The organism is Mycolicibacterium helvum, assembly GCF_010731895.1.
In the GTDB taxonomy this organism is placed as follows: domain Bacteria; phylum Actinomycetota; class Actinomycetes; order Mycobacteriales; family Mycobacteriaceae; genus Mycobacterium; species Mycobacterium helvum.
On sequence record NZ_AP022596.1, the window covers coordinates 2,816,326 to 2,928,310 of the forward strand.

Annotated in this window: 118 protein-coding genes, 2 tRNA genes and 1 pseudogene (2 of these 121 running past the window's edge); 77 read left to right on the forward strand and 44 right to left on the reverse strand. The window is 66.8% G+C overall.

Annotated elements, in window-relative coordinates; translation table 11 throughout:
• Together G6N38_RS13075 and G6N38_RS13080 are read right to left on the reverse strand one after the other, a co-directional pair.
• Positions 1–683, reverse strand: the 5' portion of a protein-coding gene (locus tag G6N38_RS13075; RefSeq protein WP_163747956.1) for a PadR family transcriptional regulator. The gene continues 91 nt to the left of window position 1, outside the view; 683 of the gene's 774 nt are visible here — the first part of the coding sequence; it begins with the start codon at positions 681–683; its stop codon lies off the left edge, out of view.
• A gap of 83 nt (positions 684–766) precedes the next feature.
• A complete protein-coding gene (locus G6N38_RS13080; protein WP_163747957.1) occupies positions 767–1,291 on the reverse strand; it encodes a PadR family transcriptional regulator in 525 nt (174 codons plus the stop codon).
• A gap of 89 nt (positions 1,292–1,380) precedes the next feature.
• Between G6N38_RS13080 and G6N38_RS13085 the strand changes: the two genes are divergently transcribed.
• The 8 genes from G6N38_RS13085 to G6N38_RS13120 all read left to right on the forward strand — a co-directional run bounded on the left by G6N38_RS13085 (position 1,381) and on the right by G6N38_RS13120 (position 7,500).
• A complete protein-coding gene (locus G6N38_RS13085; protein ID WP_163747959.1) occupies positions 1,381–2,727 on the forward strand; it encodes a carotenoid oxygenase family protein in 1,347 nt (448 codons plus the stop codon).
• A 444-nt stretch (positions 2,728–3,171) separates the two neighbouring features.
• Positions 3,172–3,423, forward strand: a complete 252-nt coding sequence (locus G6N38_RS13090) for a hypothetical protein (protein ID WP_163747961.1) — start codon at positions 3,172–3,174, stop codon at positions 3,421–3,423.
• A 455-nt stretch (positions 3,424–3,878) separates the two neighbouring features.
• Positions 3,879–4,061: a YegP family protein gene (locus G6N38_RS13095; protein ID WP_163747963.1), complete on the forward strand. Its 183-nt coding sequence runs from the start codon at positions 3,879–3,881 to the stop codon at positions 4,059–4,061.
• Positions 4,062–4,293: 232 nt separating this feature from the next.
• Positions 4,294–5,046, forward strand: coding sequence for an SDR family NAD(P)-dependent oxidoreductase (locus G6N38_RS13100; RefSeq protein ID WP_163747964.1), 753 nt, complete (start codon positions 4,294–4,296; stop codon positions 5,044–5,046).
• A complete protein-coding gene (locus G6N38_RS13105; protein WP_163747966.1) occupies positions 5,039–5,539 on the forward strand; it encodes a nuclear transport factor 2 family protein in 501 nt (166 codons plus the stop codon). Before G6N38_RS13100 ends, G6N38_RS13105 begins: the two co-directional genes overlap by 8 nt.
• 25 nt (positions 5,540–5,564) lie before the next feature.
• A complete protein-coding gene (locus G6N38_RS13110) occupies positions 5,565–5,942 on the forward strand; it encodes a hypothetical protein (RefSeq protein ID WP_163747967.1) in 378 nt (125 codons plus the stop codon).
• A 41-nt stretch (positions 5,943–5,983) separates the two neighbouring features.
• Positions 5,984–7,114 carry a cation:proton antiporter gene (locus tag G6N38_RS13115; RefSeq protein ID WP_246228010.1) on the forward strand — a complete coding sequence of 377 codons (1,131 nt, stop codon included), beginning with the start codon at positions 5,984–5,986 and terminating at the stop codon, positions 7,112–7,114.
• A gap of 44 nt (positions 7,115–7,158) precedes the next feature.
• A complete protein-coding gene (locus tag G6N38_RS13120) occupies positions 7,159–7,500 on the forward strand; it encodes a hypothetical protein (RefSeq protein WP_163747969.1) in 342 nt (113 codons plus the stop codon).
• Here the strand turns inward: G6N38_RS13120 and G6N38_RS13125 are convergent.
• The gene (locus tag G6N38_RS13125) at positions 7,497–8,381 is read right to left on the reverse strand and encodes an RDD family protein (RefSeq protein WP_163747971.1); all 885 of its coding nucleotides are present in this window, start codon (positions 8,379–8,381) and stop codon (positions 7,497–7,499) included. The genes G6N38_RS13120 and G6N38_RS13125 overlap by 4 nt on opposite strands.
• 28 nt (positions 8,382–8,409) lie before the next feature.
• On the opposite strand from G6N38_RS13125, the gene G6N38_RS13130 reads away from it, so the two are divergent.
• Positions 8,410–9,402: a stage II sporulation protein M gene (locus G6N38_RS13130; RefSeq protein ID WP_163747973.1), complete on the forward strand. Its 993-nt coding sequence runs from the start codon at positions 8,410–8,412 to the stop codon at positions 9,400–9,402.
• A 3-nt stretch (positions 9,403–9,405) separates the two neighbouring features.
• Here the strand turns inward: G6N38_RS13130 and G6N38_RS13135 are convergent, their stop codons facing one another.
• From G6N38_RS13135 to G6N38_RS13155, 5 genes are read right to left on the reverse strand one after another with little or no spacing between them, the layout of a single operon-like run.
• Positions 9,406–10,728 (reverse strand): DUF58 domain-containing protein, encoded by a 1,323-nt coding sequence (locus G6N38_RS13135; RefSeq protein ID WP_163747975.1) that lies wholly within the window; start codon positions 10,726–10,728, stop codon positions 9,406–9,408.
• On the reverse strand, positions 10,728–11,711 hold the full coding sequence (locus G6N38_RS13140; RefSeq protein ID WP_179968518.1) for an AAA family ATPase: 984 nt from the start codon (positions 11,709–11,711) through the stop codon (positions 10,728–10,730). Before G6N38_RS13140 ends, G6N38_RS13135 begins: the two co-directional genes overlap by 1 nt.
• Positions 11,708–12,832: a DUF4350 domain-containing protein gene (locus tag G6N38_RS13145; RefSeq protein ID WP_163747977.1), complete on the reverse strand. Its 1,125-nt coding sequence runs from the start codon at positions 12,830–12,832 to the stop codon at positions 11,708–11,710. Before G6N38_RS13145 ends, G6N38_RS13140 begins: the two co-directional genes overlap by 4 nt.
• Positions 12,829–13,482: a DUF4129 domain-containing protein gene (locus G6N38_RS13150; RefSeq protein WP_163747979.1), complete on the reverse strand. Its 654-nt coding sequence runs from the start codon at positions 13,480–13,482 to the stop codon at positions 12,829–12,831. Before G6N38_RS13150 ends, G6N38_RS13145 begins: the two co-directional genes overlap by 4 nt.
• Before the next feature lie 12 nt (positions 13,483–13,494).
• Positions 13,495–14,742 (reverse strand): DUF7847 domain-containing protein, encoded by a 1,248-nt coding sequence (locus G6N38_RS13155; RefSeq protein WP_163747982.1) that lies wholly within the window; start codon positions 14,740–14,742, stop codon positions 13,495–13,497.
• Between the two features lie 99 nt (positions 14,743–14,841).
• Between G6N38_RS13155 and G6N38_RS13160 the strand changes: the two genes are divergently transcribed.
• The 5 genes from G6N38_RS13160 to G6N38_RS13180 all read left to right on the forward strand — a co-directional run bounded on the left by G6N38_RS13160 (position 14,842) and on the right by G6N38_RS13180 (position 17,585).
• Complete coding sequence (locus G6N38_RS13160) at positions 14,842–15,306, forward strand: GatB/YqeY domain-containing protein (protein WP_163747983.1); 465 nt, start codon at positions 14,842–14,844, stop codon at positions 15,304–15,306.
• Positions 15,307–15,349: 43 nt separating this feature from the next.
• Entirely contained in the window at positions 15,350–16,336 is a 987-nt protein-coding gene (locus tag G6N38_RS13165; RefSeq protein WP_163747985.1) for an LLM class F420-dependent oxidoreductase, read from the forward strand.
• A gap of 59 nt (positions 16,337–16,395) precedes the next feature.
• Positions 16,396–16,560, forward strand: coding sequence for a hypothetical protein (locus G6N38_RS13170; protein WP_163747987.1), 165 nt, complete (start codon positions 16,396–16,398; stop codon positions 16,558–16,560).
• Between the two features lie 108 nt (positions 16,561–16,668).
• The gene (locus G6N38_RS13175) at positions 16,669–17,364 is read left to right on the forward strand and encodes a HemK2/MTQ2 family protein methyltransferase (RefSeq protein WP_345229305.1); all 696 of its coding nucleotides are present in this window, start codon (positions 16,669–16,671) and stop codon (positions 17,362–17,364) included.
• Positions 17,361–17,585 carry a CDGSH iron-sulfur domain-containing protein gene (locus tag G6N38_RS13180; RefSeq protein ID WP_163747991.1) on the forward strand — a complete coding sequence of 75 codons (225 nt, stop codon included), beginning with the start codon at positions 17,361–17,363 and terminating at the stop codon, positions 17,583–17,585. The genes G6N38_RS13175 and G6N38_RS13180 overlap by 4 nt, the downstream gene beginning before the upstream one ends.
• On the opposite strand, the gene G6N38_RS13185 is transcribed toward G6N38_RS13180, so the two are convergent.
• Positions 17,565–18,584 carry an iron-containing redox enzyme family protein gene (locus G6N38_RS13185; protein ID WP_163747993.1) on the reverse strand — a complete coding sequence of 340 codons (1,020 nt, stop codon included), beginning with the start codon at positions 18,582–18,584 and terminating at the stop codon, positions 17,565–17,567. The two genes, G6N38_RS13180 and G6N38_RS13185, sit on opposite strands and share 21 nt — an antisense overlap.
• Positions 18,585–18,633: 49 nt before the next feature.
• Positions 18,634–18,999: a hypothetical protein gene (locus G6N38_RS13190; RefSeq protein ID WP_163747995.1), complete on the reverse strand. Its 366-nt coding sequence runs from the start codon at positions 18,997–18,999 to the stop codon at positions 18,634–18,636.
• Positions 19,000–19,091: 92 nt separating this feature from the next.
• Between G6N38_RS13190 and G6N38_RS13195 the strand changes: the two genes are divergently transcribed.
• The 4 genes from G6N38_RS13195 (at position 19,092) to G6N38_RS13210 (ending at position 23,390) form a co-directional block, all read left to right on the forward strand.
• Positions 19,092–20,762: an FAD-binding dehydrogenase gene (locus G6N38_RS13195; protein ID WP_163747997.1), complete on the forward strand. Its 1,671-nt coding sequence runs from the start codon at positions 19,092–19,094 to the stop codon at positions 20,760–20,762.
• Between the two features lie 189 nt (positions 20,763–20,951).
• A complete protein-coding gene (locus G6N38_RS30370; RefSeq protein WP_179968519.1) occupies positions 20,952–21,575 on the forward strand; it encodes a hypothetical protein in 624 nt (207 codons plus the stop codon).
• 105 nt (positions 21,576–21,680) lie between these two features.
• Positions 21,681–21,893, forward strand: a complete 213-nt coding sequence (locus G6N38_RS13205) for a three-helix bundle dimerization domain-containing protein (protein WP_163747999.1) — start codon at positions 21,681–21,683, stop codon at positions 21,891–21,893.
• A gap of 354 nt (positions 21,894–22,247) precedes the next feature.
• The gene (locus tag G6N38_RS13210; RefSeq protein ID WP_246228012.1) at positions 22,248–23,390 is read left to right on the forward strand and encodes an alpha/beta hydrolase; all 1,143 of its coding nucleotides are present in this window, start codon (positions 22,248–22,250) and stop codon (positions 23,388–23,390) included.
• Positions 23,391–23,456: 66 nt separating this feature from the next.
• Here G6N38_RS13210 and G6N38_RS13215 read toward each other — a convergent pair.
• The 4 genes from G6N38_RS13215 to ponA2 form a co-directional block, all read right to left on the reverse strand.
• A tRNA-Pro gene (locus G6N38_RS13215) sits at positions 23,457–23,530 on the reverse strand.
• Positions 23,531–23,772: 242 nt separating this feature from the next.
• Complete coding sequence (gene cds1, locus G6N38_RS13220) at positions 23,773–24,894, reverse strand: L-cysteine desulfhydrase Cds1 (RefSeq protein WP_407662972.1); 1,122 nt, start codon at positions 24,892–24,894, stop codon at positions 23,773–23,775.
• A gap of 25 nt (positions 24,895–24,919) precedes the next feature.
• The gene (locus G6N38_RS13225; protein ID WP_163748003.1) at positions 24,920–25,876 is read right to left on the reverse strand and encodes a metallophosphoesterase; all 957 of its coding nucleotides are present in this window, start codon (positions 25,874–25,876) and stop codon (positions 24,920–24,922) included.
• Between the two features lie 55 nt (positions 25,877–25,931).
• Positions 25,932–28,364, reverse strand: a complete 2,433-nt coding sequence (gene ponA2 / locus G6N38_RS13230; protein WP_163748005.1) for a transglycosylase/D,D-transpeptidase PonA2 — start codon at positions 28,362–28,364, stop codon at positions 25,932–25,934.
• A gap of 291 nt (positions 28,365–28,655) precedes the next feature.
• On the opposite strand from ponA2, the gene G6N38_RS13235 reads away from it, so the two are divergent.
• Positions 28,656–29,009, forward strand: coding sequence for a WhiB family transcriptional regulator (locus tag G6N38_RS13235; protein ID WP_163748006.1), 354 nt, complete (start codon positions 28,656–28,658; stop codon positions 29,007–29,009).
• Between the two features lie 60 nt (positions 29,010–29,069).
• On the opposite strand, the gene G6N38_RS13240 is transcribed toward G6N38_RS13235, so the two are convergent.
• Both G6N38_RS13240 and G6N38_RS13245 read right to left on the reverse strand, forming a co-directional pair.
• Positions 29,070–30,206 (reverse strand): ATPase BagB, encoded by a 1,137-nt coding sequence (locus G6N38_RS13240; RefSeq protein WP_163748008.1) that lies wholly within the window; start codon positions 30,204–30,206, stop codon positions 29,070–29,072.
• A gap of 71 nt (positions 30,207–30,277) precedes the next feature.
• Entirely contained in the window at positions 30,278–31,300 is a 1,023-nt protein-coding gene (locus G6N38_RS13245; RefSeq protein ID WP_179968560.1) for an ATPase BagA, read from the reverse strand.
• 62 nt (positions 31,301–31,362) lie between these two features.
• Here G6N38_RS13245 and G6N38_RS13250 point away from each other — a divergent pair, with 62 nt between their 5' ends.
• The 3 genes from G6N38_RS13250 (at position 31,363) to G6N38_RS13260 (ending at position 32,860) form a co-directional block, all read left to right on the forward strand.
• Entirely contained in the window at positions 31,363–31,524 is a 162-nt protein-coding gene (locus tag G6N38_RS13250; protein WP_005138621.1) for a Sp36 family protein, read from the forward strand.
• Positions 31,525–31,625: 101 nt separating this feature from the next.
• Positions 31,626–32,048, forward strand: a complete 423-nt coding sequence (locus G6N38_RS13255) for a RidA family protein (protein WP_246228014.1) — start codon at positions 31,626–31,628, stop codon at positions 32,046–32,048.
• A 23-nt stretch (positions 32,049–32,071) separates the two neighbouring features.
• Positions 32,072–32,860, forward strand: a complete 789-nt coding sequence (locus G6N38_RS13260) for an MBL fold metallo-hydrolase (protein WP_163748014.1) — start codon at positions 32,072–32,074, stop codon at positions 32,858–32,860.
• On the opposite strand, the gene crp is transcribed toward G6N38_RS13260, so the two are convergent.
• Together crp and G6N38_RS13270 are read right to left on the reverse strand one after the other, a co-directional pair.
• Positions 32,857–33,531, reverse strand: a complete 675-nt coding sequence (gene crp, locus G6N38_RS13265; protein WP_005138643.1) for a cAMP-activated global transcriptional regulator CRP — start codon at positions 33,529–33,531, stop codon at positions 32,857–32,859. The two genes, G6N38_RS13260 and crp, sit on opposite strands and share 4 nt — an antisense overlap.
• Before the next feature lie 100 nt (positions 33,532–33,631).
• A complete protein-coding gene (locus G6N38_RS13270) occupies positions 33,632–33,931 on the reverse strand; it encodes a hypothetical protein (RefSeq protein ID WP_163748016.1) in 300 nt (99 codons plus the stop codon).
• A gap of 196 nt (positions 33,932–34,127) precedes the next feature.
• On the opposite strand from G6N38_RS13270, the gene nth reads away from it, so the two are divergent.
• From nth to marP, 4 genes are read left to right on the forward strand one after another with little or no spacing between them, the layout of a single operon-like run.
• Positions 34,128–34,835 (forward strand): endonuclease III, encoded by a 708-nt coding sequence (gene nth / locus G6N38_RS13275; RefSeq protein ID WP_246228016.1) that lies wholly within the window; start codon positions 34,128–34,130, stop codon positions 34,833–34,835.
• A 19-nt stretch (positions 34,836–34,854) separates the two neighbouring features.
• Positions 34,855–35,496 carry a TlpA family protein disulfide reductase gene (locus G6N38_RS13280; RefSeq protein ID WP_163748020.1) on the forward strand — a complete coding sequence of 214 codons (642 nt, stop codon included), beginning with the start codon at positions 34,855–34,857 and terminating at the stop codon, positions 35,494–35,496.
• A gap of 23 nt (positions 35,497–35,519) precedes the next feature.
• Positions 35,520–36,299 (forward strand): NUDIX hydrolase, encoded by a 780-nt coding sequence (locus G6N38_RS13285; RefSeq protein ID WP_163751988.1) that lies wholly within the window; start codon positions 35,520–35,522, stop codon positions 36,297–36,299.
• On the forward strand, positions 36,296–37,483 hold the full coding sequence (marP, locus tag G6N38_RS13290) for an acid resistance serine protease MarP (RefSeq protein WP_163748022.1): 1,188 nt from the start codon (positions 36,296–36,298) through the stop codon (positions 37,481–37,483). The genes G6N38_RS13285 and marP overlap by 4 nt, the downstream gene beginning before the upstream one ends.
• Here the strand turns inward: marP and G6N38_RS13295 are convergent.
• Together G6N38_RS13295 and G6N38_RS13300 are read right to left on the reverse strand one after the other, a co-directional pair.
• On the reverse strand, positions 37,476–38,450 hold the full coding sequence (locus G6N38_RS13295; protein ID WP_163748024.1) for an alpha/beta fold hydrolase: 975 nt from the start codon (positions 38,448–38,450) through the stop codon (positions 37,476–37,478). The two genes, marP and G6N38_RS13295, sit on opposite strands and share 8 nt — an antisense overlap.
• The gene (locus G6N38_RS13300; protein WP_163748026.1) at positions 38,450–38,962 is read right to left on the reverse strand and encodes a phage holin family protein; all 513 of its coding nucleotides are present in this window, start codon (positions 38,960–38,962) and stop codon (positions 38,450–38,452) included. The genes G6N38_RS13295 and G6N38_RS13300 overlap by 1 nt, the downstream gene beginning before the upstream one ends.
• Positions 38,963–39,131: 169 nt before the next feature.
• Between G6N38_RS13300 and G6N38_RS13305 the strand changes: the two genes are divergently transcribed.
• Positions 39,132–39,830 (forward strand): S1 family peptidase, encoded by a 699-nt coding sequence (locus G6N38_RS13305; RefSeq protein ID WP_163751989.1) that lies wholly within the window; start codon positions 39,132–39,134, stop codon positions 39,828–39,830.
• 28 nt (positions 39,831–39,858) lie between these two features.
• Here G6N38_RS13305 and acs read toward each other — a convergent pair whose 3' ends face one another.
• Complete coding sequence (acs, locus tag G6N38_RS13310) at positions 39,859–41,817, reverse strand: acetate--CoA ligase (protein WP_163748027.1); 1,959 nt, start codon at positions 41,815–41,817, stop codon at positions 39,859–39,861.
• Positions 41,818–41,955: 138 nt separating this feature from the next.
• Here acs and G6N38_RS13315 point away from each other — a divergent pair, with 138 nt between their 5' ends.
• Positions 41,956–42,702 (forward strand): Fic family protein, encoded by a 747-nt coding sequence (locus G6N38_RS13315; RefSeq protein ID WP_163748029.1) that lies wholly within the window; start codon positions 41,956–41,958, stop codon positions 42,700–42,702.
• Between the two features lie 371 nt (positions 42,703–43,073).
• Here the strand turns inward: G6N38_RS13315 and G6N38_RS13320 are convergent, their stop codons facing one another.
• Positions 43,074–43,898 carry an HAD-IB family hydrolase gene (locus G6N38_RS13320; protein WP_163751990.1) on the reverse strand — a complete coding sequence of 275 codons (825 nt, stop codon included), beginning with the start codon at positions 43,896–43,898 and terminating at the stop codon, positions 43,074–43,076.
• Between the two features lie 467 nt (positions 43,899–44,365).
• On the opposite strand from G6N38_RS13320, the gene ssd reads away from it, so the two are divergent.
• The 7 genes from ssd to G6N38_RS30480 are packed head-to-tail and all read left to right on the forward strand — an operon-like array spanning position 44,366 to position 48,814.
• Complete coding sequence (ssd, locus tag G6N38_RS13325; RefSeq protein ID WP_163748031.1) at positions 44,366–45,433, forward strand: septum site-determining protein Ssd; 1,068 nt, start codon at positions 44,366–44,368, stop codon at positions 45,431–45,433.
• Complete coding sequence (locus G6N38_RS13330; protein WP_163748033.1) at positions 45,430–46,593, forward strand: TadA family conjugal transfer-associated ATPase; 1,164 nt, start codon at positions 45,430–45,432, stop codon at positions 46,591–46,593. The genes ssd and G6N38_RS13330 overlap by 4 nt, the downstream gene beginning before the upstream one ends.
• Entirely contained in the window at positions 46,590–47,369 is a 780-nt protein-coding gene (locus tag G6N38_RS13335) for a type II secretion system F family protein (protein ID WP_246227895.1), read from the forward strand. The genes G6N38_RS13330 and G6N38_RS13335 overlap by 4 nt, the downstream gene beginning before the upstream one ends.
• The gene (locus tag G6N38_RS13340; RefSeq protein ID WP_179968521.1) at positions 47,366–47,938 is read left to right on the forward strand and encodes a type II secretion system F family protein; all 573 of its coding nucleotides are present in this window, start codon (positions 47,366–47,368) and stop codon (positions 47,936–47,938) included. Before G6N38_RS13335 ends, G6N38_RS13340 begins: the two co-directional genes overlap by 4 nt.
• 12 nt (positions 47,939–47,950) lie before the next feature.
• The gene (locus tag G6N38_RS13345) at positions 47,951–48,157 is read left to right on the forward strand and encodes a DUF4244 domain-containing protein (RefSeq protein ID WP_163748035.1); all 207 of its coding nucleotides are present in this window, start codon (positions 47,951–47,953) and stop codon (positions 48,155–48,157) included.
• Positions 48,158–48,198: 41 nt separating this feature from the next.
• Entirely contained in the window at positions 48,199–48,483 is a 285-nt protein-coding gene (locus tag G6N38_RS30475) for a TadE family type IV pilus minor pilin (RefSeq protein ID WP_170314217.1), read from the forward strand.
• A 22-nt stretch (positions 48,484–48,505) separates the two neighbouring features.
• Positions 48,506–48,814, forward strand: a complete 309-nt coding sequence (locus G6N38_RS30480) for an Rv3654c family TadE-like protein (RefSeq protein ID WP_246227897.1) — start codon at positions 48,506–48,508, stop codon at positions 48,812–48,814.
• Here the strand turns inward: G6N38_RS30480 and G6N38_RS13360 are convergent.
• A complete protein-coding gene (locus G6N38_RS13360; RefSeq protein WP_163748037.1) occupies positions 48,811–49,818 on the reverse strand; it encodes a PAS domain-containing protein in 1,008 nt (335 codons plus the stop codon). The two genes, G6N38_RS30480 and G6N38_RS13360, sit on opposite strands and share 4 nt — an antisense overlap.
• Before the next feature lie 230 nt (positions 49,819–50,048).
• Positions 50,049–52,376 (reverse strand): DNA 3'-5' helicase SftH, encoded by a 2,328-nt coding sequence (locus tag G6N38_RS13365; protein ID WP_163748039.1) that lies wholly within the window; start codon positions 52,374–52,376, stop codon positions 50,049–50,051.
• Positions 52,377–52,666: 290 nt separating this feature from the next.
• On the opposite strand from G6N38_RS13365, the gene G6N38_RS13370 reads away from it, so the two are divergent.
• The 3 genes from G6N38_RS13370 to topA all read left to right on the forward strand — a co-directional run bounded on the left by G6N38_RS13370 (position 52,667) and on the right by topA (position 56,606).
• Positions 52,667–52,870 carry a cold-shock protein gene (locus G6N38_RS13370; protein WP_005138711.1) on the forward strand — a complete coding sequence of 68 codons (204 nt, stop codon included), beginning with the start codon at positions 52,667–52,669 and terminating at the stop codon, positions 52,868–52,870.
• A gap of 159 nt (positions 52,871–53,029) precedes the next feature.
• Complete coding sequence (locus tag G6N38_RS13375; protein ID WP_163748040.1) at positions 53,030–53,608, forward strand: hypothetical protein; 579 nt, start codon at positions 53,030–53,032, stop codon at positions 53,606–53,608.
• A gap of 112 nt (positions 53,609–53,720) precedes the next feature.
• A complete protein-coding gene (topA, locus tag G6N38_RS13380) occupies positions 53,721–56,606 on the forward strand; it encodes a type I DNA topoisomerase (protein ID WP_163748042.1) in 2,886 nt (961 codons plus the stop codon).
• Between the two features lie 78 nt (positions 56,607–56,684).
• Here the strand turns inward: topA and G6N38_RS13385 are convergent, their stop codons facing one another.
• Entirely contained in the window at positions 56,685–58,283 is a 1,599-nt protein-coding gene (locus G6N38_RS13385; protein WP_163748044.1) for an adenylate/guanylate cyclase domain-containing protein, read from the reverse strand.
• A 94-nt stretch (positions 58,284–58,377) separates the two neighbouring features.
• Here G6N38_RS13385 and G6N38_RS13390 point away from each other — a divergent pair, with 94 nt between their 5' ends.
• Positions 58,378–59,592: a DNA polymerase III subunit delta' gene (locus tag G6N38_RS13390; protein ID WP_163748045.1), complete on the forward strand. Its 1,215-nt coding sequence runs from the start codon at positions 58,378–58,380 to the stop codon at positions 59,590–59,592.
• 22 nt (positions 59,593–59,614) lie between these two features.
• Positions 59,615–59,687: transfer RNA gene (locus tag G6N38_RS13395), tRNA-Thr, on the forward strand.
• Positions 59,688–59,691: 4 nt separating this feature from the next.
• On the opposite strand, the gene G6N38_RS13400 is transcribed toward G6N38_RS13395, so the two are convergent.
• Positions 59,692–60,057, reverse strand: coding sequence for a carboxymuconolactone decarboxylase family protein (locus tag G6N38_RS13400; RefSeq protein WP_163748047.1), 366 nt, complete (start codon positions 60,055–60,057; stop codon positions 59,692–59,694).
• Positions 60,058–60,134: 77 nt separating this feature from the next.
• The gene (locus tag G6N38_RS13405; RefSeq protein ID WP_163751995.1) at positions 60,135–61,919 is read right to left on the reverse strand and encodes a hypothetical protein; all 1,785 of its coding nucleotides are present in this window, start codon (positions 61,917–61,919) and stop codon (positions 60,135–60,137) included.
• A gap of 49 nt (positions 61,920–61,968) precedes the next feature.
• Between G6N38_RS13405 and G6N38_RS13410 the strand changes: the two genes are divergently transcribed.
• Complete coding sequence (locus tag G6N38_RS13410; protein ID WP_163748048.1) at positions 61,969–62,901, forward strand: NAD-dependent epimerase/dehydratase family protein; 933 nt, start codon at positions 61,969–61,971, stop codon at positions 62,899–62,901.
• Here the strand turns inward: G6N38_RS13410 and G6N38_RS13415 are convergent.
• Genes G6N38_RS13415 through G6N38_RS13435 form a run of 5 tightly spaced genes read right to left on the reverse strand, consistent with a single transcriptional unit; the run spans position 62,898 to position 70,482 of the window.
• Positions 62,898–63,236: a DUF2304 domain-containing protein gene (locus tag G6N38_RS13415; RefSeq protein ID WP_163748050.1), complete on the reverse strand. Its 339-nt coding sequence runs from the start codon at positions 63,234–63,236 to the stop codon at positions 62,898–62,900. The genes G6N38_RS13410 and G6N38_RS13415 overlap by 4 nt on opposite strands.
• A complete protein-coding gene (locus G6N38_RS13420) occupies positions 63,233–63,934 on the reverse strand; it encodes a polyprenyl-phospho-N-acetylgalactosaminyl synthase PpgS (RefSeq protein WP_163751996.1) in 702 nt (233 codons plus the stop codon). The genes G6N38_RS13415 and G6N38_RS13420 overlap by 4 nt, the downstream gene beginning before the upstream one ends.
• A gap of 25 nt (positions 63,935–63,959) precedes the next feature.
• Entirely contained in the window at positions 63,960–65,216 is a 1,257-nt protein-coding gene (locus G6N38_RS13425; RefSeq protein WP_407662987.1) for a polysaccharide biosynthesis protein, read from the reverse strand.
• Positions 65,217–65,242: 26 nt separating this feature from the next.
• Positions 65,243–66,580 (reverse strand): M1 family metallopeptidase, encoded by a 1,338-nt coding sequence (locus G6N38_RS13430; RefSeq protein WP_163748054.1) that lies wholly within the window; start codon positions 66,578–66,580, stop codon positions 65,243–65,245.
• Complete coding sequence (locus G6N38_RS13435) at positions 66,577–70,482, reverse strand: Pls/PosA family non-ribosomal peptide synthetase (RefSeq protein ID WP_163748056.1); 3,906 nt, start codon at positions 70,480–70,482, stop codon at positions 66,577–66,579. The genes G6N38_RS13430 and G6N38_RS13435 overlap by 4 nt, the downstream gene beginning before the upstream one ends.
• Before the next feature lie 229 nt (positions 70,483–70,711).
• Here G6N38_RS13435 and G6N38_RS13440 point away from each other — a divergent pair, with 229 nt between their 5' ends.
• From G6N38_RS13440 to G6N38_RS13465, 6 genes are all read left to right on the forward strand, one after another.
• On the forward strand, positions 70,712–71,680 hold the full coding sequence (locus G6N38_RS13440) for a TerC family protein (RefSeq protein WP_163748058.1): 969 nt from the start codon (positions 70,712–70,714) through the stop codon (positions 71,678–71,680).
• A gap of 81 nt (positions 71,681–71,761) precedes the next feature.
• Positions 71,762–72,169, forward strand: coding sequence for a hypothetical protein (locus G6N38_RS13445; protein ID WP_163748059.1), 408 nt, complete (start codon positions 71,762–71,764; stop codon positions 72,167–72,169).
• A gap of 51 nt (positions 72,170–72,220) precedes the next feature.
• Positions 72,221–72,592, forward strand: coding sequence for a SpoIIAA family protein (locus G6N38_RS13450; protein ID WP_163748061.1), 372 nt, complete (start codon positions 72,221–72,223; stop codon positions 72,590–72,592).
• 45 nt (positions 72,593–72,637) lie between these two features.
• Positions 72,638–73,357 (forward strand): GntR family transcriptional regulator, encoded by a 720-nt coding sequence (locus G6N38_RS13455; RefSeq protein ID WP_163748064.1) that lies wholly within the window; start codon positions 72,638–72,640, stop codon positions 73,355–73,357.
• Positions 73,358–73,410: 53 nt separating this feature from the next.
• Positions 73,411–74,961 (forward strand): NCS1 family nucleobase:cation symporter-1, encoded by a 1,551-nt coding sequence (locus tag G6N38_RS13460; protein WP_163748066.1) that lies wholly within the window; start codon positions 73,411–73,413, stop codon positions 74,959–74,961.
• A complete protein-coding gene (locus G6N38_RS13465; protein WP_163748068.1) occupies positions 74,958–75,686 on the forward strand; it encodes an aspartate/glutamate racemase family protein in 729 nt (242 codons plus the stop codon). Before G6N38_RS13460 ends, G6N38_RS13465 begins: the two co-directional genes overlap by 4 nt.
• Here the strand turns inward: G6N38_RS13465 and puuE are convergent.
• From puuE to G6N38_RS13480, 3 genes are read right to left on the reverse strand one after another with little or no spacing between them, the layout of a single operon-like run.
• Entirely contained in the window at positions 75,656–76,573 is a 918-nt protein-coding gene (gene puuE / locus G6N38_RS13470; RefSeq protein WP_163748070.1) for an allantoinase PuuE, read from the reverse strand. The genes G6N38_RS13465 and puuE overlap by 31 nt on opposite strands.
• Before the next feature lie 6 nt (positions 76,574–76,579).
• The gene (alc, locus tag G6N38_RS13475; RefSeq protein WP_163748072.1) at positions 76,580–77,617 is read right to left on the reverse strand and encodes an allantoicase; all 1,038 of its coding nucleotides are present in this window, start codon (positions 77,615–77,617) and stop codon (positions 76,580–76,582) included.
• 43 nt (positions 77,618–77,660) lie between these two features.
• On the reverse strand, positions 77,661–78,269 hold the full coding sequence (locus G6N38_RS13480) for a TetR/AcrR family transcriptional regulator (protein WP_163748074.1): 609 nt from the start codon (positions 78,267–78,269) through the stop codon (positions 77,661–77,663).
• 78 nt (positions 78,270–78,347) lie between these two features.
• Between G6N38_RS13480 and G6N38_RS13485 the strand changes: the two genes are divergently transcribed.
• Positions 78,348–79,208 carry an alpha/beta fold hydrolase gene (locus G6N38_RS13485; protein ID WP_163748076.1) on the forward strand — a complete coding sequence of 287 codons (861 nt, stop codon included), beginning with the start codon at positions 78,348–78,350 and terminating at the stop codon, positions 79,206–79,208.
• Positions 79,209–79,436: 228 nt separating this feature from the next.
• Here G6N38_RS13485 and G6N38_RS13490 read toward each other — a convergent pair whose 3' ends face one another.
• Together G6N38_RS13490 and G6N38_RS13495 are read right to left on the reverse strand one after the other, a co-directional pair.
• Complete coding sequence (locus G6N38_RS13490; protein ID WP_163748078.1) at positions 79,437–79,973, reverse strand: 2-oxo-4-hydroxy-4-carboxy-5-ureidoimidazoline decarboxylase; 537 nt, start codon at positions 79,971–79,973, stop codon at positions 79,437–79,439.
• Between the two features lie 82 nt (positions 79,974–80,055).
• Positions 80,056–80,544 (reverse strand): inorganic diphosphatase, encoded by a 489-nt coding sequence (locus G6N38_RS13495; RefSeq protein ID WP_163748080.1) that lies wholly within the window; start codon positions 80,542–80,544, stop codon positions 80,056–80,058.
• Between the two features lie 162 nt (positions 80,545–80,706).
• Here G6N38_RS13495 and dacB point away from each other — a divergent pair, with 162 nt between their 5' ends.
• The 6 genes and pseudogenes from dacB (at position 80,707) to G6N38_RS31195 (ending at position 85,304) form a co-directional block, all read left to right on the forward strand.
• Positions 80,707–82,089 carry a D-alanyl-D-alanine carboxypeptidase/D-alanyl-D-alanine endopeptidase gene (dacB, locus tag G6N38_RS13500; protein ID WP_163748082.1) on the forward strand — a complete coding sequence of 461 codons (1,383 nt, stop codon included), beginning with the start codon at positions 80,707–80,709 and terminating at the stop codon, positions 82,087–82,089.
• On the forward strand, positions 82,089–83,216 hold the full coding sequence (locus G6N38_RS13505; RefSeq protein ID WP_163748084.1) for an Rv3626c family coenzyme F420 biosynthesis-associated protein: 1,128 nt from the start codon (positions 82,089–82,091) through the stop codon (positions 83,214–83,216). The genes dacB and G6N38_RS13505 overlap by 1 nt, the downstream gene beginning before the upstream one ends.
• The gene (gene tilS / locus G6N38_RS13510; RefSeq protein ID WP_163748086.1) at positions 83,195–84,169 is read left to right on the forward strand and encodes a tRNA lysidine(34) synthetase TilS; all 975 of its coding nucleotides are present in this window, start codon (positions 83,195–83,197) and stop codon (positions 84,167–84,169) included. Before G6N38_RS13505 ends, tilS begins: the two co-directional genes overlap by 22 nt.
• 32 nt (positions 84,170–84,201) lie before the next feature.
• Entirely contained in the window at positions 84,202–84,777 is a 576-nt protein-coding gene (gene hpt, locus G6N38_RS13515; protein WP_179968562.1) for a hypoxanthine phosphoribosyltransferase, read from the forward strand.
• A gap of 16 nt (positions 84,778–84,793) precedes the next feature.
• A pseudogene (locus G6N38_RS13520) lies at positions 84,794–85,020 on the forward strand (helix-turn-helix domain-containing protein); the annotation flags it as partial.
• Between the two features lie 167 nt (positions 85,021–85,187).
• Positions 85,188–85,304, forward strand: coding sequence for a VOC family protein (locus G6N38_RS31195; RefSeq protein WP_407662988.1), 117 nt, complete (start codon positions 85,188–85,190; stop codon positions 85,302–85,304).
• Positions 85,305–85,383: 79 nt separating this feature from the next.
• Here the strand turns inward: G6N38_RS31195 and G6N38_RS13525 are convergent, their stop codons facing one another.
• Complete coding sequence (locus G6N38_RS13525; protein WP_163748090.1) at positions 85,384–86,106, reverse strand: SIMPL domain-containing protein; 723 nt, start codon at positions 86,104–86,106, stop codon at positions 85,384–85,386.
• Between the two features lie 36 nt (positions 86,107–86,142).
• On the opposite strand from G6N38_RS13525, the gene G6N38_RS13530 reads away from it, so the two are divergent.
• The 3 genes from G6N38_RS13530 (at position 86,143) to G6N38_RS13540 (ending at position 88,256) form a co-directional block, all read left to right on the forward strand.
• Positions 86,143–86,925 (forward strand): MBL fold metallo-hydrolase, encoded by a 783-nt coding sequence (locus G6N38_RS13530; RefSeq protein WP_163748092.1) that lies wholly within the window; start codon positions 86,143–86,145, stop codon positions 86,923–86,925.
• Positions 86,926–87,127: 202 nt separating this feature from the next.
• The gene (locus G6N38_RS13535) at positions 87,128–87,673 is read left to right on the forward strand and encodes a TetR/AcrR family transcriptional regulator (protein ID WP_246227899.1); all 546 of its coding nucleotides are present in this window, start codon (positions 87,128–87,130) and stop codon (positions 87,671–87,673) included.
• Between the two features lie 169 nt (positions 87,674–87,842).
• Positions 87,843–88,256 (forward strand): Clp protease N-terminal domain-containing protein, encoded by a 414-nt coding sequence (locus G6N38_RS13540; RefSeq protein ID WP_163748094.1) that lies wholly within the window; start codon positions 87,843–87,845, stop codon positions 88,254–88,256.
• On the opposite strand, the gene G6N38_RS13545 is transcribed toward G6N38_RS13540, so the two are convergent.
• Complete coding sequence (locus tag G6N38_RS13545; RefSeq protein WP_163748096.1) at positions 88,249–89,436, reverse strand: LLM class flavin-dependent oxidoreductase; 1,188 nt, start codon at positions 89,434–89,436, stop codon at positions 88,249–88,251. The genes G6N38_RS13540 and G6N38_RS13545 overlap by 8 nt on opposite strands.
• A complete protein-coding gene (locus tag G6N38_RS13550; RefSeq protein WP_163748097.1) occupies positions 89,433–90,335 on the reverse strand; it encodes an alpha/beta fold hydrolase in 903 nt (300 codons plus the stop codon). The genes G6N38_RS13545 and G6N38_RS13550 overlap by 4 nt, the downstream gene beginning before the upstream one ends.
• Positions 90,336–90,509: 174 nt before the next feature.
• On the opposite strand from G6N38_RS13550, the gene ftsH reads away from it, so the two are divergent.
• The 11 genes from ftsH (at position 90,510) to G6N38_RS13605 (ending at position 100,270) form a co-directional block, all read left to right on the forward strand.
• Positions 90,510–92,822 (forward strand): ATP-dependent zinc metalloprotease FtsH, encoded by a 2,313-nt coding sequence (ftsH, locus tag G6N38_RS13555; protein ID WP_163748098.1) that lies wholly within the window; start codon positions 90,510–90,512, stop codon positions 92,820–92,822.
• Positions 92,823–92,840: 18 nt separating this feature from the next.
• Positions 92,841–93,443, forward strand: coding sequence for a GTP cyclohydrolase I FolE (gene folE, locus G6N38_RS13560; protein ID WP_163748100.1), 603 nt, complete (start codon positions 92,841–92,843; stop codon positions 93,441–93,443).
• On the forward strand, positions 93,440–94,276 hold the full coding sequence (gene folP, locus G6N38_RS13565; RefSeq protein WP_179968522.1) for a dihydropteroate synthase: 837 nt from the start codon (positions 93,440–93,442) through the stop codon (positions 94,274–94,276). The genes folE and folP overlap by 4 nt, the downstream gene beginning before the upstream one ends.
• Entirely contained in the window at positions 94,269–94,670 is a 402-nt protein-coding gene (gene folB, locus G6N38_RS13570) for a dihydroneopterin aldolase (RefSeq protein ID WP_163748102.1), read from the forward strand. Before folP ends, folB begins: the two co-directional genes overlap by 8 nt.
• Positions 94,667–95,230 carry a 2-amino-4-hydroxy-6-hydroxymethyldihydropteridine diphosphokinase gene (gene folK / locus G6N38_RS13575; RefSeq protein ID WP_163748122.1) on the forward strand — a complete coding sequence of 188 codons (564 nt, stop codon included), beginning with the start codon at positions 94,667–94,669 and terminating at the stop codon, positions 95,228–95,230. The genes folB and folK overlap by 4 nt, the downstream gene beginning before the upstream one ends.
• Positions 95,230–95,703 (forward strand): DUF3180 domain-containing protein, encoded by a 474-nt coding sequence (locus G6N38_RS13580; protein WP_163748125.1) that lies wholly within the window; start codon positions 95,230–95,232, stop codon positions 95,701–95,703. Before folK ends, G6N38_RS13580 begins: the two co-directional genes overlap by 1 nt.
• An 87-nt stretch (positions 95,704–95,790) precedes the next feature.
• Entirely contained in the window at positions 95,791–97,068 is a 1,278-nt protein-coding gene (locus G6N38_RS13585; RefSeq protein ID WP_163748127.1) for a DUF6779 domain-containing protein, read from the forward strand.
• A 118-nt stretch (positions 97,069–97,186) separates the two neighbouring features.
• On the forward strand, positions 97,187–98,122 hold the full coding sequence (locus tag G6N38_RS13590) for a Rossmann-like and DUF2520 domain-containing protein (protein ID WP_163748129.1): 936 nt from the start codon (positions 97,187–97,189) through the stop codon (positions 98,120–98,122).
• Complete coding sequence (panC, locus tag G6N38_RS13595) at positions 98,095–99,048, forward strand: pantoate--beta-alanine ligase (protein ID WP_163748132.1); 954 nt, start codon at positions 98,095–98,097, stop codon at positions 99,046–99,048. The genes G6N38_RS13590 and panC overlap by 28 nt, the downstream gene beginning before the upstream one ends.
• Positions 99,048–99,464 (forward strand): aspartate 1-decarboxylase, encoded by a 417-nt coding sequence (gene panD, locus G6N38_RS13600; protein ID WP_163751999.1) that lies wholly within the window; start codon positions 99,048–99,050, stop codon positions 99,462–99,464. Before panC ends, panD begins: the two co-directional genes overlap by 1 nt.
• Before the next feature lie 2 nt (positions 99,465–99,466).
• On the forward strand, positions 99,467–100,270 hold the full coding sequence (locus tag G6N38_RS13605; RefSeq protein WP_163748136.1) for a type III pantothenate kinase: 804 nt from the start codon (positions 99,467–99,469) through the stop codon (positions 100,268–100,270).
• Between the two features lie 58 nt (positions 100,271–100,328).
• Here the strand turns inward: G6N38_RS13605 and G6N38_RS13610 are convergent, their stop codons facing one another.
• A complete protein-coding gene (locus G6N38_RS13610) occupies positions 100,329–101,609 on the reverse strand; it encodes an alanine racemase (RefSeq protein WP_163748140.1) in 1,281 nt (426 codons plus the stop codon).
• Between the two features lie 23 nt (positions 101,610–101,632).
• On the opposite strand from G6N38_RS13610, the gene lysS reads away from it, so the two are divergent.
• The 7 genes from lysS (at position 101,633) to G6N38_RS13645 (ending at position 108,698) form a co-directional block, all read left to right on the forward strand.
• Entirely contained in the window at positions 101,633–103,153 is a 1,521-nt protein-coding gene (lysS, locus tag G6N38_RS13615; RefSeq protein ID WP_163748143.1) for a lysine--tRNA ligase, read from the forward strand.
• A gap of 116 nt (positions 103,154–103,269) precedes the next feature.
• Positions 103,270–103,611, forward strand: a complete 342-nt coding sequence (lsr2, locus tag G6N38_RS13620) for a histone-like nucleoid-structuring protein Lsr2 (RefSeq protein ID WP_108052435.1) — start codon at positions 103,270–103,272, stop codon at positions 103,609–103,611.
• A 267-nt stretch (positions 103,612–103,878) separates the two neighbouring features.
• Positions 103,879–106,407 carry an ATP-dependent protease ATP-binding subunit ClpC gene (gene clpC1 / locus G6N38_RS13625; RefSeq protein WP_163748158.1) on the forward strand — a complete coding sequence of 843 codons (2,529 nt, stop codon included), beginning with the start codon at positions 103,879–103,881 and terminating at the stop codon, positions 106,405–106,407.
• A 120-nt stretch (positions 106,408–106,527) separates the two neighbouring features.
• On the forward strand, positions 106,528–106,896 hold the full coding sequence (locus G6N38_RS13630; RefSeq protein WP_163748161.1) for a YbjQ family protein: 369 nt from the start codon (positions 106,528–106,530) through the stop codon (positions 106,894–106,896).
• A gap of 143 nt (positions 106,897–107,039) precedes the next feature.
• Positions 107,040–107,255 carry a CbtB domain-containing protein gene (locus G6N38_RS13635; protein WP_133691537.1) on the forward strand — a complete coding sequence of 72 codons (216 nt, stop codon included), beginning with the start codon at positions 107,040–107,042 and terminating at the stop codon, positions 107,253–107,255.
• A gap of 23 nt (positions 107,256–107,278) precedes the next feature.
• On the forward strand, positions 107,279–108,079 hold the full coding sequence (locus G6N38_RS13640) for a CbtA family protein (protein WP_163748163.1): 801 nt from the start codon (positions 107,279–107,281) through the stop codon (positions 108,077–108,079).
• A 61-nt stretch (positions 108,080–108,140) separates the two neighbouring features.
• The gene (locus G6N38_RS13645) at positions 108,141–108,698 is read left to right on the forward strand and encodes a histidine phosphatase family protein (RefSeq protein ID WP_163748166.1); all 558 of its coding nucleotides are present in this window, start codon (positions 108,141–108,143) and stop codon (positions 108,696–108,698) included.
• Here the strand turns inward: G6N38_RS13645 and G6N38_RS13650 are convergent.
• Together G6N38_RS13650 and mhuD are read right to left on the reverse strand one after the other, a co-directional pair.
• Entirely contained in the window at positions 108,678–110,048 is a 1,371-nt protein-coding gene (locus tag G6N38_RS13650) for a serine hydrolase (RefSeq protein ID WP_170314164.1), read from the reverse strand. The two genes, G6N38_RS13645 and G6N38_RS13650, sit on opposite strands and share 21 nt — an antisense overlap.
• Positions 110,023–110,340: a mycobilin-forming heme oxygenase MhuD gene (mhuD, locus tag G6N38_RS13655; protein ID WP_108052429.1), complete on the reverse strand. Its 318-nt coding sequence runs from the start codon at positions 110,338–110,340 to the stop codon at positions 110,023–110,025. The genes G6N38_RS13650 and mhuD overlap by 26 nt, the downstream gene beginning before the upstream one ends.
• A gap of 121 nt (positions 110,341–110,461) precedes the next feature.
• On the opposite strand from mhuD, the gene G6N38_RS13660 reads away from it, so the two are divergent.
• Positions 110,462–111,169 carry an alpha/beta fold hydrolase gene (locus tag G6N38_RS13660; RefSeq protein ID WP_246228019.1) on the forward strand — a complete coding sequence of 236 codons (708 nt, stop codon included), beginning with the start codon at positions 110,462–110,464 and terminating at the stop codon, positions 111,167–111,169.
• Here the strand turns inward: G6N38_RS13660 and G6N38_RS13665 are convergent.
• Positions 111,143–111,337 carry a hypothetical protein gene (locus tag G6N38_RS13665; RefSeq protein ID WP_246227901.1) on the reverse strand — a complete coding sequence of 65 codons (195 nt, stop codon included), beginning with the start codon at positions 111,335–111,337 and terminating at the stop codon, positions 111,143–111,145. The genes G6N38_RS13660 and G6N38_RS13665 overlap by 27 nt on opposite strands.
• 71 nt (positions 111,338–111,408) lie before the next feature.
• On the opposite strand from G6N38_RS13665, the gene G6N38_RS13670 reads away from it, so the two are divergent.
• A protein-coding gene (locus G6N38_RS13670; RefSeq protein WP_163748176.1) for a GlxA family transcriptional regulator crosses the window boundary here: on the forward strand, positions 111,409–111,985 show its 5' portion. The gene runs 383 nt beyond the window's last position; 577 of the gene's 960 nt are visible here — the first part of the coding sequence; the start codon lies at positions 111,409–111,411; its stop codon lies off the right edge, out of view.

Here is a 111,985-nt window from a genome sequence, read left to right on the forward strand (position 1 = left end):
AAAGCGGCTTGCCGTACGGCGCCGAACAACTGGCCCACAGCGGCACGGATGTTGATCTGGCCGGGGTCGGCGCCTTCAGTGATCTCGTCCCACGGTGCGGTCTCGATCTTCTCGACGGCGGCATGTCCTTCGTCGGTCAGCTCGAAAAGTTTCTTGCTGCCTTCGGATTCGGTTGCCACCAGCAGACCTTCGTCGACCAGCAGCTGCAGGGTGGGGTACACCGAGCCGGGGCTCGGCTTCCACAGGTCCTGGCTCCGTTCGGCGATCTCCTGGATCATCTCGTAGCCGTGCATCGGCCGTTCGGCCAGCAACTTGAGGATTGCGGCCCGCACGTCGCCGCGCTTACCGCGTCCACGGCTATGTCCGCGGCGACCGCCGCGTCCACCGCCGGGGCCGAAGCCGGGGCCGAAACCCGGGCCGAAGCCGGGGCCGAAACTTGGGCCAAAGCCCGGACCGAACCCGCCGCGCGGGCCGAAGGGGGGACCGTCGTGGTGGTCGCCGTGCTCGTGGAACTGCTCGCGCAGTTCCTCACGCAACTGGTCGCGGTGCTCGCGACGGCCGCGGCGGTGTCCGCGACCCGCGGGGGCAAAGCCGAAGCCGGGACCGAAGCCGGGGCCGAAACCCGGGCCGAAGCCGGGGCGGCCCATGTCAGGGCCACCGAACTGGGGAAATGGGGTGTTCATAGAGGTTCTCGTTTCTGGTCAGGGAACGCCGAATGCGCTTCCGATACGTTGACGATATATCGGAAACTATCGCGATGCAACGGTCAGTTTGACTTTTTGTCGATTTCCTTGACCAACCAGCGCGCCCAGTCGGCCTCCATCGCTTCGGCGCGCAGCCCGAACTCCAGGGCTGCGCGCCCGTAGAAGCCGGCGGGGTTGGCGTCCCAGTCGAGGGTGTCGCGCAGCTGCTCGTAGCGGGCGTGTTCGCTTTCGGCGCGCTCGGCCACTGACACCACGTAGGCCCTGGCCTGCTCCGTTGTCATCTCGCCAAGGAGGAACACCCGGAGCAGCTCGGCGCTGCGGTAGGGCGGGTCGTCCTGTGGATTGGTCATCCAGCGCAGCAGGTCCGCACGGCCGGCGTCGGTGACCCGGTACTCCTTTCGGCCGCGCGGGCCGATGTCGCTGACCTCGATCAGCCCGCCGTCGGCCAGCTTGTTGAGCTCGCCGTAGAGCTGGCTCTGGGTCGCGGGCCAGACGTTGGCCATCGAGATTTCGAACCGTTTGAGCAGGTCGTACCCGCTGCCGGGCCGCTGGGCCAGTAGGCCGAGTGCCGCGTACCGAAGACTCACCGACCCATCGTAGAGCTCGACATGTCAGTTGTGGAGTATCTGATAGTTCATCATTGACATGTCAGCAATGGACTGTCAAAGTTGTCGGCATGACGGACATCACCACCGGTTCAGCCAACTTGCCTACCGAGGGCCAGTTCTTTGAGCGTGGCAACTACGCGCCGGTGCCGGACGAACTCACCGAATACGACCTGCCCGTCGACGGAGCGATTCCACCCGAGCTCGACGGTTGGTATCTGCGCAACGGGCCGAACCCGCGTGAGGCAACCGGCCACTGGTTCACCGGCGACGGGATGATCCACGGTGTTCGCATCGAGGGCGGCGCGGCCAAGTGGTACCGCAACCGCTGGGTGCGCACCGACAGCTTCATCGATCCGTTTCCCCTCTACCGCGAGGACGGGACCCGCGACTTGCGGGCCGCGGTCGCAAACACCCACGTCGTCAACCACGCCGGCAAGACACTGGCGCTGGTCGAATCGTCACTGCCGTACGAGGTCACCAACGACCTGGAGACGGTCGGCTGCTACGACTTCGGCGGCAAGCTGGTCGACTCGATGACCGCCCATCCCAAGATCTGTCCGACCACCGGCGAGCTCCATTTCTTCGGCTACGGCAGCATCTTCGCCCCGCACGTCACCTATCACCGTGCCGACGCCAGCGGCGAGCTGACGATCAACCGTCCGGTCGACGTCAAGGCGCTGACGATGATGCACGACTTCGCCCTGACCGCGAAGCACGTCATCTTCATGGACCTGCCGATCGTGTTCAACCTCGACATCGCCCTGGCGGGCGAGGGTGATATGCCCTACCGATGGGACGACAACTACGGCGCCCGGCTGGGGGTGCTGCGCCGCGACGATCCGTTCGGCGAGATCCGCTGGTTCGAGATCGATCCGTGCTATGTCTTCCACGTCGCCAATGCCCACGAGGGTGCCGACGGTAAATCGATTGTCCTGCAAGCAGTTCGGTACGCTGAGCTGTGGCGTGACAACGGCGGCTTCGACGCGAACGCGGTGCTGTGGAGCTGGACCATCGATCTGCAGAACGGCACCGTCAGCGAGCGCCAGCTCGACGACCGGGCGGTGGAGTTCCCGCGGATCGACGACCGGCTGGCGGGTCTGCCGGCCCGCTACTCGGTTTCGGTCGGCGACGCCAGCCTGGTGCGCCACGACCTGACCACCGGTAGTGCCGTCGAACATCGCTTCGCCACCGGGTTGGTGCCGGGTGGTCCGGGGGAGGCAGTCTTCGTTCCGTCGGCGTCGGGACCTGCCGATGAGAGCAACGGCTGGTATCTCGGCTACGTGTACGACGCCGTGCGCGACGGCAGTGATCTGGTGATCCTGGACGCCTCCGATTTCGCCGGTAAGCCGATCGCCCGGATCCAGCTGCCGCGCCGCGTTCCCTACGGCTTCCACGGCAACTGGATTCCTGCTTAGCGGAGATGGTTTCGGGCCTTCCGGCCGCAGTGCGTCCGCAGTGGAAGAACGGTCGGGCGCGCCCTTACCGATGACGCGGGCCGGGAGGTCGCCGTAGCGACGCCGCGGACGGAATCCTCACAGACCCGCTAATAGTCAGCGACCTCTTTCCCGGTTGCCCAGCGCGCCGAGTTGTCAGCAAGCGAAGGTACTGTCCAGATCCTTCACGGCACTTGACTGTCGGCACCGACCGTCACCTGTGTGCTGACGGCAGCGCAAAGGGATCCAATGTTGTTGAGCGGGCGATGTGGCCGCGGGCGTGCGCGGGGAATTCGCTAGTTAAATTGAATCCCCAGTATCTGGAAGATGATAACGACGCCAATGATGTACACGTCTATAACGGCTCCGGTCACGACTGCACTGATGTGCACGACGGCCGAATGAATGGCATCGGACAATGCAGTGATGGCCGCGGTGAGTGGGTTCAAGGCAGTCGCGGTTGCGGTGGATGCCGCCTGTTCGTGGGCCGATGGCTGGTTCGCCGGGTGGGGCGGGCCGGCTGACAATTCATGGACGGTGCGGGGCGCTGGAACGGAGCTGACTTCACGGGCGGGGGTAGCCACCCCGATAAGCGTGCTCGCCGTGATCAGAGCCGTTGACGCGTTGTGCCGTGGGCGGGCAGCCGCGATCGGTTTGGATGCGCTGCCAGGGGAGTGAGCCAACGAGACTGTGTGATGGGAGTTGTTGTTTCCTGCGCCAGCGGTGTCGGCGTTCGCCACCCCCGCCCCAAAACTCAGTGCCGCAGTACCCAAGCCGATAGTCAGCGCACCGGTGGCCAACCAATGCTTGGTCTTGCTCCGCGAAATCGACTGAACGCCAGCAACCACAGCGACCCCCCGGCGCCGATCCTCAATGTTGTCGCCGTCAAAGCTACGCCTGGTCCACTCGACTCAAAGTACCTCTAGTGGAAACGTGCAGGATCTTCACAGGCTGGAGAACTTGGCAATCCCGTCCGCGGACCACGGCCCACCTTGGGGGCGGCGTCTTTTCGCGCTGCATTGCGCTGCCATCGTCTGCCGCGCCCCACCGTGGAAACTGTCCCTCTGGTGGCCGCAAGCCTCGGTCGCTACGTTGATCGCCCTTGGTATCAATGAAGATCGATGGAGGCGAGCATGGCCGGGAAGTTTGAGATCACGAAGGACAAGGCGGGCAAGTTCCGGTTCCGGCTAAAGGCCGGCAACGGTGAGATCATCGCGGTATCAGAGGCTTACGAGACGAAGGCCAGCGCGAACAACGGCATCGAGTCGGTCAAGAAGAACGCGCCCGACGCTGCTGTCGTTGACTTGAGCGAGTGATTCGGTAGGGGTTAAGTCAGGGCGACCTAACCTCGCTGGCGCGACGCCCGCACCAACGATCAGGCCGACCGCCTTGGACCGCGGCATTCGTCTCGGCGTGGATGTCGCGTGCGTGGCTGGCCCGGCGGGATAAATGTGGGTGGGGTGCGATTGCATTCGCAGCAGAGTCTGATTCCTGCCTAGCGGTACCGCGTCGCGCACGCCGAGCCCCATGTTGGAACGATGTGACCCCATGGGTGACTTCAGTGCGCTGCCCGGCACCGCGATCGTCGTCGGCGGCAGCGGCGGGATCGGGACGGCGATCGTCGCGATGCTGGCCGCGCGGGGGTCGCGGGTGGCCTTCACCTACTACGGCAATGAAAGCAAGGCAGCCGAAATCGCTACCGGTGACGTCAGCGCGCAGCGGCTGGACATCACCGACGCCGCGGCGGTTCGGCGGGTGATCGATTCGTTCGCGGAGCAGGCCGGCGGGGTGCACACCGTGGTCCACGCTGCCGGATCCCACGTGCCCATGCGTCACCTCAGCACCGTCGAGCCGGATCGCTTCGATCAGCAGCTCGGCACCGATGCCGGCGGCTTCTTCAACGTCGTCGCGGCATCTCTCCCGCACCTGCGGAGCTCAAAGGGCAATCTGGTGGCGGTGACAACCGCGGCGACGCGGCGCTTCGCCGTGCGGGACGGACTATCGGTCGCCCCCAAAGCCGCGATCGAGGCTCTGATCCGCGGTATCGCCGCCGAGGAGGGCAGATTCGGGGTGCGCGCCAACTGTGTCGGCCCCGGCATGCTCGTCGAGGGTAACGCGCAGCGGCTGATCGCCGACGGCGACCTCGACCAGAAGGCGCTCGATGCCGCGCGCCGTAACACCCCCTTGGGCCGCTTCGGCTCTGCCACCGACGTCGCCGAAGCGGTGTGCTTTCTCGCCTCGCCGCGGGCGGGGTTCGTGACCGGCCAAAAGCTCGATGTAGACGGAGGTTACGGTGTCTGATCGGCGGGCCGATATCCATGCGATTCGCGATGTGGTCGCACTGTATTGCCGTGGCGTCGACCGCCTCGACCTCGACCTGGTGCGACAGGCCTACCACCCTGACGGGATCGACCACCACACCGGTTTCGACGGGACGGTTGAGGAGTTCGTGCCGTGGCTCCGTAAGAATCTTGAGTTCATCGCGGGGACAATGCATTTCATCGGAAACCATCATGTCGACTTCGCCGGCGATGATGTCGCCGTCAGCGAGACATACTTGATGGCAACGCATTGGGGCCGCCCCGACCAGGATCAGCGAGCCAACTTCACCACCGGTGCACGCTACGTCGACCTGATGGAACGCCGAGGCGGCCGATGGGCGATCGCCGAACGCTGGGCCGTGCGCGAATGGACCCGTCCTGATGTGTTCGTCCCAGCCGAACGTCCCGGCCCCCGCGGCCGGCGCGGCGCTGACGATCCGCTGTCCGTCCTCCTGAAACGCTTTGACCTGTAGGTTGTGCGAGTACCCTCACCACACCATGGCGGTGAAATGGTTCGATGAGCCTGAAGGACACGACTATGACGCTGCGGCGAACTACCTGAGCATGCTCGCCGAAGACGCCACCGTGGCAGCGACAATCACGGCGCTGAAATCGGCGAAGCCGGTGTACCGCGAGGCGAAAGACATCCTGCGCGCGGCCCGTCTGACGCTGTTGCCCCCCGACAACCCACACGTCCGCTCGGACCTGGACAAGATCAACCACGGTAAGAAGCTGTCGCCGATTCTGCTGGTGCGCGGCACGCCGGCCGATGCCCTGCAAATCGCCGACGGATATCACCGCGTGTGCGCGAGTTACCTCACCGACGAGAACACCCCGATACCGTGCCGGCTCGCGTCGTGGGTGTCCAAGACGTGAGTTTCGGCTTCTCCACGCTGGCACTCGTGGCGGTCGTCGGCATGGCCGGGCCGTTGCTCGCGTCGGTGCCGCGGCTGCGCATCCCGGTAGTCATCGGTGAGCTCGCGGTGGGATTGCTCATCGGCAGAACCGGATTCGGCCTCGTCGACCCCGCTGATCCGACCTTCAGTCTGCTGGCCGACATCGGGTTCGCGTTGGTGATGTTCGTAGTGGGTACCCACGTCCCCATCCGGGACGTCACCCTTCGGTCCTCGATTCCGGGGGCGGTACTGCGGGCCGTCCTCGTCGGTGCGGTGGCAACGGTGATCGCAGTCGGACTGGCAGGAGCGTTCCACACCGGGCATGCCGCGGTGTACGCGGTACTGATGGCATCGTCGTCGGCGGCACTGGCGTTGCCGGTCATCCAGGCGCTCGGCATCGATGGTCCTTCAGTGCAGGGCGTCACCGCGCAGATAGCGATCGCTGATGCGACGTCGATCGTGTTGCTGCCCTTGGTTATCGACCCGGATCGTGCCCTGACCGCTGCCACCGGGGCGGTTGTGATCGCGTTGTGCGCTGCGGTTCTGTTCGCCGCGTTGTGGTGGTCTGATCGGCGTGGGCTACGCAAGCGAATGCACCGCTATTCCCAGCGGCACGGCTTCGCACTGGAGCTACGGACCAGTCTTATCTCACTGTTCACGCTCGCCACGCTCGCGGTCGCTACGCACGTGTCGATCATGCTGGCCGGTTTCGCGCTCGGTCTTGCGGTCAGGGCGGCGGGGGAGCCGCGCCGATTAGCGCGCCAGCTGTTCGGCATCACCGAAGGGCTGTTCGCTCCGCTGTTCTTTGTCTGGCTCGGGGCCTCCCTACAAGTGCGCGAGCTCGGCGACCGTCCCGCCTACATCTTGCTGGGCGTCTGCCTTGGGGTCGGGGCGGTGCTGGCGCACTCCGTGGGCCGGCTGACCGGCCAACCCCTGGCGCTGGCCGCGCTGGCAGCGGCCCAACTCGGGGTTCCGGTGGCTGCGGCCACTCTGGGCACCCAGAACCACCTGCTCTCGCCGGGCGAACCATCGGCGCTGATGCTCGGTGCGCTGCTGACGATCGGGGTCACTTCGGTGGCCAGCGTGATTGCGGCGCGCCGCCAGCCGGTGCCACCGGTTCAGCCGACACCGCCGGCTCCGCCGCCGGCGTAACTCCAACACGTGTGCCGGGTGCCCGCTGCGGGTAGCCGACGTCTATGACCGCATCGAACACCGCCGAGACTCACCCCGACGAGGCACCCCGGGCGCGGCTGTGGGTCAACTGGCTGCTGGCGTTGTCCACGATCCTGGGCGCGGTGGCTGTGCAGCTGTTCGCCATGGGCGCGGTGATGAGTACTTCGGCGTGCAGCGCCCCCAACTGCCCGAAGCCAAGCGGATTCATCTACGGCCTGCTCACCTACGGCGCGCCGGTGGTGGCAGTGGCCGCCATCGTGGTGACGTTCTTCACCGCGGGGCGCCGACGCGGGTTTCTGGTGCCGCTGGTGGCGTGGCTGCTGCTGATCCTGGACGTCGCGATCCTGACGGCAACGTTCTCCTAGCTCGGTGGCACGAACCCGTCCGTAGGCGGCGTGGGCGCAGGCGCGACGGGCGGCGGGACCGCCGGGTAGGACGACGGCGAGACCGCCGGATACGACGGCGGGGGCACCGAAAAGTTCGGCGGCGCGGCCGGCCCGGACGGGCGCAGCCGGGCCAGTTCGCGGCGGTGCCGCTCGGCGAGTACGGCCGCGAGTACGTACTGCGGTGGGACGCCTGGCGGCGGTGGTGGTGAAATCCGGCTGGCGATATCGCCAGCGATCCGGTACGCCATCTCGTTACGCACATCGGGCGCCAATTGCGGTGCTCGAGCGAGGAATTGGCGTGCCAGCTCAGCCTGTTCCGGCGTCAGCGCGGACAACTCCAGCGACGACGCCCACCAGGTAAGTGCGGGCGGCATCACCGGCGGAGGCGGCAACTTCGGGCCTCGCTCGCTGATCACCACGGTGCCGGCGAACACATCGCCGATGCGCTTGCCGCGCGGCGAGATAAGGCTGCAGATCACGGCGGGGCCGCCCGTCAGCATCCAGATCTCCACGAACCCGGCAAGGGCGCGAAACAGGGCCTGCCGGAACCGTTCCGGGCCGCCGTCGTCGGACACCACGCGAAGGCCCATGGCCATTTTGCCGAGCGTTCTTCCGCGGGTGGCGGTTTCGAACGCTACGGGGTAGCCGACGATCACCAGCACAGTGAAGATGATCAGGACCGCGGCGGACAGCGCCTCGTCGAACTGGGTGATCGTGGTTGCCCACAGAATCACGCCGATGATGTAGCCGATGATCATGACGGCGATATCGATCAGCGCACTCACGGCCCGCACCGGCAGCTGCGCGATCTGTACATCGAGGACGACCGCGTCCCCCGTCACCACGGTCTCGGACACCATGCCGACCAACGCTACTAGCATCGGCCGGATGGACGTCGACGCTTTCGTGCTGGCTCACCAGGACACCTGGAAGCGGCTCGAGGAGCTGGTGAAGCGGCGCCGCCGGCTGTCCGGTGCCGAGGTGGACGAACTCGTCGAGCTCTACCAGCGGGTCTCCACCCATCTGTCGATGGTCCGCTCGGCCTCGTCGGACTCCGTTCTGGTCGGGCGGCTGTCCAGCCTGGTGGCCCGCGCTCGGGCCGCTGTGACCGGCGCGCACGCCCCGATGTGGCATGAGTTCGCCCGATTCTGGACGGTCTCGTTCCCGGTGGTGGCCTACCGGGCGTGGCGGTGGTGGTTGGCCACGGCTGTCCTCTTCTTCGCGGTGGTGGTGATCATCGGCATCTGGGTCGGCGGCAGCCACGAGGTGCAGTCGGCGCTGAGCACGCCCGAGGAAATCGAGCATCTGGTCAATCACGACTTCGCCTCGTACTACAGCGAGAACCCGGCCGGCTCGTTCGCGTTGCGGGTATGGGTGAACAACTCGTGGGTGGCCGCCCAGTGCATCGCGTATGCGATTCTCCTGGGCATCCCGATCCCGTGGGTGCTGTTTCAGAACGCCGCCAACCTCGGCGTCATCGGCGGGCTGATGGTCGACGCAGGCAAGGGCGACGTGCTGTTCGGGCTGCTGATTCCGCACGGGTTGCTGGAGCTGACGGCGGTGTTCCTGGCCGGGGCGGTCGGCATGCGGCTGGGCTGGACAGTGATCTCACCAGGTGATCGGCCTCGCGGCCAGGTGCTTGCCGAGCAGGGCCGGGCAGTGGTGGCAGCCGCGGTGGGGCTGGCCGGCGTGTTGCTCGTGTCGGGGTTGCTTGAAGCGTTGGTGACGCCGTCGCCGCTGCCGACCCTCGTTCGGATCGGTATCGGGGTGGCCGCCGAGGTCGCGTTCCTCTCCTATGTCGTCTATTTCGGCCGTAAAGCCATCCGCGCGGGGGAGACCGGAGACGTCGAGGATGCCCCCGACGTCGTGCCCACCGGATAGGCCCTAGAGGCGGCCGGTGGCCTTCATCGCCAGGTAGCGGTCGGCCAGGGCCGGCGCCAGCTCTTCCGGCGGAGCGTCGACGACCTCGACACCCTTGTGCCGTAGCCGGCTGGCGATGGTCCGGCGATCATTGCGTGCGCGCTCGGCTGCCGCCGCGTCGTAGACCTGGGCGGCGTCCGCGCGGCCGACCGCGAGTTCGTCGACGCGCGGATCGGATACTGCCGCCACGATCACCTTGTGTTTAGCCGACAGTTGCGGCAACACCGGCAGTAGGCCCTCGTCGAGAGCCGAAGAGTTGAGGTCGGTCAGCAGCACCACCAGTGCGGTGCGGCGCACCCGTCGCTGTACGGCGGCCACCATCGCGGTCGCATCCGATTCGATCAGCGCCGGCTCCAACGGCGCCATCGCCTCGACCAACTGGGCCAGCAGCTCGGTGCGGGAGGCGCCGAACACCGCTGCGCGGGTGAGCCGGTCGTGCGCGAGGAAGTCGACGTGGTCGCCGGCGCGCGCGGCCAGTGCGGCCAGCAGCAGTGCGGCGTCCATCGACCAGTCCAGCCGCGGCCAGCCACCCGGGTCGCGGGCGGTGGGATCCACGCCCACCCGGCCCGCCGAGGTGCGGCCGGTGTCGAGCACGATCACCACCCGCCGGTCGCGTTCGGGTCGCCAGGTACGGACCACCACATCGGCGCGACGCGCAGTGGCCCGCCAGTCGATCGAGCGGACGTCATCGCCCACGACGTATTCACGCAGCGAATCGAATTCGGTGCCCTGGCCTCGGATCAGTACGGGCAGCAGCCCGTCGATCTCACGCAACCGGGCTAGCCGGGACGGCAGATGTTTACGCGACAAGAACGGCGGCAGGATGCGTACCTGTCCGGCGACGGGGTGCGACCCCTGCCGGCCCGCCAGGCCGAGTGGCCCGATCGAGCGGACGGTCACGCCCTCAGAACGCAGGTCGCCACGGCGAACCGGCCGCAGCAGCGTTGTGACGGTGACGGTTTCATCGGCGCGAACACCGAGGGTATGTGCGCGGGGTTCGGCACAGGCGCTTGGTGGCCAGGCATCGCGAAGGGCGCCGCGGAACCGGCGGGCGCCGGCATTGTGGACACGCAGGACGGCGTCCACGGGTTGACCCAGACGTGCCGACGTGTCACCGGCCCGAGTCAAACCCAGCGCACGTGGGCTGCCCGCCAATGCCACGTCGATGACCACCACCAGCAGCAACACCAGCAGCAGAACAACGAAAGTCGTTGCAGGCCAGGGTGACAGCGCAATCGGAAGCACGCCCAACAGGGCGATGAGGCCGGTGCGTCCGGTGAGGACCACTAGCGTGGCACCGGCACCGTGGCCAGGATGCCGTCGAGCACGCCGTCGGGTGTCGCTCCTTCGAGTTCGGCTTCCGGGCGTAACCCGATCCGGTGGCGCAGCGTCGGCCGGGCCATGGCCTTGACGTCGTCCGGGGTGACGTAGCCGCGGCCCGACAGCCACGCCCACGACCGTGCCGTCCCCAGCAGTGCCGTGGCACCGCGTGGCGACACCCCGAGCTGCAGGGACGGCGAATTCCTTGTCGCGCCGACGATATCGACGATGTAGCCAAGCACCTCCGCGGCGACCAGTACCTGCTTCACCGCCGCACGGCCCGCGGCCAGTTCGGTCGGGCCGGCCACTGGGCGGATCGCACTCAGGTCGCGCGGATCAAACCCGCCGGCATGCCGGGACAGGATCGCGATCTCCTGATCACGCGGCGGCAGAGGTACGTTCAGCTTCAGCAGGAAACGGTCCAGCTGCGCCTCGGGCAGTTGATAGGTGCCCTCGTACTCGATCGGGTTCTGGGTGGCGGCCACGATGAACGGATCCGGGAGCAGCCTAGGCTCGCCGTCGACACTGACCTGGCGTTCCTCCATCGCTTCGAGCAGGGCCGCTTGGGTTTTCGGTGGAGTTCGGTTGATCTCGTCGGCCAGCATGAGGTTGGTGAACACCGGTCCCTCACGAAAGACGAACGCAGCGGTCTTGGCGTCATACACCAGCGACCCGGTGACATCACCGGGCATCAGGTCGGGCGTGAACTGCACGCGCTTGAATTCCAGCTGCAGAGCGGCGGACATCGCTCGCACCAGCAGCGTCTTAGCCACGCCCGGAACGCCTTCCAGCAGAACGTGACCCCTGCACAAGAGGGCGATCACCAGCCCGCTTACCACGGCGTCCTGACCCACGACGGCTTTACCGATTTCGCTGCGCAGGGCCAGCAGCGCCGCACGGGCCGCATCGCTCTCGGCGGTGGAGGGGGGAGATGGGGCAATGTGCGTCACGACTTCGTGACCTGCCTTTCGATGTCGTCGAGTGCGTGGGCGAGGTGGAGCAGGTCGGAATCGGTGGGTGGTGGCGGGCCGAATAATAGGTGGTGCACGGTGTTGGCATCTGCGCCGTAGTGGGCAGCGACCGCGTCCAACACTGCGGTGGGAGAAGCGTTGGGGCCCAGCCCCAGTCGTGGCATGAGCCGCTGCAATGTTGCGGTGCGCAGCGCTTCGGCCGCTTGGCCGCGCGCCCGGCGGGACCGGTAGAGACGGGCGCGTCCCTCGACGGTCTCCGAGGCGCGCACCACCACGGGCAGCTTCTCGGCGACCAGCGGACCCAACCGGCGGCCCCGCCATACGGCCAGTAGCAGCACGACCAGGCACAGCTGCCAGACGATCCAGGTCACCGTGTCGGGCATCAGGTCGGTGAGCGTCGTGCCCCCCGCGACGCTGTCGCCTTCGGCCTGCTGCGGCGCGTACCAGATCAGTCGCGGCCGGTTGCCGGCGAGGTTCATCGCCAGCGCGGCATTGCCCTCTTGGAGTAACCCGCCGTTGGTCATGAAGTCCGCGCTGCCGACGACGGTGACCGTGCGGCCGTCGGCGTGGTAGCGCACCAGCGCCCCGCCGTAACACCGGGTCAGGTCGGCGTCACCGGCCTTCTCGTAAGTGTCGGTGGATCCCAGTTCCACCGTCCCGGCCCGATTGGCCTCCGGCAGATCGCAATCGGGCTCCATGGTCAGCATGCTGGCGCCGCCGAGCCGGACGTCGGGGGCCAACGCCTGCCGGGCGCGCGACGTCGGTTCGAGCAACAGCCGGTCGCCGGGAACGTCGGCCAGTCGGCCCAGCAGATCCGTACCCCGCGTGTAGTAGGTTTCGGCCGCCAGAAGCAGCGTGTCCGGTCGGGCCGCACGCTCGACGTCGGCCACATTGGTCGCGACGATGACGTCGACGCCCCGGTCCCGAAGCAGAGTCACCAGTGCGTGCGCGCCGTCGGAACTGGTGGACTCCGGATCCATCCGCCCACCCGGGCGTGCGGTGGTGAAGTAGGCCCCGATGGCGGCGACGGCCGTTATCACGATCAGCGCCAGGGCAATCCAGCGTCCGGTCTGCCAACGCTGGCCGATGGTGGTGCTCACCGCAGCGGAGCCCAGGTGTCGGTGATAGCGGTTGCGGTCACGTCGGCCCCGCTCGGGGCGGCGTGCCGGCGCAGTGCCTCGTCGAGGTCGGCGACCATGCGATAGTTGGGTTCGGTGCCGGGGCGCTCGCCATAGGTGACGTCGTTGAACACCGTTGCCGCGCGCCGCAGCTCGCCGGAGAATGCCGGCAGCAGCTCACCGGCGTCGCGGGCTAGCTCGTTGGCGGTGCGGCCCGGCACCGGGTTGAGCATCCCGGTTTCCTCAAGCTGGCGGCCCACCGCTCTAAGCCGGTGCCGGATGGCGGCAGCCCAGTCGCCCTGGGCCACACATGCTTGCGCTGTCGCGCGATGCTCGGCCGCACTGAGTTCACTCACGCCGAACAGACCGGCGTCGCCTCCCCGGTTGGTCCGCATCGTGCTTCTGGCGATCCGCACCGCCACGATGAAGGCCACCAGCACCACAATGGCCAGCACCGTGATGGTCAGCCAGCCACCGGGGATGGACGACCCTTTGAGGATCAGCCGGTAGATGAGCTCCTCGATCCAATCGCCGAGCCGGTCCATCAACGACGACTTGGGGTAGATCGGCTTGGCCAGTTCACGTTGGGCCGCCTCGTGGGCAGTTTCGCGGTCAATATCGATGGTGGGCATGGTGTTCCGGCGTCACCGAGACGGGGTGAGCCACAGGTTGTCGGCGGTTACGGTATCTGCGGGCCCGGCGTTGGCCCCGGTCTGCAGCACCAGATCGAACGCCTCGGCGCGGATGCGGGTATCGGTGTAGAGCAACACCACCACACCGGCGGTGAACGGCGCGGTGACGATTTGGCCAATGGCGCCGCCGATGGCGATCAGTGTGGTCGCCAGGACGATGGGTCCCGCGGTCGTCTCCCCGAGTAGCAGCACCTGCCCGGCGATGCTGAACGGCACCGAGACCGCTCCGGCGATCACCGCGGCGACCAACGCGGCGAGCAGCCGGATGCCGATAACTCGCCAGAAGTGGTTGCGCACCAAGCCGAACGACCGTCGGATTGACGCCATGATGGGCTTTCGCTCCAGCACGACTGCGACCGGCGCAAACGACAGGACGGTGTACAGGTAGGTCAGCGCGGCGATCAGCCCGAGCACCAGCGGAATGCCGACGATCGCCGCGGCGGTGCCGCTGGCGGCCACCCCGACTCCGATGATCACACCCACGACCACCCCGGCCAACAACAGCGCGGCCAGGATCTCCAGCGCGCTGAAACCGAGTAGCGCAAGCAACCGGCCACGCACCCGCTGCCATGCTTCGCCGACGGTGATCTTGGAGCCGAACACCGCCCGCCCGACAACGACGGTGAGCATGCCGGACAGCAGTATTCCGCCCAGGAAGGTGGCTACCGCGCCCGTGAGGCTGGACAGGACGGAGCCCACCAGCACCGGTGTGGACAGCTCCTCGCCAGTCTCGCCGGCGACCTTTCCGCCCATGGAGATGATCGGACCCAGTTGCAGGACCAGCGCCAGGATCTGAGTGATCACCACGACGACGGTCGTCAGGCCGAGCGTGGGCTTGGGGTTGGCCCGGATGTAGCCGACAGCGCCGTTGAAGATGTCGCTGAGCGACAGCGGGCGCAGCGGAATGACACCCGGTTTGGCCGCGATCGGTACCGGGGCCCCGTATCCGGGCGGTGGATACCCGGACGGGCCGTAACCCGGGGGCGGATAGCCCGGTGGGCCGTAGCTCGGGGGCGGATAGCCCGGCGGCGGGTATCCGGGTGGCCCGTACCCGGGCGGGGGGTAGCCGGGTGGCCCGTAACTGGGCGGCGGGTAGCCCGGTGGCGGGTAGCCGACGGCCGGCCCAGGCGGTGGATACCCCGGCGCCGGGAATGGTGGTTGATCAGGCCATCCGGGCGGGGGGCCAGGTGGTGTGGTCACCGGTCAACGCCCCCGACGTCGTTGCTCATGAGCCCATCCTGTCGAGCGACGGGTTATTTCTCAACGTCCCGCCCATCTCGGTCGCGTAGCGTTTCCCCCATGGCGGAGCTCAAGGATCGGCTGAGATCAGATCTCACCGAAGCGATGAAGGCCCAGGACAAGTTGCGGACCGCGACGCTGCGACTGCTGCTCGCGGCGGTCCAGACCGAGGAAGTCTCGGGCAAGCAGGCGCGTGATCTCTCTGACGACGAGGTACTCAAAGTGCTGGCCAGGGAGTCCAAGAAGCGCAGCGAGTCCGCCGAGATCTACACCCAGAACGGTCGCGGTGAGCTCGCCGCCGAGGAGCACGCCGAGGCCCGGATCATCGACGAGTACTTGCCGACCCCGTTGACCGACGCCGAGGTGGCCGACGTGGCCGACACTGCGATCGCCCAGGTGGCCGAGGAGATCGGCGAACGCCCGTCGACCAAGCAGATGGGCTTGGTGATGAAGGCGGCCGCCGAAATCGCCGCGGGCAAGGCCGACGGGTCGCGGCTGTCGGCGGCCGTCAAGGCACGCTTGTAGACGTGCCCCGTTTCACCGGGTAAACCTGGGGTACCCGTGGCGCATGACACGCTTCGGATACACCCTGATGACCGAGCAGAGCGGTCCCAAAAACCTTGTGCGTTATGCCGTTTCGGCGGAGCGCGTCGGCTTTGACTTCGAAGTGTGCAGCGATCATTTCTCGCCCTGGCTGACAACCCAGGGGCATGCGCCCAACGCCTGGACGTTGCTCGGGGCAGTCGCCCAGGCCACCGAACGGGTCGCCTTGTACACCTACGTGACCTGCCCGACGATGCGATACCACCCTGCCGTCGTCGCGCAACAGGCCGCCACATTGCAGATCCTGGCAGACGGCCGATTCATCCTCGGGCTGGGCGCCGGCGAGAACCTCAACGAACACGTGGTCGGCCAGGGCTGGCCCACCATCCAGCGCCGCCACGACATGCTCAGCGAGGCGATCGTGATCATCCGGCAGCTGCTCAGTGGGGAGCTCGTCGACCACAAAGGCGAGTACTTCCAGGTTGACTCCGCCCGTATCTGGGATGTCCCCGACGAGCCGGTCACCATCGGTGTCGCCGTGTCCGGCGAGCGATCGCTGGATGCGTTCGCCACCATGGGTGACCACATGATCGCCGTCGAGCCGGACACCAAGCTCGTCGACGGCTGGCACGCTGCCCGTCAGGCCACCGGCCTGCCGGCGGGCGGCCGGGTGATCGGGCAGATCCCGATCTGCTGGGATCCCGACCGTGACGCCGCCGTCACGCGGGCTCATGAACAGTTCCGCTGGTTCGGGGGTGGCTGGGCCGTCAATGCTGACCTGCCTACACCCGCGGGCTTCGCCGGCGCCACCCAGTTTGTCAGCCCGGACGCGGTTGCCGAGAACATCCCCTGCGGGCCCGATCTGGCTGCCATCGTCGAAGCGGTGAGCCCCTATTGGCAGACCGGATTCACCGACATCGCCTTGGTGCAGATCGGCGACGAGGGACAGGACGAGTTTCTGGCGAACGCCGCCGGACCCCTGCTGGACAAACTCCGCGAAGCGGCGAACTGAGCGCGTGACGCCCACCACTGCGAGGTTGAAACCGATTTCGCAGGGTAATCAAGCCGCCTATGACTGATTGGACGTCCGACGAAGACGACCACGCCGACTACACGGACGATCACCAGGAGGAGCGCAGAATCGACCGACCCGCGGCCAAGCTCACGGGCAACGACGACATGCGTGAGATTGCCCCTGATGTGGCCGATACACCCGACCAGGAACCCCCCGACTGACATCTGAAGTTGCAGTGTTCCTCGGGTTTTAACGAGGCGGTCAGCGGGCATCTAGTGCCCAACGCCGACGTACCAACAATGCGTGGGCGATTGCTCGAAAGGCCAACATTGACCATTCTTTTTCCCGACGTCCGCGACGCAGTGAGTGTCGTATCGGGTGTCTATGCACCGCAACATGATTCACAGTTGTTGATCGAGGCGATGACACGTAGCGGTGCATTGGCGGGTCGTCGGGTGCTGGATCTGTGTACGGGAAGCGGCGCCGTGGCTATCGCGGCCGCGCAGTTGGGTGCCTGCAGTGTCACCGCCCTCGATGTCTCCTCGCGGGCCGTCGGTTGTGCCAGGAACAACGCCGTCGAAGCCGGCGTCCACATTGACGCGCGAGTGGGCACCTGGGTCGAGGCATTGGTGGCCGGGCCCTTTGACGTGGTGGTGTCGAATCCGCCCTACGTTCCTACGAGCCCGGATGCTCACCTGGAGGACATCTCCGTTGACATAGGACCCGCGACAGCGTGGAACGCCGGTGCCGACGGCCGTCTGGTGCTGAACCCGCTGTGCGACGGCGCGCCGGAATTGCTCACCGAGGGCGGCTCGATGCTGATCGTGCAGTCCGAGTTCGCCGACACCGAGCAGTCGCTGAAGCGCCTTCGTAGCGGCGGCCTGCGCGCCGAAGTTGTTCTCAGTCAACTCATTCCGTTTGGCCCGGTGCTGCGGGCGCGGGCGAGGTGGATGGAGAGCATCGGCATGCTTCCCGTCGGCCGGCGGGAAGAGGAAATCGTGGTTATCCGCGCGGAGAAACGATGAGCGGGGATGACCCCCGGCACATTCGGATCGTTTCCGGCGGGCCGATGATGGTTCAGGGTCCGGTGCGCATCGAAATGCCTGACGGAGCCGTCATCGAATCCGACCGATTCATGGTCGCCATCTGTATGTGCCGGCGCAGCAAGACTTATCCGCTGTGCGACACCAGCCATCGGCGTCGCGAGCGCATCTGCGACGACCCGTCAGTCCAGCGGCCTGCGTAGCGAGCTACGCCCGCTGGTCCAGCACCGCATCAGGTGATCGGCAAGTCGATCCTCCAACAGCTCATGTGCCCGGATGCCGAAGACGATATCGTCGTTCAAGGCCGGTTCCCGGCTCACCAGGTCGCCGACGACATCAGTGCGGACCACCTGCTCGTGTACGGCGTCAGCCTCGACATGTTCGCGATAGAACCGCGTGCAGATCTCCGGTGCGCCCAGGCGATCCAGCGCGTCGACGAGGCGGCGCGATCCCGGCGACGAGGTGATCTCGGTGGAGGCGAAATGCCCGATCGCAGCACCGCGATGCGCGCGATGCAGGCCGAACAGAGACATCAAGTTGACCAAAGCCAGCGACACAGCGGGCACGGCGTCGATGTAACCCAGATACGAGGCGTCCAGGCCCGCCGCGACCATCAGATCGGCGAACAGTTGCTGGTGCACGAGATCTCCTCGACCGCCGCCGAATTCGTCGAACTCGATGGCCACGAACGCGGCCTTGGCCTGGCCGGTCAGCCGGGGGATGGCCCATGCGTGCGGGTCGCCCTCCTTGAGGTGATACATCGAGCGGTGTACGAAGTACTCCTGCATCTGCTCCCACGTTCCGGTGCTGCGCAAGTAGTACGACGGGCCGGTGCCGTCAACGGGTTCGACCGACAGCCGCGCCATCTCGGACGCCGCGGAGTCCTCGGGGCTGATATCGGCGACGTCGCGTTGCACGGCGGACAGGAACGATTCCTCGAGCTGACCCCGCAGATATAACAACCCGGGGTTCCACTCCCACGCGGGATCGACGCCGTCAAACCCGCGGTAGTGCAGCTCGTAGCAGACGTACAGAGCGAGTTGCAGGTCGATGCCGAAAGGGTCGGCTTCGCGCACCGGAGCTTCGACGCGATGAAGATAATTTCGCGGCGCTCGCTCGGTCAGGAGGTCGAGGACAGCCAGCGAGAGAGGCCCTCGAGCTTCCGGCAGGCGGGGTTCGAGGGCAATAGGGGCCAGTGTCACCCATGGCGTGTTCCCGGAACCCGGGCGGACCTAAACCCCGTGCGCCACATTAGTTGCGGCCGCAAGCGGCGATCAGAGCGTCGGGGTCTGTGACACTGATCAGCAGGGTGCGCAGTGTCGTCGAGACGCCGATGATCGTGGCCTTCACCGGCGGGTCGACCGTCAGCTCGACGACGCCCTTCGAGGAACCGTTGACCAGCCACCGCCCACGAAAGCCATGGACACCCCAGCCCAGGAAAGGACCCTTGGCCGGCTTGGCTTCGGTGATGGATGTCAGCGGGATGTCAGCCGAGAAGCCCCAACCCATCGACACGTGCAAGCGGCCGTCGGCGACCTTCACGTCGCTGCGGCCGGGACCGAGGCCCAGCGACGTGGCCAGCGGTTTGTACCAGCTGTCGAAACGGATCTCCGTCATGGTGGCGACGATAGTGCTTCGACCAGCGGCGCGATAGGTAGAAGTACCTCGTTGTAGCGTGGGTTTTCTCGACACCGAAGGGCGCTCAATCAATGGACGCAGATGTCATCGTGGTCGGGGCCGGCCTGGCCGGTCTCGTCGCCACCCACGAACTGACCAGCCGCGGCAAGAAGGTCGTGCTGATCGACCAGGAGAACGAGGCGAACCTCGGCGGGCAGGCGTTCTGGTCGTTCGGTGGGCTGTTCCTGGTGGACAGCCCCGAACAGCGGCGCCTGGGTGTCAAGGACAGCTTCGAACTGGCGTGGAACGACTGGTCAGGCAGTGCCCAGTTCGACCGGATCGACGACGAGGACAGCTGGGCGGTGCGCTGGGCCCGCGCCTACGTCGAGTTCGCCGCGGGGGAGAAGCGCTCCTGGCTGCTCGGACACGGCATCACGTTTCTGCCCACCGTCGGCTGGGCCGAACGCGGCGACCTGCGCGCCGACGGACACGGCAATTCAGTGCCGCGCTTCCACGTCGCCTGGGGTACCGGGACCGGGGTGGTGGAGCCGTTCGTCAAGTCTGCATTGGCCGCCGCAGACCGCGGGCTGGTGACATTTCGGCACCGGCACCGGGTCGACGAAGTGGTGATCGCCGACGGCGCCGTCACCGGTGTCCGGGGTACGGTGCTGGCTCCCGACGACGCCCCCCGTGGCGCTCCGTCCAACCGCGAGGCTGTTGGAGAGTTCGAATTCTCCTCTCAGACCGTCATTCTCACCACCGGGGGCATCGGCGGAAACCACGACGTCGTGCGACGGTACTGGCCGCAGCGGATGGGCAGCGCGCCACGGGAGATGATCACCGGCGTGCCCGCCTACGTCGACGGCAGGATGCTCGACATCGCCGCCGACTCCGGGGTGCGCACCGTCAACCGGGACCGAATGTGGCACTACACCGAGGGCGTGCGGAATTGGGATCCGATCTGGCCGGCTCACGCCATCCGGATCCTGCCGGGGCCGTCGTCGATGTGGTTCGACGCGTTGGGCCGACGGTTACCTGCGCCGTACCTGCCCGGCTACGACACCCTGGGAACGCTGCGTTACCTGCGCACCACCCCGGAGATTGCCGGCTACGACCACAGCTGGTTCATCCTCACCCAGAAGATCATCGAGCGGGAGTTCGCCCTGTCGGGTTCCGAACAGAATCCGGACATCACCAACAAGGATCGCGCCGGGTTCCTCAAAGAGCGGTTGCTGACCAAGGGCGCGCCCGCGCCGGTGGAGGCCTTCAAGCGGCACGGTGCGGATTTCGTGGTCGCCGACGGGCTCGACGAACTGGTGGCGAAGATGAATGCGCTTACCGACGAACCGCTGCTCGATCCCGGGCGCATCCGGGCGCAGATCGAAGCCCGCGATCTGCAGATAGCCAACCCCTACGCCAAAGATGCTCAGGTACAGGGGATCCGCAACTCACGGCGGTACATCGGCGACCGGATCGGCCGCACCGCCGCCCCGCACCGCATTCTTGACCCGGCGGCCGGGCCGCTGATCGGGGTGAAGCTGCACATCTTGACCCGAAAGACCCTTGGCGGTATCCAGACCGATCTGTCGTCGCGGGCGATCGGTCTTGACGGCAATCCGATCGACGGCCTGTACGCGGCGGGCGAGGTGGCCGGATTCGGCGGCGGCGGCGTGCATGGTTACAACGCGCTGGAGGGAACGTTCCTCGGTGGCTGCCTGTTCTCGGGTCGCGCCGCGGGTAGGGCAGCAGCGACGGCATTGTGATAGCCAGGCGGGGATGCCGGCCGGAGCCGGTGCTGACCGCGGCGATCGAAGCTGCCGAGGCGGCACGCTCGCACCCAACCTGAACTGAGTCTTTGCAGTTGCTGGCATATTTGACTACGGCGGCAATATGGAGGGATGTCTATCTGGGCTGAGGCCCGATAGTATGGCTTCATCAGGAAGGGGGCCGACATGAGCCTTCGACACACATCGCTTCGAGTGGTCGCTGCGACATCGTTGTCGCTGGGGGCGCTGTTTGCGGCGGCTGGCACAGCGTCAGCCGCCCCTCAGCCGGCTGACCAAGGGTCGGATCTGCAGACGTACCTCGACAGCTTGACGAGCACGTACAACAAGACCATCGGTCGTTCGGTTGATGAGGCCCGTCAAACAGCCCAGGACCAGGCGGCGCAAAACATCGGGCTGGCGATCGGGGTACCGATTGCCAATGGTGCGATCGGCGGCACTACCGCCGTGGCCGGAAGCGTGGGCTCCGCTCTGGTGTACTCCGCATTTCAGAGCGGTTGGAATCCGTTCAGCAGCCTGACCTCTGTGTCAACTCCGTCCGCACTCTCGGCCGCAGCCACTCCGTCAGCACTGTCAGCCGCCTCGTTGCCGGCAGCCGCCTCGTTACCGGCAGCCCCTGCGTTGCCGGCGGCCCCTGCGCTGCCTCCGCCGCCGGCGATTGGACCGCCACCGCTGCCGCCGCCACCGGCTTTGCCGCCGCCACCGTGGATTCCGTTCCTGCCGGGCTCACCGCCGCTGCCGCCGCCACCGGCTTTGCCGCCGCCGCCGGCCTTGCCGCCGCCGCCCTTCTGACGCGGAGTCGATTAGTTCACCCCCGGGCCTCCTGGCCCGGGGGTGAACTATTTCTTAGACTCGCCAGGGTTGACGCTCGGTGAACGCAGTGCGAAATTGAGTGCGATGACTAGGGCGTTGGACGAAACGACGCAACTCGGGGAAGTCGTTGAACGGCTCGCACTGAGTTACCCGAGGCTGTCGTCATCGACCATCGCGGAGGTGGTCGATGAATTGCGCGCCCGTTTCAACGGCGCGCGAATCCGTGAGTACGTTCCGCTCTTGGTCGAGCGGCGAGCGCATACGGCGCTGACCGAACTCAACGTGTCCTACGAATAGTCCTGGGGCGCAACCATTCTTCGGATGAACCGATCGATGCCATTGGAGGCGCTGACGCTGATAAACGGCTGAGTAATGGCGCTGAGGTCGTTGGCGCACTCGTATTCGCCGTTATGGGCACGTGGCCGGTGTTACGTTCGCGCCGTGGCTGCAGCAGCGTTCGTGGGGCGAATCGGACGGCTTGCCGCCGTCCTTGGTGTGGGGGCGGGGATTCTTTTTGCCGCGCAAGGTGTCGCATCAGCGGATACCGGGTCGTCGTCGGCCGGTGCGGCGTCATCCTCGTCGGCCGGTGCGGCGTCGGCCGCATCGAGCGCACGGTACAAGGCACGCACGTCGACCAATGGGCAAGCGGTGATGTCGATTTCGAAACCCGCGACCGCGAACCAGCTCCCCAAGGCGCCGAATGACGTCGTGACGGCACTTACGGTGCTGGGCGTCACCCGTCGCGACGATGAGGCGGGCGTTTCTTCTGCAACTTCAGTTGCAAAACCCTCTGACACAACGTTTTTGGTCAATCGTGCGACGTCGGCCCGAGTGACTGCGAAGCCGGTAGCGGTGGTCGCGGCCGACACGCCGCCCATCGACGAAAGCCTGTACACCGGCCCGCCGCCGACGCTGGTGCAACGTGCGGTGGTGGCCGGGTTGCGTCTCATCAATTTCGTGACAAAGACCTTGAATCTGCCGTTCAGTCTCAGTGGTACCAGCGCGCAAATCCCGTTCTTCACCGACGGTGTGCCTGACTTCTTCCTGCTGTCCGGAATCAAGGCACAGAAGACCGAATACGAGGGCATGGCCGTGTGGACGCTGACGCCGCGCGATCCGAGCGGTCAATACGTTGTGGCCATTCACGGCGGCTCGTTCATCGGGCAGATCAGCATCTTCCACTGGTGGACCTACACCGACATGGCCCGTGGCACGGGCGCGACCGTCGTTGTCCCGCTCTATACCCTTGCACCGCTGGGGAATGCGGCAACCGACATTCCCGTCATGGCCGATTTCATCAGCGCGCAAGTCGCCGCGCACGGCTCGGACAACGTGAGCGTGGTCGGCGACTCGGCCGGCGGCACCATTGCGCTGGCCGCCGCCCAGGAGATCGTCAAGCGCCGCGGCATCCAGCCTCATCGTCTACTCCTGCTGGCGCCGGCCCTCGACTTGGCGGACACGTTCGACAACCCGGTGGATGACCCGCTGCTTGGCAATCCCGCCGATTCGCACGGCAACAACGTGCTGAGCTGGGCGGGCGACCTCGATCCGAGCGATCCCCTCGTCAGCCCGATTTACGGCTCGCTGGCGGGTCTGCCGCCGACCACCGTGTACACGAGTTCGAGGGATTTGCTGACCCAGCAGGCGCTGCGCCTGCGTGACAAGGCCATCGCGTCGAGTGCTGACTTCACGTTCGTGCTCCGGGAAGGTCAGTTCCACGACTGGACGATCTTTGCGCCGCTGCCCGACGCCTACCGGGAGCGGTCCGGCATTTATCAAGCCCTCGGACTGTGACGCGCGGACACAAGTAAAAAGGCCTCGACCGAATTACTCGATCAAGGCCCTACTGCGAAACACGAGTCGGGGTGGCGGGATTTGAACCCACGACCTCTTCGTCCCGAACGAAGCGCGCTACCAAGCTGCGCCACACCCCGCGTGAAGCCACGACAGCGTATCGCAATTGACCCGTGAGAAGCCAAACGGCCAGTTTGGCCCGAGCGACCAACTCGCGTCGTGTCGCGGGATGGATCGGGGCTGTCGGTGGCGTTATGCACACTGTCGGTGCGAACAGATGCGCCGAGCAGCGAAAGGTGGAGCGGATGATGACCGCTTTGGGGGCCGTTGTATACGGGGGATTTTTCCTGCTAGCTGCGCTGTGGCTGGTCGTGACCGGCGATTACGACGCTGTCGACGAGCCGGACCAGACCCACCCGCAGGAGCGTTCGAATTCGGCCAGCGCGCCGGCATACACGCTCGGGTCGAGGTCGTGAGCCGCTAGCCAGTCGGCGTCGTAGTAGGTGTCGGCGTATCGGTCGCCGCTATCGGCGATCAACGTGACCACCGAGCCGCCCACCCCGGCAGCAACCATTTCGGTCAGCAAGCCGAACGCACCCCACACATTGGTCCCCGTCGATGGGCCTACCCGGCGTCCCAATACCCGCGATACATGATGGGCCGCCGCGACCGACGCGGCATCGGGAACGCTGACCATTCGGTCGACGATGTCAGGCAGAAATGACGGCTCTACTCGCGGTCGACCGATCCCCTCGATCCGCGACGGCCTCGCGGTGACGATGTCGGGCCGGCCCTGCGCGTAGGACGGAAAGAACGCGGAGTTCTCCGGGTCGACCACACACAGCTTGGTGTCGTGGCGCCGATACCGGATGTAGCGCCCGATGGTGGCGCTGGTGCCGCCGGTGCCCGCGCCCACAACGATCCAGGTGGGCACCGGATGACGTTCATTGCCCATCTGCTGGTAGATCGATTCGGCGATGTTGTTGTTGCCGCGCCAGTCGGTCGCTCGCTCGGCATTCGTGAACTGATCCAGGTAATGCCCGCCGGTCTCGTCGGCGATCCGCTGCGCCTCGGTGTAGACGTCACCGGGCCGCTCAACGAAGTGGCACCGCCCACCCTGCGCTTCGATCAACTTGACCTTCGAGGCGCTGGTCGATGCCGTCATCACCGCGACGAACGGCAGGCCCAGTAGGGCGGCGAAATACGCCTCCGATACCGCCGTCGACCCGGAGGAGGCTTCGACGACGGTGGTGTGTTCGCCGATCCAGCCGTTGCACAGCCCGTACAGAAACAGTGAGCGTGCCAGCCGGTGCTTGAGGCTGCCGGTGATGTGCGTCGATTCGTCTTTCAGGTACAGCGCGATATCGGCGCCGGCGCACCACGACATCGGCAACGGGTAGCGCAGTAGGTGAGTGTCGGCACTGCGCCGGGAGTCGGCCTCGATCAGCCGAATGGCGTTGTCCACCCAGTCGCGGGGACGGGTATGAGCGGCGACGGTCATCATCGCCGGGTGCTACAGCAGGCGGGGCTCACCGAACCGAGGCGGTTGGGCTGGAGCGCACCACATTTCGCGTCTGATCGTGCCCGCCAGTCGGCGCACCCACCAGCGTCAGCAGGGTTGCCTCTGGGCGGCAGCAGAACCGGAACGGCGCGAACGGAGACGTGCCGATGCCCGCCGACACATGCAGCCCGGTGTTCGCGCCCCAGCGCGACGCCCCCTTGGCGCGGGAGCGGTCCAGGTCGCAGTTCGTGACGATGGCGCCGTAGAACGGCAGGCACAGCTGTCCACCGTGGGTGTGACCCGCCATGATCAATTGATAGCCGTCGGCGGCGAAGCGGTCCAGTACCCGGGTGTAGGGCGCATGCGCGACGCCCAGGGACAGGTTGGCCGTCGGGTTGGGCGGACCGGCGATGGTGTCGTAGCGGTCCCGACCCAGATGAGGGTCGTCGACGCCCGCGGCCGCGATCGTCAGCCCCGCGACCTCGAAGTCGCGCCGATTGTGGGTCAGGTCCAGCCAGCCGCGTTCGGTGAAGGCCGCCCGTAGGTCCTGCCATGGCAGCGGCTTGCCGTGGATGCGGCTGTCGCCGTCGTACAGGTACTTGGCGGGGTTCTTCAGCTTCGGGGCGAAGTAGTCGTTGCTGCCGAACACGAAGACGCCGGGCACCGACAACAGATCACCGACCGCCTGCACCACCGCAGGCACGGCCTTGGGGTGGGACAGGTTGTCGCCGGTATTGACCACCAGGTCGGGTTCCCAGCGGGCCAACTCGCGCAGCCAGGCCTGCTTGTGCCGCTGGGTCGGGCGCATGTGGATATCGCTGAGGTGCAGCACTCGCAGGGGAGTGGAACCCGGGGAGAGCACCGGCATGGTCACTTCACGGACCACGAACGCGTTGCGCTCGATCACGGTGGAGTAACCGAGCGCGAGCACGGCGGAGCCGGCGGCGGCGAGAGCGGACGACTTCACTGCGGACGGCACAGCCATACCGGCCAGAATACTGCCCGTCGCTGCGGTTCATTGGGCCGAGCGGCCGGTGAAGTTACGGGGGCGGCGGAGGCGGGGCCAGCAGCGGGACCGTAATCGGTGGCAATCCGGGGATCTCGACAACGGTCTGGCCGAACGGGGCGCCGTCCAGACCGGGTATCGGCAGCGCTCCCGGCGGCGGTGGTGGTGGTGCCGGTGGGATCCCGTTGCTGACCTGAATCGTGACGATCGACCCGGGGACGGTCTGCCCGCTCGGCGACGTGCCGACCACCTCGCCGGCGGGCGCCACGCTGTTGACCGGGGTGGCCTGATCGGCGACCTGGAATCCGGCGTCCTTGAGCCGGTCGCGCGCGGAGCCCTGGGGCAGGCCCGACACGCTGGGCACCCGCGAGCCCGGCGCGCCGTCCACGTAGCGCGGATCGGTGGGCGGTAGCGCGATGTCGCCGAAGCTCTGGGCGATCGGCTTCATCGCGGTAAACCACGTCTTGGCGGGTTCGTTGCCGCCGTACAGATTGCCGTCACCGCATTGCCGCAACGGCCACGAGCACAGGTCCGACGGGGTGGGCGAGTCGTCATAGATATAGGCGGCTGCCGCGTAGTGGTTGGTGTAGCCGACGAAGCCCGAAGACCGGTGCGCCTCGGTGGTGCCGGTCTTGCCCGACATCGGTAGGTTCCAGCCCGTCGAACTGGCCGATCCGGCCGCGGTACCGCTGACGTCGTCCTTGCTCAGCGCGTTGGACAGGGTGTTGGCCAGCCCCTCTGGCACCACCTGGTCGCAGGTCTCGGTGGTAACCGACACCTCGTTGCCGTTGCGGTCGTAGAGCTTGTCGATCGGGCTCGGCGGGCACCACGTGCCGCCGGAAGCCAGGGTGGCCGCCACATTGGACAGCTCGAGCGCGTTCACCTGGATCGGGCCCAGCGTGAACGAACCGAGGTTCTGGCGCTTGATGAAGTCGGCGAGGCTCTCATTGCTCTCCGGGTCGTACGGGCGCGCGGTACCCGGTTCGGCATAGGAGCGCAGACCCAGCTTGACTGCCATATCGACCGTGCGCTGCACGCCCACCTGCGAGATGAGCTTGGCGAAGGCGGTGTTGGGGGAGGTGGCCAGCGCGTCGGTGACGCTCATCGAACCGCGGTAGTTGCCCGCGTTCTGCACACACCAGGTGTCCTTCGGGCAGCCCTTGGCTCCGCCGCTGCCCAGGCCCTTGGCCTCGAAACGCACCGGGGCATCCAGGTTGGCGCTGATCCCCATCCCCATATCCAAGGCAGCGGCCGTGGTGAAGATCTTGAAGATCGACCCGGCGCCGTCACCGGCAAGCGAAAACGGTTGCGGCTGCATGGTTTCCCCGACCGCCGAATTCAGACCGTACGTCCGGTTGCTGACCATCGCGACCACCGGATGGGCGGTCTTGCCCGGTAGCACGACGCTCATCACGCTCGCGATGCCCTGGATGTCGGGGGCGGCGAGCGAGTCGACGGCCGACTTCACCGAGTTCTGGACGTCAGGGTCCAGCGTGGTCTTGATCAGATACCCGCCCCGGGAGAGCTGGTCCTTGCTAATACCCGCCCGGGCCAGATACTCCTGCACGTAGTCACAGAAGAAGGCCCGGTCGCCGGCGGCGATGCAGCCACGTGGCAGCTCGTTGGGCTGCGGCAGGATGCCCAGCGGCTGCTGCTTGGCCGCGCGCAGCTCGTCGGCGTACTTGGGCTCGTTGTCGATCAACGTGTCCAACACGAGATTGCGGCGGGCCAGCGCGCCGTCGGGGTTGGTGTAGGGGTTCAGGGTGCTGGTCGATTGCACCATCCCGGCGAGCAGTGCGGACTGCTGCCAATTCAGCTGCGAGGCGTCGATACCGAAGTAGGTCTGAGCGGCGTCCTGGATGCCGAAGGCACCATTTCCGAAGCTGACCAGGTTCAGATAGCGGGTCAGGATCTCCGGCTTGGTGAACGTCTTGTCGAGTGTCAGCGCCATCCGGATCTCGCGCAGCTTGCGTGCGGGGGTGGTTTCCACCGCCGCGCGCTTCTCGGCGTCGGTCTGCGCGATCACCAGCAGTTGGTAGTTCTTCACATACTGCTGTTCGATGGTCGATCCGCCGCGGGTGTCGAGGTCGCCTGAGGCGTAGCCGGCCAACCCGGTCAGCGTGCCCTTCCAGTCGACACCGTTGTGTTCGGCAAACCGCTTGTCCTCAATCGAAACGATTGCCAGCTTCATCGTGTCGGCGATTTTGTCGCTGGGAACCTCGAAGCGACGCTGCGAATACAGCCATGCGATGGGGTTGCCCTTGGCGTCCACCATCGTCGTCACCGCGGGCACTTCACCCTCGACTAGTTGGGCAGAGCCGTTAGCGACGACGTCGGACGCGCGGTTGGACATCAGCCCCACGCCGCCGACCACCGGAAACAGGAGCGCCGCGAGTATCACGCTGGCCAATAGGCAGCACCAGGCCAGCTTGATGATTGTCGCGCCGGCCGGAGGGCGTTCCGACATGAGTAACAGAGTAACTAGGGCTCCAGGGGTCTTGCGGAGCGTCCCCTGCGGGGCAGATCATATCGAAGGGTATTTACGGGGGGGTAAGAAAATGCCAGTTCATGATCGGTCTGGACGGTCGTCCCAAAAAACCTGAGATCTAACTGTTGCGCAAAAGATACCTGACCACCTAACTTAAACAGACAGTGCGATTCAGGTAACACTCCGAGTCGCGATGTGGCGTAGATCGCATACGCGGCCTACACCAGAAGATTGTCAGCCGCAGTAGCGGCCGGACGAAGGGGATCGTCGGTGTCAGGTATTCGGACTGCTGCCCGCAAGCCAAGCGCAGCGCTGTTGAACGGTTCCGTCCAAGGACTGGAGGCGGAAGCTCGGATCGCATGGGTGTCGCGGGCTTTGTGCCGGTCAACCGACCCTGACGAGCTGTTTGTCCGTGGTGCGGCGCAGCGTAAAGCCGCAGTGATCTGCCGTCACTGTCCAGTGATGGCCGAATGTGGCGCGGACGCGCTGGATAACCGTGTGGAATTTGGTGTGTGGGGCGGCATGACCGAGCGTCAGCGCCGTGCGTTGCTCAAGCAGCACCCAGAGGTGGTGTCTTGGGCGGAATTCTTCGCCGCGCAGCGCAAGCACCGAAGCGTCAGCTAACTTTCGAGCCGTGGCGCTGGCGGCGCCAAGTGGGCCCCGACGGCGCCCCGGCCGCGGTCGTTACGCGGTCTCGCCAGTGATCTGATCGGCAATCGCCTGTAAGGCGTCCAGATCGGACACGTCAAATGGCAGCGATGGGACGCCGACTACCGCCACGTGCGGGTTGGCTCCGGTGAATCTCGACAGCAACCGTATTTCGCGCTTGGCGGTCTGCGCCCGGTCGGCGTGAATCCGCAGCACCGCAGCCGCAAGCTGGTCGCCGTCGTTGTCTGAGGCGGCGGCTTCCAATTCTGCGACGCCATCGACTGCCCGCTCCACGGTCAGCGCGCACAGTGTCGGGTGGGTCCGGTTGAGGATCAGCCCCGCCAACGGCATGCCCTCCGCAGAGAGTCGATCGACGAAAAACGACGCCTCCCGAAGTGCGTCGGGCTCGGCTGCCGAGACCACCACGAACTGGGTACCACGGCGCTTGAGGAGCTCGTAGGTGCGGTCGGCCTTCTCCCGGAAACCGCCGAACGTCGAATCCAGTGACTGCACGAACGCAGACGCGTCGGACAGCATCTGCGAACCGAGAATGGTCGACATCGCCTTCATCGCCAGGCCGACCACGCCGGTCACCAGGCGTCCGAAACCCCGCCCCGGGGCCAGCAGTAGCCGCCAGAGCCGGCCGTCCATGAAACTGCCCAACCGTTTGGGGGCATCGAGGAAGTCCAGTGCGTTGCGCGACGGCGGGGTGTCCACCACCACGAGGTCCCATCGGTCCTGGGCGAGCAGCTGGCCGAGTTTCTCCATCGCCATATATTCCTGCGTGCCTGCCAGCGACGTGGCGACCGTCTGATAGAACTGGTTGTCCAGAATCGCTTGTGCGCGTTCGGTTCCCGAGTACTCGATGACCATCTCGTCGAATGTGCGGCGCATGTCGAGCATCATTGCGTGCAGTTCGCCGGTTATCTCGGGCGCAAGCGACACCCGCTGCGGGGTGTTGCCGAGTTCTTTGATTCCCAACGCTTGTGCCAGCCGTTTGGCGGGGTCGATGGTCAGTACCACGACGGCGCGGCCGTACTCGGCGGCCCGCACCGCCATCGCCGCAGCGGTGGTGGTCTTGCCGACTCCGCCTGCGCCGCAGCACACTACGACCCGGTTGGACCTGTCTTCCAGGATCGACTTCATGTCGAGTGCTGGCGGTGTGCCGCTCATTTACCGACTTCCCCTCATTGGCCTCTTCGCTTCCGCCCGATCTGTCCTCTTCGCTTCGCTCATCGGACGGTTCATCGGACTCCTTGCTGTGCAAGCGTTTCCGCCAACTCGTACAAACTGCCCAGATCAACGCCGTCGGGAATCGTCGGCAGCTCCAGTCGGGGCACCTTCAACCGGTCGAGCTGCTCGGCGCTCTCGGTGCGGGCCTTGATGCGGCTGGCGTGCTCGATCGACTCGGTCAGCAGGCCGGCGAAGTCGTCATCCGACAGCGTGATTCCCACCTTGTCGAGGCCGGCGCGCACCGCGTCGGCGTCGATGTCTCCCTCGGCGGCCTTGGCGAGGTCGGCGGCAGGCAGAAACGGCGGGATGTTGCGGTTGACGATCACGCTGCCGATCGGCAGGCCCAACTCCTTGAGCTCGTCGATGGCCTCGATCGTCTCCTGGATGGGCAGTGCCTCGAGCAGGGTGACCAGATGGATCGCGGTCTGATCGGAATGCAACAGCTTGACCACGCCGTCGGCCTGGGAGTGCACCGGTCCGCCCTTGGCCAGATCTGAGACGGCCTTGGTGACGTCGAGGAACCTGGCGATGCGCCCGGTCGGGGGGGAGTCGACGACGATCGCGTCGTAGGCCGGCTTCTTGTTGCCGTCCTGACGCACCACCGACTCCTTGATCTTGCCGGTGAGCAGGACGTCACGCAGGCCGGGGGCGATCGTGGTCGCGAACTCGATCGCGCCGATGCGGCGCATCGCGCGGCCGGCCAGGCCCAGGTTGTAGAACATGTCGAGGTATTCCATGAATGCGGCCTCGATGTCGACGGCCAGTGCATTCACGTGGCCGCCGCCCTCGGCGGTGGCGATCTTCAGCTCCTCGTAGGGCAACGGCGGCACGTCGAACAACTGCGCAATGCCTTGGCGCCCTTCTACTTCCACGAGCAGGACCCGGCGCCCGCCGGCGGCCAGCGTGAGCGCAAGTGCGGCCGCGACCGTGGTCTTACCGGTGCCGCCCTTGCCGGTCACAAAGTGCAAGCGGGCCTTTGTCAGCCGGGAAGGCCAGGCTAGGGAGCTGCCATCGCTCGGTGTGGTCGCCATCAGTGCATGCTAGCCAAGCCCACGCAGCCCCCCGTGGCTTTGGTGTCGAGCGATAAGCTTCGGCCATGAGCCAACCGACGACATGGGAATACGCCACGGTCCCGCTGCTGACCCACGCGACCAAGCAAATCCTCGACCAGTGGGGTGCCGACGGTTGGGAACTCGTCGCGGTCCTGCCCGGTCCCACCGGGGAGCAACACGTCGCCTACCTGAAGCGGCCCAAGTGAGCAAGGCCGGCGGGCAGGAGCGGAGCGACGCGGGGAGTGCTTCCGGCGGGCAGGAGCGGAGCGACTCGGGGGGTGCTTCCGCGCGTCTCGCCGAACTCGGCCTGACATTGCCGACGGTCGTCAAGCCGCTGGCCGCCTACGTTCCCGCCGTGCGCACCGGCAACCTCGTCTATACCGCCGGACAGTTGCCGATCGAGTCGGGCAGCCTGATTCACACCGGCAAGGTCGACGCCGACGTGACCCCGGAGCAAGCCAGGGACGCCGCCCGTCTGTGCGCCCTGAACGCGCTGGCCGCCATCGACGCCCTGGTGGGCCTAGACAACGTGACCAAAGTGGTCAAGGTCGTCGGGTTCGTCGCGTCGGCACCGGGCTTCAGCGGTCAGCCTGGCGTCATCAACGGAGCCTCGGAGTTCCTCGGCGAGGTCTTCGGTGAGGCCGGCGCGCACGCCCGGTCGGCCGTCGGGGTGTCGGAGCTGCCACTGAACGCGCCGGTGGAGGTAGAGCTCATCGTCGAGGTGGGGTGAGCGCCGGTCAGGCGGAAAATCCCGTGACCCATCCGGCGTACGGGGTGCTGCGGCCGGTCACCAGCACGGCCTCTGTATTGCTGTGCAACAACCCGAACATCATGACGCTGGACGGCACCAACACCTGGGTGCTGCGCGGGCCGGGCAGCGACGAGATGGTGATCGTCGACCCCGGTCCCGACGACGACGAACACATCGGCCGGCTGGCCGAACTCGGCAAGATCCCGCTGGTACTGATCAGCCACAAGCATGAGGACCACACCGGCGGTATCGACAAGATCGTGGCATTTACCGGCGCCGTGGTGCGCTCGGTGGGTAGCGGATTTCTGCGCGGCCTTGGCGGCCCGCTGACCGACGGCGAGGTCATCGACGCTGCGGGGCTGCGGATCACCGTGATGGCCACTCCCGGGCACACCGCGGATTCGCTGTCGTTCCTGGTCGATGGTGTCAGCGACGGGGAAGGCGCGGTGCTGACCGCCGACACGGTGCTCGGTCGCGGCACCACCGTTATCGACGACGAGGACGGCAGCCTGAGCGAGTACCTGGATTCACTACGCCGGCTGCACGGCCTGGGACGCCGCACGGTGTTGCCCGGGCACGGGCCAGATCTCGACGATCTGGAGGCCGTCACCGCCATGTACCTGGCGCACCGTGAGGAACGGCTCGACCAGGTGCGGCAGGCTCTGCGGGTGCTTGGCGACGACGCGACCGCGCGCCAGGTCGTTGAGCACGTCTATACCGACGTTGACCAGGAACTGTGGGACGCCGCCGAGAAGTCGGTGCGCGCCCAGTTGGACTACCTGCGGAGTTAGCGCGCGCGCCTAGCGAGTCGCTCGGAATCGCTGATCAGCACGCTCTTACCCTCCAGGCGGATCCACCCGCGGTGGGCGAAATCAGCCAGCGCCTTGTTGACCGTCTCACGGGACGCCCCCACCAGCTGGGCGATCTCCTCTTGGGTGAGGTCGTGCGTGACGCGCAGGGCGCCGCCCTCCTGAGTGCCGAAGCGCTGAGCGAGCTGTAGCAGCTGCTTGGCGACACGACCCGGCACATCGGTGAAGATCAGGTCGGCGAGGTTGTTGTTGGTGCGACGGAGCCGGCGTGCCAGCACCCGGAGCAACTGCTCGGCAATCTCGGGGCGATCAGCGATCCACGCCCGCAGCGCGTCGCGGTCCATCGACACGGCGCGCACCTCGGTGATCGTGGTGGCGCTGGAGGTCCGCGGGCCCGGGTCGAAGATCGACAGCTCGCCGAACATGTCCGACGGGCCCATGATTGTCAGCAGATTTTCCCGCCCGTCTGGGGAACGGCGGCCGATCTTCACCTTGCCGGAGATGATGATGTACAGCCGATCGCCAGGCTCGCCTTCGGCGAAAACGGTGTGTCCACGCGGGAAGTCCACCGGCTGCAGCTGTTTGGTCAGCGCGGAGACCGCGCTGGGTTCAACCCCCTGGAAGATTCCGGCCCTCGCCAGGATCTCGTCCACGTCGCCCCTCTTAAACTCTTCGATGATGTGAAATACGCAGGCCAGCTGTATTGCCGGGCAATATCAGTCTAGTGGTAGCCGGTCTTGCGACGTGCCAACGCTACACACGATTGGCGTACTGAGTCCGGTGAAACTGCGTATTCGGCCGTGCATGGGCAAATGGCCGAGTCGGCAAACCGGGCTCGTTGTCGGTCAGGCGGGAATGCACCTCGACCCGTTGATGCTGGGTTTCGGCACCGGGCAGGGCCTGCGTGGGTGCTGCTTTGGCTGCCCGCTCCAGATACTCGGTGACCTCGTCGGCGGCGGTGCGGTCGGTGTGCAAGGCCTCTTCGAGGCGCTGCAATCCGAAGGTTGAAAGCATCAACAGCCCGGGGACACACACCGCGAGCAACCAGGTCACGGGGGAAAGTAAACACGGGCAAGGTCTCAGCGCGATCACGAATTGTCACCGGTCAGCCCGCGGCTTGACGGACCGGAGTCAGTACCCTGGCAACGTGACCACCGACAGCCCGCCGACCAGGCGCAAAACCGCACGCGCCGCGGTCAAGACACCGCCACCGACGGCAGCGTCAAAGAAGTGGGATTCGGAAACTCACCTGGGCTTGGTCCGCCGCGCCCGTCGGATGAATCGGACGCTGGCCACCGCCTTTCCGCATGTCTACTGCGAGCTCGACTTCACCAACCCGCTGGAGTTGGCGGTCGCCACCATCTTGTCGGCGCAGTCCACTGACAAGCGGGTCAACCTCACCACCCCGGCGCTGTTCAAGCGGTACCGCACCGCTCGGGATTACGCGCAAGCCGATCGGACCGAACTCGAGGAACTGATCCGTCCCACCGGCTTCTACCGCAATAAAGCCAACTCGCTGATCCGGCTGGGCCAGGAGCTCGAGGAGCGGTACGACGGTGAAGTGCCGCGCACCATCGAGGAACTGGTCACCCTGCCCGGGGTGGGCCGCAAGACCGCCAACGTGATCCTGGGTAATGCCTTCGACGTCCCCGGCATCACCGTCGACACCCACTTCGGCCGGCTCGTGCGTCGCTGGCGGTGGACCGCTGAAGAAGACCCGGTCAAAGTCGAACACATCGTCGGCGATCTGATCGAGCGCAGCGAGTGGACGTTGTTGAGTCATCGAGTGATCTTTCACGGCCGCCGCGTCTGCCACGCCCGTAAGCCTGCGTGTGGCGTGTGCGTGCTGGCTAAGGACTGCCCATCGTTCGGCCTGGGGCCCACCGATCCGTTGATCGCCGCACCGCTGGTGAAGGGACCCGAGACCGAGCATCTGCTTGCGTTGGCCGGGCTCTGACCTTTCGAGCTCTGCACAGATGACGACATCGACCCGTTGGACGCTGCTGGTGCTCGCCGTAGTGGCGGCGCTGATCGCGGCGCTGGTCGTTTCACTCGATGACCCCCCGTCGGGGACCGGGGGTTCGCCGGGCGTCCAGACGGCCCGCACCCACCGCGAGGCCGACACGCCCGAGGCGCTCGTCGGGCCGCGGCAGCGGGCCGACCTGCCACCGTGCCCGGCGGCGGCCGACAATCCCGGCCCTAAGGAACTGCGCGGCATCATCGTCGAGTGCGCCGCCGACGGCGCGAGTGTGGACGTGGCCCGGGCCCTGGCCGGGCGCCCGGTGGTGCTGAACCTGTGGGCCTACTGGTGCGGGCCGTGTGCCGAGGAATTGCCTGCGATGGCGGACTACCAGCGCCGAGTAGGTCCGGACGTCGCGGTGGTGACGGTGCATCAGGACGAGAACGAGACCGCGGCATTGCTGCGGCTCGCCGAGCTGGGCGTGCGGCTGCCTACGCTGCAGGACGGTCAGCGCCGGATCGCGGCGGCGTTGGGCGTACCCAACGTGATGCCCGCGACGGTCGTACTGCGGGCGGACGGTAGCGTGGCCAAAATCCTGCCGCAAGCGTTCACCAGCTCCGACGAGATCGCCGCCGCGGTGAAGAATGCATTGCAGTGACAACAGATGAGAGAGACGCACCGGTGACCTCTGGGGGTTCCTTCCGCTCGGCAGGATCGGTCGCGCTCACCCCGGAATTCCGGCCGCCTTGGCTGGCGCCCTTGGTCGACAATGTGGACCGGGTGCCGCAGGCGTACCGCCGAAAGGTGCCACCTGATTTCTTGGCCGCGGTCACCAAGGCTCGGGTCGCCGGCTCCGGTGGGCGCGACGCAGCAGTCCTGGTGTTGTTCTCCGGACCGAATGCCGAGAGCGCGAATGGACAGTTGCCCCGCGACGCCGACCTGCTGCTGACCGTTCGGGCCGGCACCTTGCGTCACCATGCCGGCCAGGCCGCGTTCCCCGGTGGGGCGGCGGACGCGCAAGATTCCGGGCCGGTCGCCACTGCTTTGCGAGAAGCCCGGGAAGAGACCGGGATTGACCCGGGTCGCCTGCATCCGCTGGCCTTGTTGGAGCGAATGTTCATCCCGCCCTCGGGTTTTCACGTCGTGCCAGTGCTGGCCTATTCGCCGGATCCTGGGCCGGTGGCTGTCGTCGACCAGGCCGAGACCGCGATCGTCGCGCGGGTTCCTGTGCGTGCCTTCGTGAATCCTGAGAACCGGCTGATGGTGTACCGGACGGGGACGGGTCCCGGCTTCGCCGGGCCGGCATTTCTGCTCAACCAGATGTTGGTGTGGGGATTCACCGGTCACGTAATCTCTGCGATGCTCGACGTGGCCGGCTGGTCACAACCGTGGAACACCGAAGACGTCCGAGAATTGGACGAGGCGATGGCCCTCGTGGGTAGCAGTGAGGAGCCCCTGTGACGAGTTCACAATGGCTGGACATCGCCGTGCTGGCTGTGGCGTTCGTCGCAGCCGTCTCGGGCTGGCGGTCCGGCGCGTTGGGCTCATTGATGTCGTTCGTGGGCGTGGTCCTCGGTGCCATCGCCGGGGTGATGCTCGCCCCACACATCGTCAGCCACATCAGTTCGCCGCGCGGCAAGTTGTTTGCCGCGCTGTTCTTGATCCTGGCTCTGGTGGTGGTCGGTGAGGTGGCCGGTGTGGTGCTGGGCCGCGCGGTGCGCGGCGCGATCCGCAACAAAGCGGTGCGCACCGTCGACTCGGTGATCGGCATTGCGCTGCAAATGGTGGTGGTGATGGTCGCGGCGTGGCTGCTGGCCAGCCCGCTGACAACATCGGATCAACCCAACCTGGCCGCGGCCACCCGCGGCTCGAAAGTGCTTGCCGAGGTGGACAAGTTCGCGCCCGAATGGCTCAAGACGGTGCCCAAGCGGATGTCCGCGCTGCTGCGCACCTCCGGGCTGCCGGATGTCCTGCAGCCCTTCGGACGCACTCCCATCCAGGCCGTCGACGCTCCGGACGCGTCGCTGGCCGACAGCCTGGTCGTCGCTAGCGCCAAGCCCAGCGTGGTGAAGATCCGCGGTGTGGCGCCCGGGTGCCAAAAGGTCTTGGAGGGCACCGGTTTTGTGATCGCCCCTAACCGGGTGATGTCCAATGCGCACGTGGTTGCCGGCTCCGACAGCGTCACCGTGGAAGCCGAAGGGCAGACGTACGACGCGACCGTCGTCTCGTATGACCCCAACGAAGACATCTCAATCCTGGATGTTCCGAACCTGCCGCAGCGCCCGCTGGTGTTCGCCGACCAGCCGGCCAAGTCCGGCACCGACGCGGTGGTGCTGGGCTACCCCGGCGGCGGTGAGTTCGCGGCGACCCCCGCGCGGGTGCGGGAGACCATCGAGCTCAATGGGCCGGACATCTATCGCACCACCACGGTCAACCGTGAGGTGTACACCATCAGAGGTACTGTGCGCCAAGGTAATTCGGGTGGGCCGATGATCAATAGGGCCGGTCAGGTGCTCGGCGTGGTCTTCGGTGCGGCGGTGGACGACAACGACACTGGGTTCGTGATGACCGCCAACGAGGTGTCGCGTCAGCTGGCCAAGATCGGCAATACCGCGAAGGTGCCCACCGGCGCCTGCGTCACCTGATCGGGCCGTACACCTGGTGCAGGAACCGTCGCAGGTGTTCGTTGACCTCGTCGGGCGCTTCCTCGTGAGCGAAGTGGCCGACGCCGGCGACGGAGACAAACCGACCGCGCGGCGCGTAATGCTGGGTCCGGCCCACCGGGTCGGCGAGCACGTACGGGTCGGCGTCCCCGCGCAGGTGCAGAAGTGGAACATCGAGCTGGCGGTCCATCGACTTCATGAATCGCCAACCCTCGCTGCGTAATTGGCTGCGTACCGCCCAACGCTGATATTCGAGCGCGGAATGCGCCGCCGAAGGAATTTGAATTGCCTGTCGCATGTGCGAGATGGTTTCCGAAAAATCTTCGGAGGCAAGCCATTTTCCCGACGCACGGCTGCGCACCAGGTGCTCGAGCGCTTCCGCGTTATGTCGGGTGAGTGCCCGTTCGGGAAACACGGGCAGCTGGTAACGCAACAACGTGGGTAGCAGTGCCCGGCCTTGGTCGCGCCGGGTCAGCGCTGATGCGCGCAGCGCGGCCGGATGCGGTGAGCTCACCAGCGCGATGCCTCGCACCATCCGCGAGTGCAATACCGAGGTTGCCCAGCAGACCAGCCCGCCGTCAGCGTGGCCCACCAGGGTGGCCGAGCCGTGGCCGAGCGCGCGAATCAGTCCGGCGGTGTCCCCGGCCAGCGTCCAGCCGTCGTAGCCGCGGGGTGGCTTGTCGCTGCCGCCGTAGCCGCGCAGATCGACGGCCACCACCCGGACGCCGGACAAGCCGCGCAGCTGGTGGCGCCAGGACCACCAGAACGAACCGAAGCCATGCAGCAGAATCACCAGCGGTCGGGACGCGCCCGCCGCCGGCTCGGAGCCGTTGTACGGGTTGTCGCCGTTGGTCGTTTCGACGCAGTGGAACCGAATTCCGTTGGCGTGAACGTCGAAATGACGCCACGGACCCGCGATGCGGGTGACCGACGGATCCGGTTGGGTCATCACCAGCCCGATGGGTCTTTAGGTGGTGTGCTGCCGGCAGTGATGATCTTGTCGGCCGCCTTGTCGTGGCCGGGTGCCAGCGCGTCCCGGAGCTCACCCACCGATTCGATGGTCTGCCGTGGGCCGCGGATCCGGCGCACCTTGAGATAACCCAACAGGGCGAACACCGCGGTGGTGACCACCATCAAGAGGAAGACGATCAGGAACGCCACCCAGCGCCACAGCCAGGTGTCGAGCAGCTCGGCGAGGAAGAAGAACAGGAAGAACGTCGAGTAGAACAGCACGACCAGCGCGAGGATGAAGAAGACGCTGCCGGTCAGGCCCTTCTTCACGTCGCGGGTGATCTCCGCCTTGGCCAGCTCGACCTCGGCGCGCACCAGGGTGGAGACCTGGGCGGTGGCGTCCTTCACCAGGTCGCCGATGGAGGGATTGGCGGGTACCGCGTTCGGGTCCACCAGCGGGATCGAGGTGACGGTGGTGGGTACCCCGTTCGTGCGATCGCCATTGCTCACGGCTGTCCTCCAACTGTTCGCTGTCGTCGCGGTTCATGTTGCCATGCCGGGCTCGCAGCCGGATACCCACTGAGCTGTTACGCAAGTTACGGGTGTGACCACGCTAGACTCGCCGTGTCGGGGCGGACAGTAATGGAGGTTGCCAGTGACGACCGCGCAGCGTGTTCGGCTGAAGGCGGGGGCTGTTGTCGCGGCCTTCAGCGCCTTCAGTGCGCTCGTCGCCCTGGCGCCGGCTGCGGCAGCCGACGGCAAGGTGCCGATGGGCGGCGGGGCGGGCATCGTCGTCAACGGTGACACCTACTGCACGTTGACTTCCATCGGCACCGACAACACGGGCGCGCTCATCGGGTTCACCTCCGCGCACTGCGGTGGCCCGGGTGCCCAGGTCGGGTCCGAGGACCGGCCGGACGACGGCGTGATCGGCACGATGGTCGCCGGTAACGACAACCTCGACTATGCGGTGATCCGATTCGATCCCGCCAAGGTGCAGCCGGTCTCGAACTACAAGGGCTTCGTGATCGACGGCATCGGTCCCGATCCGACCTTCGGGGAGATTGCGTGCAAGCTGGGCCGCACCACCGGCTACTCGTGCGGCGTCACCTGGGGGCCGGGACAGAATCCGGGCACGATCGTCAACCAGGTGTGCGGCCAGCCGGGTGATTCCGGCGCACCGGTGACGGTCAACAACAAGCTGGTCGGCATGATTCACGGCGCGTTCAGCGAAGACCTGCCGACCTGCGTCGTCAAGTTCATTCCGCTGCACACGCCTGCGGTGACGATGTCGATCAACGCCATCCTGGGCGATGTCGCCGCCAAGAATCGCCCCGGCACCGGGTTCGTTCCGACCCAGGACGCGCTCGCGTCCTAGGAGTTGAACCGTTGAGGCCTTGAACAGACTAGCTCTTGCTGGCCCGGATCGCTTCGAACACCGTCGGATCCACCAACGTCGAGGTGTCGCCGAGCTCGCGACCTTCGGCGACATCGCGCAACAGCCGACGCATGATCTTGCCGCTGCGGGTCTTGGGAAGCTCGGGCACGACGTGGATCTCGCGCGGCTTGGCGATCGGGGAAATCTCGCGGGCCACCTCGGCGCGCAACTCGTCGACCATCTGCTCGCTCGACATCTCGGCGTGATGAGCCTTCAGGATCACGAAGGCACAGATCGCCTGCCCGGTGGTGTCGTCGGAGGCGCCGACGACCGCGGCCTCGGCGACACCGGCATGTCCGACGAGCGCGGACTCCACCTCGGCGGTCGAAATCCGGTGTCCCGAAACGTTCATCACGTCGTCGATGCGGCCGAGCACCCACACCTCGCCGTCGCTGCCGTAGCGCGCACCGTCACCGGCGAAGTACCAACCTTGCTCGGCGAAACGCGCCCAGTAGGTCTCTCGGAAGCGCTCGGGGTCGCCCCAGATACCACGCAGCATCGACGGCCACGGCTTGTCGAGTACGAGATAGCCGGTGATGTGTTCACCGTGTTCGGGGCTGGGCTGCAATTCATTTCCGTCGTCGTCGACGATTTTGGCCGAGATGCCCGGCAGCGCGCGCATAGCCGAGCCCGGTTTGCAGTCCGTCACGCCCGGCAGCGGTGAGATCATCGCCGCGCCGGTCTCGGTCTGCCACCAGGTGTCCACGATCGGCGTGGCGTCGGCGCCGAACACCAGGCGGTACCACCGCCAGGCCTCCGGATTGATCGGCTCGCCGACCGACCCGAGCAACCGCAGGCTGGACAGGTCGTGGGCGAATGCGATCTCGCGGCCCCACTTCATGAACGTGCGGATCAGCGTCGGCGCGGTGTAATAGATTGTCACACCGTACTTTTCGATGACCTGGAAGTGTCGGTGCTCGTCCGGGGAGGCTGGGGTGCCCTCGTAGACCACCTGGGTCGCGCCGTTGGACAATGGGCCGTACACGATGTAGGTGTGGCCGGTGACCCAGCCGATATCGGCTGTGCACCAGTAGACATCGGTCTCTGGCTTGATGTCGAAGACGCATGAGTGGGTGTAGGACGCCTGGGTGAGGTAGCCGCCGGAGGTGTGGATGATGCCCTTGGGCTTGCCCGTGGTCCCGGATGTGTACAGCAGGAACAGCGGCTGTTCGGCGTCGAACGCCTCGGGTGTGTGCTCGGTGGACGCCGCGTCAACCGCTTCGTGCCACCACTGGTCGCGGCCGTCGGTCCAGTCGATGTCGATACCGGTGCGGCGCACCACCAGGACGTGCTGCACGCAATCTTGGCCCTTGACTGCCTCATCGACAGCTTCCTTGAGCGACACCGCGTTTCCCCGCCGGTACTGACCGTCGGTGGTGATCACCAGCTTGGCCTCGGCGTCCTCGACGCGGGCCCGAAGCGCGGCCGCCGAGAAGCCCGCGAAGACCACGCTGTGCATCACGCCCAGCCGTGCGCAGGCCAGCATCGCCACGATCGCCTCGGGAACCATCGGCATGTAGATGGCCACCCGGTCGCCGGCGGTCAGACCCAGCTCGGTCAGTGCGTTGGCAGCCTTGCAGACCTCGTCTTTGAGCTGGGCGTAGGTGAGTACCCGCGAATCGCCGAGCGGTTCACCCTCCCAGTGGATCGCGACCCGATCCCCGTTGCCCGCCTCGACGTGCCGGTCGACACAGTTGTAGGCGACGTTGAGCTTGCCGCCGACAAACCACTTCGCGAACGGGGCCTGTGACCAGTCGAGCACCTCGGTGAATGGTGTCTCCCACGCCAACCGGTTGGCCTGCTTGGCCCAGAACGCCAACCGGTCGGCCTCGGCCTCGTCGTAAAGATCGACGGTCGCGTTGGCGGCGGCGGCGAAATCCGCCGACGGTGGATAGCATGACGGAACTTCGGTGTGCGTCTCTGTCATGCCTGTGAGCGTAGTCACCGAACGTTGCATCGGCGTTGGCACGTCACATTCGTCGGCGGGCGGTTCCTGTTGCGCGCCGAACGGCACGCGAACACCCGGTTACTGGTGAGTTCATCGCCGCCGATAGCGTGACCGACCGTGACTGATCTCCTGGCACCGCTGCTGGATCTGCCCGGGGTGGCCGGAGCGGCCGAGGCGGCTCGGGATGCCTTGGCCAAGGCCCACCGGCATCGCACCAATCTGCGGAACTGGCCCGTCACCGCGGCCGAGTCCGCGGTGCGTGGGGCGAGGTCGTCATCAGCCATCGATGGCGGCGCCGTGCAACTGGATGGCGCCGGTGTCGAGCCCAACGATCCGGTCCTGGCGGGTGCCTTGCGCGTCGGCCAGGCGCTGGAGGGCGGAACCACCAACCTCGTCGGAGTGTGGCAGCGCGCTCCGCTGCAAGCTCTGGCCCGTCTGCATGCGCTGGCGGCTGCCGACCTGATCGATGAGGATGCGCTCGGCCGTCCGCGACAGGATCCAGAGGTGGCCGCGCGGCTGGATCTGGTCACCCGGCTGGTGACCGGTGCCAGCACCGCGCCGGCGCCCGTGTTGGCCGCCGTCGCGCACGGGGAACTGCTGACCCTGGCGCCCTTCGGCGCGGGCGACGGTGTCGTGGCCCGCGCGGTGTCGCGCCTCGTCACAATGGCGACCGGTCTCGACCCGCATGGCCTCGGGGTGCCCGAGGTGTACTGGATGCGCCGCGCCGAGGAATACGCCTCGAGCGCGCAGGCGTTCGCGACGGGCGCGCCGGAGGCAGTCGGGGCCTGGGTGCTGATGTGCTGTCAGGCGCTGGAAGACGGTGCACGAGAGGCGATGTCGATCGCAGAGGCCGCTTCGAAATGAGCTGCACGCAGCGAAGCGGGCGGCGACCCGAATCTCTTCAGCTCGCCGCCCGCTAGCACGGTTACCTGGTTACCAAGCGTGCCAGGTGGGCTGCGTGGGTTGGCCTCGGCGGTCTTGCGATGCGCTCCGTTGACATCCCCACCCAAGGGGGCATTATGCCCGTCCGCTTTCCGCAATTACGCAGGCCCGCAACACTTCTGCCATATCGCGGCGTGCTCCGCGTGGGTGCCGGGAACCGTGCTGGGCCGCTTGAGTCGGGAGATAGTGCCTTCTCTTCCGGCGCTATCTTGGCCTTCCCAGGCGTCCGTGCTTCCTTTGTACTCCGTGACCCCCATCACAGCAAGGGGTTGGTAGGCAACGGATTGGTCGCGTTAGAAAGACAACCGTCGTAACACCGAGTAGGTCAACGCTCCGGCGGCCAGCGCGCTGATGCCCAACGCCGCGGTGGTCGCCACCGCGGCCCCCGACGGCGCCGGAATCCGGTCGCGCAACGGCACGGGCCGCAAGAATGTCAGCACCGGCCAGCCTTGTGCGGCGGCCTCTTTGCGTAGCGCGCGGTCGGGGTTGACCACCGCCGGGTGACCGACGGACTGCAACATCGGCAAGTCGGTGATCGAATCGCTGTAGGCGTAGCAGTGTTCGAGTGAGTAGCCCTCCAGCGCCGCCAGTTCGCGGATCGCAGCACCCTTGGCCTCGCCGTAGCAGTAGAAGGCGACCTCGCCGGTGTACTTGCCGTCCTCGATGACCATCCGGGTACCCATCGCGTGGGTGGCGCCCAATGCTCGGGCGATCGGGGCGACGATCTCTTCCCCCGATGCCGAGACGATCACCACGTCACGCCCGCAGAGTCGGTGGTCGGCGATCAGCTCGGCGGCTTCGGCAAAGACCAGCGGGTCGACGATGTCGTGCAGTGTCTCGGTGACGATGGCCCGGACCTGTTCGACGTCCCAGCCGGCAGACATCGCGGTGACATAGGAACGCATCCGATCCATCTGGTCGTGATCTGCGCCCGACATCAGAAAGAGGAACTGGGCGTAGCTCGACTTGAGTACGGCCCGTCGGTTGAGCAGCCCTTGGTTGAAGAAGGGTTTGCTGAAAGCGAGCGTGCTTGACTTGGCAATCACGGTCTTGTCGAGATCGAAGAAGGCCGCGGTGCGAGATGGGGTGCCGGCTACCGGCCTGAATTGAGGATTGATTCGCTGGTCGGTGCCCGGGACGGGGACGGTCACGCCCTCAGGATAGGGCCGGTGCGGTCTCAGGTCTGAGGGCGACCACAAAGTGGCAGGCCAAGCCACGTGTCGCACCCTGCATTTTCACAGCGAATACATGGTTTCGAAGTGGCAGCAACACTTGCGCGACTCCACATCGTCGTGTGTATAGTGACTATTACTCGGCTTATGCCGGGTGTGCATCAGCCCGACCCCCCGGGGCTGATACACGACGACCCTCGCCTCCTCCCCCCCTGGCGGGGGTCGTCCCTTATCTCCAGTAAGAAATCTCGTAGATCCCGGCAAACTTCAGAAATGTTGCCGGGATCAATTTTTTCTGTCGATTCCGGCCTGTGCCACACGCGGGTGCTGTCGCTTATCCCCAGATCGGCCTTCGCCCACAATTGCGCTTGAGACCCCTGGCGCGCGGCGTCCGGGCATCCGACGCTGCATTCGTGAGTACCAATCCGGGTGTCGCCGTGATCCTCGTTGCCGAACCCGATTTGCGTGACCAGGCGGATCGGGTGGTCGCGGCCGCTGGGCTCCGACCGCTAGCGGCGTCCACACCCCTGACCCGCAAGGCGTGGACGGCCGCGGTCGCGATCCTGCTCGACGAAGAATCGGCCCGGCGGTGCGAACGCGACGGGCTGCCGCGGCGTGACGGCGTGATCCTGATCGCCTCGACCGAACCGGAGGGGCCGACCTGGGCGGTCGCGATGGCGGTCGGTGCGCAGCACGTTTGTGCTCTTCCAGCGCAGGATGACGAGCTGGTTCGGCATCTCGCCGACGCCGTCGAGACAGCCAGGGAGGGTCCACGTGCCGGCCGGGTCATCGCCGTGACCGGAGGTCGCGGTGGTGCGGGAGCCTCCACGTTCGCGACTGCCCTCGCGCAGATCGCGTCGGCAGCTCTGCTCGTCGACCTCGATCCCTGGAGCGGCGGGATCGACCTACTCCTGGGAAGTGAGTCGGTGCCGGGCCTGCGCTGGCCCGACCTGAGCCTGCGCGGCGGCCGGCTGGCGTGGCCCGCCGTCCGGGACGCACTGCCGAATCACCGCGGGGTGAGCGTGCTGTCGGGCGCGCGGCACAGTCACGAGATCGATCCCGGGGCGGCCGGAGCGGTCGTTGACGCGGGGCGTCGGGGCGGAATGGTTGTGATCTGCGATACACCGCGGCGAATGACTTCGGCGGTTGCGAGCACCCTCGACCGCGCTGACCTGATTGTCGTGATCACCACGTGCGATGTCCGCGGCGTCGCGGGCGCCTCGGCGTTGGCCCCAGTGCTGCGTGGCGTCAATCCGAACGTCGGCCTCGTGGTGCGCGGGCCAAACCCGGGCGGGCTGCGGGCCGCCGAGGCGGCCGACGTCGCAGGGCTACCACTGCTGGCGGCCATGCGTCCCGAGCCGATGCTCGCCGAACGCCTTGAGCGCGGCGGGTTGCGGCTGCGGCGGCGGTCTCCACTGGGCGCCTCGGCCCGTGCGGTCCTCAGCGTGTTGCCGACCGGTGCTCAGGTTCGCGCGGCATGAGCGCATCCCTGGTCGACCGGGTCCGCGAGCGGCTGGCTGCCGAGTCGTCCTCGTTGCGGCCCGCAGCCGTTGCCGCCGCGATCCGGGCCGAGTCCGGGGGAGTGCTCGGGGACACCGAGGTGCTGACCAACCTGCGGGTGCTGCAGACGGAGCTGACCGGCGCCGGCGTGCTGGAGCCATTGCTGCGCGCGCCGGGAACCACCGACGTACTCGTCACCGGCCCTGATGCGGTGTGGATCGATGACGGCAACGGGCTGCGGCCCGCCACGGTGCGATTCGCCGACGAAGCTGCGGTCCGGCGCCTGGCTCAACGCCTCGCGGTGGCCGCCGGCCGGCGCCTGGATGACGCCCAGCCCTGGGTCGACGGGCAGCTGACCGGAGTCGGCACCGGAGAGTTCTCGGTTCGGCTGCACGCCGTACTGCCGCCGGTCTCAGCTGCGGGGACCTGCCTGTCGCTGCGGGTGCTTCGCCCGGCCACCCAGGACCTTGCCGCATTGAGCGCGGCCGGTGCGATCGGGCCGGAGGCGGCTCAGCTACTCAACGGGATCATCGATGCCAGGTTGGCCTTCCTTATCTCTGGTGGTACCGGCGCCGGCAAAACCACACTGCTGGCGGCCGCGCTCGGCGCGGTGTCATGCAATGAGCGGATCGTGTGTGTGGAAGACGCTGCGGAGCTCGCGCCGGCGCATCCCCACCTCGTGCGGTTGGTAGCTCGCGCCGCCAATGTCGAAGGCGCCGGCGAAGTCACGATGCGCCAGCTGGTCCGCCAGGCCTTGCGAATGCGCCCCGACCGGATCGTGGTGGGCGAGGTGCGCGGCGCCGAGGTCGTCGATCTGCTGACAGCGTTGAACACCGGTCACGACGGCGGGGCCGGGACGGTGCACGCCAACAGCCCGGCCGAGGTGCCGGCACGTTTGGAGGCGCTCGCCGCTCTCGGTGGGCTCGACCGCGCCGCCTTGCACAGTCAACTGGGCGCGGCGCTGCAGGTTGTGGTGCACGTGAGCCGTGGCCGAGACGGGGCGCGCCGGCTCGGCGAGGTCGCGGTGCTGTCCCGCGCGGACAGCGGTGCGGTGCAAGCGGTGAGCGCGTGGCACGCCGACCGCGGCTGGCAGCGCGGTCGCCGGCAGTTGGAAATGCTGATCGAAGCGCGGCGACTGTGAACGAGATACCGCTGTCGGCAATGCTTTTGGCGACGGCCATGCTTGCAGCACCACCGCCGCCGCGGTGGCGGCTGGGCCTCGCGGGACCGCGGATCGGTGTGCGTGGCCCGGTGTTGGTCGTCGGAGCAATCGTCATCGCAGTTGTCCTGCCGCCCGCGGTGCTGCTTGCCGCGGCAGTACTTGGTGCGACGCTGATCACGCGCAGGCGTCGTCGCCAGCGGTGCCAAGACCGCGTCCGGGCCGGCCAGACCTTGGCGGGTGCGCTGGAGACCCTGGTCGGCGAGTTGCGGGTCGGCGCACATCCGGTGCGCGCCTTCGCCATTGCTGCTGGTGAGTCGGACGGCACGATCGGCAGCGCATTGCGGGCGGTCGCCGCCCGTGCCGGGTTGGGCGCTGACGTCGGAGCCGGACTGCGCGCCGTGACCGACTCGACATCGGTTCCCGCACAATGGGATCGGTTGGCGGTCTGCTGGCAGTTGGCCGCCGATCACGGTCTGGGGATGGCGGCACTGCTTCGCGCGGCCCAACGCGACATTGTCGAACGGCAGCGGTTCACCGCCCGGGTCGAGGCCGGCCTGGCCGGGGCACGGGCCACCGCCGCAATCCTGGCTGGCCTGCCGCTGCTCGGGGTGCTGCTGGGGGAGTTGATCGGCGCACATCCCGTCCGGTTCCTGCTCGGTGGCGGTGTGGGCGGCGGGCTGCTGATCGCGGGCACAATCCTGGTCTGTGCGGGACTGGCATGGGCCGACCGCATCACGGATCGACTGCTGACATGACAGTCGCCGCAGTGCTATTGACCGTCGCGCTACTCATCGCGCCGGGCCCTGCTGCGGTGCGTCGCCGCATCGGATTGGGTGCGTCTCGCGCCGCGCCGGTTCGGCACCGGCGCGTCGATGATCCATTGGCCACCGCGTCAGCGCTCGATGTGTTCGCGGTATGTCTGTCCGCCGGGATGTCGGTGTCCGCGGCGGCGGCGGCGACGGCACCGTCGGCCCCGGACCGGCTTGGTGCGCTATTACGCCGAGCGGCCGACCTGCTGGCGCTCGGGGCTGACCCGGACACCGCTTGGTCGCGGCCGGCGGAGACGACCGATGGCGGCGAAGCGCTGGCTCGGCTTGCGCGTCGGTCAGCCTCGTCGGGTAGTGCCCTGGCCCAGGGCGTGGCTGAACTCGCCGAACAATCCCGCCAGGACGCCGACCACGCTGCGTCGGCGGCCGCCGAGCGGGCGTCGGTGCTGATCGCCGGGCCGCTGGGGCTGTGCTTCCTGCCCGCATTCATCTGCCTGGGCATCGTGCCCGTGGTGGCCGGGTTGGCCGGCGACGTGTTCGCGTCGGGAATCGTGTGAGAGAGAGGAAAGATGTTGTTCACCAATATGATTCGAGAGTTGAAGGCGCGAATGGCAATGGCGGCGGTCGACGACGCCGGCATGTCGACGGTCGAGTATGCGATCGGGACGATTGCCGCCGCTGCGTTCGGCGCCATTCTGTACAGCGTGGTCACCGGCGACTCGATCGTCGGCGCATTGACCAACATCATCAACCGCGCGCTCAACACGAACGTTTAAGCGGTGATGCCGGTTTCGCCACCGTCGAAGCGGCTCTTGCCATCGCCGCACTGGTCGTGGTGCTCGTCGTGTGCGCCGGCGGACTCACCGCGGTGGCGATGCAGGTGCGCTGCATCGACGCCGCCCGGGAGGCCGCACGGCTGGCGGCCCGCGGCGACGAGACGAGCGCGGTTAGCGCGGCCCGCGGAGTCGGGCCCGCCGGGGCGTCGGTGCAGCTACGTCGCGACGGCGATTTCGTCGTCGCGACGGTCAGCGGCCACTCCCCGCTGCTGCCGGGCGTCATCATCAGAGCCGAGGCGGTCGCAGCCGCGGAGCCTGGCTCGTGACGACAGCGGCGCTGCCACGGTATTGGCCGCGATTCTGATCGCCGGTCTGGTCGCGATCAGCCTGGCCGGTGTCCAGATTGGCAGTGCCGTGGTCGCGCGACATCGTGCGCAGGCGGGGGCGGACATGGCCGCGCTGGCCGCGGCCTTGTGGCTACCGCGTGGCGCCGACAGCGCGTGCCGGCAAGCAGCCGCGGTGAGCCGCGCCATGGGCGCGGTGCTGAGCGACTGCGATGTCGACGAGCTCGACGTCGTCGTTGCCGTCGACGTCGCGACCGGCCGGCTACTCGGTGGGCGGGCCCACGCGGCGGCGCGAGCCGGACCCGCTGGCTAGGCGTTCTTCAGTTTGGCCTCGGCCAATTCCGTATCGGTGGGCAGTCGCAGGGTGATCAGACCGGCGAAGCTGCCGCTGTCGACCTCGATACGGTTGACGGTGACGTGCATCGGCACCCACCCACTGCCGACCGCGGGCAGCCGCAAGACCCTGCTGGTGCTGCCGGTCTCGAATTCTTCGGCCATCGGGATCAGCTCGCCGCGGTCGTCCGGGTGGAACTGGACGCTGTGCCGCCAGTCGTAATGCGGGCTCGGGTCGTCGAGCCACTTCAGCAACTTCCACGTCGCCAGATCGACGAGTGCCCGGTGCACGCCCGTCTGCGAAAGGCCGTCGAGGATCCGTTGCGTCAGCTGGTCGGGTGGCAGGGCGCCCTCGTCGACGTCGCAGCGCAGGTTCATCGCGCGCGCGATCAGGTGCTGGGCACCGTCCTCGGCTTCCTCAATGGCTGTGCGCGCCACGAACCCGGTCCGAATGACTTCACCGCTATCGGTGAAAGTCCAAGTGGTGCAATATGTTCGACCAGGAGCCTCGTCCTTGGCCAGGGCCAGCACATTGGATTCGTCACTATTGAAGCTCCGGACGGGAAGATCCTCGGCAAACGCGATGTCGTGGGTCGGTTCCTGTATGGGATCCCGGCCGGCGTTGGCCAGCGACTCGACGGTGTCGGTGGCGATGCCAAGTGTGATGTCCCACTTCAGCGGCCCGGGTATCGGCCGTTCCGGGGGCTTGGCACCGGCGGGCCCGATCCACATGTGCACGCCGTGCATCCGGCCGTCGGGCATCTGCACCGGCTCGGTCCGGATCACCCGATCGCTCTTCGGGGTGATGCTGGCCAGGCTGTTGCCGGTCGCCACAGTTTCGGCGATGGCGGTTTGGATCGCCGCCAGATAGGGACTCCGGCGCAAATAGATCGCCAGCGGCACCAGGTTCTTCATCTGCCGGCCCTGCGCCACCACGACCGGTTCGGTGCCGAGTGTCTCCACGAGCAGCCAATCGTGGGTCATGGTCGCAGTTTAACGGCGCGACCTTGCGTACACATTGGGATGCCAAGCCCGAGAATTTGCAGGTGAGCTGCGGCAATATTGTGCAGCAAACCGCCACGCTATCGATTTTCTTGCGCGCGCTGTGGTCGTTGGGTATTTTTCGCTACGCCTCCAGCAGTGCGGGGCACCTGCCGGCGGGTGTGCTCGCATCGTGGGAGTCGACCGTTCGAGGGGTCCGGTCGGCACGACGATCAGGCAAGGCCGCCGGCCAACTCTGCCAGAACGAGTTTGAGAACTCGGACCGCGCCGGCCTTATCCAGCGGGTCATTCCCGTTGCCGCACTTGGGTGACTGCACGCATGACGGGCAGCCCTGCGGGCATTCACACGCCTCGATCGCCGCCGCAGTCGCGCCCAGCCAGGTGCTGGCCAGTCGATAGCCGCGTTCAGCGAAGCCCGCCCCGCCGGGGTGCCCGTCGTAGACGAACACGGTGGGCAATCCATCGGCGCCGACGGCCGTGGACAGCCCGCCGATGTCGCCGCGGTCGCAACTGGCCACCAGCGGCAGCAAGCCGATCGCGGCATGCTCGGCCGCATGCAGCGATCCCGGTACGCTGGTGGGTTCGATTCCGCTGTCCAACAACGCTTCCGGTGTGATCGTGTACATCACCGCGGTAGTTGGTAGGCAGTGCTCGGGCATGTCGAGTTCGACAAAATCGATGACCTCGCCGGACAATCGCCGGCGTAGGTAGCCGATCACCCGGTGGGTCACCGAGACCGGGACCAGGCCCAGGGTGATCGCGTCGTAGTGGACGCGTTCGCCAGTTCCGGTGATCGCGATATCGGTGAGCTCCCGCGCGAAGGTGGTATAGCCGGGATCCTCGGCGTGGACGAACGCCACCCCGTCTTCGAAGCTCAGCGAGTCGACGAGGTAACTCTCGCCCTGGTGCAGATACACGGCCCCGGGGTGAACCGTGGCCGGGGCCTGACCCGCGCCGGTGCTGCCCAGCATCCGACCGGTACCGGCCTCGACGATCGCGATGTGGCCCCCGGCCGAACCCCGGATATCCACCGCCGGATGCGGGTCGAGCCCGGCGGCGGGGAAGTACTTGCCGCCGCGACGGCGCAGCAACCCGTCCTCGACCAGTTCGGTGGCCACCGCCTCGGCCTCCCAGCGGCGCACCTCCGCCTCGTCCAGTGGCATTTCGGTTGCCGCGCACAGCAGCTGCGGACCCAGAACGTAGGGGTTCCCCGGATCGATGACGACGCGCTCGACCGGCTTGTCGAGCAGCGCCTCAGGGTGGTGTACCAAGTAGGTGTCCAGCGGGTCGTCGCGGGCGATGAGGACTACGAGCGCGCCCTGACCGCGTCGGCCGGACCGGCCGGCCTGTTGCCAGAACGACGCGACCGTCCCCGGGAACCCCGCCAGCAGCACCGCATCCAGACCGGCGATGTCGATGCCCAACTCGAGGGCGTTCGTGGTCGCCAGTCCGCGCAGTTCGCCGTCGGCCAGCGCACGTTCCAGTTCGCGCCGGTCCTCGGCGAGGTAGCCCGCCCGGTAGGACGCCACGGTGTCCTGCAACTGCGGCGCGATGTCCTCGAGGCGGGCCCGTGCGCCCAGCGCCGTCAGCTCCGCACCGCGGCGGGACCGCACGAACGTCAACGTTCGCGCGCCCTCAGCAACCAAATCGGCCATCATGCGGGCGGCTTCGGAGCCCGCTGAATGTCGCACCGGCGCGCCGTTCTCGCCCAGCAGGTCGGTGCGCAATTCGGGCTCCCACAGCGCCACGGTTCGGGCGCCGTGCGGTGAACCGTCTTCGGCCACCGCCGTCACGATGTCACCGATCAGTTCCGCCGCGGTCTCGCCGGGTGCGGCGGTGGTCGCGCTGGCGAAGATGACCGTGGGCCCCGGCGCCGAGGCCGGTGCGTAGCGCTCGCACAGCCGCAGCAGCCGGCGCAACACCATCGCCACGTTCGAGCCGAAAATCCCACGGTAGTAATGGCATTCGTCGATCACGATATAGCGCAGGCCGCGCAGGAACACCGCCCAGCGGGTATGGTTGCGCAGCAGCGACAGGTGGATCATGTCGGGGTTGGAGAACAGCCACCGCGAGCGTTCGCGGGCGAATCTGCGTACCTCGGCCGGCGTGTCGCCGTCATAGGAAGTCGGCGCCACCTCGGCTAGTGCGGCCACTGTTGTGGTCAATGAATGGGCGGCGCGCAATTGGTCGTGGCCGAGCGCTTTCGTGGGGGACAAATAAAGCGCCCTCGCGCGCGGATCACGGGCCAGCACATCCATGATCGGCAATTGAAACGCCAGCGACTTTCCCGATGCCGTGCCGGTGCTTATCACGACATGATGTCCAGAGTGGGCGAGGTCGGCGGCACGGACCTGATGCGACCACGGGCGGGCGATTCCGTGATCATGGAACGCGCGGAGCACATCTGGATCAGCCCAGGCAGGCCAGTCCGCGCCGTCGGCTTGGCGAGCCGGAAGCTCGGCGACGTGGCGCAGTGCAGCTGGCGATGATTCGGCGCCCGCGACGGCAGCGTTAAGCAGCTCGCTGCCGAAACTCATCATTTGAAATCAGCCCTTTCGAAAAAATATCTACAGCCCCGTATCGAATTGTTCATCAGTTAGTAGCACCGAGACTGTCGCAAGAGCCTCAGACATGATTGGATAAGGGCGGTCGCAGCTTCTGTGTTCGTGTGTCAGCACTCGCAGGATCGACGTTGCGGTCGCGGTTCCTGCGAGGGTCTGTAGGTCGGGTGAGTTCCGACGACTCCACGAAGGATGGCGGTCGGAACGGGCCCGGTCTGCCGAAAACTCGGTCGGCCGCTCCCGGTTGGAAGAGAAGGAAAGTACGAAAGATGCCACAGGGAACTGTGAAGTGGTTCAACGCGGAGAAGGGTTTCGGGTTCATCGCACCCGAGGACGGCTCTGCCGACGTGTTCGTCCACTACACGGAAATTCAGGGGTCGGGCTTCCGCACCCTTGAGGAGAACCAACGGGTCGAGTTCGAGGTCGGTCAGAGCCCCAAGGGCCCACAGGCCACAGGCGTTCGCGCCGTCTGATCAACAACGACATCACGAAACACCCCCGAGTGTCCCGGTGACGGGCATCGGGGGTGCTTTCGTTGGTGGGTGTCCCGCGGGAGGCTTTCTTCTGGGGAACTCGCCACGCCCGTCGACAGCCGTACGGCTGCTGGTCGCTGACTGCCTTACTGTCGAAACGTGAGCCAGCTGTCCTTCTTCTCGGCTGAGTCGGTGCCGCCCGCGGTCGCCGACCTCACCGGGTTGCTTGCGGCGGCTGGACAGGTGGTGGTGGTCGGCGGCGGGGCGCGACTGTCGGTGGTGGTCGATGAGCAGTGGCGGGCTCAGGCGCTGGCCGAGATGATCACCGAGGCGGGGCTGGACGCCGAGATCACCCGCACCGATGAGGACAACCCACTGGTGCGCACCGCCGTCGACGTGCGATTAATGGGGATCGCGACCGGCTGGACCAGGGGAGCGGTCAAGACGGTGCCGCCCCAATGGCTGCCCGGTGCCCGCGAGCTGCGGGCCTGGACGTTGGCCGCCGGCGTCCCGGATGCCGACCGTTATCTGCTGGGATTGGATCCGCACGCACCGGACACGCATTCGCCGCTAGCATCGGCGTTGATGAGGGTGGGAATCGCACCGACTCTGATTGGCACTCGAGGCGCCCGTCCGGCCCTGAGAATAAGTGGTCGCCGACGGCTATCACGGCTGGTAGAGACTGTTGGGGAACCGCCGGATCTGATCGAAGCGTTGTCAGCATGGCCCCGTATCTGAGACATTGCCCTGCGGGGGTCGGTTTGCGTTGACCCGTCCGGAGTGCAAAATTGTCAGTTGCCCGCGGGTCGGGGGTACCTGTGGGCAAGACAGAAGTGGAGCGTAAGCGCAGTTGGCTGACGACGGAACCCGCCTAAGCGGCGGCGATGGCCGAAGTAATGGCAACGTCCGGCGGCTCGTGATCGTCGAGTCGCCCACCAAAGCGCGCAAGATCGCCGGCTACCTGGGTGCTAATTACATCGTCGAGTCGTCCCGTGGGCACATCCGTGACCTGCCGCGTAACGCCGCCGACGTGCCGGCCAAGTACAAATCCGAGCCGTGGGCGCGTCTCGGCGTCAACGTCGAGGACAACTTCGAGCCGCTCTACATCATCAGCCCCGATAAGAAGAGCACTGTCACCGAGCTCAAGGGCTTGTTGAAAGATGTCGACGAGCTCTATCTGGCCACTGACGGTGACCGCGAGGGTGAAGCCATCGCCTGGCACCTGCTGGAGACGCTCAAGCCCCGCGTCCCGGTCAAGCGGATGGTCTTCCACGAGATCACCGAGCCGGCCATCCGCGCGGCCGCCGAAAATCCCCGCGACCTGGACAACGACCTGGTTGACGCGCAGGAGACCCGGCGCATCCTCGACCGGCTCTACGGCTACGAGGTCAGCCCGGTTCTGTGGAAGAAGGTCGCGCCGAAGCTGTCGGCGGGCCGGGTGCAGTCCGTGGCCACTCGGATCATCGTGCAGCGCGAACGCGACCGGATGGCCTTCCGCAGCGCCTCCTACTGGGACGTGATCGCCGAGCTCGACGCGAGCGTCTCGGACCCCAACGCCACCCCGCCCCGCTTCACCGCCCGGCTGGTCAACGTCGACAGCAAGCGGGTGGCCACCGGCCGGGACTTCGATTCCCTGGGCGTCGTTCGCAAGCCCGACGAGGTCGTGGTGCTCGACGAGGCCGCCGCGGGCTCGCTGGCCACCGGTTTACAGGCCTCCAGCCTCGCCGTGGCGTCGGTGGAGGAGAAGCCGTACACCCGCAAGCCCTATCCGCCCTTCATGACCTCCACGTTGCAGCAGGAGGCCGGCCGCAAGCTGCGGTTCTCCGCCGAGCGCACGATGAGCGTCGCGCAGCGGCTCTACGAGAACGGCTACATCACCTATATGCGGACCGACTCGACGACGCTGTCGCAGTCGGCCATCGACGCCGCGCGCAATCAGGCGCGTCAGCTCTACGGCGACGAGTACGTCCACCCGTCGCCGCGGCAGTACACCCGCAAGGTGAAGAACGCGCAGGAGGCGCACGAGGCCATCCGGCCCGCCGGTGACACCTTCGCCACCCCCGGCGCACTGCACCGCGAGCTCGACACCGACGAGTTCCGGCTCTACGAGCTGATCTGGCAGCGCACCGTGGCCTCGCAGATGGCCGACGCCCGCGGGACCACGCTGAGCCTGCGCATCGCCGGAGTCGCTGGGCCGACGACATTGGATGCCGGAGTCGCTGGGCCGACGACATTGGATGCCGGAGTCGCTGGGCCGACGACATTGGATTCAGCCACGTCCACTGGTGGCCGCGACGTAGTTTTCGCTGCCAGCGGCCGCACCATCACCTTCCCCGGCTTCCTCAAGGCCTACGTCGAGACCGTCGACGAGCAGGCCGGTGGTGAGGCCGACGACGCCGAGAGCAGGTTGCCGCAGCTTCGGCAGGGGCAGCGCGTGGACGCCACCCGGCTGACTGCCGACGGGCACACCACCAACCCGCCGGCTCGCTACACCGAGGCATCGCTGATCAAAGCGCTCGAAGAACTCGGAATCGGCCGTCCCTCAACGTATTCCTCGATCATCAAGACGATCCAGGATCGCGGTTACGTCCATAAAAAGGGCAGCGCTCTGGTGCCGTCGTGGGTGGCGTTCGCCGTCACCGGGCTGCTCGAGCAGCATTTCGGCCGGCTGGTGGACTACGACTTCACCGCCGCCATGGAGGACGAGCTCGACGAAATCGCCAGCGGGCAGGAGCGGCGCACCAACTGGCTGACCAACTTCTACTTCGGCGGCGAGCACGGGGTCGCGGATTCGATCGCCCGCGCTGGGGGCTTGAAGAAGCTGGTGGGTGTCAATCTCGAGGGTATCGACGCTCGAGAAGTCAACTCCATCAAGCTCTTTGACGACGAAGAGGGCCGCGCGGTCGTGGTACGCGTCGGCAAGAACGGCCCGTACCTGGAGCGGATGGTCATCGGCGAGGACGGTGAGCTCAAACCGCAACGGGCCAACCTCAGCGACGAGATCACTCCCGACGAGCTGACCCTGGAATTGGCTGAAACCCTTTTCGCCACACCGCAAGAGGGTCGTGTACTCGGCGTGGATCCGGAGTCCGGTCACGAGATTGTGGCCAGGGACGGCCGATACGGGCCTTATGTCACCGAGGTGCTACCCCCGCCGCCGGAGGAGGAGGGCGGTGTCGGCGCCAAGAAGGGCAAGAAGCCGACCGGCCCCAAGCCGCGCACCGGCTCGCTGCTGCGGTCGATGGACCTGCAGACCGTGACGCTCGAGGATGCCCTCAAACTCATTTCGCTGCCGCGGGTTGTCGGCGTGGATCCCGCCAACGGCGAGGAGATCACCGCGCAGAACGGCCGCTATGGCCCGTACCTCAAGCGCGGCACCGACTCTCGCTCGCTGGCCACCGAGGACCAGATCTTCGACATCACCCTTGAAGAGGCCCTGAAGATCTACGCCGAGCCCAAACGCGGTGGCCGCCAGGGCGCTGCCGCTCCGCCACTTCGGGAACTGGGCGTCGATGCGGCGTCGGGCCAGCCGATGGTGATCAAGGATGGCCGCTTCGGTCCTTACGTCACCGACGGTGAGACCAACGCCAGCCTGCGCAAGGGCGATGACGTCCTGTCGATCACCGATGAGCGTGCTTCGGAGCTGCTCGCCGACCGGCGCGCTCGTGGCCCGGTCAAGAAGAAGGCTCCCGCGAAGAAAGCGGCGCGTAAGAAGGCCCCCGCCAAGAAGGCGTGACCCGCTGACTCAGACCGCCAAACGGGCGCGAGAGTGCAAGTAGATCGCGCTATTTCGTCGATCTCGACGTGACGGGGATTAGACGCTTTCGCTTTCGTTGGCCGGACTGGCCTCGCTGGGCAGTCGAAGGTTCGTCGGGCGGGCCAGCTGTGTCGGTGCCCGTCGGCCGCGCAGCTCGACGATTTCGCCGACGTTCCAGCACAGCGCTTCGGCGTCCAGGGCGCCGCTGACCGCGATCGCCGACGCCAGCACGTGACCGCCCTCGATCTTGGCCAACTCGGTTAGCCGGGCGGCTTCGTTGACCGGGTCGCCGATCACGGTGTACTCGAATCGGGCCTGCGCGCCGATGTGGCCGGCGATCGCCCGCCCAGCCGATACCCCGATCCCGAAATCGGTCTGCCCCAGAACGCTGACCAGCTCGTCGTGCAGTTCCCGAGAGGCGGCCAGCGCCGCACCGGAGGCGTCGGGGTGCTCGATCGGCGCGCCGAAGATGCACAGCGCCGCGTCACCCTGGAACTTGTTGACGAAGCCGCCGTGCTTCTTGACGGTCTCGACGACCACCCGGAAGAACTCGTTGAGCATGCTGACGACTTCGCCCGGCGGTCGCGACGCGGCCAGCTGGGTCGATCCGACCAGGTCGACGAACAGCACCGCGACATCGCGTTCCTGGCCGCCCAGTTCGGTGCCGCGTTCCAGGGCGCGTCGGGCGACGTCCTCGCCGACGTAGCGACCGAACAGGTCACGCAGCCGCTGCCGTTCGCTCAGATCGCGAACCATATCGTTGAAGCCCGCCTGGAGCAGGCCCAGCTCGCTGGCGTCATAGATCTGCATGTGAGCGTTGTAGTTGCCGCGTTGAACCTCTCCCAGCGCCCAGCGCAGCTGGCGCAGCGGGTCGGCGATCGACATGGCGGCCAGCACGTTGCCGGTCAACCCGACCACCAGCGCAGCGACGGCCATCAGCAGGATCGGTGTGAACAGGGCGTCCGCGGAGGCCGCCAGCAGCGAGAACTTGCTCGCCACGATCGAGAGCACGATGGCCAGTAGCGGCACCCCGGTGGACAGCAGCCAGGTCAGCACCAGTCGCTGGATGACGCCGGGGCGGTGGAATTTCTCCGGCACGCCGCCGCGCAACGCTGCGACAGCCACCGGCCGCAGCACCCGCTCGGACTGCAGGTAGCCGATGATCGTGGTGGCGGTCGCGCCGAGCAGCGTGGCCACCGCCAGCACAGGTGCGGCATGGCTGGCCACCGGCCAGCTGGCGGCAATGAACACCACCGCCCCCAGCACCCAGTTGGTCATGCTGATCACCGAGCGGTAGACGGGCATTCGCAACGCCCGCAATCGCGCGTCTTCGGTGACGGCTGGATCGTCCTCGGCTAACAACGCGTCGCGGCGTTGCCAGCGGAAGACCGGAACGAGCAGCTTGAGGCTGACGAACGCGCCGACGCCGAATGAGATGAACAGATAGCTCAGGAAAATGACCAGGTTCAGCGTCGGCAGATCCTGCAGCATGACCCGATCAGACGGGGGCAGACCGAACCGCAGGAAGCCCAGGACGAGCAGTGCGCCGATGATGTCGGCCTGCAGCATGCCCAGCGTGAACACCGGCCACGGTGTGCGCGCAACCCACCGGACGAATCCACTGATTCGCCCCGGGCTGAGCTGCGCGGTGGTCACCAGCCCACCGTATCGGTACAGGACGACCGATCTGCACCTTCTTCAAGCCGGTGGGCAGCGGTTGTGTCGTTGCTGAGCACTAGTGTTTGAGTCGATGTCTGGAGTTTTCGCGCGGCTGGTGGGCCAAAGCGCGGTGGAAGCGGAGCTCGTGGGCGCCGCCCGAGCGGCCCGCGGTGATTCCGCTCACGATGCGGTCGCCATCGGGACCATGACGCACGCCTGGCTGATCACCGGCCCGCCCGGATCGGGGCGTTCAGTGGCCGCACAGTGCTTCGCGGCGGCCCTGCAGTGCACCGCGGACGGCGTGCCCGGGTGCGGGGAGTGCCGGGCCTGTGCGACGACGATGGCGGGCACCCACGGCGACGTGCGCCGCATCGTCCCCGAGGGCTTGTCCATCGGTGTCGACGAAATGCGCAACATTGTGCAGATCGCCTCGCGGCGGCCCAGCACCGGCCGCTGGCAGATCGTCGTGATCGAAGATGCTGACCGTCTCACTGAGGGTGCGGCCAACGCTCTGCTCAAGGTCGTCGAAGAGCCGCCGTCATCGACGGTGTTCCTGCTGTGTGCGCCTTCGGTGGACCCCGAGGACATCGCGATCACCCTGCGGTCGCGGTGCCGGCACGTGGCGCTGGTGACACCACCGACCGCGGCGATCGCGCAGGTGCTCATCGACAACGACGGGCTGCCCGCCGACAAGGCGCAATGGGCGGCGTCGGTCAGCGGCGGTCACGTCGGTCGGGCCCGCCGGCTGGCCACCGATCCCGACGCCTGCGATCGGCGCACCCGGGCACTTGGGCTGGCCCGCGATGCCGCCACCCCGTCGCGCGCGTACGCGGCGGCAGAAGAGCTGGTGGCCACCGCGGAGGCCGAGGCGAAGGCGCTCAATGTCGGCCGTGACGAGGTCGAGACGGAGGAACTGCGCACCGCGCTGGGTGCGGGTGGCACCGGCAAGGGCACCGCGGGTGCACTGCGTGGGGCCACCGGCGCGATCAAGGACCTCGAGAAGCGGCAGAAATCCCGCCAGACCCGGGCTTCGCGCGATGCATTGGATCGTGCGCTGATCGATTTGGCGACGTACTTCCGAGATGCGCTCGTGGTGGCCGGTGGCGCAGGCGCGGTGGCGCCGAATCACCCCGATATGGAAGACCGGGTGGCGGCCCTGGCCGCGCACGCGTCCCCGGAGCGGCTGCTGCGCTGTATCGAGGCGGTGCTCGAGTGTCGCGAGGCGCTGGCGATGAACGTCAAGCCCAAGTTTGCCGTCGATGCGATGGTGGCGACCGTGGGTCAGGCACTGCGCTCGGACCTGTAGACTCACTGCGGCTTCAAACCGCGCCGCCCTAGCTCAGTCGGTAGAGCATCTCACTCGTAATGAGAAGGTCAGGGGTTCGATTCCCCTGGGCGGCTCTCTTTATGCCTTACCGAGTTCCTCGGCGGCGATATTGCGCGCCGTGGCCGCCGCCGGAAAACCGGCGTAGCCGCTGGCGTGATAGATGACCTCGGCGATCTCGTCCTCGGTCAGCCCGTTCTGCTTCGCGATCCGGAAGTGCGCCTTCATCTCGTGGTCGGCCCGCAGCGCAATCAAGATGCCCAGCGTCACCAGGCTTCGATCGCGGCGGCTGAGCCCCTCACGGGTCCACAGCCGGCCGAAAACACTCTCGACGCCGATCTCCATCAGTTCCGGGGCGAAGCCGCCGAATTCGACGTCGCCGTCGGGCAGGGTTCCGGGCAGCATCTCCCGGAAAACGCGCAGACCATCCTCACGCAAGTTAGACATGCAAACTACTTTGGCACACCGCGCTGCCGGCGAGCGTAACGCCAGGGTCAAAAATCCGGCCGCGGCCCGCCATGGCGTTACTGTCGCGGCGCCAGATAGCCCACCGGTCCGGAAGCCAGACACAACGACAGTGCCGCGGTGGTGGCCCGGACCGTGATCGCGTCGCCTGCCCCGGGCAGCCGGACGAAGACCCGGTTCAGCCCGGGGTGCACCGGCACCTTGGTTTCGGGCCCCTCGTTCAGCGACATCTGCATCGAGCCCTCACTGTTGGCCAGGTAGTTGATCTCGGCCGTCCAGTCCGCGGGCAGCAACGGCCCGTCCAGTGGCATCCGTACCGCGGCGTCCGGTTGCACGAAATAGCCGCAACCCGGCACCGGGCCAACCACGATGGTGCGCGTCCAGGTGACGTTGGCGTCCACTAATTGACCGCTGGAGTTGAGCACGCGCAATTGTGTTGTGTACTTGGCGAATTCGGGCCGGTCTCGGATCAGGGCGAACATATGGCTGGCCAGGTTCTCCGGGTAGGCGACCCGCTGCAGGACCAGCGGGTCGACCTCCTGGTCCAGTAGTGGGGCCGACGAGAATGCGCGCGCCTGGGCCAGCCCTCGAATTGCGTTCTGCAGATAGGGCTGAGCCGGGTTGTCGCGCCAACTGGTCAGGAACGTCGATGTCGAGAACAGGCTGCTGGCCGAGAACGCCACCACTGCGGTCGCGACCACTGCGGTGCGGGCACGCGAGGCGTCCAGCCAGCCCGAGGTCCCGCGGTTGGGCGCGCAGAATCCCACTGCGGCAAGCAGGGTCAGCACGAGCACCAAATCGGGGAAGTACCGCAAGGTTTGGGCCAGTTCCAGTGCGGTGAACTTCGATGAGCGCAGTAGATAGATGGGGATCTGGCAGGCCAGCGCGTACCCCGCGGCCACCAGCCAGACCAGCCCGATGCGCCGCTTGCGCAACAGCGACGCCACCAGGACCGCGGCCAATGCCAGCCAGCCCAGAATCATGACCGACACCGGCGGGACCGCCCACGGTGAGGCCGGCGCCCACCGCTGCCACTCCCACGGACCGCCGGCCAACCCTGGCACGATCCCGTGAGTGACCGAGCGACGCAACAGATCCCACGTCATCGCCAGATCAGAACTCCACCGCCGGTGGTCGACGACGAGCAGGTACAACGCCACCCACGCCGCCGTTAGTGCCAGCGCGGCCACCCACAGCGCCAGGCCGCGGCGCCAGACCGTGCGGACCGCGGCGTTGTCTCCCTGCACGTAACAGAGCAACGCGACTACCGCGAACGCGACGAACGGTATGACCGCAGACTTCTCGAAGAACACCAGCCCACCCAGATACACCAGCACAGCGGTGATCGCATAGCGACGATTCCCGGTTCGCACCAACAGGATTGCGTCGGCGCACACCCAGGCCAACGCGGCCAGCATGGGAAGCGAGTTCAGAGCCGCTGCCCACCAGGCGAATCCGGGCACCCCCAACGGGGTGAACAGGGCAAAGCACAACGGGATCAACAGCACCGGACGCCAGCCGAGGATCACGTACAAGGCCCGCAACACTGACAATGACACCAGCAGCTGCAGGATCACCAGGCTCGCGGCCGGCCAGGCCCACACCAGCGGAGCCAGCCGGGTGATGATGCCGGCTACCAGAAACGCGCCGGGCATGACGTGCCCGTCGTGGTCGTCGAACAGATACGACGGCGACAGCAGATCCTGGGTGCCGGCCCGGCCCACCAGGATCAGGTCATCCCAGTAGAAGTAGCCGCCGAACGCCAGGACCGCGCGGACCGCCAGCTGGACCGCGATGAGCAGGACGGCCGCCACCGCGACCGGTGGCATGCGTGCCACCCGGATCGGAACTGCCATCGGCTCGACTGTACGGCGTGGCGGTAGGGTAATTGCAATGCAGGTAATGGTCACGGGGGCGGCCGGCTTCATCGGCTCGACGCTGGTCGATCGCTTACTCGCGGACGGGCACACCGTAATCGGGCTCGACGATCTGAGCCGGGGACGCACCGAGAACCTGGCCGGGGCCAGTGCCAATGACCGCTTCGAGTTCATTGAGGCAGATATCGCCAATGCCGATCTGATCGGCCTGTTCGAGAAGCACAAGCCCGAGGTGGTCCACCACCTCGCCGCCCAGATCGACGTGCGACGCTCGGTGGAGGACCCCGAGTTCGACGCGGCGGTCAACGTCATCGGTACGGTGCGGCTGGCTGAGGCGGCTCGGCGGGCCGGAGTCCGCAAGGTGGTCCACACCTCCTCGGGTGGGTCCATCTACGGCGTGCCGGAGAACTACCCGACCAACGAGAGCACCCCGGTCGATCCGGCGTCGCCCTATGCGGCCAGCAAGGTCGCCGGGGAGATCTATCTCAACACCTTTCGCCATCTTTACGGTGTGGACTGTTCGTTCATCGCGCCGTCCAACGTCTACGGCCCGCGGCAGGATCCAGACGGCGAGGCAGGAGTGGTCGCGATCTTCGTCAACGCGATGCTGGCCGGCCGGCCCACGACGGTCTACGGCGACGGCTCGAACACCCGCGACTACGTCTTCGTCGACGACGTGGTCGACGCCTTCGTCCGGGCTTCCGGCGCGGGCGGGTGTGGGCAGCGATTCAACGTCGGTACCGGGGTGGAGACCAGCGACAGAAAGCTGCACACGGTGTGCGCCAAGGTGGTCGGTGCGCCCGACGATCCGGAATTCGGGCCGGCGCGTCTCGGCGATCTGAAGCGGTCGTGCCTGGATGTCCGCAAGGCCCAGATGGTGCTGGGCTGGCATCCGCAGGTGCGCCTCGAAGAGGGCATCAGCCGCACCGTCGACTACTTCCGCGGCTAGCTCTCTGGAACCCGCGCGCCGTCCAACGCGACCGCGCGCGCCAGCCGGGCGTACTTCAGTTCGAGCTCCTTGAACCGCAGATACGTGCTCATCGTGGTGAACACGAACGCGATGATCAGCGCATAGGTGATCAGGTCAGCGCCGCGTCGCACACCTAGCCAGTTGGCCAGCACGGTGGTGTCGTCCGGGCGCAGGATGGCGTAGATCGCGAGGAACACGAACAGCACGTAGCCGACCTTGACCCACGCCTTGGCCTTGGCGTTGGTGCGCGAGCGCAACAGGTACACCAGCAGGGCGATCACCGCCGCGATCAGCAGCACCTGGATCCAGTTCATCGCCGCATCCTTCCTCGCAGAAACCCGTCGAAGACGATGTTCACCCCGTTCAGCAGCGGCTGGCCCTTGGACATCGAGTACTCGGTGTAGAGGATCTCAACTGGCTCTTCGGCCACCCGCCAATGGTTTTCGACGATCAGGGCGATGAATTCTCCCGCGTGGCTCATTCCGTTCATCGTCAGGCTGAGGTTGTCGGCCACGGTCTTGTTGAACACCCGCAGCCCGTTGTGCGCGTCGGTGAGGTGCAGTCGGTGGCTGCTCGGGCTCAACACGGCTGCCGTGCGCAAAATCAGCCGCTTCAGCGGCGGGGTCCGGCTGACGGTGCTGCCGGCGAAACGGGTGCCGATGACGATGTCGACGTCACCCTTGGCCAGCCGGTCGATCATCGTCAGGACGTCCTTGACGCGGTGCTGCCCGTCGGCGTCGAACGTGACGAACACCTCCGCACCCGGTTTGGTGCGGGCGTATTCCACACCGGTCTGGATGGCCGCGCCCTGCCCGAGATTCACCGGATGCCGCACCACGTGGGCGCCGGCGCGCAGCGCAATATCGGCGGTGTCGTCGCGGCTGCCGTCGTCGACGCACACCACGTGGTCGAAGACCTGGCGCAGGTCGGCGATGACGTCGCCGATGACCTTCGCTTCGTTGAACGCTGGCACGATGATCCAGGCGTCGGGGTAGGGCGTGTCGATGTCCACAAAGTACACGCCGACGGTCGTTGGTTCAGCGTGCGGCGCGGGCCAGGGCTGCGGTGTGGACGACTATTCCCACCAGCGGCCCGCACAGCAGCGCCAGCACGGTGCGGTCGGTCAGGGGAAGCGGCAGGGTCAGCAGTGCTGTCGAGACCACGGTGGCCCCGACCCAGCCGATCGAATAGGCCCGGTGCAGCGCCGCCGCGACGGTCGCGGCCCCGGTGACGGTCAGCAGTGCGATTGCCACCGCGCCCGCGGTCAGCCAGGCCAACAGCACTCCGCCGGGCCCGTACTGGTCCCCGAACGCCACCCGGATCAGCCAGGGTCCGAGCAGTCCGGCCGCCAGCACGCCGACGGCGCCCAGCGCGACCACCACGGCAGCGGGAGTGATCAGCGCCTTGAGCCGATGCCCCCGCTGGTCCACGAAGTGGGCGATCAGATTGCCCTGCATTGCGGTCAGCGGCACCAGCAGCGGAGCCCGGGTCAACGTCACCGCCAGGATCACCACGCCGCCCGCCGCACCGAGGTCGCCGCCGGAGGTCGCCTTGAGCAGCACCGGAAAGCCCATCACGAGGATCGCGCTGGCGCCGGCGGCGGCGATGGAGTGCCCGGCGCCGCGCAGGAACGTCGCGGTGCCGCCGGGTGTGCGCAACCGGGCCGCCGTGCGGGCACCCGGCGAGACGGCCAGCAGCAGCAGCCAGCCGACGGCACCAGCGACGGTGGCCCAGAGGAAACCGTCCAGCCCCCACCCCATGACGAATGCGATGACGGCGATCACCACCCGCATGACGGCGTCGATGACCATGAGCACGCCGTAGCCACCCCAGCGCCCGGTACCGGCAAGCAAGCCCAAAAGCGTGGCGTGGATACAGAATCCGGCCAGACCCACGCACAGCAGGCCCACCGACAGCGGCCGGGATTCGCTGAATACGTGGGGTGCCCACAGCGGGGAAGCGGCTGCCATGACGACGGCGGCCACCAGGCCGACGCCGGTCGCGACGCGCATGGGGTGGGTGCGCGGCCCGTCGGCGATCTCGACATAGCTCGCCGACCGCACTTCGCGGGTGGCCTCTTGCAGCAGTCCGTACGCCGCACCGTTGACCAACCCGAACGCGCCCCAGAACACCCCGAATACGGAGAAGCCGGCTGGGTTCAGCGCTCGAGCGGCGAGGTAGAGCACGGCGTATCCACACACCGCCGAAATCGCGGTTGCCACGCCGACGCGGGCCACACTGCCGCGTGTGATTGCTCCAGTGCCGCTGATCTGGTCGGCACCGGAGGCGCTCAGCGCCTCGAAGGAGGCGCCCGCGTCGGTCACAGCCGTGGCACCTCGGTCGAGTCCAGCCAGGCATCCCACAGCGGGCGCAGTGACACCTCGGCGTAGTTGGCCGCAAGACCTTTGAAATCATCGGTCACGACAGTGCTGTGCTTGTAGCGGCTGGTCCAATCCTGCAGCAGGGCAAAGAATTTGTCGTCGCCGATCGTGTTACGCAGCACGTGCAGGGTGAGCGCACCGCGCTTGTAGACCCGGTCGTCGAACATGTTCCGCGGGCCGGGGTCGGAGAGCAACAGATTCTGTGGCGAAGCGGCCAGCTTGGCGTGGTAGTGGCGCGCCCAGCGGTCGGCGCTCTGTCCACCAGAGTTCTCCGACCATAACCATTCGGCGTAGCAGGCGAATCCCTCGTGCAGCCAGATGTCGCGCCAGCGCCGTACGGTGACGCTGTTGCCGAACCATTGGTGTGCCAGTTCGTGGGCGATCAGCCGCTCAGAACGGCGACTGCCGTCGCAGTGATTGGCACCGAAGATCGAAATGCCCTGGGCTTCAAGCGGTATCTCGAGGTCATCATCGGTCACCACCACGGTGTAGCCATTGCTCAGCGGGTAGGGGCCGAACAGCTTGACGAACAACTTCATCATCTGCGACTGGCGGCCGAAGTCGTTGGCGAAGTTGGCGCGCAACCGATCTGGCAACACCGCCTGCATCGGCACCTTTTCTTTGGGCAGCTTGCTGGCGCCATACATGCCGATCTGCAAGGTCACCAGGTAGGTCGACGTCGGCTCGGGCTGCTCATAGGTCCACACGGTGTGCGCGGCACGGACCCGACGTGACACCAGTTCGCCGTTGGCCACCGCGCGATACGGGCTGTCGGTGCTGATCTGGATGCGATAACTGGCCTTTGCGCTGGGGTGGTCGTCGCAGGGAAACCACGACGCAGCCCCGTTCGGTTGCCCGGCGACCAGAACTCCGTTCGACAGCTCCTCGAAACCGACTTCGCCCCAATAACTTCGGGTCGGACGCGGGGATCCGCCGTAGCGCACGCTGATCGACATCGCCGCGCCGGCCGGTAGCGGTGCGGACAGCGTGATGTGCAACTTTGCGTTCGAGGTGCTGAACTGTGATGGGCGGCGGCCGTTGACCATCACCTTCGTCACAGACAGCGCGTCGGACAGGTCCAGGGTGAAGGTCTTCAGCGACGCTAGCGTCGCGGCGGTGATCGTGGCGGTCCCGGTGAGCCGGTTGATCGCGACCTTGTACTCCAGGTCCAATTCGTAGCGCGACACCCGGTAGCCGAAGTTGCCGTTGTTCGGTAGGTACGGGTCGATGACGGGCTGGCCGCCTTTCTTGGCGGCCTTCTTGGCGGGATTTTTCACGCGGCGCTGTCCCCGGGTTTAGGAGCAGGTTTTTCCTCCGTTGACTTCTTGCGTGAAATCACCCAGGGGGCAATGGGATTGCCTTGCCAACGCGTCGACGGTGGCACCTCGTCGCCGCGCATCACCAGCGAGGCCGGACCGACCGTGGCGCCGGCGCCGAGCTTGGCGGCGGGCAACGCCACGCAGTGTGGCCCCAGGGTGGCGCCCTCCTCGAGCACGACCGTGTCCATCCGCATGATCCGGTCATGGAAAAGATGTGTCTGGACCACGCAACCCCGATTGACCGTGCTGGCGCGCTGCAGTGTCACCAGGTCGGCTTCGGGTAGCCAGTACGTCTCGCACCACACGCCGCGGCCGATCTTGGCTCCCAGTGCGCGCAACCACAGGTTCATCACCGGGGTGCCGCTGGCCGCCCGGGCGAACCACGGGCCTGCCACCGTCTCGACGAACGTGTCCGACACCTCGTTGCGCCATACGAACGACGACCACAATGGCTGCTCGCCGGTCCGAATCCGGCCTACTACAAGCCATTTGGCTCCCACTGCGATCCCGCCCGCGACCGCGCCGGCGATCAGCAGCACGATGCCGCCGCCCAGTGCGGCCCAGCCGTAGCCGAACCTGACGGCCAGCCCCTGCAGCGCGGCGAGAACCGCGACTCCGATGGCGAAGGTGACGATCACCGGGATCAACCGGCAGGTTTCAACGGCGGCGCGCATGATCTTCAATCGCATCGGCGGGCTGTAGGTGAGCGAGGCGTCGGCTTCATCGGCGCGGCGGCGCAACCGGATTGGCGGACTGCCCAGCCATGACGAACCGGCCTTGGCCTTGTGCGGTGCGGCCGAGAGGACGGCCACCAAACCATCGTCGGGCACTCGGCGGCCGGGTTGGGTGATACCGGAGTTGCCCAGGAACGCCCGCTTGCCGACCGTGGCCTTGGCGACATGAATCCAGCCACCGCCGAGCTCGTAGGAGGCAACCATGGTGTCGTCGGCCAGGAATGCGCCGTCTTCGACGACGGTGAACTTCGGCGTCAGCAACGCGGTCGAGATCTCGGTGTTGCGGCCCACTTTCGCGCCGAGGATCCGCAGCCACCACGGAGTGAGCAGGCTGGCGTACACGGGGAACAGGTAGTTGCGGGCGGCGTCCATCAGTCGTTCGGTGGCCCACAGCTGCCAGCCCACCCGGCTGCGCACCGGGTGGTAGCCCTCGCCAAGGCCGAGTGCCAGCATCCGTACGCCGAGCACAGTGATGGCGGCGTAGATGACGAGCGACGCCAGCGCGGCCACCGGAAGCCACGGCGCGGCAGCGCCGATCGCCGACACCAGTGTGGCGCTGTGCCGCGCGGGCCACACCAGAACCGCCAGGCCGGCCCCCAGCGACACCAACGGAACCGCGCCGAGGAGCACCGACGTCACCCCATAGATGGCCACCCAGTGTGCGGCCCGCGGGGGCCGGTGTTCGGGCCACGGGTGGCGGGCCTTGCCCGATTTGACCGCCGGAGAACCCTTCCAGTACTGCCCGTTCTTCACCTTGCCGAGGACGCCTGAACCGGGTGCCACGTCGGCGTTCTTGCCGATGACCGCACCAGGGAACAGAGTCGTGCGCGCCCCGATGGACGCGTCGTTGCCGACGGTGATCGGGCCGACGTGGAAGAGATCGCCGTCAATCCAATGCCCGGTCAGGTCGACCTCCGGTTCGATGGAAACCCGGTGGCCGAGCTGCAGCATCCCGGTCACCGGAGGCGCCGAGTGCAGGTCCACGCCTTTGCCGATCTTGTTACCCAGCGCCCGCGCGTAGTACACCAGCCACGGCGCCCCCGCGAGGTTTTCCGCGCCGCTGGCGTCGGCGAGCCGTTCGGCGAGCCACACCCGCACGTGCTCCGGCCCACCGCGGCGGTAGGTGCCCTGCTCCAGGCCGGACAACAACGTCCGCGCACCCAGTACGGCGATGGCCATCCGGCCGATCGGGCTGATGAACAAGACGAAGGCCACCACGACCAGCCACCAGTTGATGGTGACCAGCCACGGCAGCGGATGCACGGCGGCGGCAATGTTGTTGACCAGCGCCAGCCACGTCACCCACTGCAGGCCGGTCAGGGTGGCCAGGGGGACCGACAGCAGTACCTGAGCGGCTTGTGTCGACACTGGGGTGGGTTTGACCTCGCGAGGCGTGACCGTTGGCGGCGGGGCCAGCTCTTCGAGGAACTCGGCCAGCGACCCCAGCCGGGGATGGTCGTAGAGCTGGGCCACGGTCAGCTGCGGGTAGCGGCCCCGTAGCGCGGCCACCAGCTGTGCCGCGGATAGCGAGCCGCCGCCGAGGGCGAAGAAGTCGGCCTCCGGGCCGTCGACCACGGCACCGAGGACATCGCGCCACAGCCCGGCCAGCCAGCCCATGGTGCCGCCCAGATCCGGTTCGGAGTCCTGGTAGCCCGGCGGCGGCCAGGGCAGCGCATTGCGGTCGACCTTGCCCGAGGTTCGGGTGGGCAGCTCCTCGAGCAGCACGAGTCGGGGCACCAGGGCCGCGGGCAGGCTCTCGGCCAGGTGGGCCCGGGCGGCAGTCAGGTCGAAATCCGGGTCCGCGCTGGCGATATAGCCCACCAGCATCGGGGTACCGCTGGCGGTGCGCCGGACCGCTGCGGCGCCGGCACTGACGCCGGGCAGGTTCACCAGTGCGGAATCGACCTCGCCGAGTTCGATGCGGCGCCCACCGACCTTGACCTGGTCGTCGGCGCGCCCCTGGAAGTACAGCCCGTCGTTCTCCAGCCGGACCAGGTCACCGCTGCGGTACGCGCGAGCCCACTCCAGCGACGGCATCGGCGCGTACTTCTCGGCGTCCTTCTCCGGATCCAGGTAGCGGGCCAGGCCGACCCCACCGATCACCAGCTCGCCGACCTCGCCGAGGCCGACCGGGGCGCCGTCCCTGTCGACGACGGCCAGGTCCCAGCCGGGCAGCGGGCGGCCGATGCTGACGGCGCTTCGACCGTCGAGCCTCGCCGCGCTGGCCACCACCGTGGCCTCGGTCGGTCCGTAGGTGTTCCACACCTCGCGGCCCTCGACCGCCAGCCGCTCGGCCAGTTCAGGTGGGCAGGCCTCGCCGCCAAAAATCAACAGCCGCACCGCTTCCAGTGCCTCGGCCGGCCACAGCGACGCCAGCGTCGGCACCGTGGACACCACGGTGATGTCCCGTGCCACCAGCCACGGCCCGAGGTCCATGCCGCTGCGCACCAGGGCGCGCGGCGCCGGCACCAGGCACGCACCGTAGCGCCAGGCCAGCCACATCTCCTCACAGGAGGCGTCGAATGCCACCGAAAGACCCGCCAGCACCCGATCTCCCGGGCTGATCGGGTTGCGCTGCAGGAACATTCGCGCTTCAGCGTCGACGAATGCCGCGGCGTTGCGGTGTGTCACCGCCACCCCCTTGGGGGTGCCCGTCGACCCCGAGGTGAAGATGATCCACGCGTCGTCGCGGCCCAGCGGTGCGGTGGCGCGCCATCCGCGCGAGGAACCCGGGCCCCGGGACAGGCCGGCCTCGGTGATGATGGCGACCACACCGGCTTCGCCGAACACCAGCTCGGCCCGTTCGTCGGGGTCGTCGGCATCCACCGGGACGTAGGCCGCGCCGGCGGCCAGCGTCGACAGGATCGCGACGTACAGGGCATAACTGCCCGACGGCATCCGAATGCCGATCCGGTCACCGCGGCCGATACCCCGGGCCGCCAGCCACTCGACGCTCTCCTCGATGTCGGCGATCAGCTCGGCGTAGGTGAGCTGCACCGTCCCGTCGTCGATGGCCGCCGCCTCGGGGTACCGATTGGCGGTGTCGTAGAGGATGTCGATGAGAGTGCGCGGGGGTGGCGCCTGCTCCGACAAGAGGTACTGCGGGGGAATTTCCGGCGTCGCCACGAGACTGGATCCTAGGCCGCGTGGTTGACATCGCGGCGCCGGACGCGGCCGGTAGTCGGCCCGGTTTGCTGCGCGGTGCGTCCACCTGACAGACTGCCTGAGAAGAGGGGAGTATTCCTTCGTCGCGGTGTCGTCACCACGGCGGCCAACGTTGGCCGTCCGGTACCGCGGGCCGTCTCGGCGGCGGAAGAGACCTCGGACGTTTTTCGGCGCCCGGAGGTTCCTTTCTGTGAACGTGTCTTCGCTCGAGTGGTTGATCACCATCGGTGTGACGGTGGCAGTACTGCTGTTCGACATCGTCTTCATCGCCCGCCGCCCGCACGAACCCACGATGCGTGAGTGCGGGATCTATCTGTCGTTCTACGTCGGCCTGGCGCTGGCGTTCGGCCTCTGGGTGTGGAACTTCCACGGCCCGCAATTCGGCCTCGAGTTCTATGCCGGCTGGCTCACCGAATACAGCCTGTCGGTGGACAACTTGTTCATCTTCATCATCATCATGGCCAGCTTCAAAGTGCCGAAGGTGTATCAACAGCAGGCGCTGCTTGTCGGCATCGTGCTGGCCCTGATCTTCCGAGGCATCTTCATCGCACTGGGTGCCGTTGCCATTGAGCAGTTTTCGTGGATCTTCTATGTCTTCGGTGCGTTCCTGGTGTACACCGCGATCAGGCTGGTGCGCGACACCGATCACAGCGACGACGGTGAGAACACCGTGGTGCGGCTGGCCAGGAAGTACTTCCCGACCACCGACAAGTGGGACGGTCTGAAGCTCTATCTCAAGGAGGGCAACAGGCGACTGATGACCCCGATGTTTCTGGTCATCGTCGCCCTCGGCACCACCGATCTGTTGTTTGCGCTGGACTCCATCCCGGCGATCTATGGCCTGACCCGCGAGCCGTACATCGTGTTCACGGCAAACCTGTTCGCGCTGATGGGGTTGCGCCAGCTGTACTTCCTGCTCGGTGATCTGCTCAACCGGCTGGTTTACCTGTCGCAGGGCCTGGCCTTCATCTTGTTCTTCATCGGCGTCAAGTTGGTGCTGCATGCCCTGCACGAGAACGAACTGCCGTTCATCAACGGTGGTGAAGGCGTGCACGTCCCCGAGATTCCGACGCTGCTGAGCCTGGCTGTCATCGTGTTGACGCTGTTCCTGACCATGGTCGCCAGCCTGATCAAGACACGTGTGGTCGACAAACGCTGAACGGTGACCGTGCGATTCCCTTCGGGTCCCCCTGAGCGCAACCATTGCCGGTTCTCTTTCGAGTCCCTTAGCGTGGCCGATATGCCGGAGTTGCGGGTGTTCATCGCTGAGAACGACGGTGCTTGGACGGAATTGACCGAGTTGACCGAGGGCGAGCGGCCGGTGGTACGACTGAGCGCCCCGAACCTGCAAGAGGCTGCCCGGCGACGCCGCAGGCTGCCGGCCGACGTCGCCGTGGTGCTCGACCTGGCCGTGTCGGTTGCCGACGACCCGCGCACTGCGCTGGCCGCGATCTCCGATCATGACGCCGGCGCGGGAGTGCGGTACGCCGGGACGGTCGACGGGCTGGCCGGGCTGGTCGCCGACCTCGTCGTCGCCGGGGTAGCCGACGGGGTGACGCTGATTCCGGTGGGAACCGACGATTTGGGTCCTCGGGCGTACGCGGCCCTCAGCCGTATCCAGGACCGATTGCGGATCCGGGCCGCCTGAGCGAACCCGCCTCTACCCTGGAAAAGGGTGCTCGACAGAGGAGGCGGTTCCATGATCGACGTGCTTGCGGACATGCCCGAGGGTGTGGCCGGTATCAAGGTGTCGGGTCGGGTCAGTGGTGACGACCTGAAGGCATTCAAGACCACGATGAACGAGCTGCTGAGGTCCGGCGAGGACATCAGAATCGTCGAGGTCATCGACTCCGATTACCAGGGATTCGGCCCCGGCGGTATGGTCGAGGATCTCAAGCTCGGGCTGGGCACGCTGTTCACCCGCCACGCCGCCTTCAAGCGCGTCGCGGTGGTCAGCGACAAGGAGTGGGTTGTCCACACCATTCATCTGGTGGGGTGGTTGGTGCCCGGTGAGATCGCGGTGTTCGGGCTGGGTGAGCTGGAGCAAGCCAAGGAGTGGGCGGCGGGCTAGTCGAGGCGTAGCACCGTCGAAACAAACGGCGCATACCGTGACCGGATGCAGCGACGACGTTCGGCGCTGGTCGGCAGGCTGGTGGCCGACCAACCGGGCAGCCCGCAGCAGGCCATCCTCGACGAACTGCGCCGGGTGATCCTCGAGGGCGCCACTTTGCCGGGCACACCGATCCCGTTGGCGGAGGTGGCAGACCTGTTCGGGGTCAGTCAGATCCCGGTGCGGGAATCGCTGAAAACTCTGATCGGGGAGGGGCTGGTCGCGCATCGGTCCAATTCGGGATACACCGTCGCTCAGCTCACGGTCCAGGAACTGCGCGAAATGTACATCGTGCGTGAGACTTTGGAGGCAGCGTCGCTGACCTCTGCGGTGGCCAACGCCACCGATACCGACCGGGCCGCCATCGTGGCCGCGAACAACCTTCTGCAGCAGGCGATCGACAACGACGATCCGCTGACCTATCACCGCGAGAGCAGACACTTCCACCTCGCACTCACCCGTCCGTCGCGGATGTTCCGTCTGCTGCACATGCTCGAATCGGCTTGGAACGTGACCGAACCCGTGCAAACCATGGTGCATGTCGCACCGTCGCATCGTGCCGCGCTGCACGCGGATCATCGTCAGATGGTCGACGCATTCCTTGCCGGTGACGTCGAGCAACTCTTGACGGTCGCAGAACTGCACGCCCAGCGGCTCAACTCCGTCATCGCCACCTTGCCCACCGACACCGGCCTGCTGTCGGCGGATATATCTTCGACGCAATAGCCGGGTATTTCGGCGGAAATACGGGGGAAACGCACCGTCGATAGCGTCCGGCCATGACCGACATCGACACCTCCCAGAGTGCGAAAGAATTGCCGCCTGGCGCCGTTGTCGGCGCGGGCGATCTCGTTGAAGCCGCCGGTCACCCGGTCGGCGGCGGACTGATCAAGCCGGGCTACGACCCGCGGTTGACCAACGAAGACCTAGCTCCGCTGCGCAAGCAGAGCTGGAGTTCGTACAACATCTTCGCGTTCTGGATGTCTGACGTGCACAGCGTCGGCGGCTACGTCACCGCAGGCAGCCTATTTGCCCTGGGCCTCGCCAGCTGGCAGGTGCTTGTTGCGCTGCTGATCGGCATCGTGATCGTCAACTTCTTCTGCAACCTGGTGGCCAAGCCGAGCCAGGCCACCGGAGTGCCGTATCCGGTGATCTGCCGCAGCGTCTTCGGTGTGCTCGGCGCGAACATTCCCGCCATCATCCGTGGTCTGATCGCGGTGGCGTGGTACGGCATTCAGACTTACCTGGCGTCCGCGGCACTGGATGTCGTCCTGCTCAAGCTGTTCCCTGGGCTCGCGCCGTACGCCGACGTCAATCAGAACGGATTCCTCGGACTGCCGTTCCTCGGCTGGGGTAGCTTCCTTCTGCTGTGGGTGTTGCAGGCCTGCGTCTTCTGGCGCGGCATGGAGGCCATCCGCAGATTCATCGACTTCTGCGGTCCTGCGGTCTACGTGGTCATGTTCCTGTTGTGCGGCTACCTCATCTACAAGGCAGGCTGGGGTGCAATCGATCTCAATCTCGGCGACGTGAAGTACACCGGCTTCGACTCGATTCCGGTCATGCTCGGCGCGATCGCGCTGGTGGTCTCTTACTTCTCTGGCCCGATGCTGAACTTCGGCGACTTCGCCCGCTACGGTAAGTCGTTCGACGCAGTCAAGCGGGGCAACCTCCTTGGTCTGCCGGTCAACTTCCTGGTGTTCTCGATACTGGTGGTCGTCACCGCGTCGCTCACCGTTCCGGTGTTCGGCGAGCTGATCACCGATCCGGTGACGACGGTGGCCAAGATTGACTCAACATTCGCGATCGTCCTGGGCGCGTTGACATTTACCATCGCCACGATCGGCATCAACATCGTCGCGAACTTCATTTCGCCCGCTTTCGACTTCTCCAACGTCAGCCCGCAGCGGATCAGCTGGCGCGCGGGCGGCATGATCGCCGCGGTGGGTTCGGTGCTGATCACCCCGTGGAACCTGTACAACAATCCGGAGGTCATCCACTACACGCTGGAGATCCTCGGTGCGTTCATCGGCCCGCTGTTCGGCGTGCTCATCGGCCACTACTACCTGATCCACAAGCAGAAGGTGGTGGTCGACGACCTGTTCACCCTCGCCGAGGACGGGACCTACTGGTACCAGAAGGGTTACAACCCGGCCGCCGTCGTCGCCACTGCCGTTTCAGCGGTGGCCGCGGTGATCCCGGTGCTGGCCGGCGGCCTGCCCGGCATGCACACCGCCGCGCAGTACAGCTGGTTCATCGGCTGCGGGCTGGGATTGGCGATCTACTACGTGCTCGCGACGCGCACCAAACTGGCCGTCGCGCCGCTTCCGTGATCCGGATCTGGGTGATCAACCCCAACACCACCCAGGCCATGACCGACACGATCGCGAAATGCGCTGCGGCGGTCGCCGGGCCGGAGGTGACCCTCACCGGTGTCACCTCCGAGATAGGGCCGGAGTCGATCGAAAGTCACTACGACGAGGCACTGGCGGTGCCCGGCGTATTGCGGGCAATCCAGCGAGGCGAGCAAGAAGGCGTCGACGGCTACGTGATCGCCTGTTTTGGTGATCCCGGCCTCGAGGCCGCTCGTGAGATCGCTGCTGGACCGGTCATCGGTATCGCTGAGGCGGCGATGCAGGCCGCTAGCCACCTCGGCCGTGGCTTTAGCATCATCACCACACTGGCGCGCACTATCGGACAATCGGCTCATCTCGCGGAACGCTATGGCATGCAGCGGTTCTGCCGTGGCATCCATGCCTGCGAGATACCGGTCTTGGACCTCGACAGGGATCCGAACGCACGCAAGGTCATCACCGAGGCGTGCCGTGACGCGATCGAGGCCGATCGATCGGACGCCGTTGTGCTTGGCTGCGCGGGGATGGCCGATATGTGCGGGGAGATCTCGGCCGAGTTGGGTGTACCGGTGGTGGACGGGGTGAGCGCCGCGACGCTGACGGTGCAGTCGCTGGTGACCATGGGTTTGCGAACCTCGAAACGAGGGGAGTATGCAACACCACCGGTGAAGCGCTATCTGTCGGGAGTTCCTCCGGCGGGGTGAACTCTGCGCCAGTGCTCGGCGATCTCAATTCGCCGGGCGATCCAGACTCCGTCGTGGGACTGGATGTGGTCGCAGAACCGTTCGAGCGCTGCGGCGCGCGCCGGCCGCCCGACCACCCGGCAGTGCAAGCCGACCGAGAGCATCTTCGGGCTGCCTGCTCTGCCCTCCGCATAGAGCACGTCGAACGCGTCGCGAAGGTGTGCAAAGAACTCCTCGCCGTTGGAAAACCCTGCGGCAGAGGTGAAGCGCATGTCGTTGGTGTCCAGTGCATAGGGCACTACGAGGTGGTCCTGGCCGTGCACCTGCACCCAATACGGCAGGTCGTCGGCGTAGGAGTCGGAGTCGTAGACGAAGCCGCCGTGTTCGACGACGAGTTCGCGGGTGTGGGGTGAATCGCGGCCGGTGTACCAGCCCAGTGGCGCCGCCCCGGTGAGTTCACGCAGGATCTGCACGGCCTGAGCCATATGGGCGCGCTCAGTGTCCCGGTCGGTGTGTTGGTAGGACTTCCACCGCAGTCCATGGCACGCGATCTCGTGGCCGAGTTCACCGAATGCGGCGGCCGCGTCGGGATTTCGTTGCATGGCCACGGCCACCGCGAAGATGGTCAGCGGAATACCGCGCCGCTCGAACACCCGAAGTACCCGCCACAACCCGGCGCGCGACCCGTACTCGTAGAGGGACTCCATGCTCATGTGCCGGTCAGGAAAGGCCTCCGCGGGCGTCATCTCTGACAGAAAAGTCTCCGAGGCCGGGTCGCCGTCAAGAATTGAGTTCTCGGCACCCTCTTCATAATTCAGCACAAACTGCACCGCGATAGCCGCATCGCCGGGCCAGTGCGGGTGCGGCGGCGTGCGGCCGTAGCCGACCATATCTCTCGGATAGCTCATGGCATGTCAGGCGCTGGCCGCCCACCTTTCCCGAACGCTGCGCAGCCCCTCGTCGGTCAGCCGGCCGAACAGTCGAAGCCGCGCCATGCCACCGTCGGGATAGACGTCGAGTCGGGCATCGGTGAGCGGTCGCTGGACATCCAACAGGAAGCGGTGCCTGGTGTCGGGTTGCAGCGTGGTGATTCCCAGCAGCTCGAACCAGTCCCCTGCGCCGTCGCGACCCATCAGCCTGGCGGCACCGGGGGCATTGCCGAGAAAATACGACGTGTCCAGTTCGGCGGCGGTCAGCACTCCCTGGCTGGCCAGCCGAACCTGAACCCAGTCGTTGCCCTGGTCGCGCCGGCGGGAGGTCTCCCACCCGTCACCCATGGTGCGCGCGGTTCCTGGCAGCAGGAGATTGTTGGGCGACGAGTAGAACATGTTGGAGCAAGCGGTAACCCGGGCGCCATTCTCCAGGGCAGCGAGGTCCATCGGCAGGCCGTCCGCGAGTCGCGGGTCGAGCAGGCCTTCGCCATGCACCCGAAATCGCGCCACGCCGCCGTCCGGATAGATCGACAGCCGCACATGAGTCCAGCGGTGAGATGAATTGACTTTGAACGGGTTTCGGGTATCGCCGTTGACTGCTGCCCGCTCGACTATGGTGGTCCATTCGGTCCGATGCACAAGATCTTCGACCGGTGGATAGCCTTCGACGCTGGCTGCCTCGACCGAAATCTGCGGCGGGTAGTTGCCGGTGAACCACGCGGTGTCGACCACCACGCCACCCAGGATGGCCGGCGCCGCCAGCCGCACGATCGCGCTGTCGCAGTCCTCGGGGCTCAGGTCGCGCCGGCGCCGAGTTTCCCACCCGTCGTAGATCTGACCCTTGTGCCCGAAGGTGGCCGGGCGGAACTCCGCGGATTGGGGCTTGATCAGGTTCTCCCGTTCGGCGAACAGGTCGTCGTTCGCCCACAGCACCGCACCACCGGCGGGCCGAGCCGCCAGATCGGGCAATGACAGGAAGTGTGGCTGCGACTGCGTTGGGTTCTGCGCTCCGCCGATCACCTCACGAGCCTAAGTGCCGTGGATGGTCGTCACCACCCGACGCTCACTGCCGGCTGGCGAGCATCCCGTTGACGATGGAGTGCAGCGCTCGGCGGACCTCGGCGCCGGTGGTGTCGGGCTCGGCGGCATTGGCGATCGTCATGGCCGCGGCGTCGAGCGCCCCGATGAGGATGTGCGCCAGCGGGCGTGCGGGCTGAGTCTCGAGTTCACCGGAGTCCATCGCGGCCTGCAGCAATTGTTCGGTCATGCCCAGGCTGTAGCGCTCAGCGATATCCCGAAAACCATCCCAGCCCAGCACGTTTGGCGCATCGAGCAGGATCAGCTGGCGGATTTCGGCCTCGGCGCTGATGTCCAGCCAGGCGTCCACTGCCGCATGGAGAGCTGCCGCCGGGGTCTCCGGCTGCTGGGCGAGGGTGGCCGCGGCGAGCCGGTTCATCACATCGGCCTCGACGGTCTCGACCACGTCGAGGAACAGTGCTGCCTTGTCGGCGTACTGGTGATACATCGCGCCCCTGGTGACGCCGGCTCGCTGGGCGATCTCCGGTGTTCCGACCTCGGCGTAGCCGCGTTCACCCCACAACGTGCGCGCGGCGCTGCGCAGCGCGTCCTGGGTGGTGGCGGATCGCTGTGCCTGGGTGCGTTTGGTGGTCATCTCTTGTATTTCCGTGCATCCTGTCGGTATCTTACATGCAGACTGTCTGTTTGTTTGTCGCTATCAAGGGAGATTGTCATGGACACCGTAGATCTGCGCGGCGGAACCATCCATTACGAAACGGCCGGACCGCCGACCGGCAGGCCGGTCGTCTTCATCCACGGCTACGCGATGGGCGGGTCGCTGTGGCGACCGTTGAGCGCACGGCTGGCCCGACACGGCCTGCGGTGCATCGTGCCGACCTGGCCGCTCGGCGCGCATCAGCAGGCGATGAAGCCGTCGGCGGAGATGACCATGCGCGGTGTCGCAGCCATGGTCGACGAGTTCCTCGACGCGCTGGGCCTCGACGATGTCGTGCTGGTCGGAAACGACACCGGCGGGGCGGTGGCTCAGGTGGTCGCCACCGAATTCCCTGACCGGCTGGGGGCCCTGGTCCTCACCAGTTGTGATGCGTTCGAACACTTTCCACCGCCGATCTTGGCGCCGTTCATCGCCGCGGCGAAGGTGCCGGTGGCGTTCCGGATCGCCGTACAGGCGATGCGCTCCCGTCTGGTGCGCCGGCGCGCTTACGGCGCGCTGGCGCACACCAACCTCGACGCGCTGACCGTCGAGTGGACCCATCGCGCCGTGCGCGACTCCGCGATCGCCGAGAACCTGCGTCGCTTCACCGGATCGCTGAGCCGGCAGACAACTCTCGACGCCGCCGCGCGGTTGCCCCAGTTCACCAAGCCGGCGCTGATTGCGTGGTCGGCCGACGACCTGTTGTTCCCGCAATCCGACGGCCAACGGCTCGCCGATGCGCTGCCGCATTCGCGGCTGGAGTACATCGAGAACGCGCGCACCTTCTCGATGCTCGACGCCCCCGACGCACTGGCCGCGCTCATCGCTGAGTTCGCCTCGGCCACAAGTACTGTCGGTCGCGACGCCGATCGCTGCTAGATCAGATGGAACGAAGCCGCCGGATCCGGTCGGCGACCACCCGCTGCGACACCGCCGCCGTCGGCGCCAGCGCCTCAAAGGCGTGTGGTGGCGACGTCCCCGATCGCGGGCGGCTCGAGCGCGGCGGCTGCGGCCATCAGCGGTTGCATCAGGGTGAGAAGTTCAGGATCCATCGGCAGGGTCACGCCTGCCAACCCTAGGTGCCGGGGTGTGAGCCGAGGGGGCGAATCAACCCCAGTTGTCGTAGCCGCCCTCGGGGCCGAGCATCCGCTCGAGCCGGCTGCGGTTGATCCGGGCCAGTTCGTTGCAGACGACCTTGCGTTCGGTCTCTGGGTCGTGATGCATTCGGTCGCGTACCGCCGAGATGACCGACTTAGCGCAGACCTCGCGGGCCAGACCGCCGATGTGCATGACGAAGTCGAAACCGAACAGGTCGGCGTAATCCTTGACGGCCGCTGCGAGTTCGGCCATCACCTCGGGCGACTCGTCCCACACCGAGCACTGCTCGGCCTGTGACTTAGTGCTGCCCGGCCGCCGTCCGACGTGTGGGTAGGCCTGCAGGATGTCGTCGATCGAGGACTCCGACAGCGAGAACAGCAGGGCGTCAGCCCGGCGGAACAGCGCGGTGTGATCGGCGTAGGGGCGGCCACGCGACAGGTCGCGGGCCAGCGTCACGCTGTTGCAGCACTCGTAGAGCGCATGGACAGCTTTTTTGTCCGGCAGCTCGTTGAAGGCCTCGAGACCGATGCCCTGGTGCAGTAACACCCGCTCATCATCGAAAAGCCAAACCACAACCGCGTTACTGATTGTTACGACCAGGCTAATTTCTGGCCGGGGACGTTCTTGCTCAGTGACCCTCGGCCGCGAAACGCTCCCGCGAGCGCTCCACCTCGGCCTCGGCCTCGGCCCGTCCGACGAAGTCGGCGGCCTTCACGTACTTGCCCGGCTCGAGGTCCTTGTAGTGCACGAAGAAGTGCTTGATCGACTCGAGCTCGAAGCTGGACACGTCGCCGATGTCGCTGATGTGGTCCCAGCGCGGGTCGCCCGCGGGCACACACAACACCTTGTCGTCGCCGCCGGCCTCGTCGACCATCTTGAACATGCCCACCGGCCGGGCTTCCACGATCACCCCGGGGAACACCGACTCCGGCAACAGCACGAGCGCGTCCAGTGGATCGCCGTCTTCGCCGAGCGTGTCCTCGATGAAGCCGTAATCGGCGGGGTAGGCCATCGGGGTGTAGAGGTAGCGGTCCAGGCGGACGCGGCCGGTTTCGTGGTCGACCTCGTACTTGTTGCGCTGGCCCTTCGGGATCTCGATGGTGACGTCGAACTGCACCGTGCGACTCCTTCTTCCCTGAACTCCGATCGCCCGGTTATCCCCGGGTCGCTTCGCTCCTGCCCGCCGGGTGCGGCGACGCGGCCTAACCCTAACGCCAGCGATAGCCTGCGCTTCAGGGTGGTTGGGCACAATGAGACCAACGAGAACGTCAGGAGAGCGATGAAGCCGACTCGGTGGCGGCGCTCCACGCATGTGGTGCTCGCCGTGGCGGTGATGGTGCTGGTCGCCGCCGTCGTGGCGGTCGCCGCTGTCCTGACCGACGGTGGCAACACCAGCAGCGCGCAGGCGCCGCCGGGGCACCCGCTGGTCACCGCCAACCCCGGCGTCGTGCCGGTGTCGGACTCCGCTGGGGTCCCCACGGCGGCAGGTATGACCGCGGCGCTGGCGGTTCCAGTCGCCGACCCGAATCTGGGCAACGTGAGCGGCCGGGTCACCGACGCCAAGACCGGCAAGCAGATCTGGGAGCACCGATCCGATGTGCCGCTCCTGCCGGCGTCGACGAACAAAACGCTCACTACCGGGGCCGCGCTGCTGGCACTGAACCGCGACGACCGGATCACCACCACCGTCGTCGCGGCGGATCAGACCAGCCAGCCCGGGGTCGTCGTGCTCGTGGGCGGGGGTGACCCGATCCTGTCGGCCGCCCCGCCGGGTCAGGAGACCTGGTATCGCGGGGCGGCCCGGATCAGCGATCTCGCCGACCAAGTCCGCAAGAGCGGCGTCACCGCGACGGCCGTTCAGGTCGACGATTCCCTCTACAGCGGACCCGATTTCGCGCCCGGCTGGGATCCCGCAGACATCGACGGCGGTGACATCGCTCCGATGCAGTCGGTGATGATCGACGCCGGCCGCATCCAGCCGACGACGGTCGACTCGGCGCGGTCCAGGTTTCCCGCGCTGGATGCCGGACGCGCGCTGGCCAGCGCCCTGGGACTCGACCCGGCGAAGGTCACCATGGCCCCGACTCCACCGTCCGGCCGGCAGCTGGCCTCGGTGCAATCGGCACCCCTGATCGAACGGCTGCGGCAGATGATGAACGCCTCCGACAACGTGATGGCCGAGTCGATCGGCCGGGAGGTGGCCAAGGCGACCGGTCGTCCGGTGAGCTTCGCCGGAGCCGTCGACGCGGTGACCAACAAACTCGCCGGTGCCGGCGTCGACATGACCGGCGCCGCTCTGTTCGACTCCAGCGGGTTGTCGGTGCTGGACCGGCTGACCGCAAAGACGCTCGACGAGGTGGTCCAGGCCGCCGCCGGGCCCGATCAGCCGGCGATGCGTCCGCTGCTCGACGTGCTTCCGATCGCCGGCGGCAGCGGGACGCTGTCGGATCGTTTCCTCGGTGGTGATCCGCAGACGTCGTCGGCGGGCTGGCTGCGCGCCAAGACCGGGTCGCTGACCGCCATCAACTCATTGGCCGGGATTGTCACCGACGACAGCGGCCGCGTCCTGACGTTCGCGTTCATCTCCAACGATGCCGGGCCGATGGGCCGGGTCGCCCTCGATACCCTGGCCGGCGCCCTGCGCACGTGTGGATGTGGCTGATGAGCGGCTCAACGAGTAGCGAAGGCGGATCGCGCATCGGCGCAGCGGAGTTGACCGTCGGGCGGGCTGTCGACTGGTCGTTCGCCGGCAACGTCGGCGCCTGGCTGACCCGGCCTGGGCCGGCGTCCACCGACTACACCCGCAACCAGGCCATCGACGAGCTGGCCGCTGCGGCGATCAAGGCCGAAGGCCCGGTTCGTGAGGTCACCCGGATGGGCGGCGACGCCCCCGTGCCCGACGCGCGCATCGTCGACCGCCAGGGCTGGGTCCGGGCGGCCTCGGACTCGATGCGGGTGATGACCGGCGGCACCCAGACGCCCGCCAACCCCCTCACCGGCCGGGTCACCGGAGCCCAGACCGGTGCTGTGCTCGCTTTCATCTCCTCGGGCATCCTCGGCCAGTACGACCCGTTCGCCGAAACCGAGAACACCGACGCCGGCCTGCTGTTGCTGGTCTATCCGAACGTCATCGCCGTCGAGCGCCAGCTGCGGGTCTCCCCGGCCGACTTCCGGCTGTGGGTGTGCCTGCATGAAGTGACGCACCGGGTGCAGTTCACCGCCAATCCCTGGCTGGCACAGCACATGTCGCAGGCGCTCGGGGTGCTGACCTCCGATTCCACCGACGACGTGACGCAGGTGGTGGCGCGGCTGGCGGACTTCGTGAAGAAGCGCCGGAGGGCAGGAGCGCAGCGACCCGGGACGGGGGTGAGCGACGGCGGTGCGCAGGGGCCCAACGACTTGGGCATCCTCGGGCTCATGCGGGCGGTGCAATCCGAGCCGCAGCAGCAGGCACTCGATCAGCTGCTGGTGCTGGGCACACTGCTCGAAGGCCACGCCGACCACGTCATGGACGCGGTCGGCCCGGCCGTCGTGCCGTCGGTGCAGACCATCCGCAACCGGTTCGACCAACGCCGCCAGCGCAAGCAGCCGCCGCTTGCGCGGCTGCTGCGGGCGCTGCTCGGCGTGGACGCCAAGCTCAGCCAGTACACCCGCGGCAAGAAGTTCGTCGACCACGTGGTGGACCGGGTCGGGATGGACCGGTTCAACACGGTGTGGACCAGCGCGCAGACCCTGCCGTTGCCCGACGAGATCGAAGATCCGCAGCGGTGGATCGACCGAGTGCTGTAGCCGCCCTGCGGGCCGCCGTGGCCGGCTTCGCGACGGACTGCCTGCCCGGCGCCTCGTCGTGGTGTGTGGCGCTGTCCGGTGGTCCGGATTCGCTGGCGCTGACGGCTGCGGCCGCCGCCGCCCTGCCGACGACCGCACTGATCGTCGACCACGGACTGCAGGCCGGTTCCGCAGAGGTCGCCGAAACCGCGCGTCGCCAGGCCCACGACCTCGGCTGTGTCGACGCTCAGGTGCTGCGGGTGGCGGTCGGCACGGGCGGCGGCCCGGAGGCCGCTGCCCGCGCCGCCCGCTACGCCGCCCTGGACGCCGCCCGCGGCCAGGCGCCGGTGCTGCTGGCGCACACCCTCGACGACCAGGCCGAGACCGTGCTGCTCGGGCTGGGCCGCGGCTCTGGGGCCCGCTCGATCGCCGGGATGCGGGCGGCCGACCCGCCCTGGTACCGGCCGCTGCTGGGGGTGCGCCGCGCCGTCACCCACGACGCGTGCGCCGAGCTGGGACTGGCCTCGTGGGACGACCCGCATAACCACGACGCCCGCTTCACCCGGGTCCGGCTGCGCACCGAGGTGCTGCCCCTGCTCGAGGATGTGCTCGGCGGTGGCGTCGCCGAGGCACTGGCCCGCACCGCCGCCGCGCTGCGCGAAGACACCGAAGCCCTGGACGATTGGGCCGAGACGGTCTTGGAGAACACAACCGACACCGGCGACCCCGCCGAGATCATTGCCGTCGCCGCACTGACCAGGTTGCCCACCGCGGTGCGCCGCCGGGTGATCCGCCGCTGGCTGCTGCGCGGCGGGGCGGCCAACCTGTCGGATAAGCAGATCCGAGCGGTGGACGCGCTGGTCACCGCCTGGCACGGCCAGGGTGGGGTGGCGGTCGGTTCGGATCTGCGGCAGCAAAGATTGTTCGCGGGCCGCCGGGACGGCAGGCTGACGCTGTACACCCAGCCGGTGTGAGATTGGTTGTTACGGCCTGGTCGTGGCACAGTGTGGGCGTGTCGGCGCACGAGCTGTACCCCGGGGACATCAAATCGGTCTTGTTGTCACAAGAGCAGATTCACGCCCGTACCGCTGAGCTGGCGGCGTCCGTCGGTCAGGACTACGCCGACAACCTTGGCGGTCAGGATCTGCTGCTGGTAACCGTGCTCAAGGGCGCGGTGATGTTCGTCACCGACCTGGCCCGGGCAATCCCGGTGCCCACCCAGCTGGAGTTCATGGCGGTCAGCTCCTACGGGTCGTCGACATCGTCGTCGGGTGTGGTCCGCATTCTCAAGGACCTCGACCGCGATATTCACGACCGGGACGTGTTGATCGTCGAGGACATCGTGGATTCTGGGCTGACGCTGTCCTGGCTGCTGCGGAACCTGGCCACCCGCCATCCCAAGTCGTTGCGCGTGTGCACGCTGCTGCGCAAGCCCGATGCCGTGCGCGCCGACGTCGACATCGCCTACGTCGGCTTCGATATTCCGAACGAGTTCGTGGTGGGCTACGGCCTGGACTATGCCGAGCGCTACCGCGATCTGCCGTACATCGGCACGCTGGACCCGAAGGTCTACCAGATCTAAGCGCATACCGACGGTCATGTCCCGCCGGCGGGTGGAACGGCGTGCGATCTGTTGCGGGCCACGAATGTGACCGTCACCGAGGTCTGCATGACGGTCGGCTTCACCAGTCTTGGCTCGTGCTCCACGAGATTCCGCGAGCTGGTGGGAGTGAGCCCCAGCGAGTTTCGCCGCCGCTATTCCGATGGCGCGCCGCGGATCCCGGGCTGTTACCTATTCATGGCCGGCCTCGCCGAGCGGTACCCGCCGGCCGGCCTCGCCGAGCGGTACCCGCCGGCCGGCCTCGGTAGAGCAATCGAGGAGAAGCCCGGCGACGTCGACGAATCGCTGGTGTTCTACACCGATATCGTTCGGCTTCGAGGCGAAGGACGACCTCCAGCTCGGGCCCCACTTCCGTTGGTGCACAGTGCGGTCTGCCCGGTCTCGGCCCTGCCGTCGAGGACTGTCGTGCCACCTACGAACAGCTCACAGCCAACGGCGTCGAGTTCCTCCAACCACCCGAGGAGCGGCCCCACGGGTCGAGGCGCTGATGCGGGACACCTCCGGCGAGGGGATGGTGCTGGTGGAGGCACGCGAGTACTCGCCGGAGGATTTCGACGGTTTCGCCGGCTAGCTGAGCTCCCAGACTGCCGTCACCGAGAAGCCGACCGTCTGCTGGCCGGGTTGCAGCGGAACGGAACTGGCCATCGCTCCGCGCGGCATCGGCATCGGCGTGGGTGCCGGCGGGGAACCACCCGGCGCTTCTGAGATCGAGATGATCTTGCCCAGCGACAGCCCGGACAGTTCGGCGTACTGCTGGGCGCGCTGTTTGGCGTCGTTGAATGCCCGCGCCCTGGCGTCGCTGACCAGCTTGGAGTCGTCCTCGATGGAGTAGCTCACCGAGTTGATCCTGGTGGCGTCGCCACCGGCGCTGACGACGTTGGCCAGCACTTGGGAGGCGGTGTCGAGCTTGCGAATCTTGATCTGGATCGAGTTGCTGGCCCGGTAGCTGTTGATCACCGAGTTGTCGCTGTACTGCGGTTGCAGGCTGACTCCGGTGGTGCTGATGTCCTTGGGGTCGATCCCGCTGGCGTTGAGGGCGTTGAGCACCGAATTCTGGCGGTCGTTGGCCTGATTCATCGCCGTCGTGACATCGGCGGCGCCGGCCTCGACGCTGACGTCGGCGGTCAAGGTGTCGGGCACCCCCTGCACCTCGCCCGCCCCGACGACGGTGACCTGACGGGGGTTGGCGCCGACAGGGCCAGCGGGTGTGGAATCGCAGCCCGTGAGCACGGCGGCGGCCGTCCCCATCGCGGCGAGCGCAACAACGACACGACGTCCGGCGATCGGCATGCCTGACACCGTAGCGTGCAGCACTAGATTTTTGACATGTCGAAGATTGTGCTCACCCACCTCGGCGGCCCCACCACGCTGATCGAGATCGACGGGTGGCGCATCCTGACCGATCCGACGTTCGATCCGCCAGGCCGGCGTTACACGTTCGGTTGGGGCACGTCGTCGCGCAAGGTCGCCGGTCCGGCCCGGCCGCTCGAAGTCGTGGCACCGGTCGATGCGGTGCTGCTCAGCCACGACCAGCACGCCGATAATCTCGACGACGCCGGCCGCGCAATGCTCGGGCAGGCAGGCACGGTGATCACCACGGTGCCTGCTGCCCGCCGGCTGGCTCCGCTGACGGCACGCGGCTTGGCGGACTGGGAGTCGACGACTCTGGAAGCGCCGGGCCGCGCACCGCTGACAGTCACCGCCACGCCAGGCCGGCACGGCCCGAAGTTCAGTCGGCTGATCGCGGGCAAGGTCAACGGTTTTGCGCTGTACCGCCAGGGCGAGGACACCGCCGCGCTGTGGATGTCGGGGGACACTGTGCTTTACGACGGCCTGCGCGAGGTCGCGCAGCGGATACCGATCGATGTCGCCCTGCTGCACCTCGGCGGCGTGCGGTTCGGGTTCACCGGGCCGGTCCGCTTCACGATGACCGCGCGCGACGGCGCCGAGTTGATCCGCCTGCTACACCCGCGGGTCGTCGTCCCGGTGCACTACGAGGGCTGGACCCACTTTCGGGATCCGGAAACCGGTGCGCGCCAGATACTGTCGAACGCCGATATCGGCGGTCGGGTCCGCTGGCTCATCCCGGGCGAGCCAACCGGGGTTTAGGACCGGCCGCTGGCACGGCTGAGCGGGTGATCGCCCGTCGTCAACTACATTGCTTGCCCTTCGTGGTGTAGCTGCGGCGCAAATCGCGGACCCCTATGGTCGTTATCGAGGACAGGCCAACGCTCGGCAACGTGAAAGGAGATCTGTGAACTCCCGGAGTCGCTCTGACCAGTCGAGGTATGACCGGATCCTCGACGCTGCGATGGAGGTGTTTTCCCAACAGAGCGCCTCCGAGGCAACACTGCAGATGATCGCGGACTCCGCGGGTGTGTCGGTGGGATTGGTACAGCACCATTTCGGCTCGAAGGACGGGTTGATCGGGGCTGTCGATGCGCATGCGATGACGGTGATCGGTGCCGCGATGACTCAGTCGTTGCCCGAATCGCCCACCGACGCGGTGCTGGAAATGGGCCGCAGGGTGGGGTCGCTGCTATCCGACCACCGGGCTGTCGTCGATTATCTCGCTCGTTTGCTAGTTGATGGCACTGAGTCCGGCATAGCGTTTTTTGACGCGACGGTGACTATCGTGTTGAGCCATTGGCGGCAGCTGGCTGAGAGCGGAGTCACACGAGAGGATCTCGATCTGGTCTGGGCGGCGTTGAACCCGACGATCCTGGTGTTCGGTGCCATCATCCTCCGTCGGCATATCGACCGTCACCTGCCAGAACCACTCTGGACACCGGAGCAGCTGCGCCGCTGGGAAGAGTCGGTGAATACGCTGCTTCGTTACGGTGAATTCAGAAACTAATGCCCCGCGCCGGGGTCTCGCCAGGCCTGGCTCAGTCCCGGGAGCGGCACCATATGTGAATATTGTACAATACGTAAGTATGGTTGCTGGAAAGCCATTTCCTGGTGAGGAAATCGCGGCGGCGCGCGTTGCGGGTGCGCTCCTCGGTCTGAGTTCTGAAGGTCGGGTTGTGCTAAGCCGGGCGCACCACGCGGCCTACGGTTACGCCAGTGACGTCGTTGGATCCGCACACGTACTGATGGGGTTGGTTGCCGACCCCGCAAATGCGGTCAGCTCGGCACTTCACGAACGTGCGGTAACCGTCGAGACGATTCAACAGCAGTTCGAGCAGATCACCGGCGCTCGCTGGCGGGAGTCGCCCCGCTACGTCCACCTGACCTTCAGCTCACATGCCAAGGCGGTGCTCGTCGATGCTGCCGACCTTGCCCGGGATGCCCGATCCCCGGTGACCGGCCTCGATCACCTGTGGCTGGCGGTAAGCCGGGCCGAGGGCGCGATCGCGCGCCGCATTTTGGCCGAGCTTGGTCATCTGAGTTACATCCAACAGTTGTGTGCGGCAATTCTTCCGCCGGAAGTCAACTAGTGGACTGCTCGCCCACATGATCGCCGATGGCCTTCATGATGGCCTCGCCGGCGCGGCCGAACAGGTCGTCGCGCTTGCGTTGCGCCCAATCATGTGACGCCTCGGTGGAACGCAACTGGCCCTTGAAGTGCGGCATGACTTTACGGGCGAACAACTCATAGGAATGGTAGGTGGCCTGCGGGTCGGCCCAGTCGTGGCCGAGCATCAGGAAGGTGCCGAAGCCACCCGAGCGCTCCAACAGGTCACTGATATAGGCGATCGCATCGTCGGGGGTTCCGATACAGCAGCCACCGCCGGCGGCGTAATCGGCGACGAACTGGCGCGGGGACTGTTCGGCCGCCTCGACCTCGTTGGACAGCGGGACGAAGCCGGCGGCGCCGAAGTAGTTCGCAAAATCCTGAAGCCCATAGGTGCAGTCGTCGATGGCCTGATCGCGGGTGTCGGCCAGGTGCATGATGCCCAGCACCCGCCAGGTGGCGCGGTCGGGCTCCGGCCGACCGGATTTGGCGGCCTGGTCCACCACGATTCCCCAGGCGTCCTCCAACGCCGCGAAACCGCCGGGCACCGACATCGACAACGACAGAAGCGAGGTGCCCAGCTGGCCGGCCAGTCGTGGCCCGGAAGGGGAAACCATTGCTGCGGTTGATATTTCGGGATATGGCCAGGTGTAGGGCCGGATGTGCAGCGCCGCATCGCGCAGGGTGAACCAATCGGACTGTCGGTCGACACGCTCGTCGGGTCCAGCGCGGAACAACGCCAGGATGGCATCCAACGACTCCTGCATCATCCGCCGCTGCTCGACCGGATCGATGCCCATCATGTAGGCATCCGACGGCAGCGCGCCGGGTCCGGTGCCGAACATGACCCGGCCGCGGGTCAGGTGGTCGAGCAACACCCAGCGGTCGGCCACCATCAACGGGTGGTGGTAGGGCAACGACACCACCCCGGTGCCCAGTCGGATGTGTTTGGTGCGTTCGGCGGCCGCGGCGATGAACACCTCCGGGCAGGCGATCAGCTCATATCCACCGGAGTGGTGCTCGCCGAACCATGCCTCGTCGAAGCCGAGCCGATCCAGTGCGACGGTCCGCTCGAGGTCGTATTCCAGTGCGACGGTGGGGGATTGGCCGACCGGGTGAAACGGCGTGATGAACACTCCGAAGTTCAGCGGCCTGTTCGTCATGACGACTCCACTTCGGTCAAGAATTCCAGCAAGATCCGGTTCACGTCGTCGGGGCGCTCCTGCTGCAACCAGTGCCCGGCGCCCTCGATCCACTTCTCGGTGTAGGGACCGGCGACCACCTCGCGGGCGCGTGCCGGGTTCATCGTCGGCCCGATCGGGTCGGCTGTACCGCCGACGAACAGCGCGGGTACCCCGATGCGGGCGTCGGCCAGCGCCGGTGTGGACTCCCAGTTACGGTCGTAGTTCCGGTACCAGTTCAGCGCTCCGGTGAATCCGGTTCTGCTGAACTCGGTCACGTAGTGCTCGAACTCCTCGTCGCTGAGCCAGCCCGGTGGTGCATCCGGTCCGGTCAGGTTGTTGAACGTCCCGCGCATGGTGGTGGCCACGTCGGCGGCCATCTCGGCGTCGGCCTTGCCCGGCTCCTGGAAGCGCAGCATGTAGAAGTCGTCGCCGAACTTCTCCCGCCACCGCAGGGTGGGGCGGGTCCGCGCCCGGGGAATCGGCGGGACGCTCAGGCCCGCAACCGCGCGGACCCGGTCGGCGTGCAGCAGCGCGGTGTACCAGACCACCATGGCGCCCCAATCGTGGCCGATGAACACGGCTCGGCCGGCGCCTCCGCCAATTTCCGAGTCGAGCAGCCCGACCAGGTCGCCGGTGAGGGCATGGATGTCGTAAGCCTCGACCGCGTCCGGAGCCGACGATCCGCCGTAGCCGCGCTGGTCAGGAGCAAGCACGTGGTAGCCGGCCTGGGCCAGCGCCGGGATTTGGTGTCGCCAGGAGTAAGCCAGCTCGGGGAAGCCGTGCGCCAGAATCACTACGGGTGCGCCCCGATCGCCGGCTTCGGTGACCCGCAGCCGAACTCCGTCACCGTCAACTAACTGTTCGGTTGGAGCGAGCACCGTGCCAGCCAAGCACAGCTTCGATCTACCCGGAAGGGCCGATTCGGCGCACAGCGAACACCGACTAGCGGAGGGTGGAAACCCTGGGGGCACTTGCCGACGTTGGTCAAGCGGTAGCCTGAACTATCCCAGCTGCGCATATCGGAAGGACCGGGCCGCACAGGCCGATGCTTGATGAACCGCAAAAACGTGATCCGCACACTCACGGTAATCGCCGTCGTGCTGCTGCTCGGCTGGTCATTCTTCTATTTCAGTGACGACACCAGGGGTTTCAAACCCGTCGACACCTCGGTTGCGATGACGCAGATCAACAGTGACAACGTCAAGAGCGCGCAGATCGACGACCGCGAACAGCAGCTGCGTCTCGAACTCAAGAACGGTAACGGCGACACCGAAAACTCGAACAAGGTCATCACCAAGTACCCGACCGGGTACGCGGTCGACCTGTTCAACGCGCTGAGCGCCAAGAACGTCAAGACCAACACCACCGTCAACCAGGGCAGCATCCTGGGTTCGCTACTGGTCTACATGCTGCCGCTGCTGCTCCTGGTCGGCTTGTTCGTGCTGTTCTCCCGCATGCAGACCGGTGGCCGGATGGGCTTCGGGTTCGGCAAGTCCAAGGCCAAGCAGCTCGGCAAAGACATGCCCAAGACCACCTTCGCCGACGTCGCAGGTGTCGATGAGGCTGTCGAGGAGCTCTACGAGATCAAGGACTTCTTGCAGAACCCGTCGCGTTATCAAGCGTTGGGCGCCAAGATTCCCAAGGGCGTGCTGCTCTACGGCCCGCCCGGTACCGGCAAGACGCTGCTGGCCCGCGCCGTGGCTGGTGAGGCTGGGGTTCCGTTCTTCACGATTTCTGGTTCGGACTTCGTCGAGATGTTCGTCGGTGTCGGCGCCTCGCGGGTGCGCGACATGTTCGAGCAGGCCAAGCAGAACAGCCCGTGCATCATCTTCGTCGACGAGATCGACGCCGTCGGCCGTCAGCGCGGCGCCGGGATGGGCGGCGGCCACGACGAACGCGAGCAGACCCTCAACCAGTTGCTCGTGGAGATGGACGGCTTCGGCGACCGGCAGGGCGTGATCCTGATCGCGGCGACCAACCGCCCCGACATCCTCGATCCCGCGCTGCTGCGCCCCGGACGTTTCGACCGCCAGATCCCGGTGTCCAGCCCGGACCTGGCCGGCCGCAAGGCTGTGCTGCGGGTGCACTCGCAGGGCAAGCCGATGGCTCCCGATGCCGACCTTGATGGCCTGGCCAAGCGCACCGTCGGCATGTCCGGCGCCGACCTGGCCAACGTCATCAACGAAGCCGCGCTGCTCACCGCGCGCGAGAACGGCACCATCATCACCGCTGCCGCGCTTGAGGAAGCCGTCGACCGGGTGATCGGTGGGCCGCGCCGCAAGGGTCGCGTCATCAGTGAGCTGGAAAAGAAGATCACTGCCTACCACGAGGGTGGTCACACCCTGGCGGCGTGGGCGATGCCCGACATCGAGCCGATCTACAAGGTGACGATCCTGGCCCGCGGGCGCACCGGCGGCCACGCCGTGTCGGTGCCCGAGGACGACAAGGGCCTGATGACGCGCTCGGAGATGATCGCCCGGCTGGTGTTCGCGATGGGTGGCCGCGCCGCCGAGGAGTTGGTGTTCCGCGAGCCGACCACCGGTGCGGTGTCCGATATCGATCAGGCCACCAAGATCGCCCGCGCGATGGTCACCGAGTACGGCATGAGCGCCAAGCTGGGCGCCGTCAAGTACGGCACCGAACACGGTGATCCGTTCCTGGGCCGCACGATGGGCACCCAGTCCGATTACTCCCACGAGGTCGCCCGCGACATCGACGACGAGGTCCGCAAGCTCATCGAGGCCGCCCACACCGAGGCGTGGACAATTCTCACCGAGTACCGCGACGTGCTGGACACGCTGGCCGGTGAGCTGCTGGAGAAGGAAACACTGCACCGCAAGGAGCTGGAAGCCATCTTCGGTGACGTGAAGAAGCGGCCCCGCCTGACGGTGTTCGACGACTTCGGTGGGCGCATCCCGTCCGACAAACCGCCGATCAAGACGCCCGGCGAACTGGCCATCGAACGCGGTGAGCCGTGGCCCAAGCCGATGCCCGAGCCGGCCTTCAAGAAGGCGATCGCCCAGGCCAGCGCCGCGGCACAGGCCCAGCAGACCAGCAGTGGCAACGGCGGAAACGGTAACGGCGCGCGCAGCGGCCCGCAGCCCCCCGCCCAGCCCGGCTCGACTCAGCCCGACTACGGGGCACCGGCCGGTTGGCACGCCCCCGGCTGGCCGCCCGGGGGACCGCCGCCGCAGGGCGGCTATTGGTACCCGCCGCCGCAGGGGTGGGCACCGCCGGGTCCGCAACAGGGCCAGCCATATCCGCCGTATCAGCCGCAGCCTGCCCCGCGCCACGCCGGTCCTAATGGGCCTCAACAGGATCCGGGCGACGACGGTGGTCGGTCGAAAGCACCGGACAACGGTTAAATGACGGACGGAGCTTCGATGCCGCAGCCGAATTCGGTCACAGTGGACAGCCCGGTGTTCGATCAGCCGCGGGCCGAGGCGGCCGTTCGAGAATTGCTGTTGGCGGTCGGCGAGGATCCCGATCGGCCCGGTCTGGTGGATACCCCGGCCCGCGTTGCGCGGGCGTTCCAGGAGATCTTCGCCGGCCTATACACCGACCCAGATGCGGTGCTGGAGACCACGTTCGACGAGCAGCACGACGAACTGGTGCTGGTCAAGCAGATCCCGATGTACTCGACCTGCGAACACCACCTGGTGGCCTTCCACGGAATGGCGCACGTCGGCTACATCCCCGGTAAGGACGGACGCATCACCGGTCTGTCGAAGCTGGCCAGGGTGGTCGACCTGTACGCCAAGCGCCCGCAGGTGCAGGAGCGGCTGACCGGGCAGATCGCCGATGCGATCATGCGCAAGCTCAACCCCCGCGGGGTCATCGTTGTCATCGAGGCCGAGCATCTGTGCATGGCGATGCGCGGCGTGCGCAAGGCGGGGGCCATCACCACGACTTCGGCGGTGCGTGGACAGTTCAAGACCGACAAGGCATCCCGAGCCGAGGCGCTGGATCTCATCCTGCGTAAATGACGCATTCACACAGGCCGCGCACGCTGGTGATGGGGGTTGTCAACGTCACCGACGACTCTTTCTCCGACGGTGGACGCTATCTCGATCCGACCCGCGCCGTGGAGCAGGGGCTGGCCCTGGCTGCCCAGGGTGCCGCCATCGTCGACGTCGGCGGTGAATCCACCCGGCCGGGTGCGGTACGTATCGACGCCGCCGTGGAAGCCGCCCGCGTCGTCCCTGTCATCAAAGAGCTTGCCACTCAAGGTATTACCGTGAGCATTGACACCATGCACGCGGCAGTGGCGGCCGCCGCCCTCGACAGCGGCGCGAGCATCGTCAACGACGTGTCGGGCGGCAGGGCTGATCCGGCCATGGCCCCGCTGGTGGCCGAGGCCAAGGTGCCGTGGGTGTTGATGCACTGGCGTTCGGTGCGCGCCGATCATCCCCACGAGGCGCCGGTCTATGGGGACGTCGTTGCCGAGGTGCGCGACGAACTACTCGCCGGTGTCGAGGCGGCCGTCGCCGCCGGGGTCGACCACGAGAACCTGATCATCGATCCGGGACTGGGATTCGCTAAGACCGCGCAACACAATTGGGCCCTGTTGCGCGCGCTTCCCGAGTTTGTCGCCACCGGCATTCCGGTGCTCGTCGGGGCCAGCCGCAAGAGGTTCCTCGGTGCGCTGCTCGCCGAAGCCGATGGGACCATTCGGCCACCGGACGGACGCGAGACCGCCACCGCGGTGATCTCGGCCTTGGCCGGGCAGGGCGGGGTGTGGGGTGTCCGCGTGCACGACGTGCGCGCCAGTGCGGACGCGCTGAAAGTGGTACGGGCATGGGAGGACGCGGATGGCTGATCGCATCGAACTGCGTGGTCTCACCGTCCGCGGCAATCACGGCGTGTTCGATCACGAGCGCCGTGACGGGCAGGACTTCGTCATCGACATCACCGTGTGGATCGATCTGGCCGCGGCTGCCGCCAGCGACGACCTCGGCGACACCTACGACTACGGCACGCTCGCCCAGCGGGCCGCCGCGATCGTCGGCGGGCCGGCGCGCAATCTGATCGAGACGGTCGCCGCGGAGATAGCCGAGGACGTGATGACCGACCAGCGAGTGCACGCGGTCGAAGTGGTCGTGCACAAACCTGACGCGCCAATCCCATTGTCGTTCAAAGATGTTGCGGTCGTCGCGCGCCGATCTCGGCGTGGGGGACGGGGCCAGATCGTGCCGCTCGGAGGTGGCCTATGACGCGGGTGGTGCTGTCCATCGGCTCCAACCTCGGCGACCGGATGGCGCGGCTGCAGGCCGCCGTCGACGGACTCGGTGTCTCGGTGCGCGCACTTTCACCGGTCTACGAGACCGACGCCTGGGGTGGTGTGGAGCAGGGAGCGTTCCTCAACGCGATCGTGATCGCCGACGACCCCGGTGCCGACGAACACGAATGGTTGCGGCGCGCACAGGCGCTGGAAGATGCGAACGAACGCGTCCGCGAGGAGAAGTGGGGACCGCGCACCCTCGATGTCGATCTCGTCGCCTGTTACGACACGTCTCCGGCTGGCGGCGTCGAGGTGTTCTCCCGCGACGAGGGCTTGACGCTGCCGCATCCGCTGGCCCATCTGCGGGCCTTCGTGATGGTGCCGTGGCTGGCCGTCGACCCGGACGCCGAACTCACCGTCGCCGGTGAATCCCAGCGCGTCGACCGCCTGCTGACCGAGCTCGAGCCAGTCGACCGGGACGGTGTCCGCTTGACCGGCCTGGTGCTGGGGTTGGGCCACCACGCCCCAACCGACCCAGAACCCGAGGCCTGATGGGGCCGACACGCAAACGCGATCTCACCGCCGCTGTCGTCGGCGTCGCGATCCTGACTTGGCTACTGATGCGGGTCCTCTACCGCTACTTCCCGCCGATCACGCTCTGGACCGGGTTGTCGTTGCTGGCCGTCGCCGCGATCGAGGCCGGCTGGGCGGTGTCGGTGCGAGCCAAGATCGGTGACGGGCAGATCGGTGTCGGTGTCGGCCGGCTGCACCCGTTGACCGTGGCGCGCAGCGTGGTGGTGGCCAAGGCTTCGGCGTGGGTCGGGGCGCTGATGCTGGGCTGGTGGAGCGGCGTGCTGGTCTACCTGTTGTTCCGCCGTAGCGAGCAGGTGGCCGCCAGCTTCATCCCGGGTGCTGCGATAGCGGCCTTGAGCGCCTTGGCTCTGGTCGTGGCGGCGGTCTGGCTGCAGCATTGCTGCAAGTCGCCCGGCGACCCGACCGACGACCCCGACGCTGCCCCGGAGTAGTCCCACAGAGCTCTCTGGGGGTCCCTGGGGGCGAATCGCCGCAGCTCGACGACACGCGGGAGGACATCGCGCGGGTACAGTCACCCCATGACCGTTCTGTCCCGCGGCGCCAGGAATCGGCGCGGCGGCCGCAGGCCGGGTTGGCTGCTCTTGACGGTGTTGCTAGTCCTAGCCATTGCGGCCAGTTCCGCGTTGGTCTTCACCAACCGCGCCGAGCTGCTCAAGCTGGCGGTCATTCTGTCGTTGTGGGCGGCCGTGATCGCGGCGTTCGTATCGGTCATCTACCGCAGGCAAAGCGATCTCGACGCCGCCCGGGCGCGCGACCTGAAACTGGTCTACGACCTGCAGCTTGACCGCGAGATCTCGGCGCGCCGCGAATACGAGCTGAGCGTCGAGTCGCATCTGCGCCGTGAGCTGGCCTCCGAGCTGCGCGCGCAGGCTGCCGATGAGGTCGCAGCCTTGCGCTCGGAGTTGGCCGCACTGCGGGCCAACCTGGAGATCCTGTTCGATGCCGACCTGGGCGACCGGCCCGCACTCGAGGGCGATCGGGGCGGGGACTGGACCCGTGACACGACGACCATGCCGCCGGTGCCCGGGCGTGTCGAGAGCAGCCGCATCACACCGGTGCGCCCCGAGGACACCGGCAGCCGCCCTGTGACCGCGGAGAGCCCGATCATCGACGTTCCCGAAGAACCGCTGGTCCCGCCGTCGCCGTATGCCCCGCCGCCGCCCTCGCCGCGTCGTCGTCGCCGGGCTGAGCCCGCGCCCGAGCCCGAGCCCACGCTGGGGGGATCGCATCGCCGGCCGTCGGAGAACGGTGAACAGCCTGATCAACGGCCATCTGCGCCGCCCCCGCCTGAGCCCCCGGGGCCGGAACCACAATCCGATGTCGCGGCTGCGGCCGCGGCCTTGGCGGCAGAAAAACCTCCCGCCCGCGAGGCACCGGAATGGCGGCCGGTGAATGCCGACGGCCGATGGTTGCCGCCGGGCGCGCCCGACAGCAATTGGGTGGCGAACTCCGCCAGCGGCATCGTCGTCCCGTCGGCTGCTGCCGGCACGCCGGCCGCCGAGCCGCGCGGCAGGCACTGGACCCCGCCGGAAGAAGCCGCACCGGCCGCCGGACCGCAGTCTGAACCCGTCGGCCCGCGGGCCCGCCATTCGGTCGGCGGTTCCAGTTACGGCCAGCCGGACACGGAGGTGCCACAGCCACCCGCGCGGCACCGCGGTGCGCCCGAGGAAGAGCCGCCGCGGAGAAGGGCCCGCGACGGCGAGCAGATTGGTGGCCCGTCGGTCGCCGACCTGCTGGCCCGGCTGCAGGCGAACGGCACACAGGATGGTGGCGGCCGCCGGCGGCGCGAAGATTGACCTCCGGCGCAGGAGGAGCAAGACAGTCAAGTGGGCCAGGTTAGAGTTGTGAAGACCGTCCGGTACCCGCCACAGGACCGGAACGAACACACTCATTGACGTCAGCGAGGTCGTCTACGTGGGGACCCCCAGCGGCTTGCGCCCGGCTCGGCTCAAGGTCGGCATCGTCTCAGCCGGACGCGTCGGTACCGCACTCGGCGTGGCACTGGAACGTGCCGAGCATGTGGTGGTCGCGTGCAGCGCGATCTCGGCGACATCGCGCGGGCTCGCCGAGCGGCGACTTCCCGACACCGAGATCCTGCCGGTCCCAGACGTCGCCGACCGGGCCGAGCTACTGCTGCTCACCGTGCCGGACTCCGAACTGCCCGGGTTGATCAACGGCCTGGCCACGACCGGGGCGGTGCGCCGCGGAACCATTGTCGTGCACACCTCGGGCGCGAACGGAGTGGCGATCCTGGCTCCATTGGCCGAGCAGGGCTGTGTCCCGCTGGCCATTCACCCCGCGATGACGTTCACCGGTGCAGACGAGGACATAGCGCGGCTGTCCGACAGTTGCTTCGGCGTCACCGCGGCCGACGAGATCGGCTACGCCATCGCCCAGTCGCTGGTGCTGGAGATCGGCGGTGAGCCGTTCGGCGTCCGGGAAGACGCGCGAACGCTTTACCACGCGGCCTTGGCGCACGCGAGCAACCACATCGTCACAGTGCTGGCTGACGCACTGGCAGCACTTCGCTCTTCCCTGTCCGGGCAGGAGTTGCTCGGACAGGAACTCGTCGTCGATGCCCCCGGTGGACTGGCGGAACGGATCGTTGGACCGTTGGCCCGCGCCGCGCTGGAGAACACTCTGCAGCGCGGCCAGGCGGCATTGACCGGACCGGTGGCGCGCGGCGACGCCGCCGCTGTCGCGAGTCATCTCGCCGCCCTTGACAAGGTGGATTCTGAACTGGCGCAAGCATATTGCGCGAACTCGCTGCGCACCGCCCAGCGTGCGCACGCTCCGGAGGAGGTTGTTGAGGTGTTGGCCGAATGGTCAGGGCAAGGACGGCGGCGGTGAAGGCCGGCCCACAGTTCACCGCCGGGCAGCTCAACGTGTACCCGTCGCCGACGGCCGTATCCGACGTCACTCGCGCGCTGCGACACACCGGACGGCGGGTGATGCTGGTGCCGACCATGGGTGCGCTGCACGACGGTCATCTGGCGCTGGTTCGTTCCGCCAAGCGAGTGCCCGGCGCGGTTGTCGTGGTGTCGATCTTCGTCAACCCCTTGCAGTTTGGGCCCAGCGAAGACCTCGACGCCTATCCGCGCACCCTGGACTCCGACCTCGAGCTGTTGCGCGCCGAAGGAGTCGAGGTGGTGTTCACGCCGAACGTATCGGCGATGTATCCGTTCGGCCCGCGGACCACGGTGCACCCAGGTCCGTTGGGCGTCCAACTCGAAGGTTCCTCGCGGCCAGGGCATTTCGCCGGCATGCTGACAGTCGTGTTGAAACTGCTGCAGATCGTGCGGCCGGATCGCGCGTTCTTCGGTGAGAAGGACTACCAGCAGCTGGCCTTGATCCGGCAGATGGTCGACGACCTCAACGTCGACGTCCGCATCGTCGGTGTGCCGATCGTGCGGGAGTCCGACGGTCTGGCCATGTCGTCGCGCAACCGCTACCTCACCGCCGATGAACGCGAGCAAGCCGGTGCGTTGTCGGCGGCGCTTCTGGCCGGGATGTACGCCGCCGCCGGAGGTGCTGACGCGGCGCTGGATGCGGCCCGAGCGGTCCTCGACGAGGTCCCCGCCTTCGAGCTCGACTACCTGGAAGTGCGTGGCCCGCAACTGGAACCCGCGCCCGCCTACGGTCCGGGCCGGCTGCTGGTCGCCGCCCGCCTCGGTACCACCAGGCTGCTGGACAACATCGCTGTCGACCTGTCGACCGACACCGCTCCGCACGGTGTCGGCAATGGTGAGCGCAACGAAATAACCTGGAGAAATTGATGTTTCGGACGATGTTGAAGTCCAAGATTCACCGCGCCACCGTCACGCACGCCGATCTGCACTACGTTGGATCTGTCACCGTCGACGCCGACTTGATGGACGCCGCCGACCTGCTCGAAGGTGAGCAGGTGACGATCGTCGACATCGACAACGGCGCGCGCCTCGAGACCTACGTAATCACCGGGCAGCGCGGCACTGGAGTGATCGGAATCAATGGTGCGGCAGCTCATCTGGTCCACCCGGGTGATCTGGTCATTCTGATCGCCTATGGCGTCATGGACGATGCGGAGGCGCGACCCTACCGGCCGCGGGTGGTGTTCGTCGACGCCGACAATCGGCAGATCGACATCGGTGACGACCCGGCATTCGTGCCCGATGACGTCACCGACCTGCTGTCGCCTCGGACGGTGGGATAGCCGTGCTGCTGGCCATCGACGTCCGCAACACCCACACCGTCGTCGGGTTGATCTCCGGCTCCGGTGATCATGCAAAAGTGACGCAGCAGTGGCGGATTCGCACCGAATCGGAAGTGACCGCCGACGAGTTGGCGCTCACCATAGAGGGTCTGATCGGCGACGACTCCGAGCGCCTTACCGGCGCGACCGGGTTGTCCACCGTCCCCTCGGTCATGCATGAGGTCCGAGTGATGCTCGACCAGTACTGGCCCAGCGTGCCGCATGTGCTCATCGAGCCCGGCGTGCGCACCGGGATCCCCCTGCTCGTCGACAATCCCAAGGAGGTCGGCGCCGACCGAATAGTGAACTGCTTGGCCGCCTACGGCAAGTTCAGGTCGGCCGCTATCGTGGTGGACTTCGGCTCGTCGATCTGCGTCGACGTCGTCTCGGCCAAGGGCGAATTCCTCGGCGGGGCAATCGCTCCCGGCGTCCAGGTGTCCTCGGACGCGGCGGCGGCGCGTTCGGCGGCCTTGCGCCGGGTCGAGCTCACCCGGCCGCGGTCGGTGGTCGGCAAGAACACCGTGGAGTGCATGCAGGCCGGGGCGCTGTTCGGATTCGCCGGGCTGGTGGACGGATTGGTGAACCGGATCCGGGAGGATGTCGACGGCTTCGCCGGCTCCGATGTCGCCGTGGTGGCCACCGGTCATTCCGCGCCGCTGATGCTGCCCGACCTGCGCGCCGTGCAGCACTACGACCAACACCTGACTCTGGATGGGCTACGGATGGTCTACGAACGCAACCGTGACAACCAGCGCCGGCCCCGGTGATTCTTTACGATTTCGGCGCGTTTTCGTTCGCCGACCGGCGGTCTGCGCGCCGAGATCACTAGAAAAATGTGCGCACCAGGTCGGTCACCCGGCCGTGCTTGTCGAGCACCGGAATCAGCTGCCACTTGTCGAACACCGTGCATGGGTGGGACACCCCGAACGAGATCCAGCTGCCGACGTCGACGATTTCTTGGGCGGTCGGCGACAAGCGCAGGAACGCGTGCTGATCGTTGAGCGCGACGACCTCACACCCCGCCAAGGCGTCATCCACCCAGCCCGGTCCACACCGAAGTCGTTGTGGCACAGGGAAACCCTGATCGAAAGAAACGTCACGGCGGCCCATCGTCAGCAGCGCCAGTCCTGCCTCGGGTCGCGAGCAGACCTGCGCCCACACGTGCATCGCCGCCGTGAACCCGCCGGGGTGCGCCCCCGGCCTGGTCAACGGTGAGGTCCGCAGGTACAGCCCATCGTCATTGGTCAGATACGCGCCGCTGCGCATAATCGTGCGCCAATCACCGGCCAATGCCTGCGCTACCAGGTCGAAATGTGTACTGCCGCCTGCGGTCACGATGACATCAGCCGCTTCACACAATGACGCCAGCCGCAGCGCGGTCGCGCGCATCCACGTCAGGTAGTCCCGCACCCGCTCGACTCCGTCGGTCGACACGTCGTGGCCCAGTGCGGCCTCGTAGCCGGCCACCCCGACCAGCCGAAGCCGCGGGCTGGCCACCGCGGCGGCTGCCACTGCGTCGGCGGCGGCGTCGTCGCGGCAGCCGGTGCGGGTGCCCGCCGCGCCGAGCTCGACGCAGACATCGACTGGGCGCCGGGCGCCTGCGGCCTGCAGTGCTTCGGTCATCAGCGAAACGCCACGAACCGAATCCACCCAGCAGATGAGGCGGAACTCGGGGTCTTCGTCCAGCTCGGTGGCCAGCCAGGCCAGTCCCGCGGCGTCGACCAGTTCATTGGCCAGCACCACCTCGCGCACCCCGAACGCCCGGTAGGTCCGCACCTGGCTGATCGTCGCGGCCGTCACCGCGCACGCGCCGGCATCGAACTGCCGGGCCAGCAGTTGGACAGACATGTGCGTCTTGCCGTGCGGAGCCAGCTCGACACCGTGCCGCGCACACCAGCCCGCCATCGTGGCCAGGTTGTGGCTCAGCGCCTCGGCGGACAGAACGCACACCGGTCCCAGCGGCCCTGCGTCGAACAGATTGGGCGCGCCGGCGCAGATTTGGGCCGCGGTCTGGCCCGCCCACGCGGTGGGCAGACCCTTGAATCGCCAGTCGACGGGGTCGTTGGCCAGTGCTGCCACCGCGGTCGCGTTTAGGAGGGACCTCATGACCTCATTTAAGCTGGCATGTCGTGAGCTCTGCAGATACCCCGGATACCGACCATGCAGGCACGGACGTCCCCGAGCAGTTCCGGATCCGCCAGGGCAAGCGCGAGGCTCTATTGGCCGCTGGGAAGGATCCGTACCCGGTTTCGGTGCCCCGCACCCATTCGCTGGCGCAGATCCGCGCGGCCTACCCTGACCTGGCCGCCGACACCGCGACCGGCGATTTCGTCGGCGTCACCGGCCGGGTGGTGTTTGCCCGCAACTCCGGCAAGCTGTGCTTCGCCACGCTGCAGGAAGGCGACGGCACCCAGCTGCAGGCGATGATCAGCCTCGCCGGTGTCGGCGAGGCGGCTTTGGAGGCGTGGAAGGCCGAGGTCGACCTCGGTGACATCGTGTTCGTGCACGGCGAGGTGATCAGTTCCCGCCGTGGTGAGCTGTCGGTGCTGGCCGATTCCTGGCTGATGGCCAGCAAGGCTTTGCGCCCGCTGCCCGTCGCCCACAAGGAGATGAGCGAGGAGTCCCGGGTTCGGCAGCGTTATGTCGACCTGATCGTGCGCCCGCAGGCCCGCGATGTGGCCCGACAGCGCATCGCGGTTGTCCGGGCCGTGCGTAACGCGTTGGAGCGTCGAGGTTTCCTCGAAGTCGAGACGCCGATGCTGCAGACGCTGGCCGGTGGTGCGGCCGCTCGTCCGTTCGTCACCCACTCCAACGCCCTCGACGCGGACTTGTACCTGCGGATCGCCCCGGAGTTGTTCCTGAAGCGGTGTGTGGTCGGCGGCCTGGAGAAGGTTTTCGAGCTGAATCGGAACTTCCGAAACGAAGGTGCGGATTCCTCACATTCGCCGGAATTCTCGATGCTCGAGACTTATCAGGCGTGGGGAACGTATGACGATTCGGCGATCGTCACCCGCGAACTTATTCAAGAAGTGGCGGACGAGGCGATCGGCACCCGGCAAGTCCCATTGCCGGACGGGACAATCTATGACGTCGACGGTGAATGGGCGTCGATACAAATGTACCCATCGTTGTCCGAAGCTCTTGGTGACGAGATCACACCCGACACATCGGTCGAATACTTACTCGCTATTGCCGACCGACTTGAGGTGGAGATCCCGCGGGATCGTGGATACGGGCACGGCAAGCTCGTCGAAGAACTGTGGGAGCACACGGTCGGGGACACATTGTGGGCCCCGACATTCGTCAAGGACTTCCCCGTCGAGACCGCACCGCTGACCCGGCAGCACCGCAGTATTCCTGGCGTGACCGAGAAGTGGGATCTCTATGCGCGCGGAATGGAGTTGGCGACGGGCTACTCCGAGCTGGTCGACCCGATTGTTCAGCGCGAGCGTTTCGAGGCCCAAGCCAGGGCCGCGGCCGCCGGGGACGACGAGGCGATGGCACTTGATGAGGACTTCCTGGCCGCGATGGAGTACGCGATGCCGCCGACTACCGGAACCGGAATGGGCATCGATCGCCTGCTGATGGTTCTCACCGGCTTGTCAATTAGGGAAACGGTATTGTTCCCGATTGTTCGCCGACATGGCTGAAGTGCACTTATCCAATCCTTGTTGAATGCCGTGTGCCAATGTGGCAGATTGGTGGCACAGTGAGGAAGACGCTCAACCATCGGTTGTTGTGCGCAGGCATAAGGATTCAGTGAGAAATGGCCAAGAAAGTAACCGTCACTCTCGTCGACGATTTCGACGGGGCAGGCGCCGCGGATGAAACGGTCGAATTCGCGCTCGACGGTGTGAGCTATGAGATCGATCTTTCCTCGAAGAATGCCCAGAAACTCCGCAATGATCTCAAGCAGTGGGTTGAGGCCAGCCGTCGCGTCGGTGGCCGTCGCCGTGGCCGCTCGGGTCCGGCGGGCCGTGGGCGTGCCTCGATCGACCGGGAGCAGAGCGCCGCGATCCGCGACTGGGCACGCCGCAACGGTCATAAGGTGTCGACGCGGGGACGCATCCCGGCCGACATCATCGACGCCTTCCACGCCGCAACGTAGATCCGCATCGGGCTTTTGCCTGTCTGGCCTTCTCGGCCATTTGCCGCAAGCGCACGTGTCAGCCCCGTTCGCTTGCGGCGAAGCGGCCGTCGGTGATTACCGGAAACGTTTCGTTGCCCTGCCGCGTTGGTGTGCTAGGTCTGCACCGCTAGAGACGCGGTATGGGTGGGCAAGGGAGGACGCCTCCCGGAGCCTCCCATTAGAGTGGACGACAGGTACGTGGTGACTACCGCTGTACCTAATCGTGAGGAGAGCAGGTAACCGACGATGTTCGAGAGATTTACCGACCGTGCCCGCAGGGTCGTCGTCCTGGCTCAAGAAGAAGCCCGGATGCTCAACCACAACTACATCGGGACCGAGCACATCCTGTTGGGCCTTATTCATGAGGGTGAAGGCGTAGCCGCCAAGTCGCTGGAGTCGCTGGGCATCTCGCTCGAGGGTGTTCGCAGCCAGGTCGAGGAGATCATCGGGCAGGGCCAACAGGCGCCGTCCGGGCACATCCCGTTCACCCCCCGCGCCAAGAAGGTGCTGGAGCTGAGCCTGCGCGAGGCGCTGCAGCTCGGCCACAACTACATCGGCACCGAGCACATTCTGCTCGGCCTGATCCGTGAGGGCGAAGGTGTGGCCGCCCAGGTGCTGGTGAAGCTCGGCGCCGAACTGACCCGGGTGCGTCAGCAGGTCATCCAGTTGCTGTCCGGCTATCAGGGCAAGGAGACCGCGGAAGCCGGTACCGGCGGCCGCGGTGGCGAGTCGGGCAACCCGTCCACGTCGCTCGTCCTCGACCAGTTCGGCCGCAATCTGACCGCGGCCGCCATGGAGGGCAAGCTCGACCCGGTTATCGGCCGTGAGAAGGAAATCGAGCGGGTGATGCAGGTGCTGAGCCGGCGCACCAAGAACAACCCGGTGCTGATCGGTGAGCCCGGCGTCGGCAAGACCGCCGTGGTGGAGGGCCTGGCCCAGGCGATCGTGCACGGTGAGGTTCCCGAGACGCTCAAGGACAAGCAGCTCTACACCCTTGACCTCGGGTCGCTGGTGGCCGGCAGCCGTTACCGCGGTGATTTCGAGGAACGCCTCAAGAAGGTGCTCAAGGAGATCAACACCCGCGGCGACATCATCCTGTTCATCGACGAGCTGCACACGCTCGTCGGGGCGGGTGCCGCCGAGGGCGCCATCGACGCGGCTTCGATTCTGAAGCCCAAGCTGGCTCGTGGCGAGTTGCAGACGATCGGCGCCACCACGCTCGACGAGTACCGCAAGTACATCGAGAAGGACGCCGCCCTGGAGCGCCGGTTCCAGCCGGTTCAGGTTGGTGAGCCGACGGTGGCGCACACCATCGAGATCCTCAAGGGTCTTCGCGACCGGTACGAGGCGCATCACCGGGTGTCGATCACCGACGCCGCGATGGTCGCGGCGGCCACCCTGGCCGACCGCTACATCAACGACCGGTTCCTGCCCGACAAGGCGATCGACCTGATCGACGAGGCCGGTGCCCGGATGCGAATCCGCCGGATGACCGCTCCGCCAGACCTGCGCGAGTTCGATGAGAAGATCGCCGACGCGCGCCGGGAGAAGGAGTCCGCGATCGACGCGCAGGACTTCGAGAAGGCCGCCAACCTGCGGGACCGGGAGAAGCAACTGGTCGCTCAGCGTGCTGAGCGCGAAAAGCAGTGGCGTTCAGGTGATCTCGACGTGGTGGCTGAGGTCGACGACGAGCAGATCGCCGAGGTCCTTGGTAACTGGACCGGCATCCCGGTGTTCAAGCTGACCGAGGAGGAGACCACTCGGCTGCTGCGCATGGAAGATGAGCTGCACAAGCGGATCATCGGGCAGGAGGATGCTGTTCGCGCAGTGTCCAAGGCCATCCGCCGTACTCGTGCCGGCCTGAAAGATCCCAAGCGGCCGTCGGGCTCGTTCATCTTCGCCGGCCCGTCCGGTGTCGGTAAGACCGAGCTGTCCAAGGCGCTGGCGGAGTTCCTGTTCGGCGACGACGACGCACTCATCCAGATCGACATGGGCGAATTCCATGACCGTTTCACCGCATCGCGGTTGTTCGGTGCCCCGCCCGGATATGTCGGGTACGAAGAGGGCGGCCAGCTCACCGAGAAGGTCAGAAGGAAGCCGTTCTCGGTCGTGCTGTTCGACGAGATCGAGAAGGCCCACCAGGAGATCTACAACACTCTGTTGCAGGTTCTCGAGGACGGCCGTCTGACCGACGGTCAAGGCCGCACGGTCGACTTCAAGAACACCGTGCTGATCTTCACCAGCAACCTCGGGACATCTGATATTTCAAAGGCCGTCGGTCTCGGCTTCACCCAGGGTGGCGGTGAGAACAACTACGAGCGGATGAAGCAGAAGGTCAACGACGAGCTGAAGAAGCACTTCCGCCCGGAGTTCCTGAACCGCATCGACGACATCATCGTCTTCCACCAGTTGACTCGCGACGAGATCATCCGGATGGTCGATCTGATGGTGAACCGAGTGTCCAAGCAGCTCAAGGCCAAGGACATGGAGATGGAGCTGACGGACAAGGCGAAGGCGCTGCTGGCCAAGCGCGGCTTCGACCCGGTGTTGGGTGCCCGGCCGCTGCGTCGGACCATCCAGCGCGAGATCGAGGACGCCCTGAGCGAGAAGATCCTCTTCGAGGAGGTCGGCCCAGGTCAGCTGGTCACCGTCGACGTCGAGAACTGGGACGGCGAAGGCGCCGGCGAGGACGCGAAGTTCACCTTCATCGGTGGACCCAAGCGCGTCGAGCCCGTCGAGCCGGACCTGGCCAGCGCCGGCACCGCCAGCGAGTAACCGAGCAACGACAAAGGCCCCCGACAATGTCGGGGGCCTTTTCGTGCGGCCCCGCCGGGTGGTCGGTAAATACTGTGCGACTGTATCGATTCGCGCGCCCGCGACCGCTACCCTCTGCTCATGCTTGTGGTTACCACGAACGACATTCCGGGCTGGGAGATCCAGCGGGTATGCGGTGAGGTGTTCGGCCTCACTGTGCGATCGCGCAATGCCTTCTCTCAGATGGGTGCGGGATTCAAGAGCATGTTCGGCGGCGAGCTGCAGGGCATGACCAAGAACCTCGCCGAGAGCCGCAACGAGGCGATGAACCGCTTGATGAACGAGGCCCGCAACCGCGGCGGCAACGCGATCATCGGTATGCGCTTCGACACCACCGAACTCGGCGATGTCTGGACCGAGATCTGTGCCTACGGCACCGCCGTGCAGGCCGTCCCAATCAGCGACGGCGCCAAGTACACCGCACAGCAGCTGGGTTACGGCGCCAGCTAAACCCGCGCGGGTATAGCATCCTCGGGGTAAGGACGAGTCGAGGAATCTGGTGAAACTCCAGAACGGTCGCGCCACTGTTGACAGTCAGACCCGAAGCTCGTCAGTGTTCATCTTGGGACGCGCAGCTCCCTGAAAGGACTCCGATGACAACTCCGCAAACACAGTCAGGCCGGTCCAGGGCCGTCGACCTGTCGGCCACCAAGGCCGTCGTCTGGCTCTCGCTGACCGCGTTCTTCGCGCTGCTGGTCCTGTACTTCGTCGGCGTCGACCAAGGCGCCACCTCGGTATTCGGCGACAACATGTACATCCACGAATTCGTGCATGACGCCCGCCATCTGCTCGGCTTCCCCTGCCACTGAGTCAGAGGAATCCAGCTAAAAAAATGGAAAAGTCAATAATCTGGCGCGGCATTCTGGCCGGCGCCCTTGCTGGCGTGCTCGGATTTGTCTGGTCGAAGATCTTCATCGAGCCGATCATCGGGCGGGCTATCGATTTCGAGGACGGCACTGCCGCAGCTCACGAGGCCATGGAGACGGTGTCCGGGCACGGGCATGCCCATGAAGAAGGCGGCGAGCTCTTCACCAGGGCTGTGCAGTCCAACATCGGTATGGGCCTGGGCGTGCTGCTCTTCAGCGTGGCTCTGGGCGCGTTGTTCGCGGTGGTGTTCTGCGTGGCGTACAGCCGGATCAGCAATGTGTCGGCTCGTAAGCTCGCAGTGCTGACCGCCGGCGCGATGCTCATCGCACTGTGGGTGGTTCCCGCGCTCAAGTACCCGCCCAGCCCACCGGCGACTAGCCTCGACGAAACCATCAAGCAGCGCGCTCTGCTCTACCTGCTGATGGTTGCGCTGTCCGCGCTGTTCATGGTTGCCTCGGTCTACCTCGCCTTCCAGCTCACGCCGAAATTGGGCGCCTGGAACGCGACTCTGGCGGCGGGCGGTGCCTACATTGTCGCGGTCGCGATCGTGATGCTCATCCTGCCGACGATCAACGAGACGCCCGGCCCGATGGTCAACGAGGCCGGGACGATCGTGTTCGGCGGATTCCCCGCGGTCGATCTGTACGAGTTCCGGTTGTATGCCCTTGGCACTCAGGTGATCGTCTGGACGACGATCGGCCTGGCCGGTGCGGCAATGCTGTCCCGGTTGCTCGATAGCAAGCAACGGGAGACCATCCCTGCGTGAGCGACGCTTGCGGAGCGAACCATAGGCGGATACACAGCTACCTCGCTTGCGAGGGAGCAGCGTGAGTGAGGTCGTCCGGCTGACCGTGGTGTCACATGCCATGACCGATGCCATGGCAGCCGGGCGATTTCCGGCCGACGAAGCGCTAAATGCGCTTGGCGCCCGTCAGCTTGACGGGCTTGATGTCGGCGCTGTCGACACGGTGCTGTGCGGGCCCGAGACGCGGACCCGCCAGACCGCCGAACTGCTCGGCTTGTCGGCGCTGGTCGATGCCCGGCTCGCTGACCTGGATTGCGGTCACTGGCGCGGGTTGAGCCTCGACAGGGTGCAGCCCGGGCAACTCGCGCGCTGGCTCACCGAACCCGACAGCTGCCCGCATGACGGTGAATCGGTTGTCGCGTTGATCGGCCGGGTGCGCGGTTGGCTGGCCGATATCAGCCGGACGCCGGGCCGCGTCGTGGCGATCACTCACCCCGCTGTGATCCGTGCGGTAATCCTGAATGCGCTGGATGCACCGCCGAAATCGTTCTGGCGCATCGATATTGCGCCGGCCAGCCGCACCACATTGCACCATCGCGGAATGGTGTGGGCGCTTCGCTCAGCGGTACCGGGGCAGTAACCCGAAGACCTGCTTGATGATCGTCATCGCCCAGCCGCCGGCGTTGGCGCTATGGAAGCGCGGCCAGTTGAACTGGAAGCTGACCACCCACGCCTGCCCGGTGCGGTCGACGGCGTACCAACTGAATGTCATGTCGCCGGGTAGATTTCCGGCTTTGGCGGCGATGTAGGGCCATTCGGCTGTGTCGAGGTCGATGCCCGCGGTCTCGGACATGACGTCCTTGACCTGGGCCGCGCGCCCGACGGCGTTGCGCTGCAAGCCGGCGTGCACGCGGCAGATGTCCTCGGCGTTGCCGTACCACTCGGCGCCGTAGGCCGAGCCCGGCGCGTGGGTGCGATATGGGTCGGGGTCATACGGCCGGGAATCGGCGTCGTGCAACAGGTTTGCACGTTCCTGCGGCATGGCGGCGGTCTTCCACTCTTGCCGCACGTCGGGGTTGCCCCAGCCGATCGCGAACAGTTCGCGCATGGTGGGGAACGGTGTCATGCTCGCCGGGTCGTGGTGGCCCGCAGCGACCAGTGCCTCTTCGATCGCGTGGGTGCCGAGGCGCCCGATCAGTAGATCGGTGGCCATGTTGTCGCTCGTGGCGATCATCTTGCCCGCGGCCTGGCGCACGGTGATCTGCGAGCCGGGTGGCAGCTTGTCGAAGCCCGACGTACCGAGTTTCTTCCCCTCGGCGGTGATGGTGAGTTTGTCGTCCCAGTTCAATGTGCCTGCTGTGATCGCACTTTCGACCGCGTACAGCACGTACGTTTTGAAAATCGAAGCGAGCGGCAGGGATTCAGCGGTGTTGGTGCCGGCGACCTTTTCGCAGCGGCCGTCGTTGACCTTGGATACCTGCCACGAATAGCGGGCCCCGGTGCGGCTCAATGCCGTGTCGACATCCTGCCACGAGTCGATCTTGGGTTTCACGGTGTCGACCACGAATCGCCTGACGAAAGTGTCGTCCCCGATCCGCAGGTCGATGTCCTGGCGCGCACCGTAAGAGGTCAGCAGATGCAGGGTGGCGACATTCGCGCCGATGTCCGCCCCGGCCAGCGTGTAGGGCCGGTCCCACCACAGGGAGTCCATGCTGTGCGCGACCGGGTCCACCATGTCGGCGGTGGCTAGCGTCTTGACGTTTTCCGGTCCGATCGGCCAGTCCGAGTTCAGCATGTCCATGACCTGCTTGGCCCGCACTGCGGTGGGAGTGTTGAGGTCGATCCGGACACCCGCGCCGGCGTTCGCCGGTGGTGCGGGTGCCGGTGCGCAGCTCGTTGCCAGGGCGGCGGCGGATGCGATCACGGTGGCAACAGCCACCGCGGTCCGGCGCACCTGGCGTGCGCTACGCCTTGGCGCCGGTCCCGGCAACGTCCAACACAACCTCGAACTCGAGCAGATGGGCACCCTTGGCCACCGGGTTGGCGCGTTCACCGGCGTGCGCGTGGATCGCCGGTCCGGTTGCCCACGCCTGGAAGGCTTCTTCGGACTCCCACGTGGTCACGACGAAGTAGCGGTCCTCGCCCTTGACCGGTCGCAGCAACTGGAACCCGAGGAACCCCGGCTGGTTGTCGACGGCGTGGGCGCGGTTGGCGAACCGCTTCTCCAGTTCGGGGCCGGCACCCGGTGGAATCTCGATTGCGTTGATCTTCACCACGGACATGGCGCAAGGTTACCGCGCCCGCAGACGGCAGTGGCCGACCACGCAAGATGAAACCGTGAGCTCCGAATCGTTGACGCACCGGGGCGGTGCCGGCCGCCCGCTGGTGTTGGTGCACGGCCTGATGGGGCGCGGCACCACGTGGTCGCGGCAGGTTTCCTGGCTGACCGGATTCGGTGCGGTCTACACCTACGATGCGCCCTGGCACCGCGGCCGTGACGTCGACGATCCCGCTCCGGTCAGCACTGAACGATTCGTCGCCGACCTTGGCGACGCCGTCGACACCCTGGGCGGTCCGGCGGTGCTCATCGGCCACTCGATGGGCGGGCTGCACTCGTGGTGTCTGGCCGCACAGCGCCCGGATCTGGTGAGCGCGCTGGTAGTCGAGGACATGGCACCGGACTTCGTCGGCCGCACCACTGGCGCGTGGGAGCCGTGGGTGCATGCGCTGCCCGTCGAATACTCCACTGCCGAACAGGTTTACGACGAATTCGGGCCGGTCGCGGGACGGTACTTCCTGGAGGCGTTCGACCGGACGGCGACCGGCTGGCGCCTGCATGGCCAGCCCGCCCGCTGGTTGGAGATCGCCGCGCAGTGGGGGACGAGGGACTACTGGCAGCAGTGGCAGTCGGTCCGTGCGCCGGTGTTGCTCATCGAGGCGGGTGATTCGGTGGCACCGGCTGGGCAGATGCGCCGGATGGCTGAGCTGGCCGGGCCGGCCAGTCGGTATGTCCATGTGCCGGGCGCAGGGCACCTCGTGCACGACGACGCACCGGACCGCTACCGGGAGGCCGTCGAGACGTTCCTAGCGGCGCTCCCCGAGCACACCTGACGACGGCCATGCCGGGTGTTGTTCGAAACGGGTGCGGACGGCGTCAAGGTCGTGGGTGACCCGGCGCTCGTCGGCGTCGTCGAAGAGCGGACCGACCATCGGCGCGCTGATCCGGAATTGATCGGCATGCAGCCGGAGTTTCTTCAGGATGGTGATCAACGCAGCCATGGCAGCAATGCTCCGACAGAAAAGATACCGCCAACAGTGGCAGTAATGACAGCATGGGATAATATTCTGCCATGACCTTGAAGAGTGTCTCGGCACTGGTGCTCGAAGGTCTCGCGGTGTTCGAGTTCGGGGTGATCTGCGAGGTCTTCGGCATCGACAGATCCGCGGACGGCGTACCCAACTTCGATTTCAAGGTCTGCGGACCGCAGCCGGGCAAACCGCTGCGTACGAGCGTCGGGGCCCAGCTGGTGCCCGATCACGGCCTGGATGCCCTGGTGGGCGCTGATGTGGTGGCGGTATCGGCGGTGACGGGCCCGGTCGAGGCGTACCCGCCCGAGGCGCTGGCAGCGCTGCGGGCCGCCCATGCCGCCGGGTCGACGATCCTGACCGTCTGTTCGGGCGCCTTCGTCGCGGGGGAGGCGGGGTTGCTCGACGGTCGACGGTGCACCACGCACTGGATGCATGCCGACGAACTCGCCCGCCGCTACCCGACCGCGATCATCGACCGCAATGTGCTGTTCGTGGACGACGGTGATCTGGTCACCAGCGCGGGCACCGCAGCCGGCATCGACGCCAGCCTGCATCTCGTCCGCCGGGAACTCGGCAGCACGGTCACCAACATCATCGCGCGGCGGATGGTGGTGCCGC

Coding starts and splice junctions, on each gene's coding strand:
- cds1 (WP_407662972.1), bottom strand. CDS start 24,894: ATGATGACCGTCGCCGCTCATACCCGTCCCCGCGACTGGGTGGACAAC.
- G6N38_RS13205 (WP_163747999.1), top strand. CDS start 21,681: ATGACTAGGGCGTTGGACGAAACGACGCAACTCGGGGAAGTCGTTGAA.
- mhuD (WP_108052429.1), bottom strand. CDS start 110,340: ATGTCCGTGGTGAAGATCAACGCAATCGAGATTCCACCGGGTGCCGGC.
- folP (WP_179968522.1), top strand. CDS start 93,440: ATGACGCATTCACACAGGCCGCGCACGCTGGTGATGGGGGTTGTCAAC.
- G6N38_RS13295 (WP_163748024.1), bottom strand. CDS start 38,450: ATGACCCAACCGGATCCGTCGGTCACCCGCATCGCGGGTCCGTGGCGT.
- G6N38_RS13250 (WP_005138621.1), top strand. CDS start 31,363: ATGAGCCAACCGACGACATGGGAATACGCCACGGTCCCGCTGCTGACC.
- G6N38_RS13585 (WP_163748127.1), top strand. CDS start 95,791: ATGACCGTTCTGTCCCGCGGCGCCAGGAATCGGCGCGGCGGCCGCAGG.
- G6N38_RS13580 (WP_163748125.1), top strand. CDS start 95,230: ATGGGGCCGACACGCAAACGCGATCTCACCGCCGCTGTCGTCGGCGTC.
- folE (WP_163748100.1), top strand. CDS start 92,841: ATGCCGCAGCCGAATTCGGTCACAGTGGACAGCCCGGTGTTCGATCAG.
- panC (WP_163748132.1), top strand. CDS start 98,095: ATGGTCAGGGCAAGGACGGCGGCGGTGAAGGCCGGCCCACAGTTCACC.
- panD (WP_163751999.1), top strand. CDS start 99,048: ATGTTTCGGACGATGTTGAAGTCCAAGATTCACCGCGCCACCGTCACG.
- dacB (WP_163748082.1), top strand. CDS start 80,707: ATGAAGCCGACTCGGTGGCGGCGCTCCACGCATGTGGTGCTCGCCGTG.
- G6N38_RS13390 (WP_163748045.1), top strand. CDS start 58,378: ATGTCTGGAGTTTTCGCGCGGCTGGTGGGCCAAAGCGCGGTGGAAGCG.
- G6N38_RS13545 (WP_163748096.1), bottom strand. CDS start 89,436: ATGACGAACAGGCCGCTGAACTTCGGAGTGTTCATCACGCCGTTTCAC.
- G6N38_RS13525 (WP_163748090.1), bottom strand. CDS start 86,106: ATGCCGATCGCCGGACGTCGTGTCGTTGTTGCGCTCGCCGCGATGGGG.
- G6N38_RS13240 (WP_163748008.1), bottom strand. CDS start 30,206: ATGAGCGGCACACCGCCAGCACTCGACATGAAGTCGATCCTGGAAGAC.
- G6N38_RS13160 (WP_163747983.1), top strand. CDS start 14,842: ATGGCGGAGCTCAAGGATCGGCTGAGATCAGATCTCACCGAAGCGATG.
- G6N38_RS13120 (WP_163747969.1), top strand. CDS start 7,159: ATGACCGCATCGAACACCGCCGAGACTCACCCCGACGAGGCACCCCGG.
- G6N38_RS13530 (WP_163748092.1), top strand. CDS start 86,143: ATGTCGAAGATTGTGCTCACCCACCTCGGCGGCCCCACCACGCTGATC.
- G6N38_RS13445 (WP_163748059.1), top strand. CDS start 71,762: ATGCCGGAGTTGCGGGTGTTCATCGCTGAGAACGACGGTGCTTGGACG.
- G6N38_RS13410 (WP_163748048.1), top strand. CDS start 61,969: ATGCAGGTAATGGTCACGGGGGCGGCCGGCTTCATCGGCTCGACGCTG.
- G6N38_RS13485 (WP_163748076.1), top strand. CDS start 78,348: ATGGACACCGTAGATCTGCGCGGCGGAACCATCCATTACGAAACGGCC.
- G6N38_RS13095 (WP_163747963.1), top strand. CDS start 3,879: ATGGCCGGGAAGTTTGAGATCACGAAGGACAAGGCGGGCAAGTTCCGG.
- G6N38_RS13365 (WP_163748039.1), bottom strand. CDS start 52,376: ATGATGAGTTTCGGCAGCGAGCTGCTTAACGCTGCCGTCGCGGGCGCC.
- G6N38_RS30370 (WP_179968519.1), top strand. CDS start 20,952: ATGAGCCTTCGACACACATCGCTTCGAGTGGTCGCTGCGACATCGTTG.
- G6N38_RS13085 (WP_163747959.1), top strand. CDS start 1,381: ATGACGGACATCACCACCGGTTCAGCCAACTTGCCTACCGAGGGCCAG.
- G6N38_RS13340 (WP_179968521.1), top strand. CDS start 47,366: ATGACAGTCGCCGCAGTGCTATTGACCGTCGCGCTACTCATCGCGCCG.
- G6N38_RS13665 (WP_246227901.1), bottom strand. CDS start 111,337: ATGGCTGCGTTGATCACCATCCTGAAGAAACTCCGGCTGCATGCCGAT.
- G6N38_RS13460 (WP_163748066.1), top strand. CDS start 73,411: ATGACCGACATCGACACCTCCCAGAGTGCGAAAGAATTGCCGCCTGGC.
- G6N38_RS13370 (WP_005138711.1), top strand. CDS start 52,667: ATGCCACAGGGAACTGTGAAGTGGTTCAACGCGGAGAAGGGTTTCGGG.
- G6N38_RS13640 (WP_163748163.1), top strand. CDS start 107,279: ATGGAAAAGTCAATAATCTGGCGCGGCATTCTGGCCGGCGCCCTTGCT.
- G6N38_RS13110 (WP_163747967.1), top strand. CDS start 5,565: ATGGCGGTGAAATGGTTCGATGAGCCTGAAGGACACGACTATGACGCT.
- G6N38_RS13130 (WP_163747973.1), top strand. CDS start 8,410: ATGGACGTCGACGCTTTCGTGCTGGCTCACCAGGACACCTGGAAGCGG.
- G6N38_RS13190 (WP_163747995.1), bottom strand. CDS start 18,999: ATGACGGAGATCCGTTTCGACAGCTGGTACAAACCGCTGGCCACGTCG.
- G6N38_RS13100 (WP_163747964.1), top strand. CDS start 4,294: ATGGGTGACTTCAGTGCGCTGCCCGGCACCGCGATCGTCGTCGGCGGC.
- G6N38_RS13150 (WP_163747979.1), bottom strand. CDS start 13,482: ATGCCCACCATCGATATTGACCGCGAAACTGCCCACGAGGCGGCCCAA.
- G6N38_RS13455 (WP_163748064.1), top strand. CDS start 72,638: ATGCAGCGACGACGTTCGGCGCTGGTCGGCAGGCTGGTGGCCGACCAA.
- G6N38_RS13450 (WP_163748061.1), top strand. CDS start 72,221: ATGATCGACGTGCTTGCGGACATGCCCGAGGGTGTGGCCGGTATCAAG.
- G6N38_RS13115 (WP_246228010.1), top strand. CDS start 5,984: ATGGCCGGGCCGTTGCTCGCGTCGGTGCCGCGGCTGCGCATCCCGGTA.
- G6N38_RS13630 (WP_163748161.1), top strand. CDS start 106,528: ATGCTTGTGGTTACCACGAACGACATTCCGGGCTGGGAGATCCAGCGG.
- G6N38_RS13480 (WP_163748074.1), bottom strand. CDS start 78,269: ATGACCACCAAACGCACCCAGGCACAGCGATCCGCCACCACCCAGGAC.
- G6N38_RS13610 (WP_163748140.1), bottom strand. CDS start 101,609: ATGAGGTCCCTCCTAAACGCGACCGCGGTGGCAGCACTGGCCAACGAC.
- G6N38_RS13210 (WP_246228012.1), top strand. CDS start 22,248: ATGTCGATTTCGAAACCCGCGACCGCGAACCAGCTCCCCAAGGCGCCG.
- G6N38_RS13330 (WP_163748033.1), top strand. CDS start 45,430: ATGAGCGCATCCCTGGTCGACCGGGTCCGCGAGCGGCTGGCTGCCGAG.
- G6N38_RS13360 (WP_163748037.1), bottom strand. CDS start 49,818: ATGACCCACGATTGGCTGCTCGTGGAGACACTCGGCACCGAACCGGTC.
- G6N38_RS13505 (WP_163748084.1), top strand. CDS start 82,089: ATGAGCGGCTCAACGAGTAGCGAAGGCGGATCGCGCATCGGCGCAGCG.
- folK (WP_163748122.1), top strand. CDS start 94,667: ATGACGCGGGTGGTGCTGTCCATCGGCTCCAACCTCGGCGACCGGATG.
- G6N38_RS13125 (WP_163747971.1), bottom strand. CDS start 8,381: ATGGTGTCCGAGACCGTGGTGACGGGGGACGCGGTCGTCCTCGATGTA.
- G6N38_RS13165 (WP_163747985.1), top strand. CDS start 15,350: ATGACACGCTTCGGATACACCCTGATGACCGAGCAGAGCGGTCCCAAA.
- G6N38_RS13415 (WP_163748050.1), bottom strand. CDS start 63,236: ATGAACTGGATCCAGGTGCTGCTGATCGCGGCGGTGATCGCCCTGCTG.
- folB (WP_163748102.1), top strand. CDS start 94,269: ATGGCTGATCGCATCGAACTGCGTGGTCTCACCGTCCGCGGCAATCAC.
- G6N38_RS13635 (WP_133691537.1), top strand. CDS start 107,040: ATGACAACTCCGCAAACACAGTCAGGCCGGTCCAGGGCCGTCGACCTG.
- lsr2 (WP_108052435.1), top strand. CDS start 103,270: ATGGCCAAGAAAGTAACCGTCACTCTCGTCGACGATTTCGACGGGGCA.
- clpC1 (WP_163748158.1), top strand. CDS start 103,879: ATGTTCGAGAGATTTACCGACCGTGCCCGCAGGGTCGTCGTCCTGGCT.
- G6N38_RS13170 (WP_163747987.1), top strand. CDS start 16,396: ATGACTGATTGGACGTCCGACGAAGACGACCACGCCGACTACACGGAC.
- G6N38_RS13400 (WP_163748047.1), bottom strand. CDS start 60,057: ATGTCTAACTTGCGTGAGGATGGTCTGCGCGTTTTCCGGGAGATGCTG.
- G6N38_RS13345 (WP_163748035.1), top strand. CDS start 47,951: ATGTTGTTCACCAATATGATTCGAGAGTTGAAGGCGCGAATGGCAATG.
- G6N38_RS13090 (WP_163747961.1), top strand. CDS start 3,172: ATGGCCGCGGTGAGTGGGTTCAAGGCAGTCGCGGTTGCGGTGGATGCC.
- G6N38_RS13225 (WP_163748003.1), bottom strand. CDS start 25,876: ATGGCTGTGCCGTCCGCAGTGAAGTCGTCCGCTCTCGCCGCCGCCGGC.
- acs (WP_163748027.1), bottom strand. CDS start 41,817: ATGACAGAGACGCACACCGAAGTTCCGTCATGCTATCCACCGTCGGCG.
- G6N38_RS13195 (WP_163747997.1), top strand. CDS start 19,092: ATGGACGCAGATGTCATCGTGGTCGGGGCCGGCCTGGCCGGTCTCGTC.
- ponA2 (WP_163748005.1), bottom strand. CDS start 28,364: ATGTCGGAACGCCCTCCGGCCGGCGCGACAATCATCAAGCTGGCCTGG.
- ftsH (WP_163748098.1), top strand. CDS start 90,510: ATGAACCGCAAAAACGTGATCCGCACACTCACGGTAATCGCCGTCGTG.
- G6N38_RS13535 (WP_246227899.1), top strand. CDS start 87,128: ATGGAGGTGTTTTCCCAACAGAGCGCCTCCGAGGCAACACTGCAGATG.
- G6N38_RS13180 (WP_163747991.1), top strand. CDS start 17,361: ATGAGCGGGGATGACCCCCGGCACATTCGGATCGTTTCCGGCGGGCCG.
- G6N38_RS13660 (WP_246228019.1), top strand. CDS start 110,462: ATGGGGCGCGGCACCACGTGGTCGCGGCAGGTTTCCTGGCTGACCGGA.
- puuE (WP_163748070.1), bottom strand. CDS start 76,573: ATGAGCTATCCGAGAGATATGGTCGGCTACGGCCGCACGCCGCCGCAC.
- G6N38_RS13280 (WP_163748020.1), top strand. CDS start 34,855: ATGACGACATCGACCCGTTGGACGCTGCTGGTGCTCGCCGTAGTGGCG.